Source organism: Streptomyces sp. NBC_00647 (genome assembly GCF_045207245.1).
Classification (GTDB): Bacteria; Actinomycetota; Actinomycetes; order Streptomycetales; family Streptomycetaceae; genus Streptomyces.
The window spans coordinates 9,002,622-9,117,964 of sequence record NZ_CP109040.1 but is presented as its reverse complement, the minus strand read 5'-3'; the positions used below and the strand labels follow the sequence as shown (position 1 = coordinate 9,117,964).

Genomic DNA, 115,343 nt, shown 5'->3' with positions numbered 1-115,343 from the left:
CGCCTGATGCGCTACATCCCCCTGATCGCCCCCGTCCTGCTGTGGGCTGTGCCCTGCTGGGTGCTCCTGCACACCGGCCAGCACTGGTCGCTGCCCGTCACACTGCTCGGCACCGCCCTGTTCGCGCTCGGCCTCATCGGCATGCCGCTCACGATGGTGCGCGGCCACGGCCGGCGTCAGCAGGACCGGGCGGCGATCGTCGGTGACACCCTGCTGGGCATCAGCTGGGTTCTGTTCACCTGGTCCGTTCTGCTCGGCGTCCTCCTGCGGCTTGCCCTGATCGTGGCCGGCGTCGACGAGAGTCAGGACCGGGCCCGAATCGTCACTTGGGCCGTCCTCGGCGTAGCCGCCGTACTGCTCGCCTGGGGGTACGCCGAGGCCCGCCGCGTGCCACGCGTGCGCCGACTCGACGTGCAACTCCCGCGACTGGGTGCCGGGTTGGACGGCCTTCGCGTCGCCCTCATCACCGACACCCACTACGGCCCACTCGATCGCGCTCGCTGGTCGGCACGGGTATGCGAGACGGTGAACACTCTGGAAGCCGACCTGGTCTGCCACACCGGCGACATCGCGGACGGCACGGCCGAACGCCGCCGCGCCCAGGCCGCCCCACTCGGTACCGTGCGGGCCACCCGGGCCCGTGTATACGTCACCGGCAACCACGAGTACTACAGCGAGGCCCAGGGCTGGGTCGACCTGATGGACGAGCTGGGCTGGGAGCCGCTGCGCAACAGTCATCTGCTGCTCGAACGCGGAGGCGACACCCTCGTGGTCGCCGGCGTGGACGACGTCACCGCCGAGTCCTCCGGCCTGGCAGGCCACCGCGCCCACCTCGCCGGAGCTTTGAACGGCGCCGACCCCGACCTACCCGTCCTGCTCTTGGCACACCAGCCCAAGTTCGTCGACCGGGCGGCAGCCGACGGCATCGACCTCCAACTCTCCGGCCACACCCACGGCGGCCAGATCTGGCCCTTCCACCACCTGGTCCGCATCGACCAGCCCGCCGTCGCCGGCCTCAGCCGCCACGGCAGCCGCACCCTCCTCTACACCAGCCGCGGCACCGGCTTCTGGGGCCCGCCGTTCCGCGTCTTCGCCCCCAGCGAGATCACCCTGCTCGTACTCCGCTCCCCGCACCTGCCCACCTCGCCGTAGCACCGGGCGGACCAATACCTCCGCTTGGAGCCGTCCGCGAGGGAACCGGGCAGCCCGTCGTCCGATCCGCCCGGCTCGCGCCGTGCGCTTGGTGCACTCTCCCTATCGGGCGAGCGGATCAGCGCAGTCCGGCGAAGAGATCGTTCTCGGGCGCCGCCGCGCCGGTGGGATCCTGGACACGTACGAAGGTCTCCACGCCCATCAGCTCACCGAACCTCTCCTTGCCCATCTTGAGGAAGAAGATGTTCTCGCCCTGGCTGGCGTGCGCGGCCAGCGCGTCGAACTTCTGACCGCTGAACACGGTGGTGTCCACCCACGTGGTGATCTCGTCGTCGGGCAGGCCGATCTCGGCCATCGCGGCGGCCTCGGCGGGATCCGGCTCCGGCATGTCCTCATGGAACTCGCGCATGATCTCGCCGAACCGCTGCATCATCGAGCGGGGCATCGTGGTCCAGTACAACTTCGGTGTCAGCGCTGTCATCTCCAGCGCCGCCATCGTGATGCGGTGGGCCTGGATGTGGTCGGGGTGGCCGTAGAAGCCGTTCTCGTCGTAGGTGACGACCACATCAGGCCGGTAGTGCCGCATGAGTTCCGCGAGTCGAGCCGCGCCTTCCTGCACGGGGGTCTGCCAGAAGGATCCGGGGGCGTCGTTGCTCGGCCAGCCCATCATCCCGGAGTCGGCATAGTCCAGCATCTCCAGATCGCTGACCTTCAGTACCTCGCAGCTCCCCTCAAGTTCTTGACGGCGCATCAAGGCGACGGCCGCCGGATCGTGTCCGGGATCGCCCGGCTTGACACCCCCCGGTCCGTCACCGCAACCGCCGTCGGTACACGTCACGAGAACCGTGCGGATGCCTTCCGCCGCGTACCGCGCGAGGACCCCTCCGGTTCCGGTGGCCTCGTCGTCGGGGTGGGCGTGTACTGCCATGAGCGTCAACGGCCGGTCAATCACGAAACAGTCCTCCTGCAGAATTCCCTGTGGTCCAAGTGCGCGGCGGGCATACCGCGACCCCGAGGCCCGGATCCTGGCGGACGACCTTGCGGTCTCTGTTCCCCGCCCCTGTGGCGCCGGTCCCTCGATCGATGCAACCGTGCCAGCCCGACCGACTGTTCCCGGCGTGGCCGCGCGGCTGTCCAGGCGTCGGCGCGTGAACGCGAACGGGGTACAGGCGCGGCCTGCATGTCTCGGCACGACGTCAGATCATCTCGTCCAGATCTGCGCGACGCCGACGAAGGCTGAGCACTGGCCCTGGAACCCGCCGATGCCTCGATCCGGCGACTGAGTGTCGCGCTTCCGACTTCGTGGGTGGGGCCGGTGCCATCTCCGAGCGGGCGCACGCAGCCGTCGATACGGATATGAGGTGGCAGAGCCGTGCGCTCAGCAGGTCCAGCTGTCCGAGGAGGTGGCCCGACAAACTGCTTTCGGACGACCGAGCGGCAGCGCAGTGTCACCTTTCACCGCGCTGCCTGAGGAAGCTCGCAGGGCATCTCGCGCAGGGGCAGGCCCCGCACGACCGGCCGGACGGACGTGTGGACGGCCGTACACATGGCCACGCTGGCCTGAGTGCTTCAGAGGGCTGTGCCGAGGATCAAGCTGTCGCCATCAGTGTTGCGGTGAGCGTCGCCGAACCAAGGCCTACGAAGGGCCGTTGCAGGCCCATGGGCGCCTGCCCAGCTCAGGAACCTGCAACACGGGGCCTGTCAACAGAACGGAGCGTCCGGAGAGTTGGCCCAGAAGGAAAGGAAGGACCAGGTCTGTGCTCCGACAAGCCCGTCGACGACAATACCGGCACATTGCTGGAATTCCTTCGTCGCGGTCCTTGTGAACTGCCCAAAGACCCCGTCCTCGTCCAGGCCTGCACCGATTGCCTGATTCAGGTAGCACTGAGCTTGTTGGACCGCACGCCCGGACGAGCCTTGCTGAAGGCTCGGTCGACTCTTGGTGTAGTTGCAGACATCATCCGGGCCCTGAGATACGAGATTCTTTTGATTCGTCAAATGGTGCACGACTTGAACACCCGAAGCCGAATGCGCAGAAGTTCCAGTGGACGCAGCAACAGACGGCGCGCCCGCCAGGGCAATTGGAAGAGCCAGGGCCGCTGCGGCGGTGAACACACGTCGCATCCTCATCGCCTCCAAGGAGAGAGAACCCCCTTTTCATGATGCCCTTCTCGCACGCCGGTTGCATCTCAGGATCCTGAAGGTGCGGTGCGTCGCAAACGGCAGAATGCACTCCGTTCCAGCGCTGTTGACAACCCTTTGTGAGGGGCCGTCAGCAGGATGGGGCCCCTCACATAGTGCTCGAGTCACAAGGTGCTCGAGCGCCACCAGCGCGCGGGTGACGCTCACCGGCGTGTGTCACCGCTGCGCGTCGCGTGTCACTGCTGCGCGGCGTGTGTCACTGCTGCGCGGCGTGTTTCTCAAGCCAGCTCAGCAGGGCCGCGAAGGCCGGGGTCATGGTGGCGTCAGACCGGGTCAGAGCGGTCGAGTGACCGCCGTCCTCCACCGTGATCGTGTAGCTCATGGCGTCCCTGGCGCGGTCGGACCGCTTCTCCTCGGCCTCAGGGACGGCTGCCGCCACCAGCCGGTCCAGCTCCCCTGCCGTGTTCTCGGGCAGGGCATCGGTGTCCAGCACCTTGGGCGGGAGGCCCAGGCGGATCGCAGCCGCCTGGCCTCCATAGGTTTCCCAGGTCACCTTCATCGGGCACACCCTCCCAGCCGGCCGACCGGCACTCGTCGCCGCTTGTGGTCGCCCGCGTCGACCGCCGTCGGTCACTTGCCCTTCAGTGCGGTCACGTCCTTGGCCAGCCCCGTCACCTGGGCGGCCAGTGCGCCGATCTGCTGGCTCACCGTTGTCAGGCCCTTGTCCCCGCCCGCGCCACCGTTCCGGCCGTTCCGGTTGGCAGCGAGGCTTCGTGCCCGGGCGACGCCTGCCAGGATCCCGCTGATCTGGATGCCTACATCCTGCCAGGCCGCCAGTACGGCCAGTTGTTCGGCGCTGTCGTCACCGAACAGTTCCGCGGCCTTCCGGTAGGTGGTGTTCGCGAATTCCTGGAACTGCGTCTCGGCGTTGGAAGCCTTGAGCGATTCGAACCAGATGAGTCCGGGAGCCTCCCACGCAAATCCGCCGATGCGCGTCGCCGTCAGGAAGAACGCCTTGTTCGGGATGCCGGAGTTGACGTGCACCCCGCCGAGGTCACCCCTCTCGGTGTCCGGCAGTTTGACGAAGTGTTCCATGTGGTCGGGTTGGGGGTCCTTGCCGAACAGGTCGTTGTCGTACGCGTGCCCCGGGGCCTTCATCGATCGCAGGGCGTCGGCGTCGATTCCCGGAGTGAAGATGTCAGGACCGATCAGCCAGTCCGCCTCATCGACCGACTGCTTCAGCGACCACTGTTTGACCAGCGACCCGAAGACGTCCGACATGGATTCGTTCAGGGCCCCGGACTGGTTGTGGTACTTGAGTCCCGCAGTGAGCTCGGTGACTCCGTGCGTCAACTCGTGCCCGATCACGTCGGTGGATCCGGTGAAGTCGGAGAACAGCCTTCCGTCCCCGTCACCGAAAACCATCTGCTGCCCGTCCCAGAAGGCGTTGTTGAACCTCTCGCCGAAGCGGACGAACGCGTCCAGGCGCATGCCCTCGCCATCGATCGAGTTGCGGTTGAACACCTTCCTGTAGAAGTCGCGTGTCGTTCCGAGTCCGTCGAACGCACGGTTGACGGACGCATCAGCGGACTCCGGTCCGTCCTCCGACCGGGCGAGAACAGCCGAAGCGAGGAGCGTGCTGTGCTTGCAGTCGAAGACGGTCCGTCGGCCATTGCCGGGCGTGGCCAGGCCGGCGAAGGACGCCCGGACGCCTCGCTCACCCCGCAACCGAGCGGTGGTCATCAAGGTGTTCAGCGCAACCTGGCGCATTTCGCTGTCGTCAGTGCTCAGGAGCTTCTCGAGCAAGTGTGGGGGGATGATGCAATTGAGGTGGCTGGTCCTGGTCATGGGACACCTCGCGTACATGAGGAGGGGCGGTGAAATCTCACTCATCGGATGTTGTTGCGTGGATTGTTCTCCGCGTTTCAGGACAATCACGCCGGCCCCGACTGGAGCTCGCCTTCGTCGATCGTCCGCGCCGGAGGCGGCGCATCGACGGTGTTGATCACCAGGCGGACGGGTTTTGCTGTGACCGGACCATCGCGTCTGTCGCGCCGGACAACACCTGCTCCGCGTCTCTGGACGGCGAGGTGAATTCCGGGATGCCGGCTCAGCCGTGCAGCGGGCGGTTTCACCGTCTGCTTCGTGCACATGACCGAAGAGGTGAAAACCGCGTCTCCTTCGAGTATCCGCTCGGTGTCGACGACCCGCACTCCGAGCGAGGCCCTGCTTCCCACCGTGGCGCAGACCTGGCCAGTGGCCCTCCCCGGGCATCAACTCCTGTGCGTGCTCGTTCACTTCGGACGCGATGCCGAGGGGCACCACCATGCGTCCTTCTGCACGAGCTCATGTGATTGCCGAGGCAACAATGTCAGTGACGAACCGTTCAAGGGTTTCGCTGATGCTCCGCCCAGCACGATGCCGACCTGAAGTCCGGACGTCCCCGGCAAGTCGACCGCGAATCCAGCCTGTTCGAGTGCCGTGGCTCTGCGCATGCTCGTCGTGGCGGACACGAGCGGGGCGCAGGGGACACGCAAGGACATGACCTCGATCCCGGCGCGCGCCCCAGGGGAAACGTCGTAGCAGTAAGACCCGTTCGGAAGCGAGCGGGGCCACGGAGCGGGGGCACCCCAGTACGGGCAACTTCGACGACCACGCCGTTCCGCCCGCGGCACCACAAGCGCCCTGTGAGCGGGCTTCCGCCTTCTCCATCGTCCGCCCTGGGTTGCGCTTTCGCATCCTGGGATGTAAGCGAATGCCTTTCGACTTCTGATAGTTGAAGCGGACACGGAGTGTGGGTGACGCGAACCGCTCACTGAGCCACTGATAGCCGGTCGGCTCCGCAATACGGTCGGCATTCACGACCTCTTCGGAGAGGAGGGGACACGGTTTGCCCTGAGCCGGGCGCCTGCTTCCGTGTCACGCTCTCGTCAGGGCGGCGCCGAGTCGGACTGTCAATGGGCTCCACGTCATCCTTTACAGCTTGAGGGCTCGGAACGGGCGGCAAGTCGTTGACGGAGGAATACATTTGACGGCTCAATCGTGAGGCTTCTCGTTCAACTTGGTCGCATCGCGCCCCGGCGTCCGTCCCTCAACTGACTTTCCCTTCGCGGACCTTAGTCCCGATGCCGACAGGAAGTTCACGCAGGATTGGATATCCTGAAATGAGGGGATTCAACGAGGCGACGTTCGACGCCTCTGTCCGGGGGTCTCCACAGGACGTGCGCGACAAGTGTGGGAGCGACGCCATGCATCTCTCGCCAATCGAGATCAAGGTCAACATCGAGGACGACGTGGCGGCGGCGCTCGAGGTCCTCGGCGCATCGAGCAGTGCGATCACCACGCGCCGAATCTGGTTCGCCGAGGACCAGGAGGGCGTCGCCCAGGGACGCGTGCCCCTGCTGGACGCCGGCGTGATCGTGAGGTTCAGGATCGGCGATGGTGCGGACGACCTGACCGTCAAGTTGCGTCCATGCGTCCGGGAGCAGCTGGTCGGCCGGTTCTCCGCTCCGTTCGACGCGGATCCGTTCGAGTACAAGATCGAGGAGGACTGGTCGGGGAAGAATCGCGTGCTCTCCGCTTCGCTGGTTCATGATCACCCGCCGGGGGCGCTGTCTGGTGTGGCGGAGCCCGGAGCCGATCCCGCCACGATGATCGACGCCGTACAGGACCAGTTCCTGCATGCCTGTGTGCCCGTCGTCCGGCTCGGCAGGCTGGTCGCGCTGGGGCCGATTCACTCGACGAAGTTCGACGACGTCCAACTCGACGACCTGGAGGTGGACCTGGAGGCGTGGTCGGTCGCCGGTCTGGACTTCCTGGAGGGGTCGATCCGGGTGAAGCCGAAGGACGAGGATGATCCGGAGAAGCTCACAGCGCGGGCCGAGCACAGGCAGCGAAAGCTGGAGGACGCGATGCGGGACCGTGGGGTGACCCTCTCCGAGCATCCCGAGAGCAAGACCCGGCGCGTCCTCACCACTCTGGCAGGGGCCGGGCAGAGCTGAGTCTCCCCGGCACGAACGGCCCGGTTCGCCTCTTGCCGGAAGTCATCCGCCGGCCGCGCGGGACCGCCTGGCCGGTGGGCGTCCGCTTCCACGTGGTCAACGCGATGGCCATGCTCAGGCGGGAAAGATCACTCGTTTCCCGTGCGCTCGCACCGACCGGCCCGGTTCGGTGATCAGCCTCCGCGCCCTCTTGTCCGACACCTCGTGCAGCCCGGCGACGGTCTCCGTTGCGGCGCAGCTCAGCGCGACCAGGTCACCGACCCCCGCCTCGTCGACTTCGGCCGCCCCGATGTCTCCGATGCCCCGGATCGAGGTGAGCGGCAGGCCTGTCCGCACCCGCGACACGACGACGGGGCCAGGAGCCGGTGCCGGCCGGTCCCGGATCCGCAGGCGCGGCCAGGCCCGCAGCACTGCCTCTACTGGACGCGCAGGATCGCGTTCTTGGTAGGGGTCCCGAAGGAAGCCGTCCCGTCCTTCGACGAGGCCGGCTGCCGGTCGGCGTCGACCACCCCGTTGGGATCCTGGGCGGACTTCGTGAAGGTGAACTTCGCCTTGAATGCGACACCGCTGACGACGAGCGGTTCCTCGGAACCGCTCGTCGTCGTGTCCACGGTCTTCCGGGACTTGTTGGCGTCCTCGAGTTCGAAGGAGATGTCTCCGCCGCCAGCGACCGTGAACGTTCCGGCGACATAGGTGAATGCCGCTTTGAGCTTCTTCTCGATGTCGTCCGGCACACATGCGGGCACGCCGCGCACCCGCGCATGCGGGCTCGATCCCACGATCGGGAGAGGAGTGGGCGGGACGAGGGTGTACATCGCCCCGGTGTCCTCCGGGGGCTTGATCGTTACCTCGTCGCCTGTGACGATGACGAACTCGCCCATGGGCCGGACCTCCTCACCGGTCATCACTCACAGGTCCACCAACGACACCGTGTTCGAGGCGGTGCCGGCGACGTACGCCCTCCGCCCTTCCAGGGCAGGCGAAGGTGCTCGTGACCTTGTGGGTGGCGGTGTCGATCACGGAGACGGTCTCGTCCGAGTCGGTGACGTAGAGCTTCCGCCCGCCGGGTGCGAGCGCCGGTGCGAACGGAACGTGGCCCGACGGAATCGGGGTGGTGCTGAAGTCGGCCACGTGTCCCGGATGAAGCCGCTACTGGCGGCCTGTAATTTCACCAGTCCACCACCGATACGGTGTTGGAGGCGGCGTTGGTGACGTAGGCGCGGCGGCCCTCGGGCGCGAGTGCGAGGCCGTGCGGTCCGCTGCCGGCGGGGATGGGGATGCCGGTGGTCGTGAGCGTGGTGGTGTCGACCACGACCAGGGCCTTCCTCGCCGGGACGGTGACGAGCAGGTTGCGGCCGTCGCTGCTGATGGCCACGCCGTGCGGGGCGCCGGGCAGGGAGATGGACCGGACGTCCGTCGGCGCCCCGGTGTCGATGACCAGGACCGCGTCCGCTCCGGTGTCCGTCACGAACAGGCGGGACCCGTCCGGGGTGAGAGCCACATCGAGCGGGGCCACGCCCGCGGGTACGGGAGCGCCGATCACCGTACCCGTGGTGGTGTCCACGATCGAGAGGGTGCCGGCGCCGGACCCGGCCACGTACACGCGCCGGCCGTCGGGGCTGACGGCCAGCCCCGCCGGGGAGCCGCCGACAGGGATCGGGGCTCGGGCTTCCGTGCCGGTCACGGTGTCGATGACTGCCACGGAGTCCGTGGCGGGATCGGTGACGTAGAGCCGCCCGCCGTCCGGACTCGGGGCCACGTACCGCGGCGAGCCGCCGACCGGCACTGGTGGGCCGGCCAGCTGCAGGGTCGCGGTGTCGATCGCGTGTACGGTGCCGGTCGCCGCGTCGGCCACGTAGGCGCGCCGGCCGTCGGGAGTCACCGCCACTCCCAGGGGCTGGCCTCCGATCCGGACCCTGGTCGTGTTCGTGTCGGTCACCGAGACCGCGCCGGCGGTGGGGCCGGTGACGTAGGCGCGGCGCCCGTCGGGACTGAGCGCGAGCGCCGTCGGGGCGAGGCCCGCCGGGATCGTCTCGATCCGGGCACGGGTGACGGTGTCGAACACGTGGACGGCCCGGGAGTGGACAGCGGCGACGTACAGCCGGCTGCCGTCCGCGCTGAAGGCCAGGCCCTGCGGGACCTGGAGGACCGGGATCGGCTCGCCGTTCACGGACTGGGTGGCGGTGTCGATGACGGTCAGGTTCGCGGCTTCGGCGGAACTGACGCAGACACGCCGCCCGTCGGGGCTGACGGTGAGGAATCCGGGGCGGCTGCCGATCTGGATGGTAGCCGTCACGGTGCGGTCGACCGTGTCGATGACGGAGACGTCGTGACTCAGTACGTTCCCGGTGTAGAGGTGCCGGCCGTCCGGTGTGACGGTCAGGTCCTGCGGACTCTGGCCCACGGCGATCGGTTCGCCGAGGAGGCGGAGCGGGTCGGTGTCGATGACCAGGACGGTCTCCGTGGCCATGTCGGTGACGTAGAGCCGGGCTCCGTCCGGGGACACCGTCACACCGCCCGGGTCCTGCACCGGCACCGTGCCGGTGACCTGCCGTGTGGCGGTGTCGATCGAGGAGAGTGTCTGCGGCGCGCCGACGTAGAGCCGCCGGCCGTCGTGGGACAGGGCCATCACGTGCGCGCCTTCGACATCGATGGTGTCGGTGACCTTGCCCTCGACGGTGTCGACCACCGCGACGCCGTGGCCGTCGTCGAGGACGAACGCGTGCGCCCCGTCCGGGGTCACGGCCACCGCGCTCGGGGTCCGGCCCGCGGTGATCCGGAGCGGGCGGGTCTGGACGACCGTGACGGTGCCGTCGGCGGCGTCGGTGACGAAGATCTGCTGACCGTCCGGGGTGATCGCCGCCTCCTCCGGACGTTTGCCGGCGGGGACGGTGACCGTCCTGGTGTCGAAGGGCAGGACGGACATGCCTCCGAAGTCGGCGGCGTAGGCGCGGTGTCCGTCGGGGGTGAGGGCCATCGTTCCCGCGCCGCTGTCGAGCGGGAGGGTGGTGACGAGCGTCAGGGTCTGGGTGTCGAGGACCGACACGCCGCCCATCTCGTTGCCTACGTACAGGCGGCTGCCTTCCGGGGAGATCACGGCATGCCGGGGGAAGGAGCCGACTTCGACCGTGGCGATCACGGTGCCGGCGGCGGTGTCGATCACAGAGACGGTGGCGTCGTCGTGGTTGACGACGAAAGCGCGGCGGCCGTCCGGGGTCACCACCACCGCGAGGGGCATCCGGCCCACCTCGATCGGCGTCCCCACGACCGTGTCGGTCTCCGTGGCGATCACGTGCACGAGGCCCTCGGACAGACGGTCCGTCACATAGACGCGCCCACCGTCCGCCGTGACGACGGCGGCGAAGGGTTCCTCACCCACCTGGACGGTCCGGATCACCTGGTTCGACGCCGTGTCGATGACGGCGACGCCGCCTGGCTGGATGGTGACGTACAGGCGTGTGCCGTTCGGGGTCATCGCCAGTTTCGCCGGCGCGAACCCGGTCGGGATGCTCCCGGTCACCGTCATCGAGTCCGTGGCGACGACCGACACCGAGTCCGTCTCACGGTCGATGACGTACAGGCGACCGCCGTCGGGGCTGAGCGCCATGTCCGTGGCACCGGAGCAGACCGTCCGGTGCGCCACCGTGTGGGTGGCGGTGTCCAGCACGAGGACGGTTCCGGTGTCCACGGGACCGGAGACGTACAGCCGTAGGCCGTCCGGGGAGACAGCCACGCCGTCCGGGGTCATGCCGAGAGGGATCGGGGCGGTGCTGGGGTTGATCACAGACTCAGCATGGGACTGCCTCGAGCCACCCGCAATCACCACCGGGCGGCCAACCGGGTGGAGTGTCACATCGTCAGAGATCGACGGACGTGAGCGTGTTGGAGGCCGCGTTGACGACGAAGGCCTGCCGTCCGTCGGGCGCGACGACGACACCGTGCGGGCCGTTGCCTACGACGACGGGCGGGCCGACCGCTGTCACAGTGGTGGTGTCGATCAGGGCCAGGCCGCGTGCCGTGGGGACGGTGACGAGGAGGAGCCGCCCGTCGGGGGAGAGCGCAAGACCGTGAGGGGATCCGGGCAGTGGCACGGAGGAAGTCACCTCCAGGCTTCCGGTGTCGAGCACGAGTACGGCATCGGAACCCGAGTCGGTCACGAAGAGTCTGGCACCGTCAGGAGTGAGAACGAGGTCGAGCGGGGCGACTCCGGCCACGGCGGTGCGGGTCACCGTGCGGGCGGCGGTGTCGATCACGGTGACCGTGCCCGCGCCGGGGCAGGCGACGTACAGGTGAGAGCCGTCCGGTGCCACGGCCAGCCCTGCGGGCGAGTTGCCGACGGGGACGGGGGTTCCCGTCACGGCGCCGGTCACGGTGTCGACCACGATGACGGTGCCGGAGTCGGAGTCGGTGACGTAGAGGCGTCCCGCGTCGGGGGCGAGGGCCACGGCCCGGGGCCGGCCTCCTACGGAGATCGGGGGGCCGGACACCTTGAGGGCGTCCGTGTCGATCACGGACACGGTGCCGCTGCCGGAGTTCGCCACATAGGCACGTCGATGGTCCGGGGTCACGGCGACGCCCAGTGGCTGGTCGCCGACCCTGAGCCGGGTTGCATGGGTGTCGATCACCGTGACGAAGTCGGTGTCGGGGCCGGTGACATAGGCGTGCCGGCCGTCGGGGGTGAGGGACACGGTCGCCGAGGTCCTGCCGGACGGAATCGTCTCCAGGAGCGCGCGGGTGGCGGTATCGATCACGTGGACGGTGGACGAGAAGGACGCCACGTACAGGCGGCTGCCGTCGGGGCTCACGGCGGAACCCTGTGGGAAGGGCCGGACCGGGATCGGGGCTCCGCTCAGTGTCTGGCCGACGGTGTCGATGACCGCCACCCCGATCAAGCCCGCCCCGGTGTCCCCGCGGCCGACACAACTGACGTACACCTGTCGCCCGTCGGGACTCACGGTGACGAACTGCGGCTCCCCGTCGAGCTCGACCGTGGTCGTCACCGCGCGGGCGACGGCGTCGACCACCGACACACTGCTGGACCCGGTGTTGGCGACGTAGACGTGCCTGCCGTCGGGAGTGATGTCCAGGCTCCGGGGGCTCTGCCCGACCGGGATCGGATCACCGACCACTTCGAGGGGGCTGGTGGCGATCACGGTGACCGTGCCCGTCGTGGCATCGCTGACATAGAGACGGGCCCCGTCATGACCGACCGTCACTCCCGACGGGTCCGGCAGCGCGAGCGTGCCGGCGACCTTGCGGGTGTCGGTGTCGATGACCGAGAGCTCGCCGGGCCCGACGACATACACCTGCCGCCCGTCGCGTGACATCGCCAGGGTGCTCACCGAACCGACGGGGACGGTCTCGGTCACCTGGCGCGTGGCGGTGTCGATCACCGACACGTTGTTGGATCCGCTGTTGGCGACATACGCCCGCAGGCCGTCCGGGGACACGGCCACCGCCGCCGGCAGCTGACCGGCGGTCGTCTGGGTCTCGTGCGTCTCGATGACAGCGACGCTGTCGGCCCCGGCCTCGCTGAGGTAGATTCGCCGGCCGTCCGGGGAGAGCGCCACACCTTCCGGGCGCTTGCCGACGGGCATGGTGAGGGTTCTGGTGTCGAAGGGCAGGACGAACCGCTCCCGGAAGGCGGCCGCGTAGAGGCGCTGCCCGTCGGCGGTGAGGGCCATGTCGGCCGGCGGGCCCGGGATGCGGGTGGTCCTGATCACCCGCAGGCTGCCGGTGTCGACCACGGAAATGCTGTCGTCCCCGGCGTTGCTGATGTAGGCGCGGCCGCCGTCCGGGGAGATCATCACCTGTTTGGGGAAGTCACCGACCTCGATGACGTCGGTCACGGCACCGGCGACGACGTCGACCACGGACACGGTGGCGTCCTGGCCGTTGACGACGAAGGCCCGTCGGCCGTCCCGGGTCACGGCCACCGCCCGGGGAAACTGCCCCACCGGGATGGGCGTCCCTGTCACGGTGTCCGTCCTGGCGTTGATCACATGGACGGTGGCGTCGGACAGATCGGTCACCAGAACGCGCTCGGAATCGGCCGTCACCGCCACGCCCAGGGGGTCGCCGCCCACAACGATGGTACGGATCATCTGGTCGGAGGCCGTGTCGATGACCGCCACCTCGTTGGAGCCCATCGTGGCGTAGACGCGGGAGCCGTTCGGCGTCACGGCCAGCCCGAAGGCAGGAGCGGTGGTGGAGACGCTGCGCACCAGGGTGTTCGTCGCCGTGTCGATGACCGACACCGTGGCCGCCTCGCTGGTGGCGACGTAGAGACGGCCGCCGTCGGGCGTCATCACCATCGCGCCCGCCCCCGGGCAGTCGATTCTGCTCAGCACCGTATGACCGGCCGTCTCCAGAACGAAGACGAAGCCGGTGCTGTCGGAGCTGCTGACGTACAGCCGCCCTCCGTCCCTGGACAGCGCGATGCCACGCGGCCTGAGCTCGAGCGGGATGGGGGCGACGCTGGTGCTGATCATTCCTCAACCGTGGGACGGGGCCACAAGGACCGCAATCGCAGGCGGAGCGGATGTGACCGCCTGGCCTGCCGCGCTCCCCAGGACGTGTGAACTCTTCGCCCACCACGCGTCGATCTCCAGTGCGGCTGGTACCTCACCTGTGCCGTGCCAGACCCGATCCGCGGAGAGGAGATCCTCATGCGCTTCCGCGACCGCGCACTGCTGCGTCTGCTCGACGCGGACGAGCGCGCCGCACTCCTGACCGCTGAGGTGGGCGACCGCCTGCTCGCAACCGCGTTCCTGTCCCAGGAGGCGACGGTCGGACCGGTCACCGCCGTGGTGACCCGTCAGGTGAGCCTGATGCCGGCGTCCCGGACGCCGCAGCCGGTCGAGGCACACCTGTACGACATCCAGTCGACCCATCAGTGGAGACTGACCGCCCAGTTGCCCCTGACGGAACCGACGGTGGACGCCGACGCCCGGCTCGACCTCACCCTGCTCGCGAGCCGCGCGGGTGTGCAGACCTCGGTCACCGAGGTGAGCGTGGAGGATCTGGGTGGCATCGCCGCCCTCGACGCCGTGGACGCCCGCATCGTCGCCGAGGACGGATCAGTGCCCACCGATGCGCAAGCCCTGCGGGAACGCCGGCTGGTCTCGCTCGTAGGCATCCTGGAGGAGCGGTTCGACACCAGCGCCGAAGCGCCTCTGGGTGACCTGCTGCGCAGGCGCGGGGTTACCTTCGAGGAGCTTCGGGCCGGCCTGAGTACGCCGCACAATCCACTGCGGCTCCGGCTCAAACTGGTCGAGGACGCCACGAAGCCGGCGACGGAGACGGCCTTCAAGGTGGTCTGCGTGGCCTTCGTGCTCGACGGCCCGTTCGACGATCTGGCCGCGCAGTTCGCCGGGATCCAGCTCGGGATGGCGCGGACGGCGGCGAGCGCCGAGCTGCCGCAGCCACCGCCCGGGACGACCGTACGCACGGCAACGCCCGCACTGCTGCTGTTCCCGGAAACCGCCCTGGACGATGGGGACCTTCCCACGGACTCCACCGGTATCGACCCCTCCGACACCGCGCGTCTGCGTGCGGCCCGCCTCACCGAACTGACCACCCGGCTGAGGCACATCGGCATCGTGCCCGTCGCGGTGCCCTCACCGCCAGGAGTGACAGCATGACCGTGACCGCCGAGTTCCCCTTCATCAAGGTCACCATCGACACACGCGGCCTCCAGTCACTGGCCAGACGCGCGGTGGGCAACATCGCCGTCGTCGGCTCGACCGGGGGATTCGGAGACGCCGAGCCCGGCGTCCCGCTGCAGATCGGCGACGAGGCGGACGCGCGCAAGCACCTCGCGAACCTGGACAAGGGCGCGATCGCCGACCACGGCAAGAGCGCCGGTCCGCTCTATCACGCCGTGCGGGCGGCTCTGCTCCAGGACCCGGCACCTTCCCGGGTCTACGCCGTTGCGACCGGCACCCGTGACGGAACACCCGGCCCTGACGGAGAGCCCGCCGCTCCCGTACCCGACTACGGCGCGGCCCTGGCCGCGGCCGCCGCCCTGCCCGTCCAGTTCGTCTGCCTGGCCGGCGAGGTCGATCCAGCCCAGCTGGAATTGCTCAAAAACCATGTGGACGACGTCAGCAAGGCCGGCTCCGCCAGGATGGGCGTCGCCATGGTCGACCCTGATCTCGCCGTGGGCGACGCGACGTTCGCGGCGGCCGCCAACAGCGCGTACACGCAGGTCAAGAGCGACTCCAGCCGCATGATCCTGGTCGCCGCGCGGGTGAAGGTCGACAACGGCAGACCGGCGTTCGACGTCGCGGCCGCGGTGACCGGCGCCATCGCCGGATTCCCCCCGCATGCGAGTGTGCTGATGAAGCCGGTCCGCGAGGTGAGGATCCCGCTGGAGGGACAGTTCACCGGCTCCGAGATCAAGGAACTGGCCGAAGCCTTCATCATTCCGGTGATCGACCCGGAACTGATCCCGGGCGAGGGCCTGTTCCTCGGCTCGGGGCGCTGCTACACCACCGACACCCAACGGCTCTACGTCGATGTCGTGCGCGTCCTCGACCACATCGAGTTCCTGCTCAAGGCCGGTCTGATCGGCGCGATCGGCGACACGCGCATCGACCGTCTGGGCATGCAGGGACTGCGCTCGAGGATCGACGGGATCCTCAGCCCCCTGGTCGGTTCGGGAATCATCACCGAATACACGATCGACATCCCGTTGCTGCCGATCCTGGAGGCCGCCGAGGCCAACCGCTCCCCCGGCCAGGCCACGACGCTCACCGCGGCGCGCACGGAACGCGTCGTCGAGGTGCTGCTCACCGTCACCTACGCGGGCTCGGTCCACTTTCTCGACATCAATCTCGCGCTCAAGTCCTGAGCCGGTTACCGGAGGACGCCGTGACCACTCCCAGCACCTGGGCCGACACCCGTCTGGCCGTCGTCGTGGACAACAAGGTCGACGCGCCGCTCACCCCCGTGGACTCCTTCACCCCGACGTTCACCCTGAACACGGAGGTGGTGCACTCCCTGGAGGCCACCCACGTCGGGTACATCGCCAACCCTGCCAGCTTCACCTTCACCCTGACCGTCAAGGCCATCGGCGGCGCGGCGGCCCTGCTCACCAAGATGGCCATGGAGGGTACGGAGTTCTCCATCGGGCTGTACCAGGCCAAGGGCAGCAGCACCGAGGAGTGGGACTTCAAGAAGCTGCTGTTCAACAAGTGCCTCATCACCTCGGCCAACCCGTCCAACGCCGTGATCAGCGGCGCGCCCTCGGCGGTCTTCGGCGGTGTGGCGCGGGAGGCCGTCGTCGACGACGGCACGGAACGGAAGCTGCCGCCGGTGGTGGCGTAGCGGGACAGACCTCGTCCACAGCCACGGCAGACACCGTACGAAGGAGTCTTCATGACGGACGCCACAGGCCGCCCCGAGGGCCCCTGGCCGGGCAGCGGCGACGCGCGGCCACGCGGCGGACGCGTGCGCAGGACGGGGATCGCTCTGGTGCGGCGGGGCGAGATGGTGGTGCCGTTCGAAGGCAGCGAGGCCGAACTCGCTCTCGCCGAACAGGACGCACGCCATGACATCCACGTCCATCTGCCGGTCGTCGTGGAAGTCGTCGGAGCGCCGCAGGCCCATGTGGTGCGCGAGGCGGTCGACGAGGCACTGCGCCGGGTGCGGCAGGCCATGGACGCCCATGCGGAGGGGGGTTGAGGCGTGGCCCTGCACGTGCACCTCCCGCTCCAGGTTCGTCTGGTGGAGCCGATCACGGCCCAGGAGCTCGTGCTGCTGGAGCAGACGGTCGGTGACGCCTGCCGTACCGCCCTGCTCACCGTGCGCCGCGAGGTCACCGACCCGCGCGGGGACGGGCGCCGTATCGTGCTCGACCGTCCGGCTCCGGTCTTCACCGGCCTGCCCCCGGCCGAAGGAGTACGCGAGGGAGTCCGCGCGGCCGTGGCACGCGGGCTCGCGGAGGCCATCTCCACCTCGGGCCTTCTGCAGCGCAGGGACGTGCCAGGGGTGCGCACCGAGGCCCGCGCGGACGAGGCTTTCGACGCCTCGCGTGCGGGCGGGCACGGGAGCGGCAGCGTGTACCGGGTCCCGTCCTACGACCACGGCGGCGAGGAGGTGGCGGTCCCGCTCCTGGACAGCGGCAAGGGCGACGAGCGTGCCCCCTACCGTCGGCCCGCCGCCGGACAGGTTCTGACCTGGGCCGAGGCCCTGACCGTGGCGTGGGACGCGCACGTCTCCCGTTACGGGGCGAAGTGGGACCCCGCCCGTCTCGGCTATCCGGGATACGCGGGCCTGATCTCCGTTAAGGGCGGCCCGGCCGTGGCGGCGCTGGCCTGGCTCAGCCAGGTCGACAGCATCCAGCCCGACGGGCAGATCCTCGAAGGCGACTTCGTTCCTCAATGGCACCCGCTCGAACTCCTGAAGTGGCGCAAGACCGGCGGCCGCGCGCAGTTCCACCGCGACAGGCCGGCCGGAGGTCTCGGCACCTTTCAGGAGCTCGTACGCACCGACCGGCCCGGCACGGTCGACGAACTCGAGAACATGATCAACGAGCTGCTGGACGAGCGCCACGAACCGGCGTCCCATCCGTTGCGTGACCCGCTCGCTCGTCGTCGTTATGCCGAACAGCTGCTCTCCGGCGCGGAGGGGCCCCGTGTCATCTGCCGGCTGACGGGCGATCAGAAGCTGTTCGCGCTCATGAGGAGCACCATCGAGTCGCCCATCCGCTTCGTGACCGCGTTGCCCGCCCCGGCGGAACCCAAGACCGAACACGGAGCGGGCGAAGCGCCACCTCCCGCGAAGCCTCCCGCGAAGCCCGCCCCGAAGGCGACTCCGCCGAAGGCCCCGAAGAGGCAGGCCGGTGCCAAGGGCGGCAAAGGAACCAAGGGCACCAAAGAAGCCAAGGATCCCAAAGACCTCGCTTCCCGCCCCGGCGCGGGGGAGGAGGAGTCCGCACGCGGAACACCCGGGCGCCCCAAGGGCAAGGGGCGGGGGAACGTCTGGCCCGTGACCGGCGTCAACGGCGAGGAGCTCACCTGCGCCCCCTACGCCGGCGAGCCCTCCCTGCTCAGGCTTCCCCACGGCGGAACCCGCCTGAAGGAGAGCATGCTCCGCATCTCACGTCTGCTGGACGTCCCCGACGACTGCCTCTACCCGGGGATGTTCACCGTGAACTGCGCCCGCTTGATCGCGACCCGCGCCCACGGCGTCGGACTGGCCACCCGCCAGAGCACGGCCACCACCGAGGTGACCGTGCGCGGCGACGGCAAGGGCAACAACGGCTTCCTCGACCTGCGCCCGGGCCAGGCCCCCGAGCTGAAGTTCATGCGCGTCCTCGGCGAGGTCGCCGCCCTGGTCCGGGAACTCGCCAACGATGTGGCGGCGACGTACGAGCACCAGGCCAACGCCGGTGCGCTCCGGCCCTATGCCGGACAGCCCGGGACGCAGGCGGCGTCCTGGGGACTGGCGTTCCTCAAGGACGTCCGTCAGCACCTGACGACCGGTTGCATGTACATGTATGCCGAGACATGCCGGATCCTTCTGCTCCAGCAACTGCGGTCCTCGCGAACGGCGATCGAGGAGCGCCGCGGAGGCCACAAGGAGGAGACGCTCCAGCATTTCACCCAGGCCCTGGACGTGCTGGGCGGCAGCGTCGTCAAGCTGCTGGTGCTGCGCAGGGCTGTACGCCATGCCGAACGCACCTCCGTCACGGGAACCGTGCGCCACGTCCTGTCCGCACGCGAGATGAAATACCGCGGGGGCCCTCACGCTTCCTCCTACGAGGCCCCCGCACCCATCGGGGCCGTGGACGCACAGATCCTGAGCCGGCTCGACGACGCCCTGATCGAACGCCGGGCGACCGCCTACGTGGCCGTGCACGGCGGACGCTCGTGGACGGTCGGCCAGTTGGAGGAGGGGATCAACGCCCGGCGCGCCCTGGTCAACCAGGTCGATCCGCTCTTCTTCCAGGTCGGGGACATCGAGGATCTGCTCAGGTCGGCCCACGCCGACCCCTCGCACGTCCGGACCTACCTCACGGCCCTGCTCGACAGGATGGCCTCGGCCAACACCGAGATGACCCGCAGGGCCGAGGAGGAGGCAGCCGGGGCGTTCTTCGCCCTGGAGACCTCGCACTGGATCCCGAACGCGGGAGGCAGGGACCACCGCGGCATCCAGTACGACCTCAAGGGCATCCACGGCATGGCCGACGAGGAACTCAAGCCGTATGTGGGGGGCCTCCCGGAGTACGCCCTCGGGGTGAACCTGGCGATCGGCCGGAAGGCGCACCTCGACTCGGTCCTCAAGGTGGCAGGCACGGCGGGCGTCGTCGTGCTCGCGCTGTTGTGCGCTCCGCTGGGGGCGACCGCCGCGGGGCTGATCTCCGGCGCGGCCGGTGTCGCGTTCGCGTACCGGGACTACGAGGAGGCGGAGGAGCAGGGACAGCTGTACCGCTCCCTGGAGGACCCGGAAGCGCTCGTGCGGTGGCAGGAAGTCGAGGCCGCTCAGCTCATGGCCACCGTCGGGCTCGCCTTCGCGCTCTTCGATCTCGGGCACACGGCGATGAGTGCCAAGATCGTCGGCGGGGCGGCGCAGGCGGTGAAGGCGGCCCGTCAGGCGGCCCACGCCCAGGGACTCAATGTCGCCACCGCCGTGTGGCGGAACATCGTGGCACAGACCACCGAAGAACTGCTCAAGCACGCCCTGGCGCAGGCCGTCACCCAGATCGCGGTGATGGAGGTGATGGACGAGCTCACGGCCAAAGTGCTCGGCCCCGTGATCACGGACTGGAGCCGGGAGCAGGGACTGCTGCACGGCACCCTGGAGCCGGCCGAGGAACCGGCTCCCGCGCCCCCGCCCGCCGCCGGACCTGCCCCCTCCTCCCCCTCCCTCGCTCCCGCCCCCGCCGCCACAGCCGCTCCGCCTCCGCCACCACCACCTGCGCACAAGGAGGGCAACGACCGATGACCGTCGCAGCCGACCGCGCGGCAGCCCTCGAGGGGTTGCGTACGTGGAGCCGCAAGAACCCCTCCGTCCGCGCGATCACGAAGGTCCTGAAACACGTCTACGGTGACGTGAAGGGGGCCAAGGCCGCCGACTCACTCGTCGAATGGCTGCTGCTGAGAGCGCTGGGCGTGCACCAGAACCGGCTGCACACCTCCCGGGACCGGCTCCAGGAACTGCTGGTCCGTCTCCTTGAAGACCGCGACGTCCTGCGCACCAAGGGCAGCCGTGCCCGGCGCAGCCCGGAAGCACAGGGTGCCGACATGCGCGCCCTGGTCAAGGAGTTCGAGAACCTCAGGACGTTCCAGCAGACCGTGCGGGAGGCGATCGGCGACGGCGAGCACGACTGGCAGACCGGATTGCGCAACCAGATGGAGACGCAGCTGGGGCTGACGCGCTCCCACACGCCGGTACTGCCCGCGAAGACGGCGGAGGTCGCACGGCTGCTCCCGCTGATCAACCCGCCCCGGCTGGCTCCCGGAGCCCATCCCGCCATCGAAGGCGCCGCACGCTCCTTGCTGCAGGCGATGGAGAACCACCCACCTCGCCCGGTACGCCCGGTGCCCAAGGGGCGCAAGGGATCGTACGATCCCTACACCGCCAGGCAGTACGCCGGAACCCAGTCGACTCGGGTCAGCAACGCGGCGAAGACCCTGGTGGCCTTGTTCCGGGGCAAGGGCAGGAACGCCGTCGCCGAGGCCGTGAGGGCCGTCGTCGGCGGGTCGGGCGACCTGGCGGAACGGAACCGCATGATCATCGCCATCCTGATCGCACACAACCGCATCACGCCGGGCAAGGCCGTCCCCCGGGGCGGCCCTCACGTCAAGGCCGGTGCCTTCCAGCAGAGATGGACCGGATCCTCCTTCGAATGGACCGGCCGCCTGCGGCAGCCCATCCGCGGCTTCACCACGATCGGGATCGACGGCATCGTGGAGGGCTGGGTGCGCGACGCCAAGTACTCCGAGACGCCGCTCGCCGAGTCCGGCCACCTCAGGGGCCGCGTGGTCCCGCCGAAGAAGGGCCGGGTGCCCGACGACGTCCAGGGCGGCTTCCCCCGACGCGACCGGCCGTGGGAGGCACACGAGACACCGGACGTCGCCACGCAGATGAAGCCCCCTCCCCCGGTGTCGGCACGTGAACGGATCGCCGTGTACGAGGAGAAGACGGGGATCACCCTCGAGGCCGAACTGGAACGGCAGTTGGCCTTCGCCCATGACAACGGGCTGCGGGGGGTCCAGTGGGTGACCAACTCCCCTGATCTGGCGGCGGCGTTCGAGGAGATCCTGGGCCCCAGACTGCGCAAGCCCGGTGTGGAGTTGCAGTTCAAGGTGGTGAGCGAACGATGACGTCCGCGTCCAAACTCGACGAGTTCCAGCGTCTGCCCTCGGCGATCCTCACGGACGGTCTGCTGGCCGTCCCGCTGTTCGCCGTTCAACAGCTCACGTTCACCGAGCGCTACACCATGCCCCCCATCGGCACCCCCTCCTTCCGGGCCGCGGTCGGCAACGCGGACGAGAGCGCCAGTCTGTCTGCCCTGCTGATCGGACCCCAGCGCCACGCGTGGAAACAGGGACTGGAGCTGATGGCAAGCTTCGCCAAACGCGGGGGCGCCATCGGCCGCTTCACCGGCGGCAAGGTCTCCGGACTCATTCTGGCCACCCGGATGTCCGTCCGCATGAACATGCATGTGACCGAGCTGCAGTTCATGGCGTCCACGCAGCGGATCGACACCATCCAGGTCACCATCGGGCTCCAGCACGTGGCCCCTCCCGGACCTGTCGACCTGCTCGTCGACGCCGGCATGCTGGCAGCCTCCACCGCGACGGAGTTCCTGTGACGAGCGCCCTGCCGACAGGTTTCAGCCCACTGCCGTTCAACCCCGCTCGCGGCCTGCCGCAGCAGGTTCGGGTGACGGCGAACGGCCGTGCGCTCGCCGTCGTCCTCGTTGCGATGACCGGCGACATCGTCGGAACACTGACCCTGGACCGCACCCGTGTGGTGGTCGACGGGACAGCGGAGCTGGCTCCGCGCGACGCCTCCGGCGAGGAAGGGGTCAGGGCCGGCCTGACCGCGCGGCCGCCGGACACGGCGGGTTCCGCAGGGGTGCGCCCCTATCTCGTCGTTCTGGACGGTGGACAGGTGATCGGATCGGCTCCGGTGGTCGTCGGCCGTCCCATGGCGTTCGGGACCTCACAGGCCGCCGGTCTGGTGATCGAGGTCCTGGTCACCGAATTCCGCCTCACAGCGGGCGCGCTGGTGGAACCAGGGGACGTCGGCAGCCGCATCGTCGCGGGCTTCCGGGAAGCCGGAGCCGGCGGACCGCCGCCGCGCCCCGCCGTGCCACGGGAAGGGAATGTTCATGACCTCCTTGTCTGATCCGATGACCGAGGCGGTGGTCGGATTCCAGGCCGGCTGGGCCCTGGTGTTCCGCAAGGACGACGGCAAGGGCTTTCCCGACGCGAAGTCCGAGCCTCTGCGGCTGACGCACACCGACTGTCCGGCCGAGATCAGGGTCGACACCGACAACACCCTGCGCGGCGCGACCTTCGCGGTCACCGTGGACGGGATGAGCGACAGTGACTACGACCGCGTCGCTGCCGGCCCCTATGTGCACCTGGAGATCCGGCTCGGCTGGTGGGACCTCAAGCGGGGGTTCGTCACATCGGCCCTCGCCGCCATCGGTGCCCCTCTGCCGGGAGGCGGTGGCGAGAACGACGGCTTCAACCAGGTACTCGCAGGCCGTGTGCTCGCCGTCGAGCGCTCCCGCGCGGAATTCACGTACCGCGCCCGGTTCGAGGGCATCGACGCGGCCTACCACCGCATGCAGTGCTGTCGCCCGCAGCCGGGCACACAAGTGCCGCACGCGAGCGTCGTCGAATACGCGCGCAAGCTGTGCCAGCAGGACCCCAAGGTGGGCGTGCCGGTCCTGGGCGAGGGACAGGACGCGCCGGTCGAGAACCCCGGCATCTGCGCCGACGGATCCGTCGTACAGGCGCTCAAGGACCTCGCCCGCCTCACCCATGACGGCGATGCCCGCGCCGAGGTGCCGATGTTCCTGCGCGCGGGCACGCTGCACGTGGGGCGGTGGACAAAACCAGTGGGTGGCGGCCGGACGTGGGAACTGACACCCGCCACGGGCCTGGTGGAGAGTCGGCCGGTGGTCGAGCGTGATCCGGACGCCGTGTCCCTCGGCTCCCCGTTCGACGCGCCGGAGGTACGCCGGTTCGACCTCACCCTGCTGGGACGTCCGGACATCGGTGTCGGTGACATGGTGAACGCCGATCTCCCCGTCCCCTCCCCGGCGGGGGCGACCGGCACGCTCGCCCACTCGGCCCTCGGTCCGCTCGGCGACGCCGTCAATGGCGTGGCCCGCGGGCTGGGCGTCGGCACACCCTTCCTCAATCCCGAGGAGTACGGAGTCGTCGGCGTCCACCACCGGCTCAGCGCCGCCGAGGGATTCGTCACCCGGCTCACCGTCGAGCGACGGACCGGTGACGACCGGCAGGCCGTGGGACCGAGATCGGGCAGTTGCGACGAGGCGGCCAAGTTCGCGGCGAGCATGGCCGAGCAGCGCCGCCGCGCCGCCCTGGACCGCCGCACGCACGAGGTGGGGCTCGTCCGCAGCCAGGACGTCGCCCAGACCTTTCACGACGGGCACGACGTGGCCGCCCAGACCGTGTCCATCGACGAAGGGCTGGCCGACACGCCCTCCCCCAACCTGCCCGGAAAGGCCGAACCCGCAAAAACGCCCACCCAGCTTGCCGGCAAGCCCTATCTCACGCCGTACGCCTTCGGTGGGACGGGCCTGGTCGTGCCCCATTACCCCGGCATGCGCGTGGTCAGTCTGCACTACCGCGAGGAGCCGCAGAACGCCGTGGTCACCGGGGCCCTGTGGGAGAACGGCAAGGCCCCCGAGTCCCACCTGGGCGACTGGTGGCTGAGCCTGCCGACGAACCTGGCCGGAACCGGCGTCGAAGCGGGCTCGGGAGGGGATCCGGCAACGGCGCCGGCCCCACGGGACGAGGCCAGTCACGACCTCATCGACGGACGGGGCAACCGCGTGATCGAGGTGCGCGGTCTACGGATCAGCGTGGGCAAGGCCCTGATGACGAAGGTGGGCGAGCGGCCCACCGACGCCGCCTCCGACCAGGTGGTCATCGAACACGCCACCGCGCAAGCCAGGATCGCCATCGACTCCTGCGGCAACATCGAGATCAGCACCGGCGCCGATCTCACCCTGGCCGCCAACAAGATCACTCTTCGTACCAAGAGCACCGTGGAGGTGGTCTGATGCCGCCAGGCCCCATGCCCAGCGGACAGGTGGGCGCCGATGTCGAGCGCCGCTGGCTCGGACATGGCGTCGCACTGCGCCCCACGAGTCCCGACGGCATCGGCCACGACCTCGTCTTCGCCGACGGCCCCGACGGCCGGGACCTCGCACGCGTCGAGGGCGGTGAGAACCTGGCCCAGGACCTCGCTGTCGCCCTGCTCACCGCGCCCGGCACCGACCCTTTCCATCTGCGGTTCGGCTTCGACGGGCTCCAGGTCCTCACCCAGGGGCTCACCCCGCCCATGGCCCTGGAGATGCTGAGGCTGTCCGTGCTGCGTACCGTCGCGGTGGACTCCCGCGTGGCCGAGGTCCTCGACCTCACTCTCACCGAAACGCCCCCCGGCAGCCGGCGCTGGCAGGTGGACGTCGTCCTGCGCACGGTGCTCGGCAACGTTCTGCAGAGCACGATCGGAGAGGTCACGGCCGATGGCTGAGGACGATCAGGCAACCGACCTGGAGAACCTGGCGCGCGTCAGCGGCTCCGACAAGGCCTTCGGCATCACCCCCCAGGGCTTCGTCCCCAAGCCGCTGGCCCGGCTCCTCGACGAGAAGAAGGCCGCCGCTCAGGTGCTGTTCGGCTCCGACGTCGACCTCACGGCCGGCAGCACCCTGCGCAAGATCCTGGAGATCATCGCCCTGGAGGAGGCGCGGACGTGGGTCCATCTGGGACTGTCCTACGAGGACACCCGCGTGAGCACCGCGGTCGGCGACGCCCTCTCCCGCCTGGGCGCCGAACTGGGCCTGCCCAGGCCTCACCACCGCGCCACCGGAAAGGTCACGCTCAAACTCGCGGACGCACTGGCCCCCGACGTCCCCGAAGTGGAGATCGAACGCGGAACCCGCCTGCTCACCACCGGTGGCCAGGACTATTTCCTCGACGAGTCCGCCACCCTCACCAACAGCGGCCAGCAGGCCACCGTCGCGGTGAAGGCCGTCGCGCCGGGACCGGAGTTCAACGCCGACCCGCACCACGTGGACCAGGACGGCACCACCCCGGGAAGGATCAGCCGGTTCAACCCGGCCGATCCCCGTACGGTGCACCGGCTCGCCCGGACCGGCGGTGTCGAGGCCGTGACCATCGAGCACACCACGGCCACCGGCGGCGGCGAGCTGTACTGGAGCGACTCCCGCTACCGGGACCTCCTGCTCGCCCATCCGCGCAACGTCTGGTCGCCCGAAACCATGCGGATCACCGCCGCACTGGTCCCCGGCGTACGTCAGGTGCTGGTGAAGGACCTGTTCGGCGGTCTCGACATCAACCAGCCGATCTTCGGCAGCTTCTCCTTCCTGGAGCGGCTGTTCTCGCAGGAGCGCAGCCTGGGCGACCCCACCTTCTTCACCGTGCTCGTCGCACCCGACGAGGGCGCGATCTGGGAGGGCACCGGCCAATTGCGCGACCAGGTCGCCGCAGCCCTCGATCAGGTGCGTCCCGTCGGCATCGCACCGAAGATCGAGCAGGCCCAGCAAGTCAGCGTCGGACTCAACTGCAAGATCTCGGTGGACGGCCTGCCCATTCCGGTCGGCCTGCCCGAGGCGGTCAAGGTCTCTCCCGAGGCCATCGCCCTCAAGAGCCGGATCCTGGACCGCGTGCGGCGCCGGGTGCTGACCCTGGGGATCGGCGAACCCGTCCGCTACAGCGAGGTGCTGTGGGCGGTCATGGAGGAGCCCGGCGTCGTGGACGCCCGTGACCTGAGACTGCGCCGGTTTCCCCGGCGGCTGCCGTCCGTACCGCTCGACGGGCCGGAGGTGCCACAGGAGGCCCAGGAGCTGGAGCCCTTGCAGGACGTCGAGATCAGTCCCACGGAAATCGCCCTGCTCGTCGACTCGTTGGAAGACATCGTCATCGTGTGAGGTTGAGTTGAAGGCATCGACACCGGCTCGGGGGCTGCGATGACCGCGCTCGCCCCGGACAGCCGCCCCCTGAACACCTCCGGACTGGAGAGCGCGCTCGCCGCGCTGCCACCCGTCTACGCCGCCGCGGCACGGCAGCGCACCGTGCCCCTGTCCCAGGGCGCATTCAGCGTCACCGGACCGTTCCGCGAACCCGTCCTGCTGGTGCGACTGCGCCGGCCGCTGGCGGACCAGGCCGTGGTCGTACGGTGCACAGCGGGAGGGGAGCACCCACTGCCCCCGGTGGTCTACGCACCCTTCTCCGGCGCGGGAACACTCCTGCCGGCGTTCCTTCCCCCGACCCCGTCCGGCGGGCCGGGTCCCGCGGACGAGGCCGACGACACGCTGCGGATCACCGCGCAGGTGCACATCGTCCCCGCCCCGGACTGTCACGCCCCGATCCCCGCGGAGGAGGTCCTGGGATCCGCGCTGCCCGAGGACCAAGCCGCGGAGCTAGTGGAGGGCGTCCTGCTCGAAGGAGTCCTCGCCCGTCTCACCTACCTCGCCACCATGGAGAAGCAGAGGATGATCCGTCAGGCACGGGAGATCTCCGCCTGCCGGCACGTCGAACTCGCCTTCTCCGGAGCCCTCGACTCGCTCGGCAGGGATCTCGGCGTCCGCCGCCTGCCCGACGAAGGCGACGGCCCCTACCGCGCCCGGCTGACGATGTTCACGTCATGGCGCCTTCCCACTCCGGCAGGTCTGGCGGACGCGCTCAACGGACCCGGCGCGGACGGCGCACCCAACGCAGGCCTGCCCTCCCGATTCGGGATCTCCGCGAGATTTCGCGTGCTGGAGCAACAGAATCCGCTGGCCCTGTCCACCCGGCTGGTTGCCGTCGGAGCCGCCGGTGCTGCCCGGCTCACCAGGTTCCACTCCGTACTTCGCACCCTTTACCTGCTCGACCTGGACAAACCCGTGCCACCTCTGATGCCGGCCGAACGCCGACAGCAGCTCGAGGACGCCCGGCAGGAGCTGACCACCCAGGTGAGCAGGCCGGCGGGCCCGCCGGCGGTGAGCCACCTGGCACCCTCGCTCGCCATCGCCCTGGCGCGCCTGGTCCGGCTGATGCGCGCGCTGGGAGACACCGACACCATCACCCTGCGCCGGACCCATGTCGAGGAGTCCGACCCGCTGCACGAACTCGGCCTCGGAGCGACCATCGACCGGTTCAGCCGGCAGCGGCTGGCGGCCATGGCCGAGGCCGTCCACCAACTGGCCGCCGGCACAGGCGACATGGCGAGCCTGGCGCGCATGCTCGTCCCCCTGCCCCACTCCAAGGACCCGGTGGGCAGGTGGCTGGTGGAGCCGTGCGGCCTGCGCACGGTTCACGCGCTCACCTCCAGCACCTTCTTCGTCTCCGGCCTGCCGATGTCCGGGCTGACCATCGACGCTCCGGCGACCCTGGCACCTGGCGCGACGGCCGTCTTCCAGGCCCGCCACAGTGCGGACGCCGCCTCGAACGGTCTGCATGTCCTGGCAGCCGAGGCGGTCCGCCTGGCCGAGGACCGATTCGTCACGAAGGGGCTGGGCTCCGCCCCGACGCCCTTGACCGGCGACGGCCTCGACGCCGTCCTGAAGAACGTGGCCGTACGGGTGACCGTCACACCGCCGGACCAAGTCGCGTCCCTCGTCGCCGGGGACCTGCTGGCCGAAGCCGGAGCTGCGTTCACCGACGAGGTGCGCAAGGTTGTCGTGATCGATCAGGTCGTGGCGTATCCCTTCACCGCCGCGCAGCTCACCGCACTGGGCAGCGGGGACGCCCTGCGGACCGCCGTTGCGGCACGCGTCGAGTCGCTGCTGGAGAGCGGCTTCTACAGCGTGCACGGGGTCTGGGACGCGGACGGGAACCGGCTGCTTCTGCTGGCCGCGGTCTGTCTTCTGCCCGGCAGGCCTCCCAAATACGGTGAGAGACCCCCCGCGGAGTTCAGGTGGTTCACCACGGAGGTGCCCGAGCCGTCCGCGCCGGGCACCCTTCCACTGTCGCTGGTGAATTCCAGCGGCGGCCGGATCGGTGTCACGGCGGCCAGGGAAGGACTGGCTCTGATGGTCTGTCTGGGCCATGCCCGCCGGGGGCTGGCCGATCCGTACGAGGTGCGAGTGGAATTGCCCGAAGGCACCGTCCTCGACCGGGACCAGTACGGCTACGTGATGAACGTGCTCGAGAACCTCTGTCCTCTGGGCATCGAGATCAACACGACTGAACTGCGTCGCAACCACGTGCAGTTCACCGATGACGGGGTGGAGCAGCCCTTCCTTGCGCGGGACATTTCACGCACGTACCGCCGCTACCGGCGGCCCCGCACCGTGGACACGGATCCGGGCCGTGCAACGAAACCGCCAGGCCGTTGACGACGCTCAGTGCGTCTCCTTGTACCTCACCTGAAAGCCGGTGAGCACCATGGTGTCCTCCATGGCCGCGCCGTCGGTGTGGGCGTGGATGAAGTAGGACGCCTCGGGATCGATCAACGCGTCGGCGGGGGCGGGGGTTCTTTCCGGTGGGAACACCTGGTCGGGCTGGGCGACGATCTGGACGACATTCTTCTCAGCACCCCCCGTGAGCTTGCGTCGGACCAGGTCGACCTTCAACTTGCCCGTCCCGCTGCATGTGCCGAACGCCCTGAAACCGGTGATCACACCACTGGCCGGCAACAGGACGGCGACAGCACCTTGGGCCTCTTCGGCATCGGACGGCTTGCTCGCCTCACCCGCCTGCGAAATCTCCCATCCCGCGGTGCCCACCGTACTCAGCACAGCCGCGATGTTGACACTGCGCGCCACTTCCGCGGTCGTCGCGAGCGAGTTCAGCGCCTCGCTGACCGCGGTGAAGCGACTGCCGACCGTGCCCAGATCCGCTTCCAGGTGCTGGAAGCGGATGTTGAATCCGTTGTCACCGCCGGCCGCGACCCGGTCCACGGCGTCGATCCAGGGCGTGTGCTTGAACGTAGGATCGAACGAGATATCGAAGGCCATGGGTGCCTCCTCTGCCGCTGGGCACGCGTTTCGGGCGGAACGGTCTCCACGCCGAGCCCACCTGATCACCATCGTGCATCTGCCCAGGTACACCTGTCCAACGGAGTCGACGACCCCTTACCCCAAGGCGACGCTTGAACCGGACGGCCTGGCGGCCTCCGGAGAAGATCAGATCGTTCACCGCGCAGATCTTGATCCGGCGAACCTCGCCCGGGCCTCATGGGGCCTCACAGCTGTGCGAACCGCGGAGGAAATCCGCTTCCACGCGAGGGGCTTGAGCCAAGAACGTTCCAGAACAGAGAACGGGGCGTCAGCGATCCGCGGGACGACCGCTCGCCGCTCCGCGAGACAAGCACTGATACGGGGCCGGCACTGTGCAACTCGGCATGTGGCCACACCATTACCCAAGCAGTTGACGCGTAAATAGCTGAATAGCAAATGACTTCGCGCTTGCATATCATCAAAGGCCTACTAGAGTAAGCCATATGAGTGAAACAACAACGCAGTTCTACGTCGTGAAGCAGGGCGACAACCTGACCAAGATTGCCGCCAAACACGGTCTGACGCTTAACCAGCTTCTGGACTGGAATCCGGAAATCACCGATCCGAACATGATTCGGGTAGGACAGCGAGTCCGCGTCTCCGCACCTGAGTCGTCAAGCGGGTACGAGCCCTTCCCCGGTACGCACTTCTTTGTTCCGGACACGGTCAGCCCGATCATCGAGGCCATGGGCTACCGCCTCATCGAGGAGCATTGCTCGGCCTACCCCGGCGAGCCCGACTACCAGTGGAGCGACGCCGACAAGGCCTCGTACTCCAAGTGGCAGCGCAAACTGGGACTCTCCGGCTCGGACGCAGACGGCATTCCGGGCAGGAAGTCCTGGGACAAGCTCCACGTGCCCGCCGTTCTGGTCGACTGATCGGCCGTCGGCCTCCTCGTCGGCCGAGCGGGCCCTTGCCGATCCGGCGCGGGGTGCAGGCCCTGCCGAAGGACGGTGCCCCGGAAGACAGGGAGTCACTTCGTCGGGAGAGGAGAGGAACGACCTCAATCAGAGTGGGCGTGCGGTGTTCAAGTGAACCTGCGCCGCGGTGACATGAGACCCGAACGGCGCCCGGCGATGCTCGTCGAACGTCACGATGTTCTCCGCGCGCTCGAGCTCTTCCTCGGCCGCACCCAGAATCGTCTGGCCCTCGAGCCTGCCGGAAGCCCGCATCGTGCGCTTACGCTCGCCCACCAGAGCTCTGAGTTCGCGAACTGAGGCGTGGTCATCATCGAGCTCCCAGGAATGTCGTTCGCGGTACCCACTCCAAGCAAGGCCCCGGAACCCTTCCTCGAATCCATTGACCAATCCCATGCGCCCCTGGTCCGCATTCAGCCGGGCCGAGCGAGCACAGCCCACTCCCGTCCTCCCGTCCTCCCACCCTCCCGTCCTCCCGTCCTCCCGTCCTTCAATGAATCCACGACGCACCAGCACCACGGCTGTGACACGCCAAGTGACGGACGTGCGGCGGGACTTCAAGAGAAGGGACAGCTGCCCGCCGACTGGCGCCGGCCTTGACTCCGGGCGCACGATGGAGGCAAAGGCACAAGCACTGCGGTCTGGCGCAAGTCCGCGTCACCGGCGCGAGGAGGCCGACCATGACGGACACCGCTTCAGCTTCGGCAACCGATTCTGGACCCCCGGCAGCACTGACACTCGGCGGCACGGAATCGGAGAACCACCCCTGGAAGATACAGCTGGTCGATCATCCCCCGCGGTTTGAGTCGACGTTCTTTCGGGCCGCAAAAAAGGTCGCGCACAAGATCCTCGACGAGATGAGCGAGGACGACCTCCCCTACGGGCCCCAGCCCCCCGGCGCCGAACACTGGGAGATGCACCACGGCGGCAGTCTGTGGGTCAAGGGGGCCGGCGGTTGGCGGATGTACCGTGCACGGGTCGGCATCGAGTGGAGCATGCAGTTCTGTGCCGACCCGGCGAAGGTGGACCGGCTGCGACGGGAGGCCGCCGAGCTTGTCGGTGCCTTCCCGGACACCCTGCCCGCCCTGGCGCAACTGGGTTACAGGGACGCCGAGAGGCTGCTGCGCACCCCGATCACGGACGCCGACGGCGTCGAGCAGTGGACCGACTCCCTGTTCAACGCGTGCGTACCGATGGGCCACGGCAACCACCAGGGCGTCCTGCCTAAGGTGCCCGGGGAACACCACTACCCGTGGCCCGTCAAGGGCGCCGACTTCGTCCGGTACGACGACTTCGAGCTGTGGGTGACTCTGCCCGACGGAACCCACGGCGCCGTGGCCCCGGTGGACCGGCGCGGATCGGGCGACGGACACGTACGCCTGATGCATGCGCCCGAGGGGAGCCCTGCGGGCGAAACCCTCGTCGAGGCCCAGAGCCTCGGGAAGATGGCGGTCTTCCCGGCCAACAGCACTGTCGCCCTGGAGGCGTTCAAGCATCAGATCGAGCCTGGGCGACGCACCGCGGCCGGCGCCCTCGTCACCGCCGCGACGCCGCAGCGGGGCTGAGCGGGCCGGCGCATCAGCGGTTTTGCTGTCAACTTCCAATACCAGTGGGCCACTTGGACGACCCAAGAATGGGCAGCGAGGGGCTGGTCACTTCGAGTGGCTCGCAACAGCGGAAGGGGCGAAGTCGCTGCGCCCAAGGACCCCAGGCACAGACCGGCGCCGGTGTGCTCGCTCCTCGGGGAGAAGAGGGAACCTCATGAGTCGAGCCAAGACTGACGAGGGATCAATATCCCACACCGTCGCGAAGTCCCGCTGGCGGGTCAGCTGCGAAACCCGCACCGACTGGATGGAATGCACAGCCAGGATAGCGGCAATAAAGCGTGACTGTACGGTCGATCCAGAATCCGGAGAGTGGAGCGCCGGGCCAGAGGAATTTCGCGTTGCCTACAACGGGGTGTTGCTCAATGCGGCGCAGTCAAAACAGGCAGCACAATCAAGATGCATACCCTGGGAATACGCAGGCTATGCTGATATCGCGATCTCCCGAATGCAGGCGGCCGATGCACTGCTAGTTCGCCTCCTGACGGACGAAATGCTCTGCGGTGAACTTCCCAGAATCAGACAAACCGTCCAAAGCCACTTGAAACCCCAAGATCAGCGACGTAAGTGGCTCGACTCCTTCAAGGAACAGGACGGGGGAGGAATTACCCCAGTCGACCGTCAGAGAATAGAGAGTGCGCTACGCGGGGCATATATCGCGAATGGCTTCACCCGTGGCCGTCTTCGGACGTTCAACAATATTCTTCTTGTGGCGGCTGTCGTTCTCATCGCCCTGACGGTACTGCTCGGAGTCTTGAACGCACACTGGGGGTCCAGCCTCGCATGCAGCGACCTTGGGACCAAGCTGGTATGCCCCCTGGGTAATAAACCGAACCACAGTGACATTCTGCTGATCGAACTCGTCGGAGCGGCCGGGGCAGCGGTATCGGCAGTATATTCGTTGGCGAGGGTACAGCGAGTCGAAGACCCCTACATGGTCCACGTCGGCCAGGCGATACTGAAGGTGTCCCTAGGCGGAATAACGGCAGTTCTCGGGCTGCTTCTACTGTTTGCGACACCAGGATTCCACGTCACCACGACATGGGAGATCTTTGCTTTCGCAGCGATCTTCGGATACTCGCAGCAAGTATTCACCCGATTCATCGACTCCAGAGGTGACGAACTCCTGAAGGCGGCATCTCCAAACGGCCAAGAGATTCCGCCTGCCGCCGGCACAAGAGAGCATGAACAATAGGAACAAAAACTGGTTCGGCCACATCACCGACCGCAAGCCGGGCCGACAAAAGCGACGGCCAGTGAAGCGGCGACGAGGGCAGGATTCGAACCTGCGTCCACCCGGGATCAGAGCCGGGCGCCCCAAAGCAAGTTCAACTCAAGATCACTGATACAAGGACGACTACAACCACCGGCATGTCGTCGAGTGCGGGATCAATCGCCTCAAGCGCCACCGGCCCGTCGCCACCAGGTACGACAAACTCGCCGTCCGCTACGAAGCGACCGTGCCGGTCGCAGCCATCAACGAACGGCTGTGACCAGCACTTTCACGCCAGACCCTAGTCCTCAAAGGGGACAAACTCGGCAAGCGCAGTCCAGTCCAGGGGACGCACGATCGTGGCCAGGCGAGCGAAGGGATCCTGCGCAGACGTTTGGAACCACATCACGGAGAGCACCGTATGCCCAGGCTCCGCAATGTCCTCGGGCTGCCACCAAGACGTCAGTCGAGCATGAACCGCTTCTCGCGGCAGCCACTCCTCGACTCGCCCCTCCGTATCGGCTCGGAGCTTGTCGAGATCATGCACATACAAATGCGGCGTCGCCGCCATCGCCTTCTCGATGCCCATCAGACGAAAGCGACGGTGTAGCTGTGGCGTCCCTTCGAGCATACCTTCACGGTCGTCACTTACCGTGAGTGCACGAAGCTCGGCGCGCACTGGTCCCACTTGATAGCCACGCAACTCGCCATTCCTCGTCTGGATCATGGGCCAGAGGGTAGGGGTGTCCGACAAGCGGACCAAACGACTTTCGCAACACGCCCTAAAAAAGCGCTTTGTCCCTGAGAGGTTGTTTAAGGGCTGTCCCGTTATCCGGTGCCGGGCTGGTACGCCACTACCCCCAGGGTGGGAGGTGTCAGCTGCTGAACTTGGTGCTTGCGTTCGACGCCTGCCCCGGGAAGAGTCCGTCCTGCGGACACCGTTCGGGGCGATGTCGGGGGAGCAGGGGCAGGGGCTGGGCAGAGATATGTGTGTGATGGATGCGGCGGGCAAAGAGGCTGCCGTCGCTCGGTTTCTTCGCGAATATCCACAGATAGAGCGAGCTGCATGCGACCACCCCGCGCTGCTGGGCTGCGCCGATGTCGACTGGTCGCAGATTCCCGGGTGCCCTGCCGGGATCCCGGTCCTGCTCCGCGGTCTCCTGGATGAGGTAGCCGGCCCGAGGCCCTGCGCGTGCTGGGCAATGTCTTGATGAACAGCGTCTTTCATACGAGCACCGCGATGCCGGCGGCCCTGCCCTTCCTGATCGGCCTGGTAGCTGTCCCTGACATCGCGGTGCGGCCCGGCCTGGTCGACCTCTTGGTCGTTGCCGCGGAGCTGTCTTCGCCCGTTGACTCGGCCAACGAACGCCAGGTGCTGCTACTCGGGAACGACTGCGATCACCCGGAACGCGAAGGGGGCAGGGCCGCCTTCGCCGCACATGCTTCTGCGTTGCGCGCGTTGTTGGAGGACGAGGCTCTTCCGGACGGACTGATCAGCGCAGACGACCGCGCGTGCCTGCTCAAGGCTGTGGAACCGCATCGATACCCCTCCTGACTACCCACGGCCAGCACTGCGGCCCGTGAAAAGATCTCGCGGTGTCTGGTGTGATTACGGCGTCGGAACCTTCCTTGATAGCCCCGTTCACCGGGCTGAGCCCGCAGCAGTTCGGGAAGCTGGTCAGCGTGCTGCGCCGCGAAGGAGCGGATGCGATCCGCAGGGGACGACCGTGGAGCCTGCCGTTGGAGGACCGGGTTCTCCTCGTCGTCGCGTACTGGCGGACGAATCTGACCTTGCGGCAGCCCGCCCCACTGTTCGGGGTCTCGAAGTCGGCCGCCGACCGCATCATCGACCACCTTGGGCCCGCGTTTGCGCTCCAGCCTCGTAAACGGTTCCGCAAGGGCACTGTCCTGATCGTGGACGGCACGCTGGTACCCACCCGCGACCACAGCATCGCCGAGCAGTCGAAAAGCTACCGGTACTCCACCAATCACCAGGTCGTCATCGACGCCGATGCCCGGCTCGCCGTCGCCGTCGCCGTCGCCGTCGCCGTCGGGCGCCCGTTGCCCGGCAACCGGAACGACTGCAAGGCTTGGGAGCTGTCGGGAGCCAAGGCCGCAGTCGGTAGGACCACGATCATTGCGGACGGTGGCTACCGAGGCACCGGAAAGCAGTTCTTGCGGGGCAGGTCCGACAGCAGGCCGAGCGCCAACTGCCGGACATGACGTCGGGGTTCGACCCGCGCGAACCGTCCCGATATCCGGTCCATCAGACCCTCGAATGCCTCCTGCCAGCGGGCAGGGTCTACGCTGTGACCTGCGGCCACCGCATGATCGTTTGTCTTCACACGCCGATGATTTAACAGTGGCCGCGCCCTTGCCCGAACAGGCCCCCACCAGCAAGATCACAATCTATCGCTGGGGCTCGGCCGCCATTCCGCTTCGAGGATGCTGAATATCTCGGAGTCCCGCCAGCCGTCCCGGATCAACGCGGTGTGCCGATGCCGCCCCTCGTACGTCATGCCGAGCTTGCCCAACAACCGAGACGACGCGAGATTGCGGGGGTCACAGGTCGCGTAGATCCGGTGAAGTCCCAATTCCCCGAACCCGCGCGACAGAAGCTCTTGTCCGATCGCCGTGCCCACGCCACGCCCCCAGGCCCTCGGGTGCACGATGTAGGCGATTTCGCCCTGACGATGGCGACGGCTACGAATGTGCAGCTCACCCATGCCGACGAGTTCGTTCTCGAAGCGAGCAATGTAGACGAATCTCTGCTGATGGGCGTGCGACCAGGCTTCGACGGCGGTTTGCACGAACGCGCGCGTCTGGTCCTCGGTGTTCGGCCCCCAAGACTGGTAGCGACAAGCCTCGTCAAGGCTGGCCCAGGAGTGCACTGCTTGCCAGTCGTTGAGCGCGAGCTTGCGCAAAGTCACTATGGATTGGCTCACAAGCGGATCTTGCCAGATCGTATTGGGCACGAGCCCGGACTTCGGTAGCCCGCCACCGCCGTCAGACCGAGCCCCACAGACCGGCGCCACCTTGCGCCAAGTCACGATCTACGGCTGGAGTACTAGTACTCCAGCAGCACTTTGACGTTTTCCCTGTTCAGGGGTGGTTTCGGTGAGTGTAGTGGGCTGATTGCCGGCCTGTGTTCTCTTTCCCGGGCCGCCCCTCGATCGTGTGCAGCCGCCGTCGGTAGTGGCAACGCTCTGGGCAGCCTTCGGGCGTGATCGACGAGCGTGCAGTTGAGATCTGGAACGACGAGCTCGAGGAACTGTTCCTGCGTACCGGGCACCGCTTCAAGCGCGTCGAGCCGCGTCGCAGGATGCGTGACTACATCCGTGGATTGCTGGGCCCGGTCGGCCGAAAGAACGGGTGGCAACTGGCCGAATACGCTGGACACCGAACCCCTGACCGCCTGCAGCGGCTCCTCAACGGCGCCCGCTGGAACGCCGACGAGCTCCGCGACGACCTCCAGCACTACGTGGCCGAACGACTCGGCGAGCCCGACGGCATCCTCGTCCTCGACGACACCGGCTTCCTGAAGAAGGGCACCACTTCGGCCGGCGTGCAACGGCAGTACTCGGGCACCGCCGGCCGCACCGAAAACTGCCAGATCGGCGTGTTCGCCGCCTACGCCACCACACGCGGACGCGCCCTGGTGGACCGGGAGTTGTATCTGCCCAAGTCCTGGACCGACGACCGCGACCGCTGCCGCGCCGCCCACATTCCTGACGAGCGCACCTTCGCCACCAAGCCTGACCTGGCCAAGGCCATGGTGCTGCGGGCAATCGCCTCTCCGCTGCCGATCGCCTGGGTGACCGCCGATTCCGCCTACGGCCAGGAGTGGCGCTTCCGCCGCCTGCTGGAAGAGACCGCCATCGGATACGTCCTGGTTGTCCCGAAGTCCCAGCAGGTGCCGCACTTCGGACGCATCGATCACCTCTTCTCCCAGGCACCGGGCGGGGCATGGGAGAGACGTTCGTGCGGTGACGGCGCGAAGGGCCCGCGCCTCTACCACTGGGCCGCCCTGCAGATCACGTCCATCGAGGACTTCGACGGCGACATGCCCACCCACCAGCGGTGGGCACTGGCACGCCGCAGCATCAACAAGCCCGACGAGATCGCCTACTACCTCGCCCATGCACCGCTCGGCACCACGATCGAGACCCTGGTCCGTGTCGCCGGGATGCGCTGGGCCATCGAGGAAGCCTTCCAGGCCGCGAAGAACGAATGTGGCCTGGATCAGTACGAAGTCCGCCGCTACACGGGCTGGATGCGGCACGTCACCCTGGCCATGCTGGCGCATGCCTTCCTAGCCGTCATGGCCGCCGACGCCGCGGCAAAAGGGGCAGCAGAAACGGTTCCTGCCTTGCGCCCCTCACCGTGGCAGAAGTTCGGCGGCTCCTGGCAACTGTCCACTCACCCACGGCTCACCAGCCCCTCATCAACGCACGCGCACTGAGATGGTCACACTGGCGCAGACGACGCCAAGCCGTCGCCCGACGTTGCCACTACCGACGGCGGCTGCACACGATCGAGGGGCGGCCCGGGAAAGAGAACACAGGCCGGCAATCAGCCCACTACACTCACCGAAACCACCCCTGAACAGGGAAAACGTCAAAGTGCTGCTGGAGTACTAGACGCGTGCACCGCCGTCTCACCCTCTCGCTCGTTCAGTGCCGCGCACGGACGTTCAAGCAACACCAGGAACCCATTCCGGTGCGCCGGCCAACCGCTCAGGCACGTGACTGAACACCCGGCGCGCAGCCCAGCACTCCACCAACGCAGTTGGAAAGAGTGCGCCTGCGGTGATGGCCTCGCCCTGGACGGCGCCGGCCTGGATGAGGGATGGGATGCTTGGGCATGGCGCCTGAACCCCATATCGCTCCGTCAATGACCACTCACGTCAATACGGTGACCGATGGAATCACCAGAGTCTTCACGTGGGAGGAAGACGCACGCATCGAGGTACGCGACCTGGGCGGAGAAATCGTGATCGAGGCCAACGCCGCAGGGCTGAGGACCCTGGCCGGCCACCTGATCACACTCGCCCAGGACGGCACACAACGGACTCGAAGAGGGGTCCGCGAGCCTGGTCCTGGAGAGGTGCGACGACGAATGACTCGTGCCAGAGGCGTGCCAGGTCGTGCGGGGAAGCACGGGGAACAGCGGGTACTGATTCGGCGGCACCGAGAGCTCCAACAGCCTCTAGCCGCAGGTCAGTAGGGCAACTGACGCCAGAGCATCTGAGTTTCCCAAGCTGAGGGCGCGAGTTCGATTCTCGTCACCCGCTACGCCACGGGCCTGCCGGCCGAAGGCTGCGGCGGAAGGCAGTTCCCTTCTGGCCAACGAAGACCAGGCCTTCAAGCCCGCCAGGACCCGGCGGTCCTACCGCTGTAGGCGGTAGTGCGCGCCTCAGGCTCAGATGCTTTGCTCTGCGCATGCAGGCTGTCTACGCAAGTCTTGTAGCTGTGCTCGGCACGCTACTTGGAGCAGTGACCACCTATGCATTCCAGCGCCGCGCAGCGGCGTCCGCGACGCGCAGCTCCCGGGCGGATCGCCTGCGCGAAGATCAGCTGGCTGCCTACAGCGCCTTCGCGGAAGCTGTGACGGACTATCGGAGCAGCCAGTTTCGGCGGTGGGAGCTCATGCAACTCGATCCAGCGAGCCCCGAGTCGACAGCGGCCACACTCGAATCACACCGCCTGCGCGGCGTCACTCGACAGATTCGCTGGCGCATTCAACTCCTTACCGAAGACCAAGAGCTCGTGCGCCTTGCGGACGCGGCAGTCATCGAAGCACGAGACGTGGGTTCGGCTGATGATGTGGCTGACCGAAAGAGCAGACATGATCTCACCGGCGTAGCGGTCGAGCGGTTCATTCTTCACGCGGCCACGCACGTGCGCTGACCCGGGTATCAATCATGAGACAGCAGAGTGCAACTCACCACCGGCCCAGGCCGCAGGGGAACGCCCCTGCACACAGCCCGGCACCCCACCAACACAGTTGGAACACGTGCACCGTTCGGCTGGCAAACCTGTCACGTCCTGAGGCAGTTGGGACTCACTTTTGTAACACGCACGCGTGCGCTCCTGATGCACCCCGTCTTCATTCGCTACTGAACTTGAACTCGTGATGTCGGGCCTTGCGGGCTGAGACGTGTCAGATATGGGCCCTGATTTGCTGCACTGGATGTCCGAGTGCGTCCCCGATGGCGGTCAGTTCCTCGTCGCTGAACCAGGCGCGCTCGGGGTTCCGGATGGCAATCTCGAATCGAGCAAAGCCACAGGGCCAGTCGTAGTCCAGTGCGTCCAGCGAGCTCGCGGTGCCGCAGCAGGGGACCACCACGGCGAGGGTTGCGAAGCCGTCGTGGCAGTGGGCTTCGAAGGCACGCCCCGCCGGCCTGCACACGTACCAGCTCATGGCCGCCACCCGCCTCACCCGCTCGCAGGTCGGCCGCTGCATCCGGCACGTCCGCGACGTCGTCGCCTCGGAGAACCTGCGTATAGCGCCAGAACAGCCGTCGCCGCAGCCGTGCGCCAGGGAGGACGTCTTGGGGTTGCTGGGATGCCGGCTGGAAGGTGCCGACCTCGGGTGGGATCACCCAGGCCCGCCAGCGGCTGGGCGAGGAGCCTTTGCGGCCCTCCGCCACTGATCATCGACCGGCTCGCCCAGCCGATCTGAAGGTCGGGGTTGCCCCTCCCCCGGCCGAGGCGAGGTGCGGAGCGCCCTCACGACGTGCGCCGCCCGGCTCCCTCAGGTTGAGTTCATTACCGGGCCCCGCGCCAGACATCCGCGTCACCGTCCCGTCAGCTACGGCCGCGCGGCAGCATGAGGGCCGCGGCCGTGGTGGCTATCAGCATCACAGCCGCGACGCACAAGGCGACCCGCAGACCCACAATGAACTCACCCCGGTCCGCGACCAAGGCTCCGCAGACGGCCACGGCGAGCGCGCCGCCCGTCTGCCGGAAGGAGTTCAGGATCCCGGCGGCCATTCCGGCCCGATCTGCGGCTATGTCGTTCAGCAGGATGGCGGTCAGGGAAGGTACGAAGAAACCTAGGCCGAGGCCGACCGGGATGAGCATCGCCGCGATCACTGGTCTGCTGGTGCCCTCGTCGATCCAGAGCAGGCCGAACATCGCCGACGCGAAGATCGCTTGTCCCATGGTGATCGGCATCCGCGGCCCAAAGCGTGCCGCAGCCCTGGCCGAGGCCAGGTTGGCTCCGGCGATCACGGACATCATCGGTAGGAACATCAGCCCCGCGGCCATGACGGACAGGTTCAGAACGTCCTGAAAGAACAGGCTCAGCACGAACACCAGCCCGTAGAACGCGGCATTGACGACGAAGCCGATCGCGACCGAAACCGTCACCGTGCGCGAACGGAAGAGGTCGAGCGGGACCAACGGCGCGGCGGTACGTGCCTCGATCATGATGAACGCGGCCGTCGCCACTGCGGCGAGCCCCAGGCAGCCCAGCACCACGGGCTCGCCGAAGCCGTTCTCCCCTCCGTCGATCACCGCGAAGGTGAGCGCCGCGAGCGCGACGATCGCCGTGAGCTGGCCGTACGGATCGAGCGGCGCGGCACGGCGCGGCGAGCGCTCCGCGCGGGTCAACACCGCGAGGGTGGCGATGCCGACGGGCAGGTTGACGACGAAGATCGCCCGCCAGCTCAGAGTGCTGGACAGCACCCCGCCGGCCACCGGGCCGGCGGCAACCGCGACGGCTCCGCCAACGGTCCACAGCGCGATGGCCCGTGCCCGTTCGGCCGCGTCCGGGAAGGCCTGCCGGACGAGGGCCAGCGAGGAGGGCAGCATGATCGCCGCCGCGCTCCCCTGAATCAGGCGGGCGGCGATCAGCTCGCCCAGCCCCGGCGCCAGTCCGCAGGCAGCCGAGGCGACCGTGAAGACCGCGACGCCGACGCCGAACGCGCGGCTCGCCCCGATGCGGTCGGAGAGCGTGCCCGCGGAAAGCAGGAGTGCGGCGAACATCAGCGTGTAGGCGTCCACGATCCACTGCAGTCCCGCCGTGCTGCCGCCGAAGGTCCGCCCGATCCCGGGCAGCGCCACGTTCATCGCCATGGTGTTGAGGTTGAGCAGAAAGATGCCCATGAACGTGGTCGCCAGGATCAGCTTCGGTGCGGCCGTGCGTTGCCGGGCATCCTGTGACGCGCGGGCTGGTTCAAGAGTGGTCATCCGTCCAGACTGGTGAGGCTCGCGAGGGCGAGGCAGACCGTGATCTTCCGGGGTGCGCCATAGGTGGGTGTAACAGGGCCAGGCTCCGGGCCGGACCCCTGATCACCCGCTGGCAGAATGACGACATGACCGAGTTCGGAAAGTTTCTGCGGGCTCGCCGTGGCGACGTACGCCCGGCAGACGTCGGACTGCCCGCCGGAACCGGCACGCGCCGTACGCCGGGTCTGCGCCGGGAGGAGCTGGCGGCGCTGGCCGGTGTGAGCATCGACTACTACATACGTCTGGAACGCGGCAAGGAGACCCATCCGAGCCGCTCCGTGGTCGAGGCGCTGGCCGGCGCGCTCCGCCTCAACCAGGAGGAGAGCGGCTTCCTGCACGAGCTGGCGGCGCGGGCGGCGCGGCGTGCGCCCGAGCCCCGTCCCCTGCCGTCACGGCGGGTCCGTCCGACCGTCACGCAGCTTCTGGAGACGCTCCGGCCCAACCCGGCGTACGTCGTGAGCCGCACCAACGACCTACTGGCGGCCAACCCCGGCGGGCTGCGGCTGCTCCACGGCATCGCCGACTGGCCGGAGCGGCAGCGGAACACCGTCCGGTACACCTTCCTGCACCCAGCTGCCCGCGAGCTGTGGGCGGACTGGGAACAGAAGGCCAAGGGGTGCGTCGCCCAGTTGCGGGCGATCGCCGGCACCGATCCGGATGCCCCGGATCTCGCCGCACTCGTAGGTGAGCTAATCGTCAAGAGCCCCGACTTCAACCGGCTCTGGGAGCGGTACGAGGTGCACACGATCGGCGACGGCGAGAAGACGCTCCGACACCCGGAGGTCGGCACGATGACGCTCTCGCACGAAGGGCTGTCCCTCAACCGCGCACAAGGCCAGCGCCTCATCATCTACATGGCGCCGCCAGGCAGCCCGGACCACGACAAGATGACGCTCCTCGACCTCGCCGCCTCCGGCCCGTCCGTCGGTTCCGGTGAGACGGCGCCCGTCTCACCCTCCCGGAGACAGGGCTAGGCGCTTACGAAATCCCGATCGACAAAATGTTGTCTATCCGCAGGCGATGCCCAGTTCGGTGAACATGGCCATCATCTCCAAACGGAGGGTCTGCCTGGCGGGTGGTGTAGCCGTCCATGCCACGCATCGCGGTGACCTGGGCGGTCAGGTGGGTGGCGGTGAAGCCGCCGGGGGCGGGTGCCAGGGCCAGGACTCCGGCCAGCACGGCGCGGATCCGGGGCCTGTTCAGATCGATCCCGCCAACGCGGGTGGCGCCGAGTTGGAAGGGCAGCGGCAGTTCATCGAGGGTGCCATCGGGCATGAAGCCGATGTCTACGCAGACCAGCATGGTGCAGAACCGCTGTGCCATATCCGATAGGGCGGCGACGATCCGGGGGAACTTGTCCATGCCCGGCCGGTCTTGAAGCCTCAAGATCCGCCAACAAGAATCCTCCGGGTGCTCCTGACCTCCACGGTTCAGATCATGACCCGCCAACTAAAAGTCTCGGTCACAACGGCCTGCACAGCGTCGGATCGTCCGGCCAAGAGCCTTGCAAGATCACCGCCGCCGGAACCGACTTCCAGGGCGAGGCCGAAGCGCCTCGGCAACTGCCGCAGGATCCAGCGATGGTAGTGAGCAGTGTGATCCCAGGGCTAAGCAGCGTTGAACCGTTCAAGAGCCCGCAGGACACGAGGCGACAAGATCTTCATCACCCCGGTCCATCAAATCCCTGCGGCATGCACACCCTGTTCCGGAACAAAGATCACTTGCTCCCGGACTACCGGACGCAGTCCAAGGAAGCGAGTTGAAAAACACCTACTCACCCGCGGCCAGACCTCCTCTTCCACAGCTCCACCGCGTCATCGTCACGCTCGATCGCGCGGCGCGCGGGTTGCTGCCACGACCAGCCGTGACGCCTGAGCAGTCGCCACGTGCCCTCCACCGTGTACGAGATACGGAAGAGCCGACTGATCAGTTTCTTGACCCGCGCCAGGGTCCATCGCTGGTCAGCCCAGCCCTGTGCGAGCGGTCCACGCTCCAACTCCCTCTCCAACCTGGCGACCTGGGCACCGCTGAGCCTCGGCCTACCGGGCGACACCTTCGAGGGCGACACCAGCCGCCCCGCCCTCACGCCATCGGCGCCCAGTCGATGTCATGAAGTCCGTCGAACATGATCAGAACCATGCCAGGCGGCACTGACACCGGCCCGTCCCAGGACGGGGCGACCGTACGACCCCGTCCTGGGACGGGCCAGGACCAACGGGGCGGCGCCTGCGCTGGATGCGAGGCACGGTCTCGCAGGCGTAACGGCACGTGCTTTCTTCACACTGATGATCTATGGTCGCGCTGTTCATAGGGGAGGGAAGACGCATGGTGCGTGGGGGACGGGTCGCTGTGCTGTGCGCGGCCGCGGTGCTGATGCTGGCCGGGTGCGGGCAGCAGGCGGCGCAGGCCAAGCCTGCGTTCGAGAGTGCGGAGAAGCTGCCGGAGAAGCTCGCGAAGGACGGCACCACCATTCTCGTGGGCGATCCGGACGCGAGGATGACGGTGCACCTGTACGAAGATCCGCGCTGTCCGTACTGCGAGGAGTTCGAGACGACCGGCGGTTCCCCGAAGCTTCGGGAGATGATGCTCGACCACCGGGCCAAGGCCGAGTACACACTGGCCTCCTTCTTGGACGACCGCCTGGGCGGCGGCGGGTCGAAGAGGGCGGTCAACGCCCTGCGTGCCGCGCTGGAGGAGGGCAGGTTCGTCGAGTACCACGAGGTGCTCTTCGCCAACCAGCCCGAGGAGAGCATCGACGGCTACACCGACGCGTATCTGCTGGAACTGGCCGGCCAGGTGGAGGGTCTGGGCGGACCGGAGTTCAGCGCGGCCGTGAAGAGCATGAAGTACCGCTCCTTCGTCACCGCTTCCGAGAAGGCCTACGAGGAGGCCGGTGGAGCGAAGGAACCCGAGGGTCCCGGGACACCCACCGCCGTGATCAACGACAAGCGGATCCCCATGGAGTACAACAGCCTGCTCCTCGACGGCGCCGCCTTCAAAGGCCTGCTCCAGCAGATCTCCGACAAGCCCTGGGACTGGGTGGCGACCTCCTTGTGAACGGGCGCGCCACCACCGGCGAGGCGTGGCTCCGGGTCCACCGCATCGATCCTGCCCGCTGGTCGCAACGCTCAGTCGCTGCTGCACGGAAACCTGAGCCAGAACCGGTTCTCGCGAACAAGGCCAGCGACGTACAGCAACCGGCATAACCGCAACCGGCCGTCACGAGCGCTCGGCGACCGGTTCACCAGTCCGGCGGACCTCGGCGATCGCCACGCATCGGGGGGCCAGATCAAGGCCCCGAAGGGCGCCGGGAAAATGGAACTCCGCCCGCTCTCGGTTGTGGCAGGGTGCTCGCATGTCCAGCCCGGCCTCGTATCCCGTCTTCCGTACCACCGACCCGGCAGTGGCCTTGCGCGTGGCGCGAGAGCTTGTGGAGGTCGGTGACCCGCAGCATGCGGAGGTGTCGGTGGACATCGAGCTGCGGACGGTCCGGGAAGTGCTGCGGATACGCGATGCGCTGCCCGATTCCTGGTTCAGGAAGGAGAACGTCGAGGACTGGGCACGGGATCTTTCCGACCCGACGGGTCTGCACGTCGGTGTCCATGCGCCCGAGCTCTCCGATGATCCGGACTTCCTGTCCCCGCACCTGCCGCTCTGGGCATCGATGGAGTACCGGCCCGTGGGCAGCGTCGAGGAAGAGTTCGCTGCCTTGGTGGGGTCGAACATCGGCGAGATCTGGTGGTCCAGTCTGATCTGGCCCGACGCACCGGACAGCAACATCTACCGCGAAGCCAACAACGCCCGGGTTTCACTGCTTTTCAACTGCCGTACTACCAATCTCGACGAGCGCGCCGATGACCATACCGTGCTCGTCCACGTGCTTTGCAGGGGCCACGACAGGGAGTCCGAGGAACGGCACGCCGCCTGGCTGGCGAAGCAGATCGGCCAGTCCGTCATCGGCCCCCGACAGGAGTAGGCACGGGTGTTGAGGCCGAAGAGGTTCCATGAGGTGCTTGCTGTCGCCGCCGGCGTGGGCTTCGTCCAGGAGACGCTCGTCGCGCAATGCGCAGGGGTCAGGGGGACGCCGGCGCAGGAGCCACAGGTTCTGGCAGGTCCGGCATGGCCAGGAGCATGGCCTGGATCTCCGCATCACCTTCGTCAGCTGCCCATGCACGCAGGACCTGGAGCATGGAGTTGACGCCTCCCATGGGATGCCGGTGCGGTTCACGTAGAGGATCGCGTTGACGAACTCCCGTAAGTCGTGGACCCGGGCCGCCATGCCGGGGCCGGTCCGGCCGGCTCGCCAGGCCGTGAAGACCGGTTCGATCAAGGCCCAGCCGGCGTCGGAGACATCACTTCGGTACGGGCGACGAGCACTCACACCTCACCCAACGACCACCGACGCCAGCAGTCACAAAATCATCCCGAACTACCAGCTACCTAGATCAGATGCCCTCTTAAACGGCCCAGCGCACCCGGCCTACCTGGCGATAGCCGGCGGGCCCAACCAGGAAGGTGGGTCCAATGGGCTTCGACGCAGAACGATCAGCGCGCATCGCTGCCATGCAGGAAACCGCCCGGCCCGTCTGGGAGGCAACCGGCGACATCGACACACTGCAGCAGTTCCTCAGGCACAACGGGTGTCACGGAGTGGAAGCCGTGCTCGTGACCATGGGCCTGCTGAACTGCGATCTTGCCGAAGCCCAACGAGCCTTCTTCAACGCCCCATGCCGCGACGCCGAACGCCGCTTCCACAACGACGCCATGGACCTGCTCGAAGAGGCCGCCGACCACGACGCCTGACAGCACCAGCGGCCCAGCCCAGGCCCTTGACTCGGTCATTAGAACTCCACCGACCCCGTGAGCAATCGCGACCCCTCACCCCCGAGCCTCCGCGCCTCCGCGCCTCCGGGCCTCCGCGCCTCCGAGCCCTGTCCGCCCCGGCCAATGGCTTCACCATCCTCGCGGCGACCGTGCCCGAGAACCAGGGCGCGGTGCGCCCCGGCGACGCCAAACGGGACATTTCGCCGCTGATCGACCGACCCTTCTCGATGCCGGGCAGACCTCGGATACCTGACCGGCGGGCCTTGTGCGGGATCCTGTTCGTGCTGCATACCGGCATCCAGTGGGAGTATCTGCCCCAGGAGCTGGGCTTCGGCTCGGGCATGACCTGCTGGCGGCGCCTTGCCGCATGGAACGAAGCCGTTGTCTGCGATGAAATGCACCTGGTGCCGCTGAAGCTACGGGCCGCGAAGCAACTGGACTGGTCTCGGGCGGTGATCGACTCCTCCCACGTGCAGGCCGCTCGAAGAGGCCCAAGCGGACGGTCTGCCTGGTCAAGCGCGATGATTTTGGCCAGGGCAGCGAAAAAGCTTGGTCTGCGGGGCCCACGGAACCGGGTAACGTCTTTGTCATATTCTTCCAGACGCCGATTTACGAGTGACAGCGTGATGGGCCTCTTCTGACGTACTTCGACGTCGCCGCCCTTTCCCACCGATGAACCCGTAGATCACTTCACATCACTACCGGGAGAACCCGTGACCGTGAGCAAGAACATCAACAACCCCGTGGGCATGGGCGGCGGCCAGCGTAAGAAGCAGTCCCGCACCGAACGCCAGAACCACGGTCCGCACCGCAACCTCGACCGCCAGGGTGCAGCTGCCCAGAAGGCGGAGTTGGTGCGCAAGATGCGCGAGAAGGCAGGCGCAGTTGAGAGTGCCGGGCAGGTGGGCGACGACACCACACAGAGCTGACGCACCGCCGCCGCAGGGTGGCACCCCACGGTGCAGGGCCCGGACCGCGACGCGCGGTCGGGCCCTGCTGCCGTACCGGGCGCAGCAAGTTGAGTTCAGCTCTTGGCCGACCATCCGTGTCTCAGCCGATCACCCGGGGCAGCCGCAGATTCAGCAGTCCTGTCACCGCCACCGTCCCGAGGTGCACCAGGAGCGTCACCACCAGGGCGTTCCACGTGCACCCGTACTTCTTCCCATGCGAGCACGGCAGGGAGATCGCCGGACTCGAAGAAGGGATGGGGCTCTACTGGCACGTGGCCGCCTCAGCGAGCGGCGGTGCGCGACGCGCTCGGCTTCACCAAGGAGACCTCGCTGATCATGGGCATCGCCGAAGCCACGGTGCGATCCGTGCGCCGTACCGTCAAGCAGCGCTTCGCAGCCGTCGGCGCTGAGGACATGGGAGGCCAGCACACGCTCGCCCAGAGGCACTACACCTACTGGGAGACCCCGGACGGCACGCCCGTCTCGATGGCGGGAGCGAACCCGATGGTCGGCGGCCAGGCCCGGGTGGACGCCGTCTACACCCCGGGCCCACCTGCGCGGCCGCGGCTACGCGGGCGCCGTCACGGTCCAGGTGAGCCGGGCCACGCCGGCCCCGAGCGCGAAGGAGGTCGTGCTGTTCACGAACGCGGCACATCCCACGAGCAACGCGCTGTACCGGCGCATGGGTTTTGTCCCGGTCACTGGCTTTCCGCGTACGACTTCGGGTAGGCCGCTGCGGAAATCGGGCCAGGATCATGCCGGGCACACCCTGTCCGCAGGAGGGCAGCCGGCTCGCCGCCCACGCGAGGCCTGGGCCGTCCAGGGGGTACTGCCTTGGCCCTGCCGGGAGTTCCTCTCCCGGCAGGGCCGTGACGGCGGGTGCCGCTACTGGGCGTACGTCTCGAACTCGGCCACCTTCGGGGTGCCCGTCGAACCGGTGATCTCAAATGTGATCTTGCTGAGCGAGGTCTGCGAGAAGGAAATGACTCCCGCGGCGCTTCCGGAGGCCAGGACGGCGCCGGTGTCGGCGTTGAGCACGCGCCACGACCCGATGGCGCCCGCGGAACCCGAGGCCTCCCGGATGTTGACCTTGGACACCGCGGTGGCGGAACCCCACTTGATCGAGATGGATCCGGTCGACGAGGCCGGTGACCAGTACGTGCTCAGGTCGCCGTCACGCACGTTGCCGTAGCTCGTGCCGGTGGCCTTGCTGGAACCGTCGGAACCGGCACCGATGCTGAGGTTGGTCCCGCTCGGCTGAGTCGGAGTCGAGGTCGGCGTCGGGGTCGGGGTGGGGGTGGGGGTCGACGTGGGAGTCGGGGTCGCGGTCGGCGTCTGGGCGGCGCAGTTGCCGTTCGACACCTGCAGTCCGGTTCCGGCTCCCGCTGTCCGGCTCACGACGTCCGGCACGCACGAGGCGGCGTCGAGGCTGTACGAGTAGGGGATGCTGACCGTGGTGTTGGACTGCGGGTTCGGGCCGGCGGGGTTGTTGTCGGTACCGGGGCTGGACCAGGTCACGTTGTCGAAGACGTTTCCGCTGACCTGCCAGTACCCGGCCGCGTCGGTGTAGAAGGTGCCGAGGACGTCCTTGGAGTCCTCGAAGTAGTTGTTGTCCACCTTGGCGCGCGCGCCGGCACGGGAGTTGATGCCGGACTCGTTGAGGCTCACGTAGTGGTTGTTGTAGATGTGGGCCGTTCCACCACGCAGCAAGGGCGCGCGAGAGTCGATGTTCTCGTAGTAGTTGTGGTGGAAGGTCACGAAGCCGTTCGAGAGGTCGCTCTCACTGGATCCGATGAGACCGCCGCGGCCCGAATTGCGCAGGACGCTGTACGAGAGCGTCACGTACTGCGTGTTGTCCTTCATGTCGAAGAGACCGTCGAATCCCTCGGACTCGCCGCCGGACGCCTCCAGGGTGGTGTGATCGACCCAGACATTGCGGACGTCGGTCTCCATGCCGATGGCGTCCCCGCCGTTCGACGTGGGCGAGCCCGACTTCTTCACGTTCCGGACGGTCACGTTCTGGATGATGATGTTGCTGGATTCACGGATGTGGATGCCCAGTTGGTCGAAGACGGCTCCGTTTCCGACGCCTACGATCGTCACGTTGCTGATCTGCTTCAGCTCGATCACGCCGTCAGCCGTGTTGCAACTGCTGCCGGACACCTTGGCGGTGTTGGCGTGGTTGATGGTTCCCTCGACCTCGATGGTGATCGGCGTGGTGCTGCTGGCCCGGCCGCACAGCGCCGCGTGGATCGCGGTCCCCGTGGTGGCCCGCACCGTCTGCCCGCCCGCGCCGCCGGTGGTCCCACCGTTCTGCGTGGCGTAGCCGGTGGCGCTGCCGGTCGCCGCCGACGCCTCGTCGGGCATCGACAGCACCACACCGACCGCGGTCGCGAGGGCCATCGCGGCCGAGGCCGCGGAGAGTCGCAGTGCGACTGATCGTCTCATTCTCATCTCCTGATTGATCATGCGTTGTTCGAGTACGGGGAGCTGCTGGTGTGTGCGCGTGCTGCCCACCGGGGTCGTCGGCGTTGGGCCGGCCTACGAGTGGCGTAGGCAGGGGGCGCTCCGGTCCGGGATCTCCCGCGCCGGCATTCGGCGGCCCGGGCATGACGCCCGCGTCGCCCTGGGCGGGGTCTCCGCCACGCCCCGCTCTCGGCCCGTCGACGTACTGCCTGACATCTGGTGGACCGGGAGGGGATCAGCCGTCGCCACCGGTCGCGGTCGCCTGTACGGCGGGGCGGATGGCGCGATGTGTGTGCGTCATTGCGTGCACCTTTCGTATCGCGGCACGCGGACATCGCGAGATGTCCTGTACCGGACCACCGGCGGTTCGTACGCACGTATCGGCGGCCTCCGCAACGGTCGACCCTCTGAAATCGATCTACATCCGTGAAGAAAGCGCTTTCCGTCGGCAGACGATAGGGGGCCCTTCGTTGGCTGGCAAGAGTCTTGGCATGAACAGCCTTGCTCCGTCGTGAGGTTGCCGATTTCGGGGTGCCTGGAGAGGTGCGATCCACGGCGCAGGCGCCCAGCACACCCCTCCACCCGGTGAAGCGCTTACTTGCAGTCGTCGCGGTGTGAGCGCTTGCGCTTCTCCGCGAAGGCATCGCTGCGCGGCGGAGGCGTCTCCTGGGTGCGTCGCCGCAGGTGGAAAGAAGCGCGAGCGCTCACCGGACACGGTGCGGCGCTGTCGGTGCCGTCGCCTACGGTGCTGACATGGATCACTGGATACGCGGCCCGCTCAGCTGGCTGCACAGGCAGATCCCGCGCGGGGAGGAGACCGATGTCGTCTCCCCGAGTTCCTGGCTCAGGCCGTGCGGGCGCCACAGCGACAGTCCGCCGCGTAGCGGCGGCGCACCGAGCCTGCGGAGCAGGACCAGCTGTGATGGCGTTCTTTGGAAACGGTCCCCGTACTCACAGGTGACCCCAACACCTACTCAGTGAATCTCCCCCAGGCATCTGGCACCTGAACTACGGACGGGCGCCACAAGAGGTGACGTCCAATAGCCAGCCGGGCCCTGGGATGGGTCGGACCAACTGGGGCGCGGACGCCTGCTGAGGCAGCCTGCAAACGCGTGAAAGGGCGAGCCCAGGAAGGTTGGCCCTCATCACGGTGCGCGCCTCCTGACGGTGCGGCGGTACGCCCGGATGTCATGTCGGCGGGAAGGGATCGGCAGGAGTCAGGTGCGGGGCCAGTTCTGGCTGTCTGTCACCTCGCGCGCGATGCGACGCCACTGCTTTTCCCCGCCCGGCAGGGGCCAGGCCCAGGTCGGCTGTTCCGCGGTGTTCAGGCCGTGAAGGAGTCGGACGAGTTGCGGGCCGGCGGTGGCGGCGCCGTCCGGGACGGCCGGGCCGTGGACGGCGCGGAGTTCGGCGAAGCGTGCCAGTTCGTCCTCGTAGAAGCCCGCCGCTTCCTCGGTGCGCGTGGCCAGGTCATCGCGCGGGACCGTGCGGTGCAGCTGCAGCAGTGGTGGCTCGACCGATTCGGCGACTGCCGCAGCGAACCGCGCGTGGCCGTCCAGGATCAGATGGCAGTCCAAGCCACTGACCCACCACAACAGGACGGGCGGGAGCGTCCCTTCACGGGCTTGCTTGCGGTACGCCTTGACCCGGCTGTCGTCGGCATCGGGCATCGGCCGCAGCGGCAAGACCTCCCACGAATGAGAATGGAGGAACCAGTCGATGTATCCGTTGGGATGGCCGTCGACGAGCATCGAGCTCCAGTACTCGGCATGCGAAGTGTCGGCGTGGCGCCAGCGCCGGAGCGGACTCTCGCACGAGAGCAGCCACCGGCCCTCATGCAACGGGCTGCCCGGCGAGTCGATGAGGTACTCCGCAAAGCGGTGAGCCCACCGTTCACGGCTGCCCGCCAGGGCGCGGCCCGCATGGGCACGCAAGGGCGGGACGAAGGAGCGATACCCGTCGGTGCGCCAGAAGTCCACGCCCTCGAGCTGCTCGTCGACGACGGCGAGCAACACCGGCTGCGACATCTGGGAGACCAGCAGTTGCGCACCGGCAGTGAACACGCCCAGCCCCGGCTGGTGGCGGTCCTGTACGTCCAGGGACAGGCCCACCCACGTGCCGTCGTCCCGCGTGACATCGCTGCGCTGCATGCCGAGAGCCTAGACGGCTGCTGAGGGGACCCCCGATGGCATGTCCGTCGGGCATGCCCCGCACTCCACGAGCTGGTGATCCTGGCCGAAGGCACGTGCGGTGCTCATCGAAGCTGGATCTACGTGATCGCAGTGGGTGCCGGCGCGGCGGCGAAGCTGCCTGGCGTTGCACGGACGGCGTCGCCCTCCCTGCGGCTGTGCTCGTCTGTGCTCGGCCCGCCTCCGTCTCAGTCATCTTCAACCGGCCTGGGAAAAGTGGCTTCAGAGGGGATGTCAGCAGGATGTCAGCATTCCGACCGCGCGAGAATTGCTGGGGTGAGCTGTGGGGATGCGCACTGGGGCTCCGGTTCTCGCGCAAGAGATCACGCAAGAGGTGATGCAAGAGGTGTCGCAGGAGTAGCTGCAGGAGATGATGCGGCAACGTACCGTCGACCGCCCCGGGTCTCGTAGGCCGCGCGCTGGCCTGCTCCAGCACGGCGAAGCCGTCCCCCAGCGCGTCGGTCAGCATCTGTTGGTCGCCGTGGTGGTGTTCGGGGTTGTGGACGAACACCGCATCGAGCCTCTCGCGGCCCCTCGGTGCGGCCGCAGTCTGTCTGCCAGCGAAGGTGGGCGGGCGCAAGGCTGTGCCGGAGGTCCGGGGGGGTGATGACGCGGGCGGCGTGCGCGGCATCGACCGATCCCGGTTCACCACCCACACCTTCCGCGCCAGCACGCCAGCCAGGAGCCTGGCTGCTAGTTCTTTGACCTTCGGCGATCTGACTAGTCGCTGATGAAGATCAGGTAACTGCCCGACGCCTCTTCCGAGCATTCAAGAGGTCGCCACGCTCGGACATACCTGGATGCCCCGATGCATCGGCGAGTGCCTCGCCCATAACAGCCGAAGCCTGGGATCTGGGGGATCTCGACGTGGCTGCCAGCTGCGCCTGACGTCGTGGCTGACTGTCTTGTCAGGTGGAGCAGTCGAGCCCGGCGACCTGAGGGGACCTGAGGGATCTCTGAAGAGGCTGCCCGAACGACGATGAGTTCCAGCACGGTCCCCGGTCTTCAGGTACAGCCACCTTCCGCGCGAATTTGGAGGCACCTTGAAGCTCTTGCTCACGTCAGGCGGCGTCACGAACCCAAGCATCCACTCTGCGCTCGTGCAGCTTCTCGGCAAACCGATCGCCGAGTGCCACGCCCTCTGCGTCCCGACAGCACAGTGGGGTCACCCGATGTGCGGTCCGAAATCGGTGCGGGGCTTCGCAGCCGCCGAGCCCACGTGGCAGCACTTGTCCGGCCTGGGCTGGGCGTCGCTCGGTGTCCTCGAGCTCACCGCACTGCCCACCATCGGCGCCGGGCGATACGTCCCCTGGATCCGCGAGGCCGACGTGCTCCTGGTCGACGGCGGCGACGCGACCTATCTGTGCCACTGGATGCGGGAGTCCGGGCTGGCCGATCTACTGCCTTCGCTGCCTGACACGGTCTGGGTGGGAGTGAGTGCCGGAAGCATGGTGATGACGCCGCGGATCGGAGCGTACTTCGTCGAGTGGCCGTCCGCACCGGACGACCGCACCCTGGGAGTCGTCGACTTCTCGATCTTCCCGCACCTGGATGCTTTCCCGCAGAACACCCTGGCTGACGCAGAGCGGTGGGCCGCCGACATCGGCGTCCCGGCCTACGCCATCGACGAACAGACGGCCATCAAGGTCGTCGACGGCTCCGTCGAGGTGGTCTCCGAAGGACAATGGACGAAGTTCGGGTCATAGCAGCCCGGCACTGAAGAGGTCGCGTCGTTCCGCGAGACCCCGATAACGCGCCGCGACCTCGGTGACCACTTCTTGACCACTCCCGGAAGCGCCTTCTCCGCCGGCGCGATGTCGGTGAAGACCACTCGGCAAACGCCGTCACAACCGTCGCTGCACTCACCGTCGTCAGGGGCAGTCTCGCACTTCCCTCCCGAGATGATTCCCTTCGCGTACGCCGGTCCGTTGGACTGCTTCACGGTGTGGACGGGGCCGCCGGAGTCTCCGCTGAGGGTGCATGATCCGGAGTTCTCCTCGGCCACGGTCAGGTTCTCGCCGACCGAGCCGCTGGCATACCTGACGCGTGCCGCGTCGCGGAGACCGAGCTGTTCGAGCAGAGGGTCAAGCCGCCGGAGGTCGCGCGGCGGTTGCGAGTGAGCTCGCGTACCTGGTCACCAACCCGAGCCCGCTGTTCGCCCCGGACCGCCGCATCGCGTCAGCGACTCCTCAGACGTCCTCGTCGTGAAGGCGGTGGGCGCTCGGTCAGCGTCCTGGCCACCGGGTGCGGAGCGGCGCCAGGTGCCGCCCCTGGATGATCTAGAGTTCCGGCGGCGGGCAGTCGACCCGCCGCTCAGGTATTTGACTCAGGGGTGGGGATTGAGCACTGCAACATCTGCTGCTACGCAGCGGAACAGACCGGCGACCGCGCGGCGCGTGGCCGCCGCGGCGGTGGCCGGGGGAATGGCGCTGGTGGGCGTGGGGCTCACGGCGCCGGCCGCACACGCGGCTGAAAGCGACATCTCGTTCTCGAACGTCGTCTTCAACAACGGCAAGCCGATCGTCGTCGGCATCAGTGCCGAAGTCGAGGCCCCGCTGACGTACACGGTGAAGAGCAACGTGGCACTCGACAGCTGGTATGTCGACGCGTACCGCAGTAGCGGGTCCACCAGGTACATGCTCTCGATCTCCTCGACCCAGTGGAGCTGCAGGACGTCGTCTGCGGGGGGTTATACCCTCCGCGACTGCGACGAGACGGTGACCATCGACCCGGACGGCATGCCGGTCGGTCATGGCAATCACCTCGTCAACAGTGACGCCGCCGCGTGGAAGACACTCGGCACGGCCATCAAGAAGAACGGCGGCTACGACACCGACCTGCTCTCCGCGACGGTCCGCCTCCAGCGTGCCTCGCGCATCCAGAACGCGAACGCGTCCCCGGAGCCCGTCGCCAAGGGCAAGCAGATCACCGTCACCGGCACCGTGCAGCGCGCCAACTGGAGTCAGCACCGCTATGACAACTACGGCGGCCGGCTGGTGAAGCTGCAGTTCAAGCCCGCCGGTTCCAGCGCCTACGCCACGGTCAAGTCGGTGACCGCCAGCAGTACCGGGTACCTGAAGACCACCGTGACGGCTTCCCAGGACGGCACCTGGCGCTGGCGTTACAGCGGCAACACCACCACCGGCGCCAGCAACTCTTCCGGCGACTACGTCGACGTGAGCTGAGGACCCGTACTACGGTCACCGCGCCTGACTGCGCAGCGAGGGCCCCGCTCCGGCGGGGCCTTCCGCCTGCCGGGCTCTGGCCTGGACGCTGTGCTGCTCGATAGACATCCCACCGATCCTGGCAGGTCGGGCCGCGCGGCCGGCGTGATCACCGCGCAACCCGCCGCGTGTCGGCCCGCGTTGGAACGGCGAGGGGGCGCGTCCCGGTGCTGTGCGCACCGGAACGCGCCCCCTTGACCGAGCGTCCGGGCTCAGCCGCTGATCGGCGCGCCGAACTCGGGGTACCAGTCCTCGCCGGTGGCGAGCCCGATGGTCTCCGCGCTGAAGCCGACCGCGCGGGTGAAGGTGATCCGCACGCCGTCGCCGCGCAGCGAGGTGAGCGCGCCGTACCAGCCGTTCTCGCCGGGCGCGCCGACGGCCAGGTCGAGCCGCCCGTCGCGGTCGGTGTCGGCCAGCGCCAGGGCCTCGCCGAAGGAGTCGCGGGACTCCGCGACGCCGGGCACGCCCGGGGTGTCCTGGTGGAAGGCGTACGAGCCGGTGCCGGTCAGGCCCTTCGCGGAGCCGGGGAGCACGGTGACGGAGCCGGTGAAGCCCGTCAGGCCCACGCCCTCGTCGACGGCGCCGGTAACCAGGTCGGCCCGTCCGTCCCGGTTGACGTCGCCGAGCTCGACGGACCAGCCGAAGCGGTCGCCCTCCTCGACGACCCCGGGCACCCCGGCAGTGTTCTGCGTGATCACGACCGCCCGTCGGCCGTCGACGCCCTGCGCCGAGCCCCGCAGCACGGTCACGCTGCCGCCGTCCCGGGCGCCGGGCACCTCCTCGCGCCCGTACGGCTGCCCGGACACGACGTCGCCGTGGCCGTCGCCGTCCACGTCGCCGATGGCGAGGGAGAGTGCCGGGGGCAGGTCGCCCGCCGCGCGGCGGTTCGCCGGGACCCCGGGGGAAAGGTAGAGCGCGCCGCCGGAGCCGCTGAGCGGGTTGGTGACGGCGGCCAGGTCGTCGATGCCGTCGCCGTCGACGTCCCCGGCGGCGAGCGCGGTGACGCCGGTGCCGGTGGCGGGCATCGCCGACGCCTCGAAGTCGGTGAGCACGAAGCCCATCTCGCCGGACTGGCCGGTGCTCCGGTTGAGGTAGAGCCACAGGTGGGTGCCGCTGCCCGTGCTCGCCCCGATGTCGGCATGGCCGTCCCCGTCGAAGTCCCCGGCGGTGACCGCAGTGCCGAATCCGGTCTGCTCGATGCCCAGCGGCTGGCTCAGCGCCCCGCCCGCGCCGAGTCCCTTCGGGCTGCCCCACAGCACCGTGACCGTGCCCCAGTCGTCACCGCGCGGGATGTCCTCGCCGGGGGAGCCGACCGCGAGGTCGGTGTATCCGTCCTTGTTGAAGTCCCCGGCCGCGGTGGACGCGCCGAAGCGGTCGAACGCCTCGGCGATACCCGGCACGCGCGGTGTGTTCTGGCTGACGATCGTCGTTCGCGAGGACTTGATCCCGGCGGACGAGCCGTAGGCGACGACGACGGCCCCGGCCAGGCTGTGCCCGTCGATCGCCGCGTCGGGCGCGGAGACGGCGAGATCGCCGTAGCCGTCGCCGTTGAAGTCGGCGGTGGGCGTCGGTGTGCGGGCGTGGGCGGTGGCCGGGGGCAGAAGGACGGAGGCCGCGAGGGCGGCCGGCAGCGCGGCGCCGGCGACGATGAGTCTTCGCATGACACGGCAGACCCGTCCCCGGGGCCGATGGTTGTACGGGCGCCGGCCGGGTTCCGGACGCGCCGGGGCGTGGACCGCCCCGGCGCACGGTGCGTCCGGCCGGCGGGCCCGGACGGCGTGGGCGGCGATGGCGTCGAAGACCTGCGGCCACACATCACGCCCTCGGCCGATCCCGAGGCGGACTGACCACCAAAATCCACCTCGCCTGCGACGGCCGCGGCCGCCCCCTCGCCGTCCTGCTGACCCCGGACCAACGCCACGACAGCATCTGCGCACGGCCCCTCCTGGAACGCCTCCGCGTCCCGCGAACGGGCCAGGGCCGGCCCCTCTGCAGACCCGACCAGGTCGTCGCCGACAAGGCCTACAGCTCCCGCGGCTTCCGCGCCTACCTGCGCAGACGCGGCATCGCGTGCACCATCCCGGAGAAGAACGACCAGCAGCGACACCGGCACAACCGCGGCCGCCAAGGCGGGCGGCCGCCGGTGGTCGACCGGCGCAACTACCGACAACGCAACATCGTTGAGCGTTACTTCGATCGCCTCAAGGGGTTCCGCGGCATCGCAACCCGATACGAGAAGACCGCCGCCTCCTACGAAGCAGCGGTCCCACTCGCGTCATTCCTACTGTGGGCAAGATCCGTTTGAAGACGGACCCTAGTCGCGGGTCCGGCCGGCCATCGCGTCCCAGAAACGGTCCAGTTCACGGACGCGCATGCCGACCCAGCGCGGTGTCTTCCTGCGCAGCCCCCTGGGTAGCCAGCGCCGCACGCTACCGGGCAGCAGGGCCTGCTGCTGGCGGCAGAACGGCTCGCGGATCTCTCCCCGGGGCACCCGGCCCCGGGGAGGGTACGGGCAGAGCTGGAACTTGCAGTCGGGCAGACAGTTCGAGCCCGGTGCGGGCGGGGTGGAGGTGCCGATCCGCAGTCCGGGCTTCAGAGGCTCCCGGTCCGAACGGATGCACGGCGGCAGCGGCATACCGGGCTGCTCCGCACGGGCGAGCCGCTCCTCGACCTCGTCCGGGTGCCCGTCCCGTTCGATGAGATTCAGCATGACCAGCACGTCGGCAACGAGGCGTTGGGCGCGGGAGTCGAGGGTGCTCCAGCCGACCGACGGCGGAACCCACAGGCTGTGCCTGCGGTATCCCCCGGCGTTGTCGGCGCGTGAGCCGATGTTGTCGGCGACGCCCTTCTCGTCGATCCACAGGAACCGCTCAGGCTGCCCGGTCTCCAGAGCGAGAGCCACCAGGTCCCCGGCCTCGGCGACGAACGGATGCAGGCACGGCCGGGCCGGCTCACCGCGGGCATCGGACCGCCCCGACGACGCGTTCACCGTGCCCGCCATCGACAGCCAGCGTCGCGCGGTCCGTACGGCGGCGACCCCGCCGAGTGGCTGCAACGGCTCGTGCCCGTTGGAGCGGCCGCTGTCCCGCCCCGGGGCGGCGTGTCCCCGGTGGTCATGGCCGCCTGCACTGTCCGCGAGCTCCCACAGGCACAGCGCCTGGAGCAGGCTGAGCTGCGCGTACCAGCACCGGGACCGCTGGAGGACGGCTTCCGCCTGTCGGATCAGGTCGGAGCGGCCGCCCGGATAGGCGTGAGGATGCCGCTGGCGCCGGTTGGCCGCGTACTTGAAGCCCTGGGCCAGCGCGGCCTCGAGGGCGAGCGGCAGATCGGGGGCACCGCCGGTGAAGTTCGGGTCGAGATGGCGCAACCACTTGGTGAGTCGTTCCCTGGCCTCGTCGCGGTGGGCCTCGTCGACGGAACCCAGCAGCATGGGGATCATCCAGGCCCGCATCACGAACTCCCGGAAGAGATCGACTCGTTGCTCGCGGTAGCGGCGGTTCAGTACCTTCCGGTCTTGTTGCAGCCGCCTGATGCTCTCGGACGAGACGGTCCGCGACGTCGTACCGGCCGCCCTGGCCCGTCCCATGCGCGCGGCCCATGACTCGTACTCCCCGCGCTTCCAGGCTTTCAGCTTGTCGAGCCGGTCGTTGTACTCCTTCACGGGGTCGCTGTTCAGGCCGACCTGTTCGCGGATCACGGCGAACGCCGGTTGCCACCGGTGCCGAACTCCTGGGCGGCGGCCAGGCGGATGGAGTAGGAGGGCTCTTCGACACCCAGCCGGAAGAGCTGCCAGTACAGCGGGGTGGTGTCCGTCCGGTCGGAGGCCTTGCGCAGCGCGGCTCCCAGTTGCCTGAGCAGTCTCAGCTTGGCGTCCTCCAGGGTCCGCCGGTCGCCCTTGATCCCGGACCAGCGCTCGCGCACCGCCTCGACGATGTGGCCCAGCAACTTCGGGTCGTCGTCCACGCTCGCGATCTCCAGGGCTGCCGCGTAGAGGTCGAGGGCCTTCGGGTCGTCGGTGCGGCGGCCCGCGGCCGTGCACAGCTGATGGGCCAGAGGGCGGCCCCGCACGGGGGTCTGCCGCACCAGCCCCGCGAGTTCCTTGCGCACCCCGGCCCGGACGCCGCCGCCCCGCGCGGGGCGCGCCGCCGCCCGCCGACGGGACAGCAGCACCAGGGCGATGAGCAGTTCACGGCTGGGGCCGGGCGGCTGGAGTGCCCGCTCGACCAGCTCGCCGACGCCCCGCTCGCCCAGGTGGTTCAGCACCCGGTAGCCGAAGTAGGCCTGGATGATGCTGTGCGGGAATCGGACCCTGCGCGCGGAGCCCTCCACCAGCTCGAGCTGGCTCGCGCGGGCCGCGAAGCGGGCGAGGGCGGCGCGGCACTGGTCGAGGTTGCCCTCGCGCAGCCGCCGGCTCTCCTGGTCGCCGAGCCGCTCGCCGAGGGCATTCCAGATCTGCTGGCGATGCCATTCGGTCAGGCCGTTGCCGCGCTTGCCGTACGGGTCGAAGCCGCGCCTGCCGGCCCACATATGTTCGGCCCGGGCCCGGACCCGGCGCCCCGCGCCGGGATGGTGGATGTTCGGGTCGAGCAGTTCCGCGAAGTCGACCTCGAGGCTGTCCTGGAGGAGTCCGACGCAGGCGAGGGCCGAGACCACCTCGAGGGTGTCGCGGCGTTCCCGCGGGGTCAGTGCGACGTCCTCGCGCATTCTCCCCTCGCACAGCGCCTCGTCCCAGGTCTCCAGCAGCCACAGCCGCAGGGTGGCGCGGTCGTGGCCGCGTGTGCTCAGATGCTGAGGGCCGTCGCCCGGACGCTCGTGCTCCAGGGCTCCGTGCCGGTGGAGTTCGCGGGCGAGCTGGAGGTAGATCGGTGACTCGGTCACCTCCGCCGTCTCCACGATCCAGTCCACGAGCCGCTCGTCGGTCTCCGGTACGCCCGCTTCGACGAAGCGCAGTGCCGCCTCCTCGCTGAGCGGTTCCAGTTCGACGATCGCGGCGGAGGTGCTCTCCAGCGGGCTGTGCGGCCGGGAGGCGATGACCAGGGGCAGTTTCTCCTCGTGGGCACGCTCGATGGCTTGGCGGATGATGTTGTCCCGGTTGTGCCCGTGGCCGTCGTCGAGGAGGACCTCTTCGAGGCCGTCGGCGATCACCACCGGCTTGTCGTCGGCGAGGAGTTGCTGCCAGACCCGGTCGGTCTTGCCGCGCGCCATGATGCCCTTGGGAGCCTCCTCGGCGAAGCGCCGCCTGGCGAGGCGTTCGAAGTTCAGGTCGGACCCGTCGACCGCGTCCCGCAGCCGGATCGGCACCGGTACGGCGTTCTGGCGGGCCAGGAGTTCGGTGAGCCGTACGAGGACGGCGGTCTTCCCGGCTCCGACGCCGCCGACGAGGAGATAGGGCCGGCGGGTGGCACGCTCCCGTAGCCGTTCGGCGATGACCTGGGCGATCTCCTCGCGGCCCACGATCTCGGCGGTGTCGTGCCCTGCGGTGGGCACCAACTTGTGGGGATCCCGCAGTGCTTTGGTGAGGTAGCGTCGTTTGGTCCAGCGGTACCACCAGAACAGGAAGAGCGTGGCGGCGATCGAGGCGGCGAGGATCGGACCGACGAACTTGAAGACGGTCTCGAACCCTTGGTTGCCCTGCCGCCAGTTCTCGAAGCCGGTCGTCTGGTGCGTAATGAGGATGAACAGGCCCTCTCCGGCCCAGGCGAGCAGCGCCAGCACGGCGACGAGCCAGATCGCCCTGGTGACGTTGGCGTAGGAGAGGTACCGGCACCACTTCCTGGGTCGGGTGGCCCCGCGGCGGGCTTCCAGACGGATCGTCAGGCTGTGCCAGCGGCCCACGAGGCCTTGTCCGATCCGGGTTCCTGCCCGCCGGACGTTCAGCGTCGCCATCGGCGCGGCGCGCGGTCGCTCCTTGCCGGGTGGGTGGCGGACGACGCTCGTCATGGTGCGTTCTCCTAGCGCGTTCCGAGAGCGCTTCTCGGGATGGAGGATTCGCGGTGCGCCGACGCCTTCTTCCATGGAATCACTTCCCGCATGCATCGCAACCCGGACGCCCCCGGCGATCCCACTGCCTCCCTTGAGCGCTTCCGCGTCGACCGACAACTCGAAGAGGCCCTCACCCACGGCCCCGATCCGCTTCACCTCGGGCACGTCTTTCGGGCCCGGTTCCTGGCCTCCGTAGGAGAACGCCGCGCCAGTTCAGGCACTACAGGTAGTCGAGGCTGCCGGTGGACGTCGGCGCGGCACAGGGCCCGTCGGGTTGGCGCTCGCGCTCTGCGCGTCCTCGGCCAAGGACAGGGGACCCCGCTCCCACCCGCCAACGCCAACGCCAACGGGGAGCGTTCAATCGCGGCCGGCAGCGTGTTAAGGAGCTGTGGTCTTTACGCGTCGGAGTCGAGCTCAGTGAAGCACCGGATCTTCGGAGGTGGGCAGCGGTTCTGCGGACTTCGGGGCCAGCGCGCGGATGGAGGGGGTGGCGACCATGGCGAGAGTGGCGAGGAGGATGAGCGCGGCGGCCGCGTAGAGGGCGGCATGGAGGCCGAGGAGGAGCACGGCGGGTCCGGCGGCGAACTGGGCGAGCGGGAGTGCGAGGTAGGAGCCGAGGTCGTCGTAGGCGTAGACGCGGGCCAGGCGGTCTTCGGGGATCTGCTCGTTCAGGGTCGAGTACCAGGCGACGCCGGCCTGCTCGACGCCCACGCCCGCCATGAAGTTGGCCATGACCAGCACCCAGGTGTAGGGGGCGAGCACGAGCAGCAGCGGGGTCATCGCCGTCAGGCTCATCAGGGCGCAGCCGACCAGGATCGCGCGGCGGGGCCGCCATCTCAGCGACAGTACGCCGCCGGCGACCGCCCCGAGCGAGCCCGCGGCGAGGGCCAAGCCCCAGCCGGTGCGTCCGATCCCGGTGGTGTCGGCGACGGCCGGGCCGAGGACGGTGAACGAGGCGGTGAGGCCGGCGTTGAGGAAGCAGAAAGCCACCACGATCACCCACACCCAGCTGCGGGAGGTGAACTCCCGCCAGCCGACGCGCAGTTCATGCACCAGGCCGGGGCTGGGCGCGGGCGGTGCGACCTGGACGCGGACCAGCGCGAAGGACGCGGCGGCGACCGCGAAGCTTAGCGCGTCGACGGCCAGGCCCCAGCCGGGGCCGACCGCGGCGACCAGTACGCCGCCCAGGGAGGCGCCCACGATCATCGCGCTGCTGCCCGCGATCCGGGAGAGCGCGAGGGCGGCGCGGCGGGAGTCGGCCGGTACGGTCTGGGGCAGCAGGGCCTGGGCGGCGGGTTGGTAGCAGGAACTTGACGCCCCGTTGACCGCGGCGAGCACCATGAGCAGGGGGATGGCGGCGCTGTGGGTGAGGACCAGGGCGGCGACCACCGCCTGGCTCGTGGCGCTGACCACGCTGCTGCCGACCAGCAGCGGGCCGCGCGGCAGCCGGTCCGCCAGCACCCCGCCGTACAGCAGGAAGAGGATGCCGGTGAGGGAGTGGGCGCCGATCACCGACCCGAGCGAGCCGACCGAGCCAGTGGCGTCGAGCACGGCGAAGGCCAGGGCGATCGGCGCCACCCCGTTGCCGAGCAAGTTTGCCGTCGTACCGATGAAGAGGTGACGGAACGGGCGGTGGCGCAGTGGTGCCAGGGCGGCAGGCATGCGCCTGATCGTCGGGGCTGGGCGGCGCGCCCGGCAACGGGTTTTTACAACTGGCCGCTACCAGGAGGCGACGGCCTGATCGAGGAACTCCGCAAGACCGTCAGGATCCGCCGGCGTCGGGAACACGTCCGACGCGGCCCATACCCGGGCCACGTCGTGCAATGAACCATCGTCAGCGACGGCGAGTGGTCACACAGGGCGTCTATTGGCGACAAACACAACAGTTGCCGTCGCGAGCAGGTGCCATGCCGCAGGTCCGCCGGGATGGTCTTGGCCGACCCGTCCGAAAGGATCACCTCCGCCGGGCAGCAGCCCGGCGATCTTGGCATCCGCCCCTGACACCCCCTCTCGATCGGTGCTTCACTCCAGAGGAACCGCACCCGCCCGGCCCTGACGTCACCTGCTCCGAACTTGTCAGCCGGTTGTCATCCAGCAGACGGCAGTTGCCCTGTTCGCAGAGGTACCGGACGGTCAGAAGCTCCAGCTGTAGAGGCCACCACCCGTGCGCACTGCCGACCGCGCCAGCCGGGCGACTCCCTGCAAGGACCGCCAGTAGATCGTCGTCGGTCATATCGTCCCCGTCGGCAGATCGAGACCGCGCCCCGGTGGAGGCCCTTGTCAGGGCTCGTTACGGATTCGTGGCCAGCTGGTTCAGGAACGTCAGCACGGAGGCGTCCTCTTCGATCAGCGGAACGAGGGCGGCGTTGAAAGGGCCGCCGTACGGGGCGTTCAGGTGCGTCTGGAAGGCGTCCTCGTCCCGGTACACCTCGAAGATCCAGAAGGCGCGCGGAGCGGCTGCCTTGGCGTAGACGTCGAAGGCGAGGTTGCCTTCTTCCTCGCGCACCTTCAGGGCGTAGTCGCCGATCAGACGGGCGACCTCGTCCTGTGCTCCCTCGCGGGCGGTGAACTCGGCGAGCAGGGTCTTCTTCACGGTCTCGTGTCCTTGTCAGTCGTGGGCGTCAGTTGTGGGCGTACTTCTTGCCGCCCGACGTGTTCTCCCAGGACACCGCCGCGCAGTAGTACTTGCCGTAGTCGGCCCAGTCGGCGCGCTGCACGACGGACTTCGCGGCCGTGTCGGCGGCGGCGAACTGGTCGGCGAGGAGGTGGCCCCAGCCGGCGGTGTTCATGTCGACGATCTGGATCTGCGTCTGCTTGCCGGCGTATGAGCGCATGTCGAAGGGGGCCCGGTCCAGGGTCTCGCTGTTGGAGCCGGTGGCGCTGCGGACGACCTTGCCGTCGACGATCAGGTTGACGGACGTCTCCTGGGAGACGAGCTGGGCCTGGGTGTCGGAGAGCATCCGGGATACGCGTCCAGAGCTCATGGTGGCTCCTGTGCTGGGGCCGTCCACTGGGCGGAGCCTGCGGCTCGTGCGTGGACCGACCGAGACGTGACGCCCTGGCCGGCGTCGTCGTCCACGCGACCGAACCAGGGGTGTCATCGTCGACTTGTGTCATCGATGACACTCAGTGGCCCAATGATGGGCGGAATCCGCCCGATGCGTCAAGGCTGGGGCGGAACTGCCCGGCGCGGCCCGCCCGCCCGTCAGGCGCCACCCGCGGCCGACAGCTCCGCCAACTGGTTCCGCCACGGCGGATTGGGACCGGCGACCGAGCAGGTCAGGGCCGCGACCCGGGTGCCGAACCGGCAGGCTTCCGCGACCTCGTCGAGACCGAGATCGGCCAGCCGGCCACCTAGGAGTCCACGGGCGCCGAGGTGGTGCAGCAGGCCGCCGGTGAAGGAGTCCCCCGCGCCGACCGTGTCGACGACCCGCGTGGCCACCGCGGGCACCCGCAGCCGTTCGCCGTCGAGCGAGGCCAGGGCGCCGTCGACGCCGAGCGTGATCACGACGAGCCGTACCCCCGCCGCATGCCAGATGTCGCACGCCTGCTCGGGCGGAGTGCCCGGCAGGAGGAGTTCCAGGTCGTCCTCGCTCAGCCGCAGGATGTCGGCGAGAGCGCACCAGTGCGCCAGTCGGGCGCGGTAGACCTCGGGGCGCACCAGCAGCGGCCGGACATTGGGATCGATGCTGATGGTGGCCCGCGGAGCAGCAGCCGCCAGGAACTCCTCCACCGCCGCCCCGCCGGGCTCACGGACCAGCGCCAGCGACCCGGTGTGCACACAGGCCGTTTCGGACAGATCCACCCTTGCCAGTTCCCCTGGAGTCCACTGCCAGTCGGCCGTGTTCTGCGCGTGGAACGAGAACGCGGCCTGCCCGGTGGCGTCCAGCTCCGCCACGGCCAGCGTGCTGGGCTCGGCGGCGGCGACGGCGTGCGACAGGTCGACGCCGGACGCCTCCAGGTGGGCCCGGAACAGGCGGCCGAACACATCGCCGGACAGGCGTGCGAGGAAGCGGGCCGGCGTGTCCAGCCGGGCCAGGGCCACCGCCGTATTCGCGGGTCCGCCGCCAGGCAGCACCCGCAGGGCGAGCTCGTCCGAGGCGCTTGCCCGTTCGGCGAAGGCGTCCGCGACGCACTCTCCCAGAACGGTGATCTGACGCGGGCTCATGGGCTGCTCTCTCTCGGAAAGGCTCGGAAAGACCGGGCAAAGTGGCGGCGTTGCGACACAGCCACTGACCGGCCGCGCGGAGCCGACGGCTAGGGACGTTGCCGATTTGTGACGAGTGGAAGGCATTGACGTTGCCGGTATCCGGAGTCCATCATCCTGGCCAGGCAGTGTCAACGATGACATAAGTCAACGATGACACCCCGGGCGGCATGCTCTGATCCCAACCCCCGTGCCACCCGCTATCCCACAGGAGTCGATCATGTCTCGCACCACTCGCCTGTCCTCGTCCCTCCTCCGAGCCGCCGCGGTCACTGGCGTCGCGGCACTCACCCTGACGGCCTGCGGGTCCGGCTCCGGTTCGAGCTCCACGAGCTCCGGCTCGGGCAAGGTGAAAGTCGGTCTGATCACCAAGACCGACACCAACCCGTTCTTCGTGAAGATGAAGGAGGGCGCGGAGAGGGCCGCCAAGGAGAACGGCGCTCAACTGTCGACCGCGGCAGGCAAGTTCGACGGGGACAACGCCGGGCAGGTCACCGCCATCGAGAACATGGTCGCCGCCGGCGTGAAGGGCATCCTGATCACCCCGAGCGACTCCAAGGCGATCGTGCCCGCGATCCAGAAGGCCCGTGCCAAGGGTGTTCTGGTCATCGCGCTGGACACGCCGACCGAGCCGGAGAGCGCGGTCGACGCTCTCTTCGCCACCGACAACCTCAAGGCCGGCCAGCTGATCGGCGAGTACGCCAAGGCCGTCATGAAGGGCAAGACGGCGAAGATAGCCGCCCTCGACCTGGCGCCGGGCGTCTCCGTCGGCGTCCAGCGACACAACGGTTTCCTGAAGGGCTTCGGCGCCACCGAGCAGGATGTCGTGTGCGCCCAGGACACCGGTGGCGACCAGGCAAAGGGCCAGACCGCGATGGAGAACTGCCTGCAGAAGTCACCCGACATCAACGTCGTCTACACCATCAACGAACCGGCGGCCCTGGGCGCGTACACCGCGCTGAAGGCCAAGGGCCGGGAGAAGGACGTCCTGATCGTCTCTGTCGACGGAGGCTGCACCGGCACCCAGGCCGTCAAGGACGGCAAGATCGCCGCGACTTCGCAGCAGTACCCGCTGAAGATGGCCGCCGAGGGCGTCAAGGCAGTCGTGACGTACGCCAAGGACGACAAGAAGGCGTCCGGTTACACCGACACCGGCGTCACGCTGATCACCGACAAGGCGCAGGACGGGGTCACGTCGAAGGACACCGCCTACGGCCTGGAGAACTGCTGGGGCTAAGCCCCCAGGGACTGCCGTCACCTTCCCGTCGTCCGCCCGCGGCAGGCGGGAAGGCGACGACAGCCCCGGGACCGTACGACACCGCCACTCCCCTCAGCGGGGCGGTCGGCCCACCTCCCCGACCAGGGACGGCCGCCCCCTTGTCCCGTCGGCGGGGCTTCTGCCCTCGTCCTCCGACAGGGACATCTGTCTTCCGACAAGGACTTCGCATGACAGCCACGACAACGCCGTACTCGGAGCTCAAGGCACCGACCACAGCCCGCAGACTGCTCACGGCGCCGACCACCGGACCCCTGGCCGCCCTCCTCCTGGCCTGCGCCTTCTTCTCCTTCTCGACCGACCAGTTCCTGACCGGCGGGAACTTCTCGCTGATCGTGCAGCAGGTCATGGTCGTGGGCACCCTCGCCATCGGGCAGACCCTGATCATCCTCACGGCGGGGATCGACCTGTCGTGCGGGGCCGTGATGGCGTTCGGCAGCATCGTGATCGCCAAGATGGCGGCCGAGGGCTCCCTGCCCCCGCTCCTCGCCGTCGCCCTGGGCCTGGTGGTCTGCGGCGGGTTCGGTCTGCTCAACGGGTTGCTGGTGCAGAAGATCCCGCTGCCGCCGTTCATCGTCACCCTTGGCATGCTCAACGTGGCGTTCGCGCTGACCCACATCTACTCCGAGGAGCAGACGGTCACCGACCTGCCCGGCCCGCTGACGGCCCTCGGGGGGACCTTCCCGCTGGGCCACACGGACATCACCTACGGCTCCCTGGTCACCATCGCCCTGTTCCTCCTCCTCGCCTACGCGCTGAGCAGCACCGGCTGGGGACGGCACGTCTACGCCCTGGGCAACAGCGCCGAGGCCGCCCGGCTCAACGGCATCCGTACCTCTCGCCTGACCATCGGCATCTACACCGTGGCCGGCCTGCTGTACGGCATCGCCGCCCTGCTGCTCATCTCCCGCACCGGAGTCGGCGACCCGCAGGCGGGGCAGACCGACAACCTCGACAGCATCACCGCCGTGGTCCTCGGCGGCACCAGCCTCTTCGGCGGGCGCGGTTCGGTCCTGGGCACCTTCATCGGCGTCCTCATCGTCGGCGTGTTCCGCAACGGCCTCCAGCTGATGGGCGTCGCCTCCATCTACCAGACCCTGATCACCGGAGTCCTGGTGATCCTCGCGGTGACCGTCGACCAGCTCTCCCGGAAGAAGGCCTGATGACCGTCACCTCCTCCCCCACGCCCGTGCTGCAGGCCCGCGGTCTGGTCAAGCGGTACGGCCAGGTCACCGCCATCGACGGCGCCGACTTCGACCTGCTCCCCGGTGAGGTCCTCGCCGTCATCGGCGACAACGGCGCCGGCAAGACCAGCCTGATCAAGGCCCTCACCGGCGCGGTGACTCCCGATGCGGGCGAGATACGACTCAACGGCGAGCCCATCGCCTTCTCCGGCCCGCAGAGCGCACGCGCCCACGGCATCGAGACGGTCTATCAGGACCTCGCCGTGGCCGCCTCCATGGACATCGCCTCGAACATGTTCCTCGGGCGCGAGCTGCGCCGCCCCGGCGTCCTCGGCAGTGTCTTCCGCATGCTGGACAAGAAGCGCATGCGCCAGGAGGCCGCCGAGCACATGGCCGACCTGAAGATCGGCCTGCGCTCGCTGACGCAGTCGGTGGAGACGCTCTCCGGCGGACAGCGGCAGGCCGTCGCGGTCGCCCGTTCCGTCGCCTGGGCCCGCTCCGTCGTCGTCATGGACGAACCCACCGCAGCCCTCGGCGTCAAGGAGTCCGGCCAGGTCCTCGACCTCATCCGCCGGGTCCGCGACAAGGGCATGCCGGTTGTCCTGATCAGTCACAACATGCCCCACGTCTTCGAGATCGCCGACCGGATCCACGTCCACCGCCTCGGCCGGCGCGCTGCCGTGATCAAGCCCTCCGACTACTCCATGGCCGAGGTCGTCGCCATCATGACCGGCGCTCTCACCGTCGACGAAACCGGAGATACTGTCGTAGCGGATTCGGAGGCCGCGAAGGCCGCCGGAGTCCGGGCCACCTGACAGCCCTACCCAGCTCTCGCATCTTCCGGCCGAGGCCGCGGCCGGAAGCGAGAGCCCTCAGGAGATCGGTTTCCTCCATGGCAGCGAACCGCCGCCCCACCCTGGCCGACGTCGCCCGAGAAGTCGGCGTCAGCGCCAAGACGGTCTCCCGAGTCCTCAACGAGGACGGACCCGCCTCCGCGCAGACCAGGGAACAGGTGCTCGCGGCAGTGGCCAAGCTCGGCTTCCAGCCGAACCTCATGGCCCGCAACATCCGCATCGGCGGCCCGGACACCACCATCGGCCTGGTCATTCCCGACCTCGCCAACCCCTTCTTCGGAGCCGTGGCCCGCGCCATCGAGGACACCGTCCGCGAACGCGGACTGACCCTCCTCATGGGCTCCTCCGCGGACGACCCCGAGCGCGAACGCGCCCTGACGGACAAGTTCCTCGCCCGCCGCGTCAGCATCCTGATCGTCGTACCGTCCGTCGGCGCCGACCACTCCCACCTCAAGTCCCACCGTACGGCGGGGCTGCCCGTGATCTTCCTGGACCGACCCGGAGTCGGCCTCGCCACCGACAGCATCGTCAGCTCCAACCGGGCCGGCGCCCACGACGGCGTCGCCCACCTCATCGCCCACGGACACCGGCGCATCGGCTTCGTCGCCGACCTGCCCGTGAAGCTGTACACCCGCCGTGAACGTCTGGCCGGCTACCGCTCGGCACTCCAAGAAGCCGACATCCCCGACGACCGCTCGCTCCTCGCCAACGCCCACAACCAGCAGGGAGCCGAGACCGCGACCGCCCAACTCCTCGGCCTGGCCGATCCCCCCACAGCGCTGTTCGCCGGCAACAACATCATGGCGCTGGGCATCGTCGCCGAACTGGCCCGCAGCAAGCGCAAGGACGTCGCCGTCGTCGCCTTCGACGACATCTCGCTCGCCGGGGCACTCGAGCCGGCCCTGACCGTCGTCGCCCAGGACGCGGAAGAACTCGGCAGGGCAGCCGCGACCACCGCGCTGACCCGACTCGACGGCGACCGCACCCGCGCCCGCACCATCACCGTCCCCACCCACCTGATCGTCCGAGGCTCGGGCGAACTCCCTGTCCCTGCCTCGTAGAAAGCATGACCTGGAGTTGGCGACGAACTGCACGGCAGGCAGGCTGTCGAGATCGGCCGGCCGGCACTGCCGCTCTTCGGCGTGGCGGCGAACCCGCAGGTGGCACTCCCTTGACCGCGTCGGGAGAGCTCGCCGCAGCACAGGCCGCGGCACGAAGGACGCTACCGACCAGATCCGCGCCGACGCCATGGCCGGCTTCCTGTCCGGCCGGTACCGGCAGACGGTCGCCCGGATCAACCGTGAGGACCGGGCCGCGGCTGACAAGGGCGCCCGGATGTCCCTGTTCGGCGCGCTGTGCGGGGGGCTGGGATCGGCGGTGGTGCGGGCGGCGGTCGTGTGGCTGCTCGCGACTGGCCGTATCACCGTCGGGCGCGCCGGGACGGCCGTCTTCGCTCCCGCCGAGGTCGCCTGGCCACTCCAAGCGGAAGCAGATGATCACCGGCGATCTCGTCAGCGTCGCCGCGCTCCTGGCACCTGCCCCCCCATTACCGTTTTGGTAGCCCCGCAATGGGGCGCCCGGCCTTCGGAGTGGGCATGACTTTCTCCCCCTGTCGATCGCATGTCTTGGGGGGTGGTGTCACCGGCTTCGAAGGCATCGACAGACCGCTGATTAGGGGCATGACCACCGGCTTCTTCGCAGGTCGGGAGGCTCTTCGTAATGTGGATGTGGCGATCGGTGCCGTGGGACGGCCGGGCGAGGACGACCGAAGGACGCACGTGATCGACGTCAGTGACATCGGCGCTTTCCTCGGCCTGGACGTCGGCAAAGGCGAACACCACGCCACCGCCGTCACCCCAGCCGGAAAGAAGGCTTTCGACAAGCGGCTGCCCAACAGCGAGCCAAAGCTCCGCGAAGTATTCGGCAAGCTGCAGGCCAAGCACGGGACCGTGCTCGTTGTGGTCGACCAGCCGGCCTCGATCGGGGCTCTGCCGCTGGCAGTGGCCCGGGACATGGGCTGCGAAGTCGCCTATCTGCCCGGGCTGACGATGCGGCGGATCGCCGACCTCTATCCCGGCGAGGCCAAGACCGATGCCCGGGATGCGTTCGTCATCGCCGACGCGGCCCGCGTCATGCCTCACACACTCCGCTCGGTCGCCCTCGAGGAAGAGACCATCGCCGAGCTGGAGATGATCGTCGGCTTCGACGACGACCTGGCCGGCGAAGCAACCCGCATCAGCAACCGCATGCGGGGCCTGCTGACGCAGATCCACCCGTCGCTGGAACGGGTACTGGGCCCGCGCGTCCAACACCCGGCCGTGCTCGAACTCCTCGACCAATTCGGCTCCCCGGCCCAGATCCGCAAAGCCGGACGGCGCCGGCTCGTGACGCTGATACGTCCGAAGGCACCGCGGATGGCCGAGCGACTCGTCGACGACATCTTCACCGCACTGGACGAACAGACCGTTGTCGTCCCAGGCACCGACGCGGCCGCTCTGATCGTCCCCAGCCTCGCCAACTCGCTCCGAGCGGTGCTTGACCAGCGGAAACTCTTGGCCACTCGGATCGAGGAACTGCTGGAGAACCACCCTCTTTCGAAGGTCCTGACGTCCATGCCGGGGATCGGCGTCAGGACCGGAGCCCGCATCCTCATCGACGTCGGCGACGGCAGTTCGTTCCCGACCGCCGCCCACCTCGCCGCCTACGCCGGCCTCGCCCCAACAACCCGCAGCTCGGGCTCCTCGATCCGCGGCGAACAACCCTCCCGACGCGGAAACAAGCAGCTCAAACGGGCCTTCTTCCTGTCCGCGTTCGCGGCTCTGGCCGACCCTGCCTCCCGGACCTACTACGACAAGAAGATCAGCCAGGGAAAGCACCACACCCAGGCCCTCCTCTGCCTCGCCAGACGACGAGCCGACGTGCTCTTCGCGATGCTCCGCGACGGCACCTTCTACGACCCACAGCCCGCCACATCAGCTTGACGAAACCCATAGGGGCACCCCCCCCCGCCCGCTCGACGAAGGAGGATCCACGTGACCTGTCCCGACGATCCCTTCCCGAGCCTGTCTCCGGGCAAGGAAGCCCTGTTCGCGGCGGCAGCCGAGGAGTACAACCGCCACCGGCCGGTGTGCCGGCCGAGGTGGCCGAGCTGCCGGCCGACACTGTCCGGGATCTTCCCCATCCGACGCTGCTGGACCTGGGCACCGGCACCGGGCAGGTCCCCCGCGCTCTCCTGAAGGCTCTCCCCTCCCTCGCGTACATCGAAGCGGTCGACCGGAGCCGGCCGATGCTCGACCAGGCCCGGGCCCCGCTCACGCCCGTGCTCGGGGAGTGCACCCTCAACCTCGTCCAGGCCTCGGCCGACGTCTACGAGCCCCTCGCCCCACTGCCCGGGGAGGACAGATGGACGCCTGACCTGGTCACCTGCTGTCGGGCCTACCACTGGACGAACGGTCCGGACGTCCTGGCGATGGCGCACCGGGTCGCCGCCCCGCAGGCCACGCCGGCGATCACGGGGGACGTACCAGGACACCCACGAGAGACGCCTGCCGGCATCCAGGACCGCGACGCCGACCGCGATGTCTTCTGGCGCCTCAGCCTCACCCGGCCGCAGATCACCCAGGTCCGGCCGACCGCGGTTACGGCGGGGAACTCATGAACTGGGCCCGCGAACGCCTCTGACTCGCTCAGCGCATCGTCTCCCGGCCCAGAGGCAACAAAGGCTTCGTCGTCCTGCCCCGCCGCTGGAAGGTCGAGCGCACGATCGATACCGATGGCCTGACCTCTGGCCGCCTACTGGTCTTCCGGTTCTCCCCAGAGGCGGCCGCTAGGCGGGGTCGTGGCCGTGTGGGGCGACGGTGGTCGTCCAGCCCTGGTCGAGCAGGAGGCATGCCTGGTCGATGGCGGCGACAGGGTCGGGGCGGGAGCCGGCGAACGCGAGGGTCTCCAGGGTGAACCGGGCGTAGGCGGCACAGAGGAGGTCGTCGTGCGGTCGGCCGGTCTGGTCGGCAAGCGCGCGGGCCAGGGCGTTCTCATGGCGCAGGGCCATGGTGCGGGCGTACTCGCGCAGGGCCGGGGTCTGCTGGACGAGTTGCTGGAGTTCGGCGAAGCGCGGGTCGCGGGTGTGGGGCGAGGTGACGAAGGCGGTGAAGTGGGCCCGCAGGGCCTCGGGGATCGTCTGGCCCGGGGGCCGGTCGGTCACGGCGTTGACCAGGGCGGCTTCGTTGCCGGCGTCCTCGTCGAAGACCAGGGCTTCTTTGCCGTCGGGGAAGTAGTTGAACAGGGTCGACACCGACACGTCGGCGACTTCGGCGATCTCGCGGACGCCTACCTGGTCGTAGCCGCGTTCCATGAACAGCCGCAGCGCTGTGTCGGCCAGTGCCTGGCGGGTGGCGGCCTTCTTGCGTGCGCGCCGCCCGCCCGGTGCTGCGCGGTCGGTCCGATCCATGCCGCGAACCATACCTCTAATATTCGAACAGCGACATATTTGTAACTGTTGTATGTTTGTAGCGGTTGGAAACTTACACCGGTGCTGGACACGTCCGCGGCACAAGGCCGCGCACCGCAGCACCGGAAGAAGGGACCCTCATGAGCTCCGTAGCACCCATTCAGGCCAGGATCAGCATCATCGGCGCCGGACCGGGCGGGCTGACCTGCGCCCGCATCCTGCAGCGGCGCGGCATCGCGGTCACGGTCTATGACCGCGACGCGGGCCCCGAGGCCCGCAACCAGGGCGGCACCCTGGACCTGCATGCCGACAACGGCCAGATCGCCCTGCGCGAAGCCGGCCTGCTGGCGGAGTTCTTCAAGCTGGCCCGCCCCGAAGGCCAGGAAATGCGTCAGATGGACCCGAGGGGCACCATCACCTCCCACCAGGTCCCGGAGGCCGACGAGCTCTTCAAACCGGAGATCGACCGCGGCCAGCTGCGCGACCTGCTGCTGGACTCTCTGCAGCCGGGAACCATCCAGTGGGGCCGCGCCCTGGAGAGGGTCAGCGGTCCCGTCGACGGGCCCCGACAGCTGCACTTCGCCGACGGCGCCACCATCGAGACCGATCTGGTCATCGGCGCCGACGGCGCCTTCTCCCGGGTGCGCCCCGCCGTGTCCTCCGCCGTCCCCGAGTACTCCGGGGTGAGCTTCCTGGAGGCGTGGTTCAACGACGTCGAGAACAGCCATCCCGAGATCTCCGCACTGGTCGGCCAGGGCGGCGCCCACGCGGCCGACGGCGAGCGCGGCATGTTCGCCCAGCGCAACAGCGGAGATCACATCCGCGTCTACCTCATCCAGCGGGTCCCGGTCGACTGGATCAGCCGGAGCGGCCTGACCGTCCAGGACACCGACGACCTTCGGGCCCTGCTCCTGGACCGGTACGCCGACTGGTCCCCGAGCCTGCTGCGGATGATCACCGACAACGAGGGCCCCTACACCCACCGCCCCATCCTCGCCCTGCCGGTCCCGCACACCTGGAAGCACAACCCGACGGTGACCCTGCTCGGCGACGCCGCCCACCTCATGCCCCCGCTGGGGGTGGGCGTCAACCTCGCCATGCTCGACGCCAGCGAACTCGCCCTCGCCCTCGCCGAGTCCCCCACCGTCGACGAGGCCATCCGCATCTACGAGCAGACCATGCTTCCCCGCTCCACCGAGACCGCCAAGATCCTCGAAGGCGGCGCCGAACACCTGCTGTCCGCCGATCTTCCCGAATTCGACGACCACGACAACGACAACGGCGCCCAGTCCTGAGCCCGCGCAGAGCCCAGGGCGCGCAGCCAGCGCGGCCCGCGAGGAGGATCGGACCGGCGCGGCGGTGCCGTACCGACCCGTGAAGCCGTGGCGAGCCGGTGCCGGTGCTCTTGCTCTTGCTCTTGCTCTTGCTCTTGCTCTTGCTCTTGCTCTTGCTCTTGCTCTTGCTCTTGCTCTTGCTCTTGCTCTTGCTCTTGCTCTTGCTCTTGCTCTTGCTCTTGGCAGTCAGGATGGCTGGACTTGGTCGAAGAGGGCGAGGGCTTCTGCGGGGTCCTGGCTCACGAGGCGTTCCAGACCGGCCGTCGTGATTTTCGCCCACCTACCGGCCCGTGCCCACATCTGTTCCTCGAAGGTGCGGATGGCCTCGTCCAGATCTCCAGGGCCGGCAGTGATGGCCTCGGCGAGTTCGGCGCCTTCCAGCATCGCGAGGTTCGCGCCCGCCCCCAGTGGGGGCATCAGATGGGCGGCGTCGCCCAGTAGCGTCACCCCGGGGACATGGGTCCAGGTGTGGGACACGGGCAGGACGTAGAGGGGGCGGTGGACGAAAGCGGTGCCGTGGCGGAGGAGGTCGAGGACGGGAGCGGCCCAGCCGTCGAACAGAGCCAGCAGGCTCGATCGCACGGCCTCGACGTCGGCCAGGTCCAGGTTCGTGTGCCAGTCCAGCAGCGCGCGGAACTGGGCGTACACCTTGACGTGGCCGCCGCTGTTGCGCTGGGCGACGAGCTTTCGGTTCACGCCGTACACCGCCACGGAACCGTCGCCGATCAACCGGGCGAGGTCAGGGTGGCGGGTGTCGACGTCGTCCAGGGAGGTCTCGACCAAAGTGACGCCGGTGTAGTGCGGTGTCACCGGCGAGACTGCCGGGCGGACCCGGGACCAGGCGCCGTCCGCGCCGACCACGAGGTCGAACGACTCCTGCCGCCCGTCCGCGAAATCGACCCGTACGCCGTCCCGGGTCCCCGGCACCACCTGCGTCACGCCCCGACCCCACTGGACGTCGAGAGGTCCGAGCAGCAGGTCACGGAGTTGCCCGCGGTCGATCTCGGGATTGGCCCGGTCGTCCGGACGGGGTCGCCAGTCGCGCAGGACGGTCCCGTCCGTGTCCAGGATGCGCATGGCCTGCCCCTCGGGGCGGGACAGCGCCTGGAACTCCGCCAGCAGCCCCGCCTTGTCCAGCGCGAGCTGTCCCATCCCTTCATGCAGGTCCAGCGTGCCGCCCGGGGGGCGGGCGTCGGGAGAGGGATCGCGTTCGAGGACGGCGACGGGGTGGCCATGGCGGTGCAGGACACGGGCGAAGGTGAGGCCGGCAGGGCCGCTCCCGATCACGGCGATACGATGTCTCATGCCGATACACTGTATTTCCCTATTACTCTGCATCGCAACAGAACGGTGTGACCGTGACTGTGTGGGACCGGCCGGAGCCGCCGTCTCGCCCCGTGCCGCTCGACCGGGAGCGGATCGTCGCCGCCGCCATCGCGCTGGCCGACGAGGGCGGGCTGGAGGCGGTGTCGTTGCGCAAGGTCGCCGCCCGGCTGAACGCCGGCCCGATGCGGCTGTACGGATACATCTCCACCAAGCAGGAGCTGTTCGACCTCATGGTCGACGAGGTCCACGCCGAGATCCTCCCCGAGGAGCAGCCCGGTGACTGGCGGGAGGCGTTGCGCGTCCTCGCCCAGCGCACCAGGCAGGCCGTTCTCCGTCACGATTGGATGGCCGACCTGCTCGGCGGCCGCCCGACCCTGGGCCCCAACGGCCTCGCCGTGACCGAGGCCAAGCTGGCCGCCCTCGACGGGCTCGCCGACATCGACACCGTCATGCGCGCCGTGGAGACTGTCAGCTCCTACTCCACCGGCGCGATCAGGCGCGAGATCGCGAACCTGCGGGCCGAGCGCGCCACCAGCCTGTCCAAGCAGGACTGGCGGCGCGCCTCCGGCCCGCATGTGACGAGGATGTTGGCCACGGGCCGCTTCCCGGCACTGGCCAAGGCCGTGCACGACAGCACGGACGTGGACGCCGAGACATCCTTCGCGACCGGCCTGGACTGGGTCCTCGACGCCGTGGCCGCCAAACTCACCCGGCCACCGGCGTGACGCCTTGCTCTTGCCGAGTGTGAGCGCGGGCGGGGTCGCGCGGATCGACCTTTGGTGAGCGACCCGTCGAAGGGATGCAGTACGTCATCGATGGCGGCGGCCGCCTCGGCGACGGCGGTCAGGCCCCGGGCCGCCTGGTCGCGGCGGCGCAGTCGGAGGGCGAGGGTGACGCCCGTGTCGAGGAGGGCGGCGCGGAAGGCGGCGCCGTCCAGGGTGTGCCGGGGGAAGGTGCGGCTCACGCTCGCGGTGGCGGGCAGGGTGCCGGGGGACGACGGGGCGGGGGTCGATGCCGCGGGCCCGGTCGGCGGCCTGACACCCGTCGGACTTCGGATCCGATTCCTCGCGATCAGGCGGCGGCAGCGGCCCTCAGGCCCAAGCGACGGCGTCCTCCACGGGCACGCGAGGCAGCCGCGGGAACCACGGGTCGGCACCGGGGTGGCCGATGTTGACCACGAGATGCGAACGCCAGCCGGTACCGGCGAAGAACTCCTCGTCCACACCGGCCCGGTCGAAGCCCGCCATGGGACCGGCCGCGAGCCCCGCTGCGCGCACCGCGAGTAGGAAGACCCCGGTTTGCAGTGCCGAGTTTTGACATCCTCCTCGGCCTAAAGGCCGGGGATTCCAATCTGCTCCCGCCGCGGCGACGCGGTGGGAGCTCTTGGTGGGTTCCTGTTTCGTTGCGCTGTGCGGGCACGGGTGCCCGTCTTACCTGCGCTCCACAGGCCGGCACCGCCAGTCCGGCGGCCTTGGCGACGTTGACCGCCGCGTTGATGTCCCGGTCCAGGACCGCCCCGCACGCCCCACATGTCCACATGCGGACGTTGAGGGGCTTGGGGCCGTCCTTGACGCCGCAGTGTGAGCACACCTGGGAGGTCGGCTCGAACCGGCCGATCCTCACAAAGGTGCGCCCGTACCGGGTGGCCTTGTACTCCAGCATGGTCACGAACGCCGACCAGCCGGCGTCGTGGACGGACTTGGCCAGGCGGGTGCGGGCGAGTCCCTTGACCGCCAGGTCCTCCACGGCGATCGCTTGGTTCTCGCGGATCAGCCTGGTGGAGAGCTGGTGGTGGAACTCGCGGCGCGCGTCCGCAACGCGGGCGTGTGCCCGTGCGACGCGGACCCTGGCCTTGTCCCGGTTCTCGCTGCCTTTCTCCTTGCGGGACAGCTCCCGCTGTGCCTTCTTCAGGCGCTTCTCGGCTCGGCGCAGGAAGCGCGGGCTGTCGACCTTCCGGCCGTCGGAGAGGACCGCGAAGTGCCCGAGGCCGAGGTCGATCCCGATCTCGGGCGTCGTCTGCGGCAGTACCTCCGAGGCGTCCGTCTCGACGACGAAGCTCGCGAAGTACCGGCCGGCCGCGTCCTTGACGACGGTCACGGTGGACGGGGTGGACGGCAGCGTCCGGGACCAGCGCACGGGCACGTCGCCGATCTTCGGTAAGCGCAGCTTCCTGCCGGGCGTGATCCGCCAGGCCGCGTTCGCGGTGAAGCGGACCGACTGCCGGTTGTCCCGCTTCGACTTGAAGCGTGGCGCACCCGTCCTGGGGCGTTTGCCCTTGAGGCCGTCGAAGAAGTTCCGGTAGGCGGTGTCCAGGTCCCTCAGGGACTGCTGGAGGATCACCGCCGAGACCTCGCCGAGCCAGGCCCGCTCCGGCGTCTTCTTCGAGACCGTCAGGTTCCTGGACAGCTCCGCCGAGGTGACGAACGCCAGCCCCGCCCTGCGGGCGTCCTCGCGGACGCGCAACGCGTCGTTGAAAACGACCCGCGCACACCCGAACGCCCTCGCCAACGCCACACGCTGACCAGCCGTCGGGTACAGGCGGAAGCTGTACCGAAGCTGCACAACGATCACCATACCGCTGGCCCATGTCGCCACGATGGGAAACAAACCCCGATATCCGCAGGGGTCGACCACTCATCTTCAACCTGCATGCACACGTGGTGTTCGTCACCAAGTATCGGCGTGGAGTCATGAACGACGAGGTGCTGACGCGCTGCGAAGAGGTCATGCGCAAGGTGTGCGAGGACTTCGACGCGGAGCTGAAGGAGTTCAACGGCGAAACGGATCACGTCCACCTGCTCGTGCACTACCCGCCCAAGGTCGCACTCGCCAGCCTGGTCAACAGCCTCAAGGGGACATCGAGGGTCTGCTGCGGTTCGCGGTCAGTCGTGCTCATGATCTCTCTCTTACTTCGGTTGGGCGGATTGGTGGTGTGCCGAGGCGGGTTGACCGCCCCGGCACCACGCGGTGGGGACGGGGTTTGTGGAGCCGCCCGGGGCACAAGGGCCGGACTGTCACGTGGACCCTGTGGCCCCCCTCGGCGTCGTCATGTGTGGTCTGCTGACCGCTTGTTCCGCTCCGCGCCCAAGTGGGAGAAGTAGGCGATCAGATCGGGGTCGTCGACCGCCGAGGGGTTCAGGACCTGCTCGGCGGGGGCACCCTGGAGCAGGCGCTTGACGGGAACCTCGAGTTTCTTGCCCGTCTTCGTGTGCAGGAGGGCCGGCACGGCGAGGATCTCGTCGGGGACGTGGCGGGGTGAGGCGCCGGCGCGGATCGCGTCGCGGATCTTCTCGCGCAGTGCGTCGTCCAGGCCGATCCCGTCGGCGAGGACGACGAAGAGGGGCATCCAGTAGCCGCCTTCGGGTTCCTCCGCGCCGATGACGAGGGCCTCGGTGATCTCGGGGAGGCGTTCGACGACGTCGTGGATGTCGGCACTGCCCAGGCGCACGCCGTTGCGGTTGAGGGTGGCGTCGGAGCGGCCGTGGACGATCACCGAGCCGCGCGAGGTGAGGGTGATCCAGTCGCCGTGCCGCCATACACCGGGGTAGGCGCCGAAGTAGGCGTCGCGGTAGCGGCTGCCGTCGGGGTCGCTCCAGAAGTACAGCGGCATGGACGGCATGGGGCGGGTGACGACCAGTTCGCCGACGCGGTCGAGGACCGGCGTTCCCTGGTCGTTGTAGGCGGCCAGCGCCACGCCCAGGCAGGGGGCGGACAGCTCCCCCGCCCAGACGGGAGTCGTGGTGGCGCTGCCGGCGAAGCCGGAGACGATGTCCGTGCCGCCGCTGGTGGAGGCCAGTTGGATACCTGCGCCCACATGGTCGCGGACCCAGGGGTAGGCGGTGGCGGGCAGGGCGGAGCCGGTGCAGCCGACGACGCGGATGGCGGACAGGTCGTGCACGGAGGGTTCGATGCCCAGTTTGGCCATGGCCAGCAGGTACTGAGGACTGGTGCCGAAGACGGTGACCTTGTGACGGGCCGCCAGCTCCCACAGGACGTCCGGACGTGCCTGCGGTGCCGGGCTGCCGTCGTAGGTGCAGGTGGTGGCACCGGTCAGCAGGGTAGAGACGAGCAGGTTCCACATCATCCAGTGGGTGGTGGTGTACCACAGCAGGCGGTCCCCGGTGCCTAGATCGGTGTGCAGGCCGAGCATCTTGAGGTGTTCGAGCAGGACGCCGCCGTGGCCGTGGACGATGCCTTTGGGCAGGCCGGTGGTGCCGGAGGAGAACACCACCCACAGAGGGTGGTCGAACGGCACCGGGGCAAGGGAGAGGTCCTCAGAGCGAGTGGCCGCCTCCTCCCAGGGCACGGCCAGCCCCGGGTGCCCGCCCTCGGGCCAGGCAAGGCCGACGTACTCCACGCGCACCGTGGCCTTCAGCGTCGGCAGGGCGGTGGCGAGTTCGAGCGAGGCGGCGCGGCGGTCGTGAGTGGTGCCGTTGAAGAGATAGCCGTCGGCGGTGATGAGCACCGTGGGTTCGAGCTGGGCGAAACGGTCGCCGGCGGCCTTGGGTGAGTAGTCCTGGCCGCACACCGACCACACCGCGCCCAGACTGGCGGCAGCGAGGAAGGCGATGACGGCGTGGGGGGTGTTGGGCAGGTAACCCACCACCCGGTCGCCCTGTTCGACGCCCAGGTCGCGCAGGGTGGCTGCGACGGAGGCGACCCGGGAGCGCAGTTCCCGGCCCGTGATCTCGTAGCTGGCTCCTGTCTCGTCCAGCGCGGTGACGGCGGGAGCGTCCGGCTGCAGATTGCGCAGCGCGTGGTGGGCGTAGTTGAGGGTGGCGCCGGGGAACCAGCGGGCGGCTGGCATGCTCTCCTCGGCCAGCACCCGCTCGTACCCGGTCGTCGCGTCGATGTCGAAGTACTCCCATACCGCGGCCCAGAAGCCTTCGAGGTCGGTGACGGACCACTGGTACAGGGCTCGGTAGTCCGTGGGGTCCTGGATCTCTTCAGCGCCCCCGTGCCGGGCCGCCCATCGGGCGAAGTCCGCTATGCGGCTAAGGGCGGCCGACTTCGGGTCGGGAGTGAAGAAGGGTTCCGTGTACGGCACAAGGTGCGGGCTGGTCATGGTGAGGTGCTCCTCGTCAGGGGGCGGGCAGGGCGCCGGCGGTACGACGGGCCGTGTGCAGCAGGGGGGCCCAGGCGACGGTGTCCGTGAAGTCGCCGGTGCCGGCCGGGACGGTGTCCGTCACGACGCGGTCGGGGCGCAGCAGGACGGCGTCGGCACGGCCGCGTGCCAGCCAGCGGGCCAAGGTGCCGTCGTCGCCCAGTTGGTCGACGTGGATCGTCGGGGCGCCCAGTGCCGTGGCCACGGCCGTCATGTGCGCCGTGGGCGGCACAGCGGTCAGGACGGCGAAGGAGTCCCCGAGGACGTCGTCGAGGCGCACGTGCCTGCCGTCGTGCCGTACCCAGGGCTGTGGGCAGAAGGTGCCGGCCAGCGTGCGGCCGGTCAGCCTGGGGCGGCGCCGTACGAGTGGGCCGGCGGGCAGGGCGGGGCTGAGGTCACGGCTCACCGCCTCGGTCACGCCGGGGATGCGACAGACCGCGCCCACCGCGGCCCGGCGGAACGCCGCAGCGCGGTCCTGCCCGCCGGTCATGGCCCAGCCGACGGCGACCGCCACACGGATCGCATGGCGGGCGTGTGGCTTGCGCTCGCGTTCGTAGGTGTCCAACAGCACGTCGGGTGCGCCCTGTTGGAGGACGCGGGCGAGTTTCCAGGTGAGGTTGTTGGCGTCGCGCAGGCCGGAGCACAGACCCTGCCCGACGAAGGGCGGAGTGAGGTGGGCGGCGTCGCCCAGCAGGAAGAGACGCCCCTTGCGCCACCGGTCGGCGAGACGGGCCTGGAAGGTGTACTGCGCCTGCCGGATCACCTCGAAGTCGTCGCACTGCTCGGCCGGCAGGTCCACCCAGGGGGCTACCAGCACGCGCAGGCGATCCCATCCGTCCGGACCGTCCAGCTTCTGGTCGTCGGCCAGCCGGAACTCCCAGCGGTAGCGGTCCTCACTGATGCGCATGAAGGTGGCCGGCCGGGTCGGGCAGCAGATCTGCTCGGCGCCGTCCCAGGTACGCACCGAACGGCTGGTGCGTACGTCGATGACGCGCCAGCTCTCCTGGAAGTGCAGGTCCTCCCACTCGGTGCCGATGGCGTCACGGGTGAGACTGCCCGCACCGTCGCAGCCGAGGACGGCATCGGCCCACAGGTGCTCCTCCTCGTCGCTGCCGTCGCGCCGGAAGGCGACCCGGACGGGACCCGGCGAGTCGTCCGGTCCGTCGGTGTCCCGTGCGACGGACACGACCTCCGCCCCGCTCCACAGCTCGCACTCCGGGCGGCGCGCCAAGGCGTCACGCAGCAGGCGTTCCAGCTCGGGCTGGTGGAACATGCTCAGCTGCGGGAAGCCGTGGAGTCCGTCCAGGGACCGCGGGAACTCGGTGATCACGCGGTGCCGGGCGTCCAGCAGCCGCAGCCCGGGCGACGGGCGGGCGAGGGCGGCGAATTCCTCCTGGACGCCGATGCTCTGCAGGATCCGGCGGATCTCGTCGTCCACTACGACGGCGCGCGGCAGGGGGTAGATGTCCCGATGGCGTTCGAGGATCAGGCTGGGCACTCCCTGCCGGGCGAGCAGGAGGGCGGCGGTGACCCCGACGGGTCCCCCACCGATGATGACCACCGGCCTGCGGGATGAGGCCTTCACGGTGCGTCCGTGACGGGGGTGTGCTGCTCGCCGAGGTCGATCTGCCCGTCGGGGGTGGCGATCGTGGCGGTGATGAGGTCACCGTTGCGCAGGTAGCGAGGGTTCTTGGCCTGGCCCTTGAAGAAGGCCTTCCACTTCAGTGCGGGCGGCAGCAGAGCGGCGATCTTCTCGACCGGCTTGGGCGGGGCCTTCAGGGCCGTGCCGCCGGGAGTGCCGGTCAGCAGCAGGTCGCCCGGGTCGAGGGTCTGGAAGCGGGCGAGCAGGGTGAGCGCCTCTGCGGGCCGGACGATCATGTCGGCCAGCGTGCGGTCCTGGCGCGAGACACCGTTGACCGACAGCCGCAGCCGCAGGTTCAGCAGGTGGGCGAAGTCCTCGGGCTCCAGCAGGGCCAGGTACGGCCCCGTCGGCGTGAAGGTCGGGTAGGACTTGCTCTCGTAGAACTGGGTCTTGGTCAGCTGGACGTCGCGGGCGCTGACGTCGTTGGTCAGGACGAGCCCGGCGACGTAGCGCGGCAGGTCCTGCTCCTCGACGACGGTACCCACCGGCAGGGTCGCGCCCATGACGAGGCCGAGTTCCACCTCGTAGTCGAGGAACTTCACGTGCTCGGGGCGCACGATCTTTTCGTGCGGTCCGCTGACCGAGCCGGACGCCTTACGGAAGAAGGTGGCCGGGATGTCGCCGGTGAAGCCCGAATCCTTGGCGTGGCTACGGTAATTGACCATCTGGGCGACCACCCTGCACGGGGTGGTGACCGGAGGCAGCAACACCAGGTCGGCGACGGGCGTGCCGCTCTCGGCGGAGGCGGCGGCCTCGCGGACCGCGTCGCGGTCGGCCAGCAGTTCGGCGGTGGTGACCGCCTTGGTCTCGATGCGGACGGCGCGCTCGTCCAGGACGACCCACCAGCCTCCCCCACTCTCGGCTCCGCTCGAGCGGGAGGTGCCCCCAGCGGTGCGCAGAACGTTGGTACTCATGAGCTCATCGCTTTCATCAGGCCCAGCAGGCGTGCGGGGTCCAGTTCGTTGTCGCCGCGCAGGGCCGCCAGGACCTCACGCAGCTTGGCGGGGGACGGGCTCGCGCCCAGGAAGTCACGGGTGACCGGCGGGCCCCACTGGGCCAGGCCGCTCCCCGACATCGGCGCCCAGCCCGGCTCCAGGTCGCAGGAGAACAGGTCACCGTCGGCGAAGTGCTCCAGCATGAAGTGATCGGGGTCGCGCCAGTAGTCGAACAGCTGGCTGCCCTGGATGTGCCGGCCGATGCCCCAGCTGCGCTGGTAACCGCGCTCGGCCAAGTACTCCCCGCCGGCCCCGATCGCGTCGAGGTCGGTGACCTGGTAAGCCGAGTGGACGTAGCCGGTCCCGGGCCCCAGATGCAGGGCCAGCGTGTGGTGATCGACGGCCACGCTCCCCTGGTCGCAGCGGATGAACGCCATCGTCGGACCGCGATCGCGCTGCCCGTCCAGGAACAGGAAGTCGGACACGATCAGGCCCAGCGTGTCCAGGTACCAGTCCAAGGCGCGGGAGAACACCCGGGTCTCCAGGACCACATGGCCCAGCCGCTGGATACGGGACGGCTCACGGGGCGGACGCCGGGTGACGTTCGTACGACGGTGACCGGTACCGAAGTTGAGCAGCAGCGTCTCCTGCTCGGGCAGCGCGGGCAGGTGCTCGGCGCAGTGCACGACCCGGACCGGCAGGCCCGAGGGATCGAGCAGGGCGACCGACTGCCCGCCTCCGGGTACGCCGATGTCCCGGACGGTACTGCCGGTGGCGCGGGCCAACCGGTCCAGGTCGGCCCGCTCGGCCGCGCGGAACGCCGGCCCGATGAAGCGCGACACACGCCCACGGCGGATCACCATGCAGGGCGAGCCGGCGAAGGTGCCGCGCAGCCACAGCTCGTCCTCGGTGCGGGCTGCGATCGCGAAGCCGAAGTCACGGGCGAAGACCTCGGCCCGGTTCAGGTCGGGCTTCTCGAACTCCAGCCAGGCCAGGTCGGCCGCCTTGATCACGGGATTCCGGGACCGTCCCGGATGCTCACCGCGCAAGGGGCCCTGCTCACTGTGGAGGTCTTGGTGGGGCGTCTGGGGAGCGGCCTGGTCAACGGGGGTGCGGGACATGGTGACCTCCAAGCAACACTGCTGTAATGAGGAAATCATCAACTCTGGGGGAACCATCGTCAATAGCCCAGGCTGAAAATATTGATGCTTTCATCAGTAATGGCGGACTCATCGTGACGGTTGTTACACTCGCCCCATGTCGACGTCGTCAGCCCCGCCCAGGAACCGCTTCGAACGACGCCGCGCCGAGACCCGTCAGGCGTTCGTCCGTGCGGCCCGGCAGATCCTCGCGGAGACCGGTGACACCAGCGCCAGCATCCAGGCCATCGCCGAACGCGCGGACGTCGGTTTCGGCTCCTTCTACAACCACTTCGAGTCCAAGACGGAACTGTTCGACGCTGCCGTAGCGGACGCGCTGGAGGAGTTCGGCCAGGTCATCGACGCGCGGGTAGCGGGGATCGAGGATCCCGCCGAGCTCGTCGCGGCGGGTTTCCGGCTCACCGCCCGGATGGCCGACTCCCACCCCGAACTCATGCGGATCCTGCGCGATCGCGGCCTGGCCCACATCCACTCCGAGAGCGGCCTGTCCCCACGAGCGCGCCGCGATCTGGAGCGGGGCATCAACTCGGGCCGCTTCACCGGCACCGACCCGACCACGGCCCTGACCGCTCTGGGCGGGACTCTGCTGTCCCTGGTGGCGCTGAGGCTGGCCTGTCCCGACCTCGATGGCGACGAGGCGGCCTCCGATCTGGCCGAGATGGTCCTGCGCATGCTCGGCCTTCCCGCGGACGATGCGCACGAGGTCACCCGGCGCCCGCTGCCCGGCCTCGACGGACCGTCAACGCTCCTCTGACTCAAGCGAAACGGCTCAGACCTGGAGCGCAGCGGACTGTGCTGGTACGCCGGCGGCGACGAGGAACACGGTCGCAGCCGCCTCACCCGTGGGATCCCGTCCAGGCGTCCCCCGTGTTCTCCTCGGCGAGGGCCGGCATCAGTGCTTCCAGCGCCTGGGCGAGGACAGACGAGGGGACCTGCCTCGCGAACACGCCTGCATACCGGCCACGTTGCAGGGCCGCGACGGGCCTCTTCGGGGGCAGGCGAGAACAGCGCCGGCCCCAGGACGAAGTACACGACCAACCGCGCAGGAAGCAGCCGCTCACGTTGCTCCGAACGACCGCACGCAGCCACCACCCGGCGGATACACCCAAGCCGAGATGGGGCGCGAACTCGACGACGCGGGCGGTCCGTTGCTGGTCGGTGCGGTCGCGGCGGCGGCACTGGCGTACGGCTTCGCGGCGCTCGCGATGCTGCTCGCCACCGGTCCGGCTGTGGCGCTGGTGGACGGGTCCGTCAGGAGCAGGCGTAGCTGAAGGTCCCTTCCGCCTCGGACGGCTTGCGCTGGTGCGCGATCCGCAGGCGGGCGGTTCCCCGGAAACTGCCGGGGCCGCGGACCGTCCAGCGGAGGTGCACGGTGACCCTGCGGTCGCCCCGGCGGGCCATGTGGACCAGCTCGCCGGAGTCGTGGCCGTCGCTGCGCAGCCAGTGGTACGTCACCGGGCCGCCACGGCCGTCGGTGGTCACGACGCCGACCAGATCGGCGGTCTGTCCGCAGTGCAACCGCCCGGCGGGCGCCCGGACTTCGACGCCGGTGACCGTCGGGGCCGGGGCCGGGCGCAGCAGCAGCCAGAGGAGGACGGCCGCGGCGGCCAGGAAGGCGCTCGTGGCGATCCAGGCCCGCCGTCGTCGCCGGTGGGGGCGGGTGTCAGGTGGTACGGGTGCGGTGCGCCACTGGGCGCGGAGGACGTCCTGGGCCTCGACGGGGACGCCGGGGCCGAAGCGCAGGATGATCTCGTCGTCGTCCTCGCCGGGCGGGGGTGGCGTCGTTGCCTCGGCGGGTGTCGCTGTCGGGGGTCCGGCGGGGGTGCGGTTGCGCTTGCCGAGGACGGTGGCCTGGTCGTCCGAGGCGGTGGCCCGGTCGTCCGAGGCGCTGGGGTGGGACGGGTGCGGGAAGGAGCGGGGCTGGTGCGGGGCGGAACAGGTGCGGCTGGGCATGGTCAGCTGCTCGTCCGGCACGGCGTGCCTGGGCCGGTCCACTTCCAGGACCACGTCCCCGGGGCCCGTGCCTTCGGACCCCATGTCCACGGCACCCGCACCCTCGGAACCCGCGTCCACGGCACCCATGTCCACGGCGGCCACGCCCTCGGGCATTGCGGCTTCGGAATCTGCGGCTTCGGAATCTGCGGCTTCAAAACCAGCGATGTCGCAACCGGCGGCTTCGGAACGGGGGGCTTCGCATCCCCCCGCCTGGGGGCGCACGCGCTGGGCGTCCGCGCCCGTCTCGTTCGCCGTTGGTGGCGTGGTGATCTCCGGGGTCGCCGCGGCCACCGCCGCGCGGAGCTCCGTACGCCGCAGGAAGCCTGCCGGGAGCGCCGCGCGCCCGGCGACCAGTGCCGCTCGGGCCGCCGCGAGCCCCTCGGAACCGGCGGTGGCGGAACAGTGCGCGAACAGGGCGGCCGCGGGGGTGCCGGTGGCCGCCCAGGCCTCGCCGAGGGTGCGGGACAGCCCGGCCCAGGCCGCGATGTCGGCCTCACGGCGCGCGGAGTCCGGCGCGTCGCCCAGCACCGTGCCCAGCGCGGCCTCTGCGAGGAGGGCGACGCCGTCCGGGGCGAGGACGACGGTGTCCGCGTCCAGCGCTCCGTGGGCGAGACCGGCCGCGTGCAGGGCGAGCAGGCTCTGCGCGGTCTCGTTCAGGACACTCGCCGCGCTGCCCGCGTCGGGGCCCGTACCCCGGCGGGCCAGCAGGTCCGTGAGGGTGGGAGCCGGTGGCAGGGCGGTGATCAGCCACACCTCCCCGGCCTCCGCTACGAGGTCGACCGTGCCGAGCACCCCGGGCAGCCGGAGCTTCGCGACGGCGAGCACGGCCGCCGCGAGCCGCTCGCGCGTGCCCTCCGGCGCGAGCAGGGCACGGTCGATGCGCAGCGCGCCGAGCTCGGACCCGCTGGAACGGCCCGGGAGCAGCGCGTGCCAGGTGCCGTGGCGTGCGTCCCGCGTCCAGCCCGACAGGGGGCGGCCGGCGACCGTGGTGGTTGTCGTCATGTCGATCCGTTCTCGCCGTCGCTCGTCGTCGCTCAGCACGGCGGAGCGTCCAGGGAGGCTGTCTGCGGTCCGTTCGCGGCGGACGGAGTGCTGCTGAGCGTGACCATCCAGGTGCCCCGGCACGGGTGGTTGGAGAAGTCCGCCGCGAAGGTCACGGCGTAGTGCGTGCCGCCGGACAGCTCCTTGGTCCGGTTTCCATAGGGATCGGTGGGCGTGTCGACGTAGTAGTCCGCCGTGAGGGTCAGGGGCCCGGTCCCGGTGGTGTCGACGGTGACGTCGGCGATCAGCGTGCCCGGGGTCTGCCCCCGCCGCCAGGAACCGATGGTGATCGTGACCGTGCCGGGCGTGGGCGAGGCCGGGGGCACGGTCGTCGGCGTGGGCGGCTCCGTCGGCGGGGCCGTACTCACGGACGTCGTGGGTGAGGCCGATGGTCTCTCCGGGGTGGCCGAGGGCGTGACGTCGGCCGTGGTCGGGACGGCAGTCGGCGCATCGGACGTCGAAGAGGCGGGTGGCGTAGGCGAGTTGGTCCCCGAGGGCACCGAACTGGCCACCGTCGTAGCCGTGTCGTGCGGACGGGCCGCTACGGACGTCATCCCGCCCGCCACGACCGCCAGTGCCGCCGCTCCGGCGGCGGCCTTCCATCCGCTGCGCTTCACCCGCCCCAGCAGGGTCAGGGCGCTTGCCGGCGCGTCGAGCGTCGCCGTCGCGGTGAACGGGAACAACAGGGCCAACAGCGCGGTGAGTTCGGCGAGCCTGCGGCGTCCGCGCTCCTCCCAGTCGGCGCCGTACCCCTCGGTGGCTGACCGTTCCAGCTCGGCGAGGAACGCCTCGATGCCCGGCCGGTCCGCCGGGTCCTTGGCCAGTCCCCTGCGCAGCAGCCCGCGCACCGGGTCGGGTACGTCGTCCAGGGGGACGGGGGCCCGCAGGTGCTGCAGGCGCAGCGCGGTCACGTCGTCGCCGGTGAACGGGCGGCGCCCGGTCAGGCACTCGTGGAACACGGCCGCCGCGGCGTACACGTCGCCCGCCGGTCCCGCCGGTTCGCCCTGCCACTGCTCGGGCGCCATGTAGGCGGGCGTGCCGGCGGCCTCGGTCTCACGTCCGGTGCGTACGGCGATACCGAAGTCGGCGAGCGCGCTCGTGCCGTCGGCGCGGACCAGCACGTTCTCCGGCTTGTAGTCGCGATGGACCACCCCGGCAGCGTGGGCCGCGCCGAGGCCCAGCAGCGAGCCCTTGAGCAGGACCAGGGCGGCCTCGGGGCCGGTCGCCCCGTGCCGGCGCAGCAGTTGGCGGAGGCTGACGCCGTCCACCGCCTCCATCACGATGGCGGCACCGCCGCGCGCCTCGACGTACTCGTACAGCCGCACCACGCACGGGTGCCGCAGGCCGCCCAGCAGCCGGGCCTCCGCGCGGAAACGGGTGAGGAACTCCCGGTCGCCGCGCAGACGCCCGCTCAGATACTTGATCGCGACGGGCACGCCGGTGGTGGTGTGGCGGGCCAGTACGACCCGTCCCCCGGCGCCCTCGCCGAGAATCCGTACGGGTTCGTAGCCGGGAACGGCCCAGTCGCCGCCCTCGGCACTTCTCGGACCCTGTGTCATGCCGCCCCCTCCACGACCGCGCCCACTGCCGGCGCCGGCGCCGCACCCTTCGCGTCACGGCGGCGGCGCACACGGCGCGTCAGCCACCGCACCGGCGCGGACCACACGGGGAAAGCCACCAGGGCGACCACGACCGCCTCGATCACCGTGGTCCACAGCGGGGACAGCCACCCGTCCAGCAGGTCGCCGATCCGGGAGCGCCAGGCCAGCAGGGCGAGGACGAGGAAGCCGTACGTGCCGACGACGACCGCGAGGCCGTACGCGGCCATGCCCGCCTGCCGTGGGCCGGGCCGGCGGCCGGCGCGCAGGTCCTGCCAGAGCCCCTTGCGGAAGTACGCGCTCGCCTCCTCGCGCAGCCGCGGCACGCGCAGCGCGTCGGTCAGGGCCTGGTAACCGTCCAGCGGCATCAGGGGGTTGAAGTTGTAAAGCGTGTTCAGGTAAAGGCCGAAGGCCAGGTGGAAGAGGACGGCCGAGGCCGGTCCGGCGGGCAGGGCGACCGCGCCGGCCGCGCACCAGCCGGCCAGCGCCGCCGTCGACAGCGGCCCGGACAGCGCGACGACGACGCGTGACCAGCGGGTGCCGAACCACATGTCGCTGGTGTCCACGAACGCGAACGGCATTCCCATCATGAGCAGGAACCCGCCGCGCCTGACCTTGCGGCCGTACGACTTCACGGCCAGCGCGTGCGTCAGCTCGTGGACGACCAGGGCGGACACGTATCCGGCGGCGAGGAGCACCGGGCCCCAGGCACCCGCCCCGCCGAAGTCCAGCAGGTGCTGCCGGCCCTGCGCGGCGAAGAACGCGGCGAGGCCGCCGATCACCGACAGCCAGACCAGGGTCACGCCGGTCCGGGTGAAGAAGCGCCAGCCGAAGGCGTGGTAGAGGCGAGTCACGACCCGGTCGAGGCCGGGGACCGAGATCTCCAGCTTCAGCAGTGCCCGGTACACGGCCCGTCCCGCGCGGCGCCAGCCCTTCCGTCCCGTGTCCTCTGTGCGGCCGGGCAGGCCGCGCAGCAGCCCCGCGTTCGCGAACGCGGCGAGCGCCGCCTCGATGCGCGGCAGGGCGAGCTCGCCGAAGCGGTCGGCATACGCGAACAGCAGGTCCCGAACGGTGTTCTCGCCGTCGACGGCGTGCCAGAGGAAGACTTCGCGCTCGTCCAGCTCCAGATACACGCCGGTGCGGGTGTTGTTCAGCACCCAGCGGGGTTCGCCGCGGTCGGTGGGCACCTGCTTGAGCGCCCAGCCGGAGCGGCGGCGGGGACGTGCGGTGAGCGGGCCGTTCGCCTCCGGTGCCGCCTCCTGCACTGCGGTGGGGAGTTGGGTGAGCTGGGTGCCGACGACCTGGGTGCGCTGGCCGATATGGGCGCCGCGGGGCTGTTCGAAGACCAGGCGTACGTCGCCGATGGACAGCTCGGTGCCGTCGGCGAGGTGGGCGGCGCCGCCGTGCAGGTCGACGCCTGCGACGGCCGTGCCGTTGAACGAGTCCAGGTCCTCGATCCGGAAGCCCGACTCCGTGCGGACGATCCGGGCGTGGCGGCGCGACACGCTGCTGTCGGGCAGGACGACGTCGCTGTCCGCGCCCCGGCCCAGCGTGGTGACCGGGCCGGTGAGCGGGACGAGCAGGGTGGGGTCGTCGACGCCACGCAGGTGCGGCGCGGCATACGACGTCGGTGCCGCGCCGCGGCGGAGCGTGCCGCAGTACAGGCAGTACGGGAAGTCGCGCCGAACGTGGACGCGGCAGGAGTGGCAGAGCATGCGTCGGCTCAGCCCGCGCCGGAGCCGCTGAGAAACGTTCCGTCGGAGAAGCCACCGTCGGTGTCGATGCCGGGTGCGGAGGGCGAGAGGTGGGTGGCGATGCCGCCGAGGCCGTGGGTGCTCACACCGCCGCGCACGCTCTCGGCGCCGTCGCTGATGCCCGCGCGGCCACCGCCGCCGTCGTCGCCACCGCCGGGTTCTCCACCGCCGCCGGGCCGGCGTCCGGTGTTCTCCTGGTCGCCGCCACCGCCGCTGCCGCCGTCGCCGCCACCGGGTTCACCGCCGCCTCCAGGGCGTCGGCCGGTGTTCTCCTGGTCACCACCGCCGCTGCCGCCTTCGCCACCGCCGCCACCGGAGCCGCCGTCGTGACCGTGCCCGCCGCCCTCTTCGCCGCCCCCGCCGCCACCGCCGCCCTCACCGCCGCCGGAACCGCCTTGGCCCCCGCCCTGGCCGCCGGAGGAGCCGCCTTGACCGGAGCCACCGTCACCGGTTCCGCCGCCGCCCTCACCACCGCCGCCACCGCCACCGCCACCGGGCCGACGTCCGGTGTTCTCCTGGTCGCCGCCACCGCCGCCACCGCCGCTGTCTCCTCCGCCGCTGTCTCCGCCGCCACCCTCGCCGCCACCGCTGTCCCCGCCACCGTCCTCGCCACGGTCGTAGATGCCGCCGTGGCCGAAGTGACCGGCGTCGCCGCCGCCTTCGCCACCGAAGCCACCGCCGTGCCCCCCGAAGTCGCCACCGGATCCGGCACCGCCCTCACCGAACCCGGACCCGGCGCCGCCGTCACCGAAACCGCCCGGACCGCCGTCGGCACCGCCCGCACCGAAGCCGCCGTCGCCGAACCCCCCGCCGGCACCGCTGTCACCCAACCCGCCGAACCCGCCGCCGTCACCGAAACCGCCCAGACCGCCATCACCACCGCCGGCACCAAAGCCGCCGTCACCGAACCCGCCCAGACCGCCGCCGCCACCGCCGTTACCGAAACCGCCATCACCGAACCCGCCCAGACCGCCGCCGTTGCCGAAGCCGCCATCACCGAACCCGCCCAGACCGCCATCGGCACCGCCGTCGCCGAACCCGCCTTCGGCACCCCCACCGACATGCCCCCCGAGCCCGCCGAGGTCCGGCCCGTCCTCGTTCCCGAACCCCCCGAAGTCACCGAACTCACCGAGTCCGCTGCTCACATCGACCGGCGACTCCTGGACCAGTCCCCCGCCGAGCAGGCTCTGGGTGCCGGTGGCGGAGACGTCGAAGCCGCCGGCGTCCTCATGTCCGCCAGCATGTCCGTCAGCGGGAAAAGACAGGTCGGGCGCGTGGTCGACGGAGGCGTGCTCACCGGACACGTGGTCGGCCGGGACATCCGGGACGTCATGGTGCGCCAGTGCGTGTGCCGTGCTCCCGAAGAACAGGGACGACTTGGACAGCCGCGGGTCGAGTGCGGCCGGTCCCCCGGCGGTGCCGGACTCGACGCGCAGGGCACGGAGTTCGCCGACCTGCGCGGGTGTCAGGCCGAGTCTTCGGGCCACCTCATCGGTGTCACCGTCGAGTTCGGCCCTGAAGGCCGGGTCGACGGCAAGGCGGGTCATGGCATCGCGAAAGGCGTTGTCGGTCATATCCTCGGGTCTCCGTGGGTCTGCGTACGCTGCTGTCTGATCCCGGCGGAGCTGAGGATCCCCCCTGGTCGGCGGCAACTGCCATTTCCGGCCATCCCCACCGATGCCTGCAGGGACGGTTATATGGGGCCCGGCATGACCCGCGCAAGGCCGGGAGCAGGGCACCCTGGGCGAATATGCCTCGGGAAGGGGGTCGGCCATCTCGACCGCGCACCGATCGGATACGGCCACCTGTGAGGCCATCCAGGCAGCAGGCTTCACCGCCCGAGGGACGCCGCGGCCGATGATGGCACGCACGTCGCCGACGCCGAGGACCTGAGAGATCCCGCGCACGCGCGCACCCCCACACCTGCGCGGCAGCCTCGAACGGTTCTGCGCGCTGCACCACATCGCCGACAACGCCGAGCTCGGCCGTCCACCGAGCGGACCGGTCTGCCGCTCTCCATCGGCATCTCCGCCGCCAACACCCATGACAGCCGGGGCCTGGAGCCCCTGGTGCGGGGCATCCCACCCATCCGCTCCCGCCGCAGGCCCCGCAGACGACGGCCCGCCAAGCTCCACGCCGACAAGGGCTACGACTACGACCGCCTGCCCCGATGGCTCCGGTCCCGGAACTTCACCCCGCACATCGCCCGCAAGGGCATCGAGTCCTCTCAGCGGCTGGGCCGCCACCGTTGGACCATCGAACGCACCATGTCCTGACAGCTCGCCGGCTGCCGCCACCTACACCGCCGCTACGAGCGCAAAGCCGAGCACTTCCTGGCCTTCACCAGCCTCGCCTGCACCCTCATCCGCTATCGCAGACTCGCCAAATGAGATGACGTCCAAAAGAAGGAAGCAGCTCGGCAACATCGCTTCGAGAGCGTCCGGGCGCGACGGGAAACGGCAGGTCGACAGTTACTTGTCTGCCAGCCACGAAGTCCGCGGGCGGGCATCGAGCCAGTCGGCGGCCTCGGCGCCAGCGCGTCGCGCAGCACGGTGGCGGTCCGGCTGGCCTGCGGGTCGGAATCCCCTGCCGCCGCGGCCAGTGCGCGCTCGGCGTCCGCCAGCAGGTCACGCATCGGCAGCGACTCCCAGGTGGCGCCGCCGTCGCCTCCGCTGTGCGCGCGAGATTCGGCGGTGCAGCAGAGTGGTGGCGGGGCGGATCGCGTCGTCGCTGAACTTCTTCGGCGACGAGGCGGCCTTCGCGTGCATAGGAGGCTGATCTGTTCGGCGATCTGGTCGACCCTCGTCGACCGGTCCCGGTTCACCACCCACACCATCAACGTCAGCACGCCAGTCACAGGCCTGGCTGCTTGTTCCTTAACCTTCGGCGATCTGACTAGTCTCCGATGAAGATCAGGTAACTGCCCGGAGTCGTGGCGCAGTCCTTCAGGTAAGCCGTGAGGTCCTGGACTGCTTCGACTTGGGCGTCGTCGGCGCAGCGGTCCAGGAGATCTGGGATCTCGCGAAGGGCAGCCTCGGCTACTTGCTCATTGAAGACCGTGTCGTTGTAAGGGTCGACGGTCCAGAGTTTGCCCGAGGTGTTGGCAGGGAGCTTGGCAATCAGCTGGGCCAGCGCTTCGCCGTGCTGGTAGGACTGCCGGATCAGAGTCGGCTTGCGCTTCGAGCGTCGGCTGGGCCAATGCGGGCGGTCAGCATGCAGCTGTAGATCGATCCCCATGTTGGGATGCTCTCAGAGGGCGTTCTGCGAGCTTTCGTCGGCTCTCAGCTGGAGTCGGTGGCTGGAGCGGTGTGACTGAGCGGAGGAGTCAGCTTGCTGGATCTCGGCATCCCACGCTTTCGAACGGCAGGTTGCCTCTGATGACACGCCGTAGGCACCCGTCGGCCTGGAGAGCAGACTGCGTCCATGCAGCTCCCCGCACAAGCCGTTGCAGCCACCGCGCTGATCGAAGTCATCAGGATCTCCGCCCTCCCGACCAAGCGGGGCGCCCCATTCCCTGGCGAGGTGGTCACCCACTGGGCCGGGAGCGAGGCCGCCGACGCCTTGACCTTGATCGAGACCCTGCCCGGCAGCGAACAGCACCGTTGCGGCTTCTCGCCGGGCTGGAGCATCCGGGCATACGAGGACACCCTCGACCTGGCGTTGTTCGAGGCGGCATTCTGCTTCAGCTGCCATGAGGTCCGGATGCATGGAACGGCTGTGCCACCCACGCTGGCCACGCAGTTCTTCGACGCGGCCGCCCCGTCGGCCCAGACCCTCCTGGCCCGCTTCCGCGAGGCGGCCCTGTAGTCAGCAGGCTTCCGGGTTCGGCGCTCAGGTTGGCCAGACGGGCCAACCTGAGCGCTCAGCCACACGCGTGTGACGCCGTCCGGGGCATGGTGAACAGCCCCGGTTCGGGTTCGGTGAGGATGCCGCGGTTGACCAGGCGTTTCAGCTTGGCGCGCATGCCTTCGGTGTGCCGCGGCTCGGTGCCGGTATCCAGGGTGCGACAGACATCCCTGGCGCGCAGCCCGTCCCCGCTCTGCTCGAAGAGGGCCAGGATGTCGCGGTAGCCGGGCGGCAGCGGCTCGGGCAGTGGGCCGCCGTCCTCGGTGGCCAGTTCCAGCACGGTCTCGCGGGTGGTCTCCAGCCGTTCCAAGATTCGCTCGGCGGAGGCGAGTTGTTCGGTGAGTTCGGTGATCTGCTCACGCAGCCGTTCGGCGGTCTCGCGCACCAGCCGATGCCGGGCCTCGATCTTGTCCAGGAGCTCACTCACCGCCCGCTCCCGCTCGCCTGGGGCGCATCGCGCCAGGTCGGGGTGGCGGTGCGGGTCAGGCGGCGGAGCATGACGTCGGTCATGGACCACTGGATCATCGCCACCGAGCTGGTCGGCCGGGTCTCGTAGTCCCGCGCGAGCCTGCGGTGCAGCAGGAGGGTGCCGAACGTCTGCTCCACCACCCACCGTTTCGGTTCCGGGGTGAACCCTCTTGCCCCGGGATCGCGTTGGACGATCTCCATGTCGATGCCGAGACGCGCGCCGTGCTCAACCACGGCCTGCTTGAATCCGGCATCCACCCAGCTCTTGGTCACCGTCGGTGCGCTGGCAGCGACCTTGTCCAGCAGGGCGATGCCGATCGCGTTGTCGTGCACGCTCGCGGCGGTCACGACCACGGCGATGATCAGGCCGAGGACGTCGGTGGCGATGCCCCGCTTGCGTCCCGGGCTCTTCTTGCCCGGATCCAGCCCGGTCGTGTCCTTCGGCGCGTTCACCGACGCCCGTACCGTCTGCGAGTCCAGGACGACCGCGGTCGGATCCTCGTGCCGCCTGCGCATTTCGCGGGCCTGCCAGCGCAGCAGGTCGTGGACGGCCTCGGCGGTGCCGTCGTCGCGCCGCTTCGCGAAGTAGTAGTACACCGCGCTCTTCGGCGGGCAGGTCATGCGGCAGATAGCGACACTGGCAGCCGGTACGCGCCTGGTACAGGATCGCGTTGACGATCTCCCGCATCTCGTACTGGCCCGCGTGCCCGCTGACCGAGGGACGCCTCGACGCCTCGCCTTCCAGGCCGTGATAACCGGCCGAATCAACTCCCATGCCTCATCCGGCAGATCACTCGGGTACGGCTGACGCCCGCTCACGCGTCCCAGCGGACCGCGCCACCGACCGTGAAGCCCCGGAACCGGACAACGCGCACTCAAGCCAACGAGAACCGCCGAACGCGCGCAGAACACCCGGTGCGCCTGACATCTTCAGCCTGGGCATCCGCTTTCGGATGACCACTCGCACTTGATAGCCCGAGGCGGTAACCGCCGGACGCGAGGATGGTCTCCGCTCACGCCGCCGGCCCACCGTATGACGCCGATGGCCGGAGCCGACGAGAGCCTTGACCGCGCCACTGTGGCCGCCCCGGAGGGCCAGCCGCACGGCACGATGGGCGTAGGTCAAGTGCGGGGCCGGTTAGCGGGTACCGCCGGGCCAGTTCAACGGCCCCCTGGGCAGGGGGGTTTGCCGTGGGCATCGCGAAATGCGCAACGCGCTCCACACCATCGAGCTGATCCGCCGCGCTACTTGGGCTTGCAGCGCCCAGCGGTCGAAACGGCCTGTGCGGCAGCGTGTGGAGCATCAGGCCCGGGGATCCGGGCGGTTGGAGCAGCACCGGTCCCGATTCCGTGATCTGTTCGGGCGGGTCAGGAGACGCGCAGCAGGGTGGCGGCGGGGAGGATCGCGTCTGGTCCGAACTTGGCGCGGATGCGGTCGCTGACTTCTTCGGCGACAAGGCGGGCCTCGCGTGTCCGGTCGAGGCTGATCTGTTCGGCGACCTGGTCGGCGGAGACAAGGTCTTCGCCTTTCAGGGTGATGGCGGTGATCCGGCCGCGCTGGAGTCCTGCCGCGTCGATCAGCCGGTACGCCATCGTGCGCAGGTCGTCGTCGTGTGCGGAGGCTTCCGGAAGGCGTCGGGTCTTTTCCCAGCTGGTGCCTCCGGCGAAGCGCAGGGTCAGAGTCAGACCGCGGGCCGCCTGACCGCGGCGGCGCAGCTGGAGGGCGAGGGTGACGACCGTGTCGAGGAGGGCGGCACGGACGGCGGCGCCGTCCAGGGTGTGCCGGGGGAAGGTGCGGCTCACGCTCGCGGTGACGGGCAGGTTGCGCGGGACGACGGGGCGGGGGTCGATGCCGCGGGCCCGGTCGGCGGCCTGGCGCCCTGCGCGGCCGCCCAGGAGGCGCTGGACGGTGGCGGGCGGGATCACGGCGAGCAGGCCGATGCGGTGGACGCCGTAGTCGTGCAGGGCCTGGGCCTGGCGGGGGCCGATGCCGTGCAGGGCCTCGACCGGAAGGGGTCCCAGCCAGTCCGCGACCTGGTCGGGGGTGATGGCGAGGACGCCGCCGGGGTTGGTGATCTGGCCGGAGGCGGTGGCGGCGACGGTGATGGACGGGCCGATCCCGACGCGGACGTCGACGCCCAGCCTCGAAATGGTCCGCACGCGCAGCACCTCCCCCAGCCGGCCGGCGTCCACGCCGTGGTAGCGCAGCGCGCCCCGGAGCTCCGCCAGGGCTGCCGTCGGGGGCAGTGCCTGGACGACCGGCGACAGCTCCGCCATCTGCTCGAGGACCTGCCGGTACAGGTCTTCCGGCAGCCGGTCCGGGCAGCGCACGTGCACCACACTCGCCACCCGCCGTGCTTCGGTCCCTGTCTCCACAGCACCCACCTCCTCCGCCCCACATTATCGAACTAGAATTCGAACACGCGAGGTGGCGAACCCAGTGACCTCTGGATCTAGAATCGGATACATGTTCGATGACCTGCCGCCTGACCTGGCGCGACTGCTCACCCTGCGGGTGTGGCACGCCATGTGGCTGCAGCGCATCGACACCAAGATCGCCGCCCTCCAGGAGAGGGAAGCCGAACAAGAACAGGGCCGCCGAAACCGGCCCGCGGAACCGGACTGGGTCGTCGAACTCGGCATCGGCAACGGCCGCCCGCCCATCGAAGTGCACGTCGGCGGCTGCTACGCCGCGGGCAAACGACGGCGTCCCGTCCCGCGCGACGAAGCACGCCGGCTCCTCGCCTCAGGCGTACGCGCCTGCGGTCACTGCCAGCCCGACACCGCGCTGGAGATCCTCGACTTATCCGCCGGCCCGCACCCCTCCACCACGCCGTCGCCACCATGCACAACCTCGCCCTCACCGAGTGAAACACCAGGTCAAGCACTACTCCGACCTGCCCGAGAAGGACCTTGTGCAACACCCTCTATTAGGGGCGGATGTTCCGTAGGTGGTGAGCCCAGCCGAGCGATCACGCGACCGGCCGTGATCGCCGGAGTCGGCGAGCTGATCGGCAAAATTGGCGGGCAATCGTTCGGCGCGGTTGCGCCGACGCCGTTGCGGTCCCGCGAGGTTCGTCAGGCGGGCACGTGGAAGGTGCTTACTGGCCGAGGGCAAACGACGGGCCCAGGTGCCGAGAACGCCGACGAACGGTAGAACGTAAGGGTGAGGCACGAGAGCAGCCCTGATAAGGATGCACCGCCGCACCGTGTGGCAAGGCCGGCGATCGACTACCACGCGCTGTTCACAGTCACCCCTAGCCCCTGCATGGTGCTGGGCCCGGATCTGGTGCTCACCGACATCAATGAGGCGGCCTGCCAGGTGACCGGCCGTACCCGGGAGGAACTGCTCGGGCGGTACCTTTTCGATGCCTTCCCCAACAATCCGGCGGACCCCGATGCTGACGGGGTGCGGAATCTGCACGCCTCCCTGGACCGGGTCCTGCGCTCGAAGGAGCCGGACACGATGGCGCCGATGAAGTACGACATTCCGGTGGCCGACCGGCCCGGCGTGTTCGAGGAGCGGTGGTGGTCCGCGATCAACACCCCGGTGCTCGGGCCGGACGGGCAGGTGGAGTGGATCCTCCACCGGGGAGAGGACGTGACCTCGTTCATCCGCTCCCACCCCCGCCTGCGAGAAGGCGGGGCGCTCAGCGACGTGGAAGCGAGGGAGGTCGAACTGTACGCGCGGGCGCTTGAGCTCAAGCGCCTGAACGAGGAACTGCGCCAAGCGCACGCCCGGGAACGCCAGGTCGCTCTCACCTTGCAGGAGGCCATGCTCCACTCGCCTCATCTGGCCCGGCACCAGGACACCGCGGTGCGCTACCTGCCCGCCGCCGGGTCACTGAACGTGTGCGGCGACTGGTACGACGTGGTCGACCTGCCCGAGGACAGATTCGCCGTCGCGGTCGGCGACGTCGTCGGCCACGGACTGGAGGCCGCCGCCGTCATGGGCATGCTCCGCAGCGCGCTGTCCGCCGTCGTCCGGGCCGTCGAACGGCCCGCGAGGGCCCTGGACGTCCTGGGCCTGTACGCACGCGACGTGGAGGGTGCGCTGGCCGCCACCGTGGTCCAAGCCGTCGTCGACACCCGCGCTCACCGCATCATGTACAGCAGCGCCGGCCACCCGCCTCCCGTCCTGCTCCACCCAGACGGCACCTTCGACCTTCTCGACCGGGCCACCGACCCGCCGCTGGGAGCCCGCCCCGAACACGTCCCCCACCCCCACGCCGATCTGCCCTACACCCGCGGCGACACCTTCGTGCTCTACACCGACGGCCTCATCGAACGCCGCGGCGAGGACATCGACGCCAGCCTGCAACGCCTCACCGACGCGCTCACCCGCCATGCAGAACACGAGCCCGAAGGCCTTGCCGATGCCCTGCTCGAGGACCTCGGCGTCAGCAGCGGCGCCCGCGACGACGTCGCCTTGGTCGTCATCCGCCTATGACCCGCGCGCCGCCGGCGGACGCGCCGCAGGTTGCGCATCCCGCCAACTGAAACGCTCCGACCACGCCTGCGGAATCGCCTGTCGAACCGGGCGTAGCGACCACGGATTCGCCATCAATCCCGAACGCAGCACACCGTCGAACCGGCCCGTTCCCTGGAGGAACGCCAAGCCGAACTCGACGCCCGCCCGGGCAGCCACCCGGGACCTGACCCGCGCTCTCGACCAGCACGGCTGACCACGACCTGATTCCAGCACCCGCTCGCCCCATTCCCGTACCCTGCTGCCGCAGCCCGGCCCTCCGAGAGTGGCTGGACGGATCGCGTGGGCGCCGTACGTCGGTGAAGCCGCACCGGCGCGGCAGGCCACCTTCGAGGGACCTCGGCGAACGTCGCCGAGACCAGCCAGGGCATCGACGCCGGCAAGAAGATCAATGGACGCAAGCGGCACCTGATCACGGACACGCTCGGTCTGATGCTGGCCGTCCTCGTCACCGCCGCGAACGTGCACGACACGACCGGCGGCAAGCTCCTGCTCGACGACCTCGCCGCGGCGCATCCCAGCGTGACCAAGGTCTGGGCCGACGGCGGTTCCAACGGAGAGGTCCTGCGCGCCATTAGCGACCCCTTCGGCGTGCTGGGCGGCAGCGAATGGCGCTTTCCCCAGCCCGGATCAATGGACCTGCTGCACCGCTACATAGGCAAGACCGTCGACGGCTACGAACTCGACCCCGCCCGGCTCCTCGCCCTCCATTTCGGCGAGGATCGATTCGTCATCCCTCTCGACAACGACACGCGCGTTGGCCCCGAAGCAGCCCACAGCCTCGGCCCCGACGGCGTCCCAGGAGGAATATGGATCTGGTGACCGCAGAAGAACGCACCGATCCAGCCAGCCCCCAGCGAGCCCCCGGCCTCCAGAACCACACCCCGCATCACATCGTCGGCCGCTAAGATCTTTCCAGGCCCGCCTCAAGCTTAGTCACGGCAACTGCTGTGACGTCAAAAGCCTGAGGGAGAACGAAATTGAACGCTCACAAGGGTCTTGGCGAGCAGCTCGTATGGCTCGCCGCCAGCACTGTCACAGGGGTGGTCGGGTCCGTGCTCGCCTCGTACATCGTGTTCCTGTGCGGCTGGTCGTAACACTGAGGCTGGGCTCAGTGCCCCCGGGTACGACACGGCGACTACGGGGGCACGCCTCCACCGGCATCAGAACCTACTCCCTTGAGCACGGAAGCCCCGAACGCAGCCGGGGATCCACCACATCAGACCTCGCTGTAGCTCCCCGCCGCCGGCGTCAACCGCGTCGCGGCCCCTACCGGGTCAAGAATCCACGCTGTAGGCCTTTTCGCCCACCATGAGTGGAGCGTCCGTTGGCCCCTTGATCTAGGGGCCGCGCCGGATCACTCGGGTGCCGACCCGGCACAGCTCGGCGTCCTGGGCTCGACCTGTGCGCTGTCCATGAACCTTTCGGCCGGTGCACTGAGTCCGAGCGGCTTCCTGTGCGTACTGCTCTTCGGCCGCCCCGACCAGGCGACGGCAGATCGGCGCCAAGCCGACGGGCAGGAGGAACAGTGCAGCGTTCGGGCAATGTGATCGGAACACTCTTTGTGGGCGGTGCTCTAACGCTGACCCTCGCGGCTCTCGCCTACCCGGCGATGCTCGGTATCAGCACGGTGTCGACCTCGCCCGACCGGATCATCGCCAACACGCAGTGGGGACCGCTGACAGAAGGCGAACGGGACTTCGTGGTCAAGGTGCGCGCGGCCGGCCTGTGGGAGCACCCGCTCGGCCTGATCGGCCTGCAGAAGGGACAGAGCCAGGCCGTCAAGACCGCGAGCCAGCACCTCGTCGACGGGCACGCCGCCCTGGACACCAGCTGCCGCAAGATCGCACCGATGCTGAACATCACGCTGCCCAACGTGGCGAGCCCCCAGCAGGAAGGTTTCGTCACTCAGCTGAAGACAGAGTCGGGGCGGCAGTTCGACACCGACTTCGCCAACATCCTGCGGATGACCCACGGTTCGATCTTCAACGCGATCGCCAAGGTCCGCTCGACCACCAAGAACACGCTGATCCGCGCGCTTGCCGATCAGGCGAACAACACGGTGCTCGACCACATCACCGTGATGGAGAAGACCGGCCTCGTCGACTTCGACACCACGGTCTTCAACCAGACCACCCCGCCCAAGCTCCCCAAGTCCGACATGACTCCACCGAACCCGGTACCCGGCCAGCCCCAGGTCGTCCTCAACCCGCCGCCCAGCCCGACCTCCACACCACTGGACCTCGACGCCGCCCTGAACGGCTCGATCAAATAGAGGGAAGCCCGCCAGGCCAGGCCCCGGCCCGTGTGCACGGCGCTTCTCCGGGATGGCCAGTGCACGACGGGCGGCACACTCGCCACAGCACAGCCAGAAGCGGCAGGCCAGTCGGCCTCAGAGGTCAAACTCGCGGGCGCAGCGACGTACTGCACCGCAACGCTGCGCTGTCGGCCGCCGGCGACGACGTTCAGGTGCTGACTGGACGCGCCGCCTGCAGCAAGGGCGTCCCTACCGCTGCTCGTCGGGAACCACATACAAGCGCAGCAGCGCCTGCCCTGGGGCGCGACTGCCGGCACGCTCCTGCTCAGGGCGCGTCATCGGAGCATTGTCTTCGGAACTATCGGAGCGGGCCGGCTCGGTGTCCGGATTGTTTTGTCGGCTGCGAGCAAGGCCCGAAGCGGTGCTCTTGTCGCAGGGGAACGAAGCCTCTTCGATGGCATCGGTGACGGGCGAGTCAGTGGGGTCCCGTCCGCCCTGGTCCGGCCGGTTGACGACCTGCTGCCAGCCCCGGCCGTCCTCCCACGCGATGCCGTAGTACTCGTACAGGCGGTGTTCCTCGTCCACCGTGAGGAACCCCCCGGCGTCGACGTCGACGTGGGGGGCGTCTTTGACGGTGGCCTTGGCGTAAGGAACTTCAAGATGGTTCTCCACCATGGCTGCCTCGCGCGTGGGCACGAAGGACTCACTGGTGCCGAAGAGCCCGGTTTTGACGGTGACCCACTCGGGCTCGCCGGTCGCATCGTCGAGGAAGACATGCTTGGTGTCGCCGATCTTGTTTCCGTCGACGTCGTACACCGAGTGGTCGAGCACGGTGGCAATCTGCCCGTGGGTGATCATCCTGGCCTCCTGCCTCCCTTTGGTCGTCTTCCGCGTAACCCGCTGAAAAGCATGAAAACGCACTTACAGGAACAACCTGACTGGTGCCCTTGCTCTGGCTCAGCAGTCGGTTGCCCCGTTACGCGGGCGGGCCCGAGAGGCAGGGACCTCGAGGACGGGCGCGGGACCGTCCTCCTCCCCCATTGCCTTCCGACCAGAAAGGCCGCGCGTCGGGGCCGCGCGTCGCCCTCAGGGTTGCGACCGCGGGTTCGGCGGCAGCTCTGCGCAGCCCGCCCGATCGCGCGGATCGTCCGGGCCCCAGGCGACGACGGAGTAGCCGATCTCTACCCTGCCCGCTTGGTCGGGCGGTCCGTGGAATCCGGCGTGTCCGACGACGAGACCCTCATCGCCGACGACCGCTTGCCGCACCATCCGCCGCGCCCGGCCAAGATCGGCGGCCATCAGGCCGAGACGGAACCGCCACAGCCATCGAGCTCTGTCGGCCACGAAGTACCCGGCGATACCCTGGCCGTGCTGCCGGTTACGGACAGGTCTCCGCCGGACAGCTCGACGAAACAGCACGGCGCTGGGGTGTCCAGACAGCTGAGCCCCGTCCGTACCGCTACCGCCGATCGTGCGCGGCACCCAGCACGCGGAGTCGGGCCTACCGCCCTGCGCGGCACGGAGTGGAGCTGCGCCGTCAGCGGTGGGGATGCCCTTGTTCAGGGTCGTCGTCGGGTGTACTCCATCCGTCGCCGCGGTGTGCGGGATCCGTCAGGTCACGGCGTGCTTGTGCGGCCTGCGGCGCAGTCGTTGTCACACGGCGCCGGGCAGAGTGCCGGGTACCGATGAAGAATGCGACGACCAGGATGACGACGACAGCGATGCCCGCCACCATCAGCCACAGGGCGCCGCCATACGAAGCGGCCAGCACGGTGAGCGTTTCGGCGTTCATGGGCGTCGTGTACCCCACACGAGAGCAATATCCCTCGCCGCTCTGCAAGGTGAGCCGTGTGCAGGCTGACCGGGCAAGCTGCCTCGTCAGCCAGGGCCCCCGGCACCCTGGAGGGTCTTGTCACTCGGTGACGCTGCGCTGGTAGCAATGGGGCCGGCCTGGTTCCGGCGCCTTCATCGCCGGGGCTCCGGCGGAGGGCCCGTCCTCTTGGAGGCGGGCCCTCCAACCGGTTCGCGCTTCAGTGCTTGCTGTGCTTGCCGCGCATGGAGTCCTTGGCGTCGTGCACGGCTTCCTTCGCCTCGCCCTCAGCCTGGTCCATCTTTCCCTCGGCCTTCATCCGGTCGTTGCCAGTGACTTTGCCGACCGCTTCCTTGGCCTTGCCCTTGGCCTTGTCCATGCCGCCCTTGTCAGCCATGTCCTGCTCCTTGCATGAGAAATCAATGACGGTGACAAACTAGAGCGTAAATGCACATATCGCTCGGTAAGTGCTGCACGGGACAGGCCACGGCCAGGGAGACAGCAGGCGGGGCATCAGGCCCGGGGAATCCGGGCAGTTTGGAGCACCACGAGTCTCGCCTCCGTGATGGGTCGTACACCTCCTCCATATGCCAGTCGTGATCGAGGATCAGGTACACCGCAGCGCGCCGCGCTGCGATGCCTGTGTCCGCGAGAACCTGGCCGGCCTGGCGTGCAGGAGCCAGCAGTCCGGGGGCCTGCCGCTCCACCTTCGCCAGATCCACCACCTGTCCTGCCAGGCCTGATGCTCGCCCACCCGCTCGTGCTCCCGCATGCCTCAGACCACCCGGCTCATGACGGGAAGACCTTCCTGGGCAGGCGTCGGTCGCAAATTCACCAACCGCCCCCTACTCCGTGACGAAGGCGGCATAGCCGGCGGGGACCTCGCTCACCTGGAGGTCGGAGAAGATCAGGGTCAGGTTGTGCGCGTTGGTTTCCAGGCGTACCTCGTGAAAGTCGATGCCGAGGACGTTCGACCAGCGCCGGGCGTCCTCCGAGTCGGGCAGGAGCCTGGCTCCCGGGAACAGGCAGTGCCACTTCACGCCCCAGACGTATCCATCGAGCTCAGTACCGGTTTCCTGCTCGATGAGCCGATCGTCCATAGAGACTCGCCAGGTCTCCGCCGGCACCGACGTCTCACACCGGGCCTCCACGCAGTACCGGAACAGATACCGCTTGTAGGACGACTCCATGGCCGTCGAAGGATCAGCCGTCGCGTAGACGATGACCTCGTAGTCACGCATGTAGCTGGTGTAGCCGTGGTGCACTACAGCGTGATCGAAGGCCTCGTCCAGCATCTGTTCCAGCACGGCGGTATCCATCCCGCCCTTCTACCTCACTCGGCGAGACCTTCGGCAACGAGACGCGCAGGTGACAGGGACCTTGGCCTGCCCGGACCCGTCCTAGTCGGGGTTGAGGGGGCTGCATGGCAAAAAGGCAGGGGGCGAACACCCCTGGAGGGGCTGGTCGTCTCCGCCGGGGTGGGGCACCGACAAGACGCTGGGTGTCGTACGCATTCCGCGTGCAGCTGCGGTGGCACGGATCCACTGCCTAGTCCCGGGTGCCTCGCCAGTCCAGGCAGACCACGGTGGCGTCGTCGTGCAGGACGCCTTGCTGGGCACGCAGGACGGCCTGCGTAAGCACATGAACAGTGTCGCGAGGGTGCAGGTCGCGGGTGCCTTCGATCAGGGCGGGAAGATCCTCGGCGATGGCGTTGCGCTCAAGCATGCCATCGGTGACCAGAATGAGACGGTCACCCCGTTGCAGTTGGCGAGTCTGAACGCGGTGTGGGTGCGGCAGGGGGGCGCCGAAAGGCGGATCAACCTCAGGAGTGAGGCGATTAAGACGTCCCCCACGCAGAAGCCAGGGCCATGGGTGGCCGGCATTGACGAAGCCGACCCTTCCCGTCCGCAGATCGATCCGCAAGAGCTGACCGGTGGCCAAAGAGCCGACTGCGCCGTGGTCGAGCAGAGTCTGATGGGCCTGTCGGGCCTGTTCGGCCAGGTCAGCACCAGTGCGGCGGGCCATGCGCAGAGCGCCGACAAGCAGAGTGGCCAACAGGGCGGCCCGGACGTCGTGGCCCATGGCATCGGTGATGGACACATGCAAGGTGTGGCGGTCCAGGGAGTGATCGAAAGTATCGCCGGCGACCGTTTCGGCGGGGATCAGCTCGCCGGAGACCGTGAACTGCGGAGCCTCACAGGTGAGGCAGTCAGGCAGGAGAGTGTTCTGGATCTCAGCGGCCAGGACCACAGGGAGGGTGCGCCGACCCCACTGGTACAGGTCGGTGAAGCGGCGGTTGGCGATGAGGATGTACGCCAGAGCGTGGGCTGCTTCCACGATGGTCTGCACCGTTGCCGGTTCAGGGGTTCGGGGGAGGAAGGCTTCGAGAAGCCCGATGGCATCCCCCCGGTTGGTCACCGGAGCCACGATCTGGACCTGCCCGTCTTGCCCCTCCCGCACGGACACCCGCTGGTCACGCAGTACCTGCTCGTAGACGGTACCGGGCAACCCGATGTGCTCCCGCTCCTCTCCGGCGTCGGCGTTGCTCAAGCGCACAACTGCGTTGCCGGTGAAGTCACTGATCAAGAAGGACACGGACCGGGCGCCCAGAGTCCTCGCCAGCTCGAAGGCGACCACCTCAGCCGACTCGACAGGCATCCCGGCCTCCGCCGCGGCAAGCAGTCCCGCCAGGCCCACAGACCCTTCAACCATCCCCGGCTCCTCTCGGCCGGATCCACTCAAAGATCCACTCACGTGACGGGTGCGCCCACGGGCTGGGACCCCTCCTCCGGCGCAACACAGAGTCGCCCTGCCAGCCAAGGTGGCACCCCCATTACGCCACCAGCGGCATGTCACACCCGTCCCGAACAGCCCGATCCCCCGCGGTGGCCGCACCTGACGCTCCAGGGTGAGTGTTGCGTTACCTCACGCCGGACTGCGCGGTCAGGGCGGAGTGCCTCGTGCCGAGCTCATCGTGCCGTACCACCAGCTCGTCATAGGCCTTTGCAGCTGGTCGCGCTGAGCACGGTGATCAGCGTAGTTCCGGCGGCTTCGAGGGCCGGCGGGGCCTTCATAACCCTCACGGGAAGGGTGCCGAGGACGTCGGCTGAGAGGCAGCCGCCGGGCGGTCACTCCTGGCCGATGAGGCCGGTCTCCCAGGCCCAGGCGGCGATCTCCACCCGGTTCCGGGCGTCCAGCTTGGCCTGCACGTTCCCTAGGTGGGTCTTCACCGTGCCCACCGTGATGGACAGTTCGTCGGCGATCTCCGCGTTGGTACGCCCTCGGGCTACCAGGCGTACGAGGTCCAGCTCGCGGGCCGACAGAGGGCTCGGCACAGTCCGGCGGTCGGGCACCGGGGCGTTCAGCCGGCGCAGCAGCCGCACAGTGACGGAGGGGCTGACCAGTGCCTCGCCCGAGGCCGCCGCCCGGACGGCCTCGACCAGCAGGGCTGGACCGGAGTCCTTGATCAGGAACCCGCAGGCGCCGTCGTGCAGGGCGCGATGGACGTACGCGTCGTCGTCGAAGGTCGTGGCCCCGACGACCTTCGGCGGGTCGACGGCGCCGGGACGGTTCAGCCGGCAGAGCGCTTCGAGGCCGTCGAGGCGGGGCATCCGGATGTCCATCAGCACCACGTCGGGGTGGTGCCGCTCGGCAAGTTCCACTGCCTGCAGGCCGTCCGCCGCTTCGGCTACGACCTCGATGTCGTCCTCGGCGGCCAGGATCATCGCGAATCCGGCGCGGACCATGGCCTGGTCGTCGGCGATCAGCACCCGAATGGCCAATGGGTCCCTCCGCCCGGGCCGCCGGCGGGCGGGGCGGGGACCGGAGCCGCCGGGAAAGTGGCCTCGACGCTCCAGCCACCGTCCGCGGCCGGGCCCGTTCGCATGCCGCCGCCGACCAGGTTCACCCGTTCGGCCAGCCCTCGCAGCCCGAACCCGCCGCCGGAGCGGTGGAGTTGCCTGCCGTCGTCACTGACCCGCACCGTGACGCCGTCGCCGCACCGGACCGCGCGCACCCGCACCTCTGTGCAGCCCTGGGCATGTTTGCGTACGTTGGTCAGCGCCTCCATCACCACCCGGTGGGCGGTGGGCTGCGTACCTCGGTCGGGGAAGCGGTCGCCGACCGCAGACGGACGGTGGTGCAGGCGGCGCGCGACTTCGAGGTGTCGTGGCCGGTGGCGAACACCGCGTTCACGGCCGCGGCTGCGCTGCCGAAGGACACGCCGCCGGTGACGCACCTGGGGATCGACGAGACCCGACGCAGGAAGGCGAAGTTCCGCCTGGTCGAGGCGCCCGACGGCGGTGAGATCTGGGAAGTCGTCGCCGACCGATGGCGTGTCGGGCTGGTTGACCTGGTCGGCGGTGCCGGGCTGCTGGGGCAGGTCGAGGGCCGCACCGCGGCGAGGGTGTCGGCGTGGATCGGCGCCCAGACTCGCCAGTGGCGGGCCGGGGTCCAGGTGGTCGCGATCGACATGTGCACCGTGTTCAAAGCCGCGGTGCGCGACTCGCTGCCGCACGTCAGCACGTGGTGGCCCCAGATCCTCGCCGCGATCACGACCGGCGTCACCAACGCCGCCTCCGAAGGGATCAACAGGGCGATAAAGCGACGCCGTTCATCTCTACGCGAACGAGTTGTAAGTGCAGTATCGCCGAACCCTGATCGGGCTATACATAAAGGATTCATATAAAGCTGCTATGCTTCAGGCATGAGTCGCCGAGACGCCGCGCACGGCGCTTCCGATGCCATCGGGTCAGCCCTCTACGGTCTGGCCACCAGGGCCGTGAAACGCCTTCCCCGCGACATGAGCCTGACGTCCGCCGCCACCCTGGCCACCCTGGACAAGACCGGCCCGCGACGGATCACCGATCTGGCAGTGGCCGAGGGCGTCACCCAGCCCGCGATGACCGTCCTGGTCCGGGTGATGGAGGAATCCGGCCTGGTCGAGCGGAAGGGCGATCCGTCCGACAAGCGGGTCACGCTGGTGTGCCTGACCGAGGCCGGCGCGTCGTACGTCCGGACGCGACGCCAGGCGGGCGTCGACGCGTACGCGCGGTTGATCGACGAACTCACCGGTGACGAGGTCAAGGCCTTGGCAGCAGCCCTTCCGGCGCTGCTGCATCTGGCGGAGCTCGAAAGCCACGCCCGACAGGAGTCGGACCGGTGACCGCGGCCCAGGCTCATGACCAGCCCATGAGCACTGCCCTGATACGTTCCGAGGCACGTCTGCTGGTGCCCGCCCTGATGTTCATCGCCCTGGTCGTGGCGGCGGTCGCCAGCCTCGGGACGCCGCTCATCACCAGCGTGGCGACCACGTTCCACGTCTCTCTCGACAGCGCGCAGTGGACGCTGACCATCGCCCTGCTCAGCGGCGCCGTCGCCACACCCGTCCTCGGCCGGCTCGGAGCCGGCCCGCACCGGCGGGCCACGATTCTCGCAACGCTGGCGATCGTCGTCGTCGGCAGCGCGCTCACCGTGCTGCCGCTGCCGTTCGCCTGGCTGCTCATGGGCCGAGCGGCCCAAGGCGTCGGACTCGGTCTCACGGCGCTGATGATGGGCGTGGCCCGCGACCATCTTCCCGAGGAGCGCAGCGCGGCCACGATCGCCCTGATCTCAGTGGTCTCCATCATCGGAGCCGGCGTCGGCTACCCGCTGGCCGCGCTGCTCGCCGAGTTCGGCGGACTGCGGGCCGCCTACGGCCTCGGCCTGCTCGTCACCGCCATCGCCTTCGTGACCGCGTGGCGCTCCATGCCCGCAGCTCCCGAAGGCCGCTCCGCTCACGTGAACGTGGCCGGTGCGCTCGTCCTGGCGGGTGGACTGCTCCTCGTCCTGTTCCTGGCCGGCGAGAGGAGCCTGTGGAGCCGACACCTCGCCGTGGCGGTGACCCTTGCCGTCGCCGCCGTACTCCTGCTCTGCGTCTGGACCGTTTCCGAACTGCGAACCAAGACGCCGCTGGTCGACGTCCGGGCGGTACGGCACCCGGCGGTCGCCGGGGCGAACTTCGCCATGTTCGTCGGCGGGAGCGGCATGTACCTCCTGCTCACGCTCATCACCCGCTACGCGCAAACGCCGCACAGCGCCGGCTACGGCTTCGGACTGACCACCTTCGTGGCGGGGCTGGTCCTCATCCCGTTCTCCGTGCTGGGGTTCGTCGCCGGCAAGCTCACGCCGCGGGTCCGCGAACGGATCGACGGCCCCCTGCTCCTGGCCGGCAGCGCCGCCATCGTCGGCGGCGGGTTCGTCCTGTTCGCCACCGCCCGGTCCAACCTGGCCGAACTGCTCGCGGCCATGGGCGTGCTGGGCTTCGGCGTCGGCAGCTTCTCGGCCGCCATGCCCGGCGTCATCCTGGCCGTCACCCCCAAGAGCGAGACGTCGAGCGCCATGAGCTTCAACTACGTCGTCCGCAGCGTCGGGTACTCCCTGGGCAGCGCCATAGGCGGTCTGGTCCTGGCCGCCGGCACCGCCACGGGCCGCCTCTTCCCGGACGACGACGCCTACACGACCGCGGCGCTGGTCGGCGTCGCCGCGATGGCGATCACGACGATGGCCGGCCTCGCCCTAGCCCGCCGACGCTCACCCGAGACCAATCCGATCACAGCCCCAGTCGGTGTGCCGGGCCTGGGCCGCTCGAGTCGAACCGAAAGCTGAGGATCGAAGCCGTCCGACTTCGACGCCGTCTCCGTCGGCTCGCTGACCCACAGCGCGCCGGCCATGGATCTGAGCATGCTTCTGATCATCAATTCCGAACACAGGAGGTACCGTGGCCAAGGGCTACTGGGTCAGCGTCTACCGCACCATCGCAGACCCTGAGAGGCTTGCTGCCTACGACAAGCTGGCCGGTCCAGCCGTCAGGGCCGCGGGCGGGCGGCTGCTCTCCCGCGGCAGCCGGGTCGTCGCACACGACGCCGGAATCGCCGAGCGCACCATCCTGATCGAGTTCGACAGCTTCGAACAGGCGGTCGCCGCACGCGCGAGTGCGGCCTACCAGGAGGCACTGGCCGTACTTGCTGACGGCGTCGAGCGCGACTTCCGCATCATCGAAGGCCTCGACTGACGATCGAGGCTGCGTCGGCGACGAACACGAAGCCGACTGCGGGGATCACCCCGGCTCGTCAGCGCGCCGCACCGTCGCGAACAGCGTCAGGCCAGTGGCATCGGCGGTGATGTCCAGTCCGGCGACGGTTCCCGGCGGCGCGGACGTCGGCCGTGGGCGCGCGGGCCACGCTCCAACTCCCGCTCCCTGTCCGGCTATCTGGGTAGCGGCCTCACGCCACTGCCGCTGACACCGGTCCACCGATCTCTCAGACACCCGGAGAGCGGACGCGACGGGGCTTCGAACCGACCCACGGCATCCGGCCGAAGCGTTCCCCAGGTTGTTGTCTTGGCACCGGTCGAGCCGCAGTTTCGCGCGGACCTCACGGGGACAGCAATGCGGCACAGAGGATGCAACGCTCGGCAGGACGGCCCGAGATCACCCAATCAAGCTCAATATTAGGATCGGTCAGCGGGGCCTCACCGGCGGGGGTATCACCTCATCTCACTCTGATTCGTCTTGGATGGCGGCTTCCACCTCTGCGACTCGTGCTTGAACGTGAGGGTTGGCTGCCAAATCCTGTGACATCCGTGTGCGGTAGAGAATGGCTGTCACCAATTGCTCGACGGTCAACCCCTTGGCAACGAGGTAGCCCCGGCGAGGCTTCGTTCGCCGACCAGGTCGTCGAACCGCAACCTTCGCCAGATGTGCCCTCTCCAGGTTCGCTCCCTCTAGGCGCGCCCCGTCCAACCTCGCAGCCTCCAAGTGCGCCCGGAATAGATTTGAGAGCGACAGCCGAGCATTCCTCAGATCTGCGCTATAGAGCCGCGCCCCCGAGAGGTTAGCGCGTACGAGACTGGCCCCGGCCAGATTCGCGACAACCAGCCAAGCTTTGGAGAGATCCGCGCTGTCCAGACGGGCCTCGGCAAGGTTCGCGAGAGTCAGTTTAGCTTTGACGAGGATCGCGTTGTCCAGCTGGGAATTCTGTAGATTCGCCGAGGACAGGTTGGCGTCCTTCAAGAACGCGCCCTCCAAGTTAGTGGCGAACAGGACCGCTCCTTCCAAGTCCGCTTTGAAAAGATTCGCCCCGCGTAGATAGCTGTTACTTAGGTCAAGCGGCAACGGGGTGCCGCCCTGGCCTTGCCTGGGGCGGCGGGCGAGTACTGTTAGCGCGGCTTGGACGTCTGTGGCTGGGGTGGCATCTCGTACTCTGCGTCGCGCCCGTTCCAGCCGACGTTCGCCAGGGGCAATCAGCGACTGAGCGCGCCCGGCGGCCGACGGATTGTTCGGCGCGCGCTCGCGGACGAAGGCAGCCAGCACGTCGCTCATGGCTTGACGATCCCTGGGCGAGTCCCGCATGAGCCGTTCCAAGGCATAGATTCCTCCGAGACGTACCTCGAGCACGGCGGAACCGAGATGCTCCACAGCTTTACTGAACCGGTCAGTGACGTGACCCTCTCGGCTCAGATGCAGTGTGCGGCCCGTGAAGATCAGCCCAATCACCGCTACTAACGCCGCACCCATCGCCACCACAGCGGTACGGAATCCGCTGATCACAGTGGCTGCTCCTGGTTCTAGCCCAGACAGATGAGGATCCTCGAAGTACCAAGGACCCGAGATCAGTAGCCAGATAAAGGTCGCCACAGCCGCAAGCCCGCACACAACAAGCAGCAACCATTTGAGGGTCGCGCGAGCCCGACGTTGATCCATCACCCGTTCATGACACCCACTTGAGAGCCAATCAGCGCGTTGGCTCGTCTGAATGGGCTACACCCCGGCGTCGGAAGCCGCACGATAGCGATGGCCGACGCTGTGGAGCGCACCATCAGCTTGGGAAGCTGAGAGCATCCAGGGCTTGCTCCGAGGCTGACCTGCGGCTGAGCGGTGTCGGCGCCTGGTGCGAGGTCGGCTGGTTCCCCGGTGTTCCCCGTGGTTCCCCGCATGATCTGGCACGGGAACAACTCGCCGTCGGCATGGGGTTCGCCGGCGCGCAGGATCTGCTCGATCAGTGTCGAAGGCTCCGGTACGCACTTGGCGAAGACGCCCCACTCGGCGCAGCGGACTGGGCTCGGACACTTCTGGCTACAGAGATCGTCTTCGTCAGCGACCTCGCCGGCTCGGGCGTCGAATGGCCAACGACCACGGGGCTCGACGACGCGGCGTCGATCAGCATGCTGCGGGTGATCCAACGGAAGCTGGCCCGGACCGTCAGCCCCTACTACGGCCGATCTCACGCCAGAACAACCACTCCGCATCGCGTCGCAGTGACGGCTTGCCCGGCGACTTCATCGGTGACCTGCCGGTCAACTCCGTCATCCAACCCGCTGGCCCGCCCATCAACGCCTCCATGATCGAGGTATTGCGCCAACCACTTGAATCCGCCCTGTGACCCCGCATCGGAGTGATGTATCAACTCGCCTCCCTGTTAAGAGCGTTGATTTCGGTCGCGTTGCTACAAAGCCATCTCGAGGGCGTCCAGGACGAGCGGTGTCTTCTTCGATGTGGTTGCCGACCAGCCGACGATGCGGTGGGAGAAAGAGTCCACCACGAAGGCCACGTAGGCCACGCCGGCGAAGTGGTGACGTGGGTGAAGTCGGCGACCCAGCCCCGCTCGGGGCCGGGGCCTTGCCACGTCCCCGGCGTGCCCCGCGCTGTGGCGGCTGGGGCGGCTGGGGCGGCTGGGGCGGCTGGGGCGTCAGCTTCCTCGTCGTGCCACCCCGGCAAGGATCCATGCCTCGACCGCCTCGTACTGCCGGCGCTGTTCCTCCGCTTTCCGCCGCCCGGAAAGCACGGTCCCTGCCCAGCCGAGCGCGAAGCCCAGGGGTATGGAGACCAGGCCGGTGGTGGTGAACGGGAACCAGTTGAAGTCGGACTGGGGGAAGGCGGAGAAGGGGGAACCGGAGACCAGATTGGTGCCGGTCATGAGGACGATGGTGACGAGCGTGCCGCCGATCAGGGTCCACAGCAGGCCCGTGCGGGTGTAGCGGCGCCAGAAGAGGCTGTAGACCAGTGCCGGTGCCAGTGCGGACGCGCCGAGGGAGGCCGACAGCAGGGCCAGCGGCTGCAGATTGTGGTGTTGCACGAGGGTGGCCAGCAGGATGGTGGGGGCGCCCACCGCCAGGGCGGACACCCGTGCGAGGGCCATCTCGCGGCGGGGGGTCGTCACCTTGCGCCGACTGCCGAACACGTCGTGCGCGAGGGTGTTGGCGCAGGCCAGGATCATGCTGGCGACGGATGCCAGGAGAGTGAGGAAGAGCGCCGTCGTGACCATGGTGAACAGGAAGGTTTCGGTCGACGACACGTCTGTCCCGAACGCGGCCCGCGACCCCAGCAGATAGGCGGTCCTGCCCGTCGGATCGGCACCTGCGATCGTCGCGCGCCCGATCAGCGCCGTCGCGCCGAAGCTGACGATCATGGTGATCAGCATGAAGAGGGCCACGCACGGCACCGCCCAGGACATCGACCGGCGCACCTGGCGGGCACTCTTCGCGGTGTACATGCGCATGGTGACATGCGGCAGGCAGGCGCCGCCGAGGACGACGGTCATCTCTGAACTGATCATGTCGAGCCGGGGGTTGGGCCCGTCGGCGAACTGGAGACCGGAGTGCAGGAAAGCCGGCCCCACCCCGCTGTGTGCTGCTGCGGCGGAGAACAGCTTGCCCATGTCCCAGTCGAACTGCCGCAGGATCAGTGCGGCGACTATCGCACCGGAGCCGAACAGCATCACGATCTTCAGGATCTGGATGAGGGCGGTGCCCTTCATACCGCCGATCGCCGCATAGCTGATCATCAGCGCGCCGACGCCCACGATGCACCCGGTCTTCAGCGAGTCGCTGGAGAAGCCGAGGATGAACGCCAGCAGATCACCGGTGCCGGCGAGCTGGATGAGCATCATCGGTACCAGCGCCGCGATGGTGGCGGTGCACGCGGCGATGCGCACCGCGCGTCCGGGCATCCGCCGCGCGAGCACGTCACCCATGGTGAACCGGCCCGCGTTGCGCAGCGGTTCGGCCAGCAGGAACATCAGCAGCATGAGGGAGAGGGCTATGCTCAGCGCCAGGACCACGCCGTCGTACCCGTCGAGCGCGATGACCCCGCCCGTGGACAGGACCGTCGCGGCTGAGATGTAGTCACCGGCGATGGCGAGGCCATTGCGCATCGGCGACAGCGATCCGTACCCCGTGTAGAACTCGTCGAGGTTGTCTCCGTCGGGGCCTGTCATCACGCACAGCAGCAGGATGATCGTGGCGACCGTCGTGAAGGCCATCAAAGACATCGCCTGCGCGGAACTGCTGAAACCGGTCACCGTCCAGCTCCCCGCTCGGCGTCCAGCTCGGCCTGCTTGCGGATCCGGTCCGCGATCGGATCGACCCTGCGGCGCGCCGTGTACTCATACAGCCCGATCGCCAAGCAGGTGATCGGAACCTGGATCAGTCCGAGCAGCAGCCCCGTGGACAGACCGCCCG

At 69.0% G+C, this 115,343-nt stretch carries 94 protein-coding genes and 13 pseudogenes (2 of these 107 cut by a window edge); 54 read left to right on the top strand and 53 right to left on the bottom strand.

The window, feature by feature from the left end; all coding sequences use genetic code 11:
• Positions 1 to 1,152, top strand: partial view of a metallophosphoesterase gene (locus OG788_RS40045; protein WP_406375844.1) — the 3' portion only. Its footprint begins 69 nt before the window's first position; the window shows 1,152 of its 1,221 coding nt (coding positions 70-1,221); its start codon lies beyond the left edge, outside the window; it ends in the stop codon at positions 1,150 to 1,152.
• Between the two features lie 118 nt (positions 1,153 to 1,270).
• Here OG788_RS40045 and OG788_RS40040 read toward each other — a convergent pair whose 3' ends face one another.
• The 4 genes from OG788_RS40040 to OG788_RS40025 form a co-directional block, all read right to left on the bottom strand.
• The gene (locus tag OG788_RS40040) at positions 1,271 to 2,104 is read right to left on the bottom strand and encodes a PIG-L family deacetylase (protein WP_406375843.1); all 834 of its coding nucleotides are present in this window, start codon (positions 2,102 to 2,104) and stop codon (positions 1,271 to 1,273) included.
• 749 nt (positions 2,105 to 2,853) lie between these two features.
• On the bottom strand, positions 2,854 to 3,267 hold the full coding sequence (locus OG788_RS40035; protein ID WP_406375842.1) for a peptidoglycan-binding protein: 414 nt from the start codon (positions 3,265 to 3,267) through the stop codon (positions 2,854 to 2,856).
• Between the two features lie 283 nt (positions 3,268 to 3,550).
• The gene (locus tag OG788_RS40030) at positions 3,551 to 3,853 is read right to left on the bottom strand and encodes a protealysin inhibitor emfourin (protein ID WP_406375841.1); all 303 of its coding nucleotides are present in this window, start codon (positions 3,851 to 3,853) and stop codon (positions 3,551 to 3,553) included.
• A gap of 71 nt (positions 3,854 to 3,924) precedes the next feature.
• The gene (locus tag OG788_RS40025) at positions 3,925 to 5,100 is read right to left on the bottom strand and encodes a M4 family metallopeptidase (RefSeq protein WP_406375840.1); all 1,176 of its coding nucleotides are present in this window, start codon (positions 5,098 to 5,100) and stop codon (positions 3,925 to 3,927) included.
• Positions 5,101 to 6,542: 1,442 nt separating this feature from the next.
• Between OG788_RS40025 and OG788_RS40020 the strand changes: the two genes are divergently transcribed.
• Entirely contained in the window at positions 6,543 to 7,295 is a 753-nt protein-coding gene (locus OG788_RS40020; RefSeq protein WP_406375839.1) for a hypothetical protein, read from the top strand.
• Positions 7,296 to 7,409: 114 nt separating this feature from the next.
• On the opposite strand, the gene OG788_RS40015 is transcribed toward OG788_RS40020, so the two are convergent.
• From OG788_RS40015 to OG788_RS39995, 5 genes are all read right to left on the bottom strand, one after another.
• Positions 7,410 to 7,631 carry a hypothetical protein gene (locus OG788_RS40015; RefSeq protein ID WP_406375838.1) on the bottom strand — a complete coding sequence of 74 codons (222 nt, stop codon included), beginning with the start codon at positions 7,629 to 7,631 and terminating at the stop codon, positions 7,410 to 7,412.
• 80 nt (positions 7,632 to 7,711) lie between these two features.
• The gene (locus tag OG788_RS40010) at positions 7,712 to 8,176 is read right to left on the bottom strand and encodes a hypothetical protein (RefSeq protein WP_406375837.1); all 465 of its coding nucleotides are present in this window, start codon (positions 8,174 to 8,176) and stop codon (positions 7,712 to 7,714) included.
• Between the two features lie 13 nt (positions 8,177 to 8,189).
• Positions 8,190 to 8,426: a YncE family protein gene (locus OG788_RS40005; protein WP_406375836.1), complete on the bottom strand. Its 237-nt coding sequence runs from the start codon at positions 8,424 to 8,426 to the stop codon at positions 8,190 to 8,192.
• A gap of 37 nt (positions 8,427 to 8,463) precedes the next feature.
• Complete coding sequence (locus OG788_RS40000) at positions 8,464 to 11,079, bottom strand: cytochrome D1 domain-containing protein (RefSeq protein WP_406375835.1); 2,616 nt, start codon at positions 11,077 to 11,079, stop codon at positions 8,464 to 8,466.
• 73 nt (positions 11,080 to 11,152) lie between these two features.
• Positions 11,153 to 13,786, bottom strand: coding sequence for a beta-propeller fold lactonase family protein (locus tag OG788_RS39995; protein WP_406375834.1), 2,634 nt, complete (start codon positions 13,784 to 13,786; stop codon positions 11,153 to 11,155).
• Positions 13,787 to 13,963: 177 nt separating this feature from the next.
• Between OG788_RS39995 and OG788_RS39990 the strand changes: the two genes are divergently transcribed.
• From OG788_RS39990 to OG788_RS39935, 12 genes are read left to right on the top strand one after another with little or no spacing between them, the layout of a single operon-like run.
• Positions 13,964 to 14,938: a hypothetical protein gene (locus OG788_RS39990; RefSeq protein WP_406375833.1), complete on the top strand. Its 975-nt coding sequence runs from the start codon at positions 13,964 to 13,966 to the stop codon at positions 14,936 to 14,938.
• Entirely contained in the window at positions 14,935 to 16,149 is a 1,215-nt protein-coding gene (locus tag OG788_RS39985; protein ID WP_406375832.1) for a hypothetical protein, read from the top strand. Before OG788_RS39990 ends, OG788_RS39985 begins: the two co-directional genes overlap by 4 nt.
• 20 nt (positions 16,150 to 16,169) lie before the next feature.
• Positions 16,170 to 16,625 (top strand): hypothetical protein, encoded by a 456-nt coding sequence (locus tag OG788_RS39980; RefSeq protein ID WP_356756379.1) that lies wholly within the window; start codon positions 16,170 to 16,172, stop codon positions 16,623 to 16,625.
• 51 nt (positions 16,626 to 16,676) lie between these two features.
• Positions 16,677 to 16,982 (top strand): hypothetical protein, encoded by a 306-nt coding sequence (locus tag OG788_RS39975; RefSeq protein ID WP_406375831.1) that lies wholly within the window; start codon positions 16,677 to 16,679, stop codon positions 16,980 to 16,982.
• A gap of 3 nt (positions 16,983 to 16,985) precedes the next feature.
• Entirely contained in the window at positions 16,986 to 20,246 is a 3,261-nt protein-coding gene (locus OG788_RS39970) for a hypothetical protein (RefSeq protein ID WP_406375830.1), read from the top strand.
• Positions 20,243 to 21,628: a hypothetical protein gene (locus OG788_RS39965; RefSeq protein WP_406375829.1), complete on the top strand. Its 1,386-nt coding sequence runs from the start codon at positions 20,243 to 20,245 to the stop codon at positions 21,626 to 21,628. The genes OG788_RS39970 and OG788_RS39965 overlap by 4 nt, the downstream gene beginning before the upstream one ends.
• A complete protein-coding gene (locus OG788_RS39960; protein ID WP_406375828.1) occupies positions 21,625 to 22,119 on the top strand; it encodes a hypothetical protein in 495 nt (164 codons plus the stop codon). Before OG788_RS39965 ends, OG788_RS39960 begins: the two co-directional genes overlap by 4 nt.
• Complete coding sequence (locus OG788_RS39955; RefSeq protein WP_406375827.1) at positions 22,116 to 22,658, top strand: hypothetical protein; 543 nt, start codon at positions 22,116 to 22,118, stop codon at positions 22,656 to 22,658. Before OG788_RS39960 ends, OG788_RS39955 begins: the two co-directional genes overlap by 4 nt.
• A complete protein-coding gene (locus tag OG788_RS39950; RefSeq protein ID WP_406375826.1) occupies positions 22,642 to 24,573 on the top strand; it encodes a hypothetical protein in 1,932 nt (643 codons plus the stop codon). Before OG788_RS39955 ends, OG788_RS39950 begins: the two co-directional genes overlap by 17 nt.
• The gene (locus OG788_RS39945; protein ID WP_406375825.1) at positions 24,573 to 25,046 is read left to right on the top strand and encodes a hypothetical protein; all 474 of its coding nucleotides are present in this window, start codon (positions 24,573 to 24,575) and stop codon (positions 25,044 to 25,046) included. Before OG788_RS39950 ends, OG788_RS39945 begins: the two co-directional genes overlap by 1 nt.
• On the top strand, positions 25,039 to 26,463 hold the full coding sequence (locus OG788_RS39940; protein WP_406375824.1) for a baseplate J/gp47 family protein: 1,425 nt from the start codon (positions 25,039 to 25,041) through the stop codon (positions 26,461 to 26,463). The genes OG788_RS39945 and OG788_RS39940 overlap by 8 nt, the downstream gene beginning before the upstream one ends.
• A 39-nt stretch (positions 26,464 to 26,502) precedes the next feature.
• Positions 26,503 to 28,854 (top strand): hypothetical protein, encoded by a 2,352-nt coding sequence (locus tag OG788_RS39935; protein ID WP_406375823.1) that lies wholly within the window; start codon positions 26,503 to 26,505, stop codon positions 28,852 to 28,854.
• 6 nt (positions 28,855 to 28,860) lie between these two features.
• Here OG788_RS39935 and OG788_RS39930 read toward each other — a convergent pair whose 3' ends face one another.
• Positions 28,861 to 29,475, bottom strand: coding sequence for a hypothetical protein (locus OG788_RS39930; protein WP_406375822.1), 615 nt, complete (start codon positions 29,473 to 29,475; stop codon positions 28,861 to 28,863).
• 485 nt (positions 29,476 to 29,960) lie between these two features.
• Here OG788_RS39930 and OG788_RS39925 point away from each other — a divergent pair, with 485 nt between their 5' ends.
• The gene (locus OG788_RS39925; protein WP_406375821.1) at positions 29,961 to 30,395 is read left to right on the top strand and encodes a peptidoglycan-binding protein; all 435 of its coding nucleotides are present in this window, start codon (positions 29,961 to 29,963) and stop codon (positions 30,393 to 30,395) included.
• Between the two features lie 129 nt (positions 30,396 to 30,524).
• Here the strand turns inward: OG788_RS39925 and OG788_RS39920 are convergent, their stop codons facing one another.
• Positions 30,525 to 30,830: a hypothetical protein gene (locus tag OG788_RS39920; protein WP_406375820.1), complete on the bottom strand. Its 306-nt coding sequence runs from the start codon at positions 30,828 to 30,830 to the stop codon at positions 30,525 to 30,527.
• A gap of 284 nt (positions 30,831 to 31,114) precedes the next feature.
• Between OG788_RS39920 and OG788_RS39915 the strand changes: the two genes are divergently transcribed.
• Both OG788_RS39915 and OG788_RS39910 read left to right on the top strand, forming a co-directional pair.
• Entirely contained in the window at positions 31,115 to 31,999 is an 885-nt protein-coding gene (locus OG788_RS39915) for a DUF6424 family protein (protein ID WP_406375819.1), read from the top strand.
• 196 nt (positions 32,000 to 32,195) lie between these two features.
• On the top strand, positions 32,196 to 33,233 hold the full coding sequence (locus tag OG788_RS39910; protein ID WP_406375818.1) for a hypothetical protein: 1,038 nt from the start codon (positions 32,196 to 32,198) through the stop codon (positions 33,231 to 33,233).
• Between the two features lie 319 nt (positions 33,234 to 33,552).
• Here the strand turns inward: OG788_RS39910 and OG788_RS39905 are convergent, their stop codons facing one another.
• Complete coding sequence (locus tag OG788_RS39905; protein ID WP_406375817.1) at positions 33,553 to 33,978, bottom strand: hypothetical protein; 426 nt, start codon at positions 33,976 to 33,978, stop codon at positions 33,553 to 33,555.
• A 465-nt stretch (positions 33,979 to 34,443) separates the two neighbouring features.
• Between OG788_RS39905 and OG788_RS39900 the strand changes: the two genes are divergently transcribed.
• Both OG788_RS39900 and OG788_RS39895 read left to right on the top strand, forming a co-directional pair.
• The gene (locus tag OG788_RS39900; protein ID WP_406375816.1) at positions 34,444 to 34,806 is read left to right on the top strand and encodes a hypothetical protein; all 363 of its coding nucleotides are present in this window, start codon (positions 34,444 to 34,446) and stop codon (positions 34,804 to 34,806) included.
• A 41-nt stretch (positions 34,807 to 34,847) separates the two neighbouring features.
• Positions 34,848 to 35,417, top strand: a pseudogene (locus OG788_RS39895) (transposase family protein); the annotation flags it as partial.
• On the opposite strand, the pseudogene OG788_RS39890 reads toward OG788_RS39895, so the two are convergent.
• A pseudogene (locus OG788_RS39890) lies at positions 35,411 to 35,575 on the bottom strand (IS701 family transposase); the annotation flags it as partial. The pseudogenes OG788_RS39895 and OG788_RS39890 overlap by 7 nt on opposite strands.
• 78 nt (positions 35,576 to 35,653) lie before the next feature.
• Positions 35,654 to 36,226 (bottom strand): GNAT family N-acetyltransferase, encoded by a 573-nt coding sequence (locus OG788_RS39885; RefSeq protein WP_406375815.1) that lies wholly within the window; start codon positions 36,224 to 36,226, stop codon positions 35,654 to 35,656.
• A gap of 251 nt (positions 36,227 to 36,477) precedes the next feature.
• Between OG788_RS39885 and OG788_RS39880 the strand changes: the two genes are divergently transcribed.
• Positions 36,478 to 37,713, top strand: coding sequence for an IS701 family transposase (locus OG788_RS39880; RefSeq protein ID WP_406376974.1), 1,236 nt, complete (start codon positions 36,478 to 36,480; stop codon positions 37,711 to 37,713).
• Between the two features lie 979 nt (positions 37,714 to 38,692).
• On the top strand, positions 38,693 to 39,160 hold the full coding sequence (locus OG788_RS39875) for a hypothetical protein (protein WP_406375814.1): 468 nt from the start codon (positions 38,693 to 38,695) through the stop codon (positions 39,158 to 39,160).
• Between the two features lie 253 nt (positions 39,161 to 39,413).
• Here the strand turns inward: OG788_RS39875 and OG788_RS39870 are convergent, their stop codons facing one another.
• Both OG788_RS39870 and OG788_RS39865 read right to left on the bottom strand, forming a co-directional pair.
• Complete coding sequence (locus OG788_RS39870) at positions 39,414 to 39,674, bottom strand: hypothetical protein (RefSeq protein WP_406375813.1); 261 nt, start codon at positions 39,672 to 39,674, stop codon at positions 39,414 to 39,416.
• Between the two features lie 386 nt (positions 39,675 to 40,060).
• Positions 40,061 to 41,446: an MFS transporter gene (locus tag OG788_RS39865; protein ID WP_406375812.1), complete on the bottom strand. Its 1,386-nt coding sequence runs from the start codon at positions 41,444 to 41,446 to the stop codon at positions 40,061 to 40,063.
• 125 nt (positions 41,447 to 41,571) lie between these two features.
• Here OG788_RS39865 and OG788_RS39860 point away from each other — a divergent pair, with 125 nt between their 5' ends.
• Positions 41,572 to 42,459: a helix-turn-helix domain-containing protein gene (locus tag OG788_RS39860; RefSeq protein WP_406375811.1), complete on the top strand. Its 888-nt coding sequence runs from the start codon at positions 41,572 to 41,574 to the stop codon at positions 42,457 to 42,459.
• A 4-nt stretch (positions 42,460 to 42,463) separates the two neighbouring features.
• On the opposite strand, the gene OG788_RS39855 is transcribed toward OG788_RS39860, so the two are convergent.
• The 3 genes and pseudogenes from OG788_RS39855 to OG788_RS39845 all read right to left on the bottom strand — a co-directional run bounded on the left by OG788_RS39855 (position 42,464) and on the right by OG788_RS39845 (position 43,538).
• On the bottom strand, positions 42,464 to 42,847 hold the full coding sequence (locus tag OG788_RS39855) for a hypothetical protein (RefSeq protein WP_406375810.1): 384 nt from the start codon (positions 42,845 to 42,847) through the stop codon (positions 42,464 to 42,466).
• 104 nt (positions 42,848 to 42,951) lie between these two features.
• Positions 42,952 to 43,149, bottom strand: a pseudogene (locus OG788_RS39850) (SAM-dependent methyltransferase); the annotation flags it as partial.
• Positions 43,150 to 43,259: 110 nt separating this feature from the next.
• A complete protein-coding gene (locus OG788_RS39845; protein WP_406376973.1) occupies positions 43,260 to 43,538 on the bottom strand; it encodes a winged helix-turn-helix domain-containing protein in 279 nt (92 codons plus the stop codon).
• 272 nt (positions 43,539 to 43,810) lie between these two features.
• On the opposite strand from OG788_RS39845, the gene OG788_RS39840 reads away from it, so the two are divergent.
• Together OG788_RS39840 and OG788_RS39835 are read left to right on the top strand one after the other, a co-directional pair.
• On the top strand, positions 43,811 to 44,542 hold the full coding sequence (locus OG788_RS39840; protein ID WP_406375809.1) for a DsbA family protein: 732 nt from the start codon (positions 43,811 to 43,813) through the stop codon (positions 44,540 to 44,542).
• Between the two features lie 298 nt (positions 44,543 to 44,840).
• A complete protein-coding gene (locus tag OG788_RS39835) occupies positions 44,841 to 45,461 on the top strand; it encodes a hypothetical protein (RefSeq protein WP_406375808.1) in 621 nt (206 codons plus the stop codon).
• 225 nt (positions 45,462 to 45,686) lie between these two features.
• Here the strand turns inward: OG788_RS39835 and OG788_RS39830 are convergent.
• A pseudogene (locus tag OG788_RS39830) lies at positions 45,687 to 45,866 on the bottom strand (transposase); the annotation flags it as partial.
• 143 nt (positions 45,867 to 46,009) lie between these two features.
• Here OG788_RS39830 and OG788_RS39825 point away from each other — a divergent pair.
• The 4 genes and pseudogenes from OG788_RS39825 to OG788_RS39810 form a co-directional block, all read left to right on the top strand.
• Positions 46,010 to 46,288, top strand: coding sequence for a hypothetical protein (locus tag OG788_RS39825; RefSeq protein WP_406375807.1), 279 nt, complete (start codon positions 46,010 to 46,012; stop codon positions 46,286 to 46,288).
• Between the two features lie 170 nt (positions 46,289 to 46,458).
• Positions 46,459 to 46,950 carry a transposase gene (locus tag OG788_RS39820; RefSeq protein ID WP_406375806.1) on the top strand — a complete coding sequence of 164 codons (492 nt, stop codon included), beginning with the start codon at positions 46,459 to 46,461 and terminating at the stop codon, positions 46,948 to 46,950.
• Between the two features lie 72 nt (positions 46,951 to 47,022).
• Positions 47,023 to 47,238, top strand: coding sequence for a DUF6243 family protein (locus OG788_RS39815; RefSeq protein ID WP_406375805.1), 216 nt, complete (start codon positions 47,023 to 47,025; stop codon positions 47,236 to 47,238).
• A gap of 456 nt (positions 47,239 to 47,694) precedes the next feature.
• Positions 47,695 to 47,988 (top strand): annotated as a pseudogene (locus tag OG788_RS39810) (GNAT family N-acetyltransferase); the annotation flags it as partial.
• Between the two features lie 156 nt (positions 47,989 to 48,144).
• Here the strand turns inward: OG788_RS39810 and OG788_RS39805 are convergent.
• Together OG788_RS39805 and OG788_RS39800 are read right to left on the bottom strand one after the other, a co-directional pair.
• Positions 48,145 to 49,707, bottom strand: a complete 1,563-nt coding sequence (locus tag OG788_RS39805) for a polysaccharide lyase family 1 protein (protein WP_406375804.1) — start codon at positions 49,705 to 49,707, stop codon at positions 48,145 to 48,147.
• 1,235 nt (positions 49,708 to 50,942) lie between these two features.
• Positions 50,943 to 51,875, bottom strand: a complete 933-nt coding sequence (locus tag OG788_RS39800; protein WP_406375803.1) for a hypothetical protein — start codon at positions 51,873 to 51,875, stop codon at positions 50,943 to 50,945.
• 1,082 nt (positions 51,876 to 52,957) lie between these two features.
• Between OG788_RS39800 and OG788_RS39795 the strand changes: the two genes are divergently transcribed.
• Together OG788_RS39795 and OG788_RS39790 are read left to right on the top strand one after the other, a co-directional pair.
• Positions 52,958 to 53,620, top strand: coding sequence for a Type 1 glutamine amidotransferase-like domain-containing protein (locus tag OG788_RS39795; protein WP_406375802.1), 663 nt, complete (start codon positions 52,958 to 52,960; stop codon positions 53,618 to 53,620).
• Positions 53,621 to 54,310: 690 nt separating this feature from the next.
• A complete protein-coding gene (locus tag OG788_RS39790) occupies positions 54,311 to 55,099 on the top strand; it encodes a hypothetical protein (protein WP_406375801.1) in 789 nt (262 codons plus the stop codon).
• Between the two features lie 251 nt (positions 55,100 to 55,350).
• Here the strand turns inward: OG788_RS39790 and OG788_RS39785 are convergent, their stop codons facing one another.
• Entirely contained in the window at positions 55,351 to 56,799 is a 1,449-nt protein-coding gene (locus tag OG788_RS39785; protein ID WP_406375800.1) for an FG-GAP-like repeat-containing protein, read from the bottom strand.
• A gap of 143 nt (positions 56,800 to 56,942) precedes the next feature.
• Here OG788_RS39785 and OG788_RS39780 point away from each other — a divergent pair.
• A pseudogene (locus OG788_RS39780) lies at positions 56,943 to 57,443 on the top strand (IS5 family transposase); the annotation flags it as partial.
• 9 nt (positions 57,444 to 57,452) lie between these two features.
• On the opposite strand, the gene OG788_RS39775 reads toward OG788_RS39780, so the two are convergent.
• The 6 genes from OG788_RS39775 to OG788_RS39750 form a co-directional block, all read right to left on the bottom strand.
• Positions 57,453 to 58,835: a hypothetical protein gene (locus tag OG788_RS39775; protein ID WP_406375799.1), complete on the bottom strand. Its 1,383-nt coding sequence runs from the start codon at positions 58,833 to 58,835 to the stop codon at positions 57,453 to 57,455.
• Positions 58,832 to 61,078: a hypothetical protein gene (locus OG788_RS39770; protein ID WP_406375798.1), complete on the bottom strand. Its 2,247-nt coding sequence runs from the start codon at positions 61,076 to 61,078 to the stop codon at positions 58,832 to 58,834. The genes OG788_RS39775 and OG788_RS39770 overlap by 4 nt, the downstream gene beginning before the upstream one ends.
• A gap of 456 nt (positions 61,079 to 61,534) precedes the next feature.
• The gene (locus tag OG788_RS39765; RefSeq protein WP_406375797.1) at positions 61,535 to 62,782 is read right to left on the bottom strand and encodes an MFS transporter; all 1,248 of its coding nucleotides are present in this window, start codon (positions 62,780 to 62,782) and stop codon (positions 61,535 to 61,537) included.
• Between the two features lie 628 nt (positions 62,783 to 63,410).
• A complete protein-coding gene (locus tag OG788_RS39760; protein WP_406375796.1) occupies positions 63,411 to 63,713 on the bottom strand; it encodes a putative quinol monooxygenase in 303 nt (100 codons plus the stop codon).
• 28 nt (positions 63,714 to 63,741) lie between these two features.
• Positions 63,742 to 64,104 (bottom strand): hypothetical protein, encoded by a 363-nt coding sequence (locus OG788_RS39755; protein ID WP_406375795.1) that lies wholly within the window; start codon positions 64,102 to 64,104, stop codon positions 63,742 to 63,744.
• 221 nt (positions 64,105 to 64,325) lie between these two features.
• Positions 64,326 to 65,288, bottom strand: coding sequence for a carbohydrate kinase (locus tag OG788_RS39750; protein ID WP_406375794.1), 963 nt, complete (start codon positions 65,286 to 65,288; stop codon positions 64,326 to 64,328).
• Positions 65,289 to 65,547: 259 nt separating this feature from the next.
• Between OG788_RS39750 and OG788_RS39745 the strand changes: the two genes are divergently transcribed.
• The 7 genes and pseudogenes from OG788_RS39745 to OG788_RS39715 all read left to right on the top strand — a co-directional run bounded on the left by OG788_RS39745 (position 65,548) and on the right by OG788_RS39715 (position 72,299).
• Positions 65,548 to 66,564 (top strand): sugar ABC transporter substrate-binding protein, encoded by a 1,017-nt coding sequence (locus OG788_RS39745; protein ID WP_406375793.1) that lies wholly within the window; start codon positions 65,548 to 65,550, stop codon positions 66,562 to 66,564.
• A gap of 209 nt (positions 66,565 to 66,773) precedes the next feature.
• Positions 66,774 to 67,766: an ABC transporter permease gene (locus OG788_RS39740; RefSeq protein ID WP_351554323.1), complete on the top strand. Its 993-nt coding sequence runs from the start codon at positions 66,774 to 66,776 to the stop codon at positions 67,764 to 67,766.
• Positions 67,766 to 68,602 (top strand): ATP-binding cassette domain-containing protein, encoded by an 837-nt coding sequence (locus OG788_RS39735; RefSeq protein WP_328446096.1) that lies wholly within the window; start codon positions 67,766 to 67,768, stop codon positions 68,600 to 68,602. The genes OG788_RS39740 and OG788_RS39735 overlap by 1 nt, the downstream gene beginning before the upstream one ends.
• Before the next feature lie 77 nt (positions 68,603 to 68,679).
• On the top strand, positions 68,680 to 69,702 hold the full coding sequence (locus OG788_RS39730; protein WP_406375792.1) for a LacI family DNA-binding transcriptional regulator: 1,023 nt from the start codon (positions 68,680 to 68,682) through the stop codon (positions 69,700 to 69,702).
• A 151-nt stretch (positions 69,703 to 69,853) separates the two neighbouring features.
• Positions 69,854 to 70,096: pseudogene (locus OG788_RS39725) on the top strand (ABC transporter ATP-binding protein); the annotation flags it as partial.
• Between the two features lie 323 nt (positions 70,097 to 70,419).
• The gene (locus OG788_RS39720) at positions 70,420 to 71,622 is read left to right on the top strand and encodes an IS110 family transposase (protein WP_406376641.1); all 1,203 of its coding nucleotides are present in this window, start codon (positions 70,420 to 70,422) and stop codon (positions 71,620 to 71,622) included.
• Positions 71,623 to 71,780: 158 nt separating this feature from the next.
• Positions 71,781 to 72,299, top strand: coding sequence for a class I SAM-dependent methyltransferase (locus tag OG788_RS39715; protein WP_406375791.1), 519 nt, complete (start codon positions 71,781 to 71,783; stop codon positions 72,297 to 72,299).
• A gap of 168 nt (positions 72,300 to 72,467) precedes the next feature.
• Here the strand turns inward: OG788_RS39715 and OG788_RS39710 are convergent, their stop codons facing one another.
• Entirely contained in the window at positions 72,468 to 73,088 is a 621-nt protein-coding gene (locus tag OG788_RS39710) for a TetR/AcrR family transcriptional regulator (RefSeq protein WP_406375790.1), read from the bottom strand.
• 140 nt (positions 73,089 to 73,228) lie between these two features.
• Between OG788_RS39710 and OG788_RS39705 the strand changes: the two genes are divergently transcribed.
• Positions 73,229 to 74,383, top strand: coding sequence for an FAD-dependent oxidoreductase (locus OG788_RS39705; RefSeq protein ID WP_406375789.1), 1,155 nt, complete (start codon positions 73,229 to 73,231; stop codon positions 74,381 to 74,383).
• Between the two features lie 225 nt (positions 74,384 to 74,608).
• Here the strand turns inward: OG788_RS39705 and OG788_RS39700 are convergent, their stop codons facing one another.
• Positions 74,609 to 75,727, bottom strand: a complete 1,119-nt coding sequence (locus tag OG788_RS39700; RefSeq protein WP_406375788.1) for an FAD-dependent oxidoreductase — start codon at positions 75,725 to 75,727, stop codon at positions 74,609 to 74,611.
• A 53-nt stretch (positions 75,728 to 75,780) separates the two neighbouring features.
• On the opposite strand from OG788_RS39700, the gene OG788_RS39695 reads away from it, so the two are divergent.
• A complete protein-coding gene (locus OG788_RS39695) occupies positions 75,781 to 76,473 on the top strand; it encodes a TetR/AcrR family transcriptional regulator (protein WP_406375786.1) in 693 nt (230 codons plus the stop codon).
• Between the two features lie 646 nt (positions 76,474 to 77,119).
• On the opposite strand, the pseudogene OG788_RS39690 reads toward OG788_RS39695, so the two are convergent.
• A pseudogene (locus OG788_RS39690) lies at positions 77,120 to 78,310 on the bottom strand (RNA-guided endonuclease InsQ/TnpB family protein); the annotation flags it as partial.
• Positions 78,311 to 78,333: 23 nt separating this feature from the next.
• Here OG788_RS39690 and tnpA point away from each other — a divergent pair.
• Positions 78,334 to 78,609 (top strand): annotated as a pseudogene (tnpA, locus tag OG788_RS39685) (IS200/IS605 family transposase); the annotation flags it as partial.
• A gap of 185 nt (positions 78,610 to 78,794) precedes the next feature.
• Here the strand turns inward: tnpA and OG788_RS39680 are convergent.
• The 4 genes from OG788_RS39680 to OG788_RS39665 are packed head-to-tail and all read right to left on the bottom strand — an operon-like array spanning position 78,795 to position 84,550.
• Positions 78,795 to 80,813, bottom strand: a complete 2,019-nt coding sequence (locus OG788_RS39680) for an acetoacetate--CoA ligase (RefSeq protein WP_406375785.1) — start codon at positions 80,811 to 80,813, stop codon at positions 78,795 to 78,797.
• A 16-nt stretch (positions 80,814 to 80,829) separates the two neighbouring features.
• Positions 80,830 to 82,437 (bottom strand): bifunctional 3-(3-hydroxy-phenyl)propionate/3-hydroxycinnamic acid hydroxylase, encoded by a 1,608-nt coding sequence (locus OG788_RS39675; RefSeq protein WP_406375784.1) that lies wholly within the window; start codon positions 82,435 to 82,437, stop codon positions 80,830 to 80,832.
• A complete protein-coding gene (locus OG788_RS39670) occupies positions 82,434 to 83,408 on the bottom strand; it encodes a fumarylacetoacetate hydrolase family protein (protein ID WP_406375783.1) in 975 nt (324 codons plus the stop codon). Before OG788_RS39670 ends, OG788_RS39675 begins: the two co-directional genes overlap by 4 nt.
• Positions 83,405 to 84,550, bottom strand: a complete 1,146-nt coding sequence (locus tag OG788_RS39665) for a VOC family protein (RefSeq protein WP_406375782.1) — start codon at positions 84,548 to 84,550, stop codon at positions 83,405 to 83,407. Before OG788_RS39665 ends, OG788_RS39670 begins: the two co-directional genes overlap by 4 nt.
• Positions 84,551 to 84,686: 136 nt before the next feature.
• On the opposite strand from OG788_RS39665, the gene OG788_RS39660 reads away from it, so the two are divergent.
• Together OG788_RS39660 and OG788_RS39655 are read left to right on the top strand one after the other, a co-directional pair.
• Entirely contained in the window at positions 84,687 to 85,343 is a 657-nt protein-coding gene (locus OG788_RS39660) for a TetR/AcrR family transcriptional regulator (RefSeq protein ID WP_406375781.1), read from the top strand.
• A gap of 361 nt (positions 85,344 to 85,704) precedes the next feature.
• Complete coding sequence (locus OG788_RS39655) at positions 85,705 to 85,860, top strand: hypothetical protein (RefSeq protein WP_406375780.1); 156 nt, start codon at positions 85,705 to 85,707, stop codon at positions 85,858 to 85,860.
• On the opposite strand, the gene OG788_RS39650 is transcribed toward OG788_RS39655, so the two are convergent.
• The 3 genes from OG788_RS39650 to OG788_RS39640 are packed head-to-tail and all read right to left on the bottom strand — an operon-like array spanning position 85,841 to position 90,938.
• Positions 85,841 to 87,586, bottom strand: coding sequence for a hypothetical protein (locus OG788_RS39650; RefSeq protein ID WP_406375779.1), 1,746 nt, complete (start codon positions 87,584 to 87,586; stop codon positions 85,841 to 85,843). The genes OG788_RS39655 and OG788_RS39650 overlap by 20 nt on opposite strands.
• Positions 87,587 to 87,618: 32 nt before the next feature.
• On the bottom strand, positions 87,619 to 89,184 hold the full coding sequence (locus OG788_RS39645) for a serine/threonine-protein kinase (RefSeq protein WP_406375778.1): 1,566 nt from the start codon (positions 89,182 to 89,184) through the stop codon (positions 87,619 to 87,621).
• Positions 89,181 to 90,938, bottom strand: coding sequence for an FHA domain-containing protein (locus OG788_RS39640; protein WP_406375777.1), 1,758 nt, complete (start codon positions 90,936 to 90,938; stop codon positions 89,181 to 89,183). Before OG788_RS39640 ends, OG788_RS39645 begins: the two co-directional genes overlap by 4 nt.
• A 113-nt stretch (positions 90,939 to 91,051) precedes the next feature.
• Between OG788_RS39640 and OG788_RS39635 the strand changes: the two genes are divergently transcribed.
• Complete coding sequence (locus OG788_RS39635) at positions 91,052 to 92,788, top strand: hypothetical protein (RefSeq protein WP_406375776.1); 1,737 nt, start codon at positions 91,052 to 91,054, stop codon at positions 92,786 to 92,788.
• A gap of 183 nt (positions 92,789 to 92,971) precedes the next feature.
• Positions 92,972 to 93,367: pseudogene (locus OG788_RS39630) on the top strand (transposase); the annotation flags it as partial.
• 505 nt (positions 93,368 to 93,872) lie between these two features.
• Here the strand turns inward: OG788_RS39630 and OG788_RS39625 are convergent.
• Complete coding sequence (locus OG788_RS39625; protein WP_406375775.1) at positions 93,873 to 94,214, bottom strand: hypothetical protein; 342 nt, start codon at positions 94,212 to 94,214, stop codon at positions 93,873 to 93,875.
• 186 nt (positions 94,215 to 94,400) lie between these two features.
• On the opposite strand from OG788_RS39625, the gene OG788_RS39620 reads away from it, so the two are divergent.
• Positions 94,401 to 94,784 (top strand): hypothetical protein, encoded by a 384-nt coding sequence (locus OG788_RS39620; RefSeq protein ID WP_406375774.1) that lies wholly within the window; start codon positions 94,401 to 94,403, stop codon positions 94,782 to 94,784.
• Between the two features lie 55 nt (positions 94,785 to 94,839).
• On the opposite strand, the gene OG788_RS39615 is transcribed toward OG788_RS39620, so the two are convergent.
• The 3 genes and pseudogenes from OG788_RS39615 to OG788_RS39605 all read right to left on the bottom strand — a co-directional run bounded on the left by OG788_RS39615 (position 94,840) and on the right by OG788_RS39605 (position 97,667).
• Positions 94,840 to 95,250, bottom strand: a complete 411-nt coding sequence (locus OG788_RS39615; protein WP_406375773.1) for a hypothetical protein — start codon at positions 95,248 to 95,250, stop codon at positions 94,840 to 94,842.
• Positions 95,247 to 96,110, bottom strand: a pseudogene (locus OG788_RS39610) (IS5 family transposase). Before OG788_RS39610 ends, OG788_RS39615 begins: the two are co-directional and overlap by 4 nt.
• Positions 96,111 to 96,659: 549 nt before the next feature.
• Positions 96,660 to 97,667, bottom strand: a complete 1,008-nt coding sequence (locus tag OG788_RS39605; protein ID WP_406375772.1) for a hypothetical protein — start codon at positions 97,665 to 97,667, stop codon at positions 96,660 to 96,662.
• A 91-nt stretch (positions 97,668 to 97,758) separates the two neighbouring features.
• Between OG788_RS39605 and OG788_RS39600 the strand changes: the two genes are divergently transcribed.
• The 4 genes and pseudogenes from OG788_RS39600 to OG788_RS39585 all read left to right on the top strand — a co-directional run bounded on the left by OG788_RS39600 (position 97,759) and on the right by OG788_RS39585 (position 102,055).
• The gene (locus OG788_RS39600) at positions 97,759 to 98,448 is read left to right on the top strand and encodes a DUF6233 domain-containing protein (RefSeq protein WP_406375771.1); all 690 of its coding nucleotides are present in this window, start codon (positions 97,759 to 97,761) and stop codon (positions 98,446 to 98,448) included.
• A 111-nt stretch (positions 98,449 to 98,559) separates the two neighbouring features.
• Positions 98,560 to 99,741, top strand: coding sequence for a PP2C family protein-serine/threonine phosphatase (locus OG788_RS39595; RefSeq protein ID WP_406376972.1), 1,182 nt, complete (start codon positions 98,560 to 98,562; stop codon positions 99,739 to 99,741).
• A 375-nt stretch (positions 99,742 to 100,116) separates the two neighbouring features.
• A pseudogene (locus OG788_RS39590) lies at positions 100,117 to 100,329 on the top strand (transposase); the annotation flags it as partial.
• A gap of 1,015 nt (positions 100,330 to 101,344) precedes the next feature.
• Entirely contained in the window at positions 101,345 to 102,055 is a 711-nt protein-coding gene (locus tag OG788_RS39585; RefSeq protein ID WP_406375724.1) for a DUF4142 domain-containing protein, read from the top strand.
• Between the two features lie 516 nt (positions 102,056 to 102,571).
• Here the strand turns inward: OG788_RS39585 and OG788_RS39580 are convergent.
• From OG788_RS39580 to OG788_RS39550, 7 genes and pseudogenes are all read right to left on the bottom strand, one after another.
• Positions 102,572 to 102,895 (bottom strand): annotated as a pseudogene (locus OG788_RS39580) (PRC-barrel domain-containing protein); the annotation flags it as partial.
• 679 nt (positions 102,896 to 103,574) lie between these two features.
• A complete protein-coding gene (locus OG788_RS39575) occupies positions 103,575 to 103,829 on the bottom strand; it encodes a DUF6479 family protein (protein WP_406375770.1) in 255 nt (84 codons plus the stop codon).
• Positions 103,830 to 104,067: 238 nt separating this feature from the next.
• The gene (locus OG788_RS39570; protein ID WP_266849477.1) at positions 104,068 to 104,244 is read right to left on the bottom strand and encodes a CsbD family protein; all 177 of its coding nucleotides are present in this window, start codon (positions 104,242 to 104,244) and stop codon (positions 104,068 to 104,070) included.
• A 448-nt stretch (positions 104,245 to 104,692) separates the two neighbouring features.
• The gene (locus tag OG788_RS39565) at positions 104,693 to 105,166 is read right to left on the bottom strand and encodes a hypothetical protein (protein ID WP_406375769.1); all 474 of its coding nucleotides are present in this window, start codon (positions 105,164 to 105,166) and stop codon (positions 104,693 to 104,695) included.
• Between the two features lie 229 nt (positions 105,167 to 105,395).
• Positions 105,396 to 106,559, bottom strand: coding sequence for a PP2C family protein-serine/threonine phosphatase (locus OG788_RS39560; protein WP_406375768.1), 1,164 nt, complete (start codon positions 106,557 to 106,559; stop codon positions 105,396 to 105,398).
• 416 nt (positions 106,560 to 106,975) lie between these two features.
• Positions 106,976 to 107,629, bottom strand: coding sequence for a response regulator (locus tag OG788_RS39555; protein ID WP_406375767.1), 654 nt, complete (start codon positions 107,627 to 107,629; stop codon positions 106,976 to 106,978).
• Positions 107,611 to 107,916, bottom strand: coding sequence for a sensor histidine kinase (locus tag OG788_RS39550; RefSeq protein WP_406375766.1), 306 nt, complete (start codon positions 107,914 to 107,916; stop codon positions 107,611 to 107,613). Before OG788_RS39550 ends, OG788_RS39555 begins: the two co-directional genes overlap by 19 nt.
• Here OG788_RS39550 and OG788_RS39545 point away from each other — a divergent pair.
• The 4 genes from OG788_RS39545 (at position 107,803) to OG788_RS39530 (ending at position 110,898) form a co-directional block, all read left to right on the top strand.
• Positions 107,803 to 108,534, top strand: a complete 732-nt coding sequence (locus OG788_RS39545) for a transposase (RefSeq protein ID WP_406375765.1) — start codon at positions 107,803 to 107,805, stop codon at positions 108,532 to 108,534. The two genes, OG788_RS39550 and OG788_RS39545, sit on opposite strands and share 114 nt — an antisense overlap.
• 18 nt (positions 108,535 to 108,552) lie before the next feature.
• A complete protein-coding gene (locus tag OG788_RS39540) occupies positions 108,553 to 109,011 on the top strand; it encodes a MarR family winged helix-turn-helix transcriptional regulator (RefSeq protein ID WP_406375764.1) in 459 nt (152 codons plus the stop codon).
• Positions 109,012 to 109,037: 26 nt separating this feature from the next.
• A complete protein-coding gene (locus OG788_RS39535) occupies positions 109,038 to 110,492 on the top strand; it encodes an MFS transporter (protein WP_406375763.1) in 1,455 nt (484 codons plus the stop codon).
• A gap of 112 nt (positions 110,493 to 110,604) precedes the next feature.
• Positions 110,605 to 110,898, top strand: coding sequence for a DUF1330 domain-containing protein (locus tag OG788_RS39530; RefSeq protein ID WP_384249931.1), 294 nt, complete (start codon positions 110,605 to 110,607; stop codon positions 110,896 to 110,898).
• A 483-nt stretch (positions 110,899 to 111,381) separates the two neighbouring features.
• Here the strand turns inward: OG788_RS39530 and OG788_RS39525 are convergent, their stop codons facing one another.
• From OG788_RS39525 to OG788_RS39515, 3 genes are all read right to left on the bottom strand, one after another.
• Positions 111,382 to 112,434 (bottom strand): pentapeptide repeat-containing protein, encoded by a 1,053-nt coding sequence (locus OG788_RS39525; protein ID WP_406375762.1) that lies wholly within the window; start codon positions 112,432 to 112,434, stop codon positions 111,382 to 111,384.
• Between the two features lie 1,138 nt (positions 112,435 to 113,572).
• A complete protein-coding gene (locus OG788_RS39520; protein ID WP_406375761.1) occupies positions 113,573 to 115,183 on the bottom strand; it encodes a cation acetate symporter in 1,611 nt (536 codons plus the stop codon).
• A protein-coding gene (locus tag OG788_RS39515; protein ID WP_406375760.1) for a DUF485 domain-containing protein crosses the window boundary here: on the bottom strand, positions 115,180 to 115,343 show its 3' portion. 292 nt of this gene lie beyond the right edge of the window; only the last 164 of its 456 coding nucleotides appear in the window; the start codon falls outside the window, past its right edge; it ends in the stop codon at positions 115,180 to 115,182. Before OG788_RS39515 ends, OG788_RS39520 begins: the two co-directional genes overlap by 4 nt.

Bases quoted from the DNA above. Each gene is read 5' to 3' on its own strand.
- OG788_RS40030 (WP_406375841.1), bottom strand. From the start codon at position 3,853: ATGAAGGTGACCTGGGAAACCTATGGAGGCCAGGCGGCTGCGATCCGC.
- OG788_RS40020 (WP_406375839.1), top strand. From the start codon at position 6,543: ATGCATCTCTCGCCAATCGAGATCAAGGTCAACATCGAGGACGACGTG.
- OG788_RS40010 (WP_406375837.1), bottom strand. From the start codon at position 8,176: ATGGGCGAGTTCGTCATCGTCACAGGCGACGAGGTAACGATCAAGCCC.
- OG788_RS39995 (WP_406375834.1), bottom strand. From the start codon at position 13,786: ATGATCAGCACCAGCGTCGCCCCCATCCCGCTCGAGCTCAGGCCGCGT.
- OG788_RS39990 (WP_406375833.1), top strand. From the start codon at position 13,964: ATGCGCTTCCGCGACCGCGCACTGCTGCGTCTGCTCGACGCGGACGAG.
- OG788_RS39985 (WP_406375832.1), top strand. From the start codon at position 14,935: ATGACCGTGACCGCCGAGTTCCCCTTCATCAAGGTCACCATCGACACA.
- OG788_RS39975 (WP_406375831.1), top strand. From the start codon at position 16,677: ATGACGGACGCCACAGGCCGCCCCGAGGGCCCCTGGCCGGGCAGCGGC.
- OG788_RS39965 (WP_406375829.1), top strand. From the start codon at position 20,243: ATGACCGTCGCAGCCGACCGCGCGGCAGCCCTCGAGGGGTTGCGTACG.
- OG788_RS39960 (WP_406375828.1), top strand. From the start codon at position 21,625: ATGACGTCCGCGTCCAAACTCGACGAGTTCCAGCGTCTGCCCTCGGCG.
- OG788_RS39950 (WP_406375826.1), top strand. From the start codon at position 22,642: ATGACCTCCTTGTCTGATCCGATGACCGAGGCGGTGGTCGGATTCCAG.
- OG788_RS39945 (WP_406375825.1), top strand. From the start codon at position 24,573: ATGCCGCCAGGCCCCATGCCCAGCGGACAGGTGGGCGCCGATGTCGAG.
- OG788_RS39940 (WP_406375824.1), top strand. From the start codon at position 25,039: ATGGCTGAGGACGATCAGGCAACCGACCTGGAGAACCTGGCGCGCGTC.
- OG788_RS39935 (WP_406375823.1), top strand. From the start codon at position 26,503: ATGACCGCGCTCGCCCCGGACAGCCGCCCCCTGAACACCTCCGGACTG.
- OG788_RS39930 (WP_406375822.1), bottom strand. From the start codon at position 29,475: ATGGCCTTCGATATCTCGTTCGATCCTACGTTCAAGCACACGCCCTGG.
- OG788_RS39925 (WP_406375821.1), top strand. From the start codon at position 29,961: ATGAGTGAAACAACAACGCAGTTCTACGTCGTGAAGCAGGGCGACAAC.
- OG788_RS39920 (WP_406375820.1), bottom strand. From the start codon at position 30,830: ATGGGATTGGTCAATGGATTCGAGGAAGGGTTCCGGGGCCTTGCTTGG.
- OG788_RS39915 (WP_406375819.1), top strand. From the start codon at position 31,115: ATGACGGACACCGCTTCAGCTTCGGCAACCGATTCTGGACCCCCGGCA.
- OG788_RS39910 (WP_406375818.1), top strand. From the start codon at position 32,196: ATGAGTCGAGCCAAGACTGACGAGGGATCAATATCCCACACCGTCGCG.
- OG788_RS39905 (WP_406375817.1), bottom strand. From the start codon at position 33,978: ATGATCCAGACGAGGAATGGCGAGTTGCGTGGCTATCAAGTGGGACCA.
- OG788_RS39875 (WP_406375814.1), top strand. From the start codon at position 38,693: ATGCAGGCTGTCTACGCAAGTCTTGTAGCTGTGCTCGGCACGCTACTT.
- OG788_RS39870 (WP_406375813.1), bottom strand. From the start codon at position 39,674: ATGAGCTGGTACGTGTGCAGGCCGGCGGGGCGTGCCTTCGAAGCCCAC.
- OG788_RS39865 (WP_406375812.1), bottom strand. From the start codon at position 41,446: ATGACCACTCTTGAACCAGCCCGCGCGTCACAGGATGCCCGGCAACGC.
- OG788_RS39860 (WP_406375811.1), top strand. From the start codon at position 41,572: ATGACCGAGTTCGGAAAGTTTCTGCGGGCTCGCCGTGGCGACGTACGC.
- OG788_RS39855 (WP_406375810.1), bottom strand. From the start codon at position 42,847: ATGGACAAGTTCCCCCGGATCGTCGCCGCCCTATCGGATATGGCACAG.
- OG788_RS39840 (WP_406375809.1), top strand. From the start codon at position 43,811: ATGGTGCGTGGGGGACGGGTCGCTGTGCTGTGCGCGGCCGCGGTGCTG.
- OG788_RS39835 (WP_406375808.1), top strand. From the start codon at position 44,841: ATGTCCAGCCCGGCCTCGTATCCCGTCTTCCGTACCACCGACCCGGCA.
- OG788_RS39825 (WP_406375807.1), top strand. From the start codon at position 46,010: ATGGGCTTCGACGCAGAACGATCAGCGCGCATCGCTGCCATGCAGGAA.
- OG788_RS39805 (WP_406375804.1), bottom strand. From the start codon at position 49,707: ATGAGACGATCAGTCGCACTGCGACTCTCCGCGGCCTCGGCCGCGATG.
- OG788_RS39800 (WP_406375803.1), bottom strand. From the start codon at position 51,875: ATGCAGCGCAGCGATGTCACGCGGGACGACGGCACGTGGGTGGGCCTG.
- OG788_RS39785 (WP_406375800.1), bottom strand. From the start codon at position 56,799: ATGCGAAGACTCATCGTCGCCGGCGCCGCGCTGCCGGCCGCCCTCGCG.
- OG788_RS39770 (WP_406375798.1), bottom strand. From the start codon at position 61,078: ATGACGAGCGTCGTCCGCCACCCACCCGGCAAGGAGCGACCGCGCGCC.
- OG788_RS39765 (WP_406375797.1), bottom strand. From the start codon at position 62,782: ATGCCTGCCGCCCTGGCACCACTGCGCCACCGCCCGTTCCGTCACCTC.
- OG788_RS39755 (WP_406375795.1), bottom strand. From the start codon at position 64,104: ATGAGCTCTGGACGCGTATCCCGGATGCTCTCCGACACCCAGGCCCAG.
- OG788_RS39750 (WP_406375794.1), bottom strand. From the start codon at position 65,288: ATGAGCCCGCGTCAGATCACCGTTCTGGGAGAGTGCGTCGCGGACGCC.
- OG788_RS39745 (WP_406375793.1), top strand. From the start codon at position 65,548: ATGTCTCGCACCACTCGCCTGTCCTCGTCCCTCCTCCGAGCCGCCGCG.
- OG788_RS39740 (WP_351554323.1), top strand. From the start codon at position 66,774: ATGACAGCCACGACAACGCCGTACTCGGAGCTCAAGGCACCGACCACA.
- OG788_RS39735 (WP_328446096.1), top strand. From the start codon at position 67,766: ATGACCGTCACCTCCTCCCCCACGCCCGTGCTGCAGGCCCGCGGTCTG.
- OG788_RS39730 (WP_406375792.1), top strand. From the start codon at position 68,680: ATGGCAGCGAACCGCCGCCCCACCCTGGCCGACGTCGCCCGAGAAGTC.
- OG788_RS39710 (WP_406375790.1), bottom strand. From the start codon at position 73,088: ATGGATCGGACCGACCGCGCAGCACCGGGCGGGCGGCGCGCACGCAAG.
- OG788_RS39705 (WP_406375789.1), top strand. From the start codon at position 73,229: ATGAGCTCCGTAGCACCCATTCAGGCCAGGATCAGCATCATCGGCGCC.
- OG788_RS39700 (WP_406375788.1), bottom strand. From the start codon at position 75,727: ATGAGACATCGTATCGCCGTGATCGGGAGCGGCCCTGCCGGCCTCACC.
- OG788_RS39680 (WP_406375785.1), bottom strand. From the start codon at position 80,813: ATGACCAGCCCGCACCTTGTGCCGTACACGGAACCCTTCTTCACTCCC.
- OG788_RS39670 (WP_406375783.1), bottom strand. From the start codon at position 83,408: ATGAGTACCAACGTTCTGCGCACCGCTGGGGGCACCTCCCGCTCGAGC.
- OG788_RS39665 (WP_406375782.1), bottom strand. From the start codon at position 84,550: ATGTCCCGCACCCCCGTTGACCAGGCCGCTCCCCAGACGCCCCACCAA.
- OG788_RS39660 (WP_406375781.1), top strand. From the start codon at position 84,687: ATGTCGACGTCGTCAGCCCCGCCCAGGAACCGCTTCGAACGACGCCGC.
- OG788_RS39655 (WP_406375780.1), top strand. From the start codon at position 85,705: ATGGGGCGCGAACTCGACGACGCGGGCGGTCCGTTGCTGGTCGGTGCG.
- OG788_RS39650 (WP_406375779.1), bottom strand. From the start codon at position 87,586: ATGACGACAACCACCACGGTCGCCGGCCGCCCCCTGTCGGGCTGGACG.
- OG788_RS39645 (WP_406375778.1), bottom strand. From the start codon at position 89,184: ATGACACAGGGTCCGAGAAGTGCCGAGGGCGGCGACTGGGCCGTTCCC.
- OG788_RS39640 (WP_406375777.1), bottom strand. From the start codon at position 90,938: ATGCTCTGCCACTCCTGCCGCGTCCACGTTCGGCGCGACTTCCCGTAC.
- OG788_RS39625 (WP_406375775.1), bottom strand. From the start codon at position 94,214: ATGGGGATCGATCTACAGCTGCATGCTGACCGCCCGCATTGGCCCAGC.
- OG788_RS39620 (WP_406375774.1), top strand. From the start codon at position 94,401: ATGCAGCTCCCCGCACAAGCCGTTGCAGCCACCGCGCTGATCGAAGTC.
- OG788_RS39600 (WP_406375771.1), top strand. From the start codon at position 97,759: ATGTTCGATGACCTGCCGCCTGACCTGGCGCGACTGCTCACCCTGCGG.
- OG788_RS39595 (WP_406376972.1), top strand. From the start codon at position 98,560: ATGGTGCTGGGCCCGGATCTGGTGCTCACCGACATCAATGAGGCGGCC.
- OG788_RS39575 (WP_406375770.1), bottom strand. From the start codon at position 103,829: ATGAACGCCGAAACGCTCACCGTGCTGGCCGCTTCGTATGGCGGCGCC.
- OG788_RS39570 (WP_266849477.1), bottom strand. From the start codon at position 104,244: ATGGCTGACAAGGGCGGCATGGACAAGGCCAAGGGCAAGGCCAAGGAA.
- OG788_RS39565 (WP_406375769.1), bottom strand. From the start codon at position 105,166: ATGGATACCGCCGTGCTGGAACAGATGCTGGACGAGGCCTTCGATCAC.
- OG788_RS39560 (WP_406375768.1), bottom strand. From the start codon at position 106,559: ATGGTTGAAGGGTCTGTGGGCCTGGCGGGACTGCTTGCCGCGGCGGAG.
- OG788_RS39550 (WP_406375766.1), bottom strand. From the start codon at position 107,916: ATGGAGGCGCTGACCAACGTACGCAAACATGCCCAGGGCTGCACAGAG.
- OG788_RS39540 (WP_406375764.1), top strand. From the start codon at position 108,553: ATGAGTCGCCGAGACGCCGCGCACGGCGCTTCCGATGCCATCGGGTCA.
- OG788_RS39535 (WP_406375763.1), top strand. From the start codon at position 109,038: ATGAGCACTGCCCTGATACGTTCCGAGGCACGTCTGCTGGTGCCCGCC.